Genomic DNA, 113689 nt, shown 5'->3' with positions numbered 1-113689 from the left:
GTCGGACATCGGCCCGTTCGGTGTGATCACCCTGGTGTGCGTGCTGCTGGCGCAGGTCGCCGCGCTGGCGCAGGCGTACGCCGCCTCCTGGCCGCGGGGTGCGCTGGCCGCCGTGGTCGCGGGCACCGTGGCCCGGCTCGCGCTCACGCTGGCGGCCCGGTCCGGTGTGCCGGCGGCGCGGCCGGAGGGGCTGGGCGCGGCCGTCGCCGGGGTGGTGCCGGTACGGGGCGCGATCGGTTCGGCCGTCACCGTCACGGCTGCCCTCACGGCGGCGTCCGGCGCGTTCCTCGGGGCGAACGGCGTGCTCCGTACGGCGCTCGCGGTGGTCGTCGCGCTCGGGGCGGCCGAACTGCTGCTGCGGCACTGCACGCGCCGCTTCGGCGGTGTCACCGGCGACGTGTTCGGCGGGCTCGCGGAGACGGCGGCGACGGCGGCGCTCGTCGTTCTGTCACTGGGTTGAAACGATTACCGCACAGCCCTCGCGTCCTGTTCTCCCCGCCACTACTGTCTTCCGCCCGTACCCACTCACAACCGTCCACGGGGGACGTCCATGCCGAAACTACGGCGCGCCATGGCCTGGTTAATCGACTTCGCACTGGTGGTGGCGCTGGCCTCGGCGCTCGCCGTGCTCACCTTCCACCGGATCTCGGCGCTCGTCACCGAAGTGCCGGAACTCGCCACGCGCGGCGCCTTCGACCTGCTGACCTCACGCGGTGACGTGCTGGACGCCTCCGAAGGTCTGGGCGTGAAACTGTGGGACAAGTCGGTGCTGTACGTCGAGCAGGCCTTCGGGCTGCTGGTCGTGACGGTCTTCCTCTACCAGTGGGCGTGCCTGGCCCTCGCCGGGCGGACCGTGGGCAAGGGCGTCGTCGGACTGCGGGTCGTCCCGCGTCTGTCGCCCCCGACAGCGCGGCGGGCGGCGCGCCGGGCGGCCGTCACCACGGCCGTGGACGTCGCCGTGTTCGCGGCGGCCTGCGTGCTGCTGATGGAGGGTCGGTTCGTGCTGTCGGTGCTGATGTGGCTGGCGGCGGTCGTGCTGTTCCTGGTGAACGCGCTCCCGGTACTGGGGCCCCGCCGGCGCTCGCTGGCCGACCGGATCGCGGGCACGGAGGTCACCGGAGTCACGCTCGGCAGGGGCTTCGCCATGCCCCGAGGTCGTACTTCTTGAGCATCGAGCTGAGCCCGAGGCGGCGGGCCCCGGGGCAGAAGCGGCGCGTGGGCAGCTCGTACTCGACGTGGAAGACCGCCTTCCCGGCCTCGACGAACGGCGTCAGTGCGTCGCACTCGTCGTACTGTGCGCACTGTTCGTTGACCGCGAAGTCGAATGCGCCGACGAGCGCGGGGATCTGCGCGAGGTCGTTCTTCAGGCCGACGGACAGGCCGCGGTCGTGGGCGAGGCGGGCGACGAGACGGTTGTAGCGGAGCTGGTCGGCGGCCGTGAGGGGGAAGCCGGTGCGGTTGCGGTAGCCGTCCATGTTGTCGGGCTCCACCGCGTCGAAGCCCTTGGCGCGGCACATGTCGAGGCGGGCCGCCACGAGGGGTTCCAGGACGTCGCGGCGGCGGATGTCGAGCCAGCGTTCGCCCTGCCAGCCGTTGGCGCGGCCCAGCACCTCGTCCGGGAAGTCGTCGGCGTCGGGCCTGAAGTCCTCCCAGGCGCCGGTGGAGACGTAGCAGATGACCTTGCGGCCGTCACGGTGCAGTGCGGCGACCGTGCCGGCGGAGTGGTCGAAGCCGTCGATGTCGTACACGGGCACGTCGGCTGAGGTGTCGAGGCGGCCGCTGAGCTGCCACTGCCAGTCCGTGCCGGGACGCGGCTGCCAGCGGGCCCCGTCCGGCGCGCCCGCCCCCGGACGGCCCCCGCGGCCCTCGGGGTCGCCGGCGCAGCCCGCCGGGAGCAGGAGCAGGGCACCCAGCAGGGCGGGGAACAGTATCGGTCGGCGTCTCACCGGGGGGCCTCCGGGCAGTGGGCGACGTGGGGCGACGTACCCCAAAGGATGATCTCCGTCGCCCGGCGCCGCGCGACGGCCCCTGTACCGGGCGGGGAAACGGCCGCGCGGGGCCGCCTTCGGGTGGGCGCCCGGGGGAACGAGTGACGGGACCCACGAGCGTAGGCTCGTCCCGGGTGTTCGCCGACAGGGTGAAGGCCCCGGCAGGTACCGCACCCCGGCCCACGGGACCAGTGGAGTTAGGGTCTGGCGTCGGGCCCGGTCGACCCACCCGCTCGGCCACAGCAACTTCACATCGGAAGCGAGAATTCACCACCGTGACTGCTCTCACTCTCAGCACCGCCGCGGCGCCCGGCCTGCGGGCCGACGCGCTCGTGATCGGTGTCGCCAAGGGCACCAAGGGACCCGTCGTCGCACGGGGCGCCGAGGCCGTGGACAACGCGTACGACGGCTCCCTCGCCGGACTGCTGGAGACCCTCGGCGCCTCGGGCGCCGAGGGCGAGGTGACGAAGCTGCCCGCGCCGTCCGGCTTCAAGACGCCGCTCGTGCTGGCCGTCGGCCTGGGCGAGGAGCCCGGCAAGGGCGACGAGGACGACGCGGAAGGCTACGACGCCGAGGCGCTGCGCCGGGCCGCGGGCGTTGCCGCCCGCGCCCTCAACGGCGCCAAGAAGGCCGCCTTCGCCCTGCCCCTGGCCGACGCCGCGGACGTCGCCGCCGTCGGCGAGGGCGTGCTGCTCGGCGCGTACTCCTTCGACGCATACAAGAAGAACGGCAAGGACGCCGCGGCCAAGGACGCCAAGGCGCCGCTCGGCGAGGCCGTGCTGCTCGGCGGCAAGCCCCGCGACAAGGCGTACAAGGCGGCTCTGGAGCGCGCCACCGCGGTCTCCGAGGAGCTCAACCGCGCCCGCGACCTGATCAACACCCCGCCGAACGACCTCAACCCCGAGTCGTTCGCGGCCGTCGCGCAGGCCGCGGCCAAGGAGCACGGCATCAAGGTGCAGGTGCTCGACGAGAAGGCGCTGGTCAAGGGCGGCTACGGCGGCATCCTCGGCGTCGGCGCCGGTTCGGCGTCCGGGCCGCGGCTGGTGAAGCTGTCGTACACCTCGTCCAAGGCGAAGAAGCACCTGGCGCTCGTCGGCAAGGGCATCACCTACGACTCGGGCGGCATCTCGCTCAAGCCGGCCGGGCACAACGAGACGATGAAGTGCGACATGGCCGGCGCCGCCGCCGTGTTCGCCGCGGTCGTCGCCGCCGCGCGTCTGGGCCTGGAGGTCAACGTCACCGGCTGGCTGGCGCTCGCCGAGAACATGCCGTCCGGTTCGGCGACCCGCCCCGGCGACGTGCTGCGCATGTACAGCGGCAAGACCGTCGAGGTCCTCAACACCGACGCCGAGGGCCGGCTCGTCCTCGCCGACGCGCTGTGGGCCGCCTCCCAGGAGAAGCCGGACGCCATCGTGGACGTGGCGACGCTGACCGGCGCGATGGTGCTGGCGCTGGGCAACCGCACCTTCGGCGTGATGGCGAACGACGACGCGTTCCGCACCGCGCTGCACGAGGCCGCCGAGCAGGTCGGCGAGCCGGCCTGGCCGATGCCGCTGCCGGAGCACCTGCGCAAGGGCATGGAGTCCCCGACCGCCGACATCGCGAACATGGGCGAGCGGATGGGCGGCGGCCTGGTCGCCGGCCTGTTCCTGCGCGAGTTCGTCGGCGAGGGCATCACCTGGGCGCACCTCGACATCGCGGGCCCGGCGTTCAACGAGGGCGGGCCGTTCGGGTACACCCCCAAGGGCGGCACGGGCACCGCGGTACGCACCCTGGTGCGTCTGGCCGAGCTGACGGCGGCCGGAGACCTGGGCTAGGACCGCTGGAGGGAGGGCGGAGGGGCGCGGAGCCGGGCGTACGGTTCCGCGCCCCTTTGCCGTACCCGTCCGGCCCCCGCCACCTGAACGTGGGACGTCTCACACCACGGCCCCGCGTCTCCTCGGGCCCCGACAAGTGCGAAGATGGGCTCGGCAGGACAGGGCCCCCACCGAAGGGCCGAAGCAAGAGCGGCCGGACACCAGCCGCCTGCCGGTCACCGACGACCGGCGTACGGCGCACATGCATGGAGGACGTGACGTGGCGAACGACGCCAGCACCGTTTTCGACCTAGTGATCCTCGGCGGTGGCAGCGGTGGTTACGCCGCGGCCCTGCGCGCGGCGCAGCTGGGCCTGGACGTCGCCCTGATCGAGAAGGGCAAGGTCGGCGGCACCTGCCTGCACAACGGCTGCATCCCCACCAAGGCCCTGCTGCACGCCGGCGAGATCGCCGACCAGGCCCGCGAGAGCGAGCAGTTCGGTGTGAAGGCCACCTTCGAGGGCATCGACATGGCGGCCGTCCACAAGTACAAGGACGGCGTCATCTCGGGCCTGTACAAGGGCCTGCAGGGTCTGATCGCCTCCCGCAAGGTGACCTACATCGAGGGTGAGGGCCGGCTGTCCTCCCCCACCTCCGTGGACGTCGACGGCCGGCGGGTCCAGGGCCGCCACGTCCTCCTCGCGACGGGCTCCGTGCCGAAGTCGCTGCCGGGCCTGGAGATCGACGGCAACCGCATCATCTCCTCCGACCACGCCCTCGGCCTGGACCGCGTGCCGAAGTCCGCGATCGTCCTCGGCGGCGGCGTCATCGGTGTCGAGTTCGCCTCCGCGTGGAAGTCCTTCGGCACGGACGTGACCGTCATCGAGGGCATGAAGCACCTCGTGCCGGTCGAGGACGAGAACAGCTCGAAGCTGCTGGAGCGAGCGTTCCGCAGGCGCGGCATCAAGTTCAACCTGGGCACCTTCTTCGAGAAGGCCGAGTACACCCAGGACGGTGTCAAGGTCATTCTCGCCGACGGCAAGGAGTTCGAGGCCGAGCTGCTGCTGGTGGCCGTCGGCCGCGGCCCGGTCTCGCAGGGCCTGGGCTACGAGGAGCAGGGCGTCGCGATGGACCGCGGCTACGTCCTGGTCGACGAGTACATGCGGACGAACGTCCCGACGATCTCCGCCGTCGGTGACCTGGTCCCCACGCTCCAGCTCGCGCACGTCGGCTTCGCCGAGGGCATCCTGGTGGCGGAGCGCCTGGCCGGTCAGAAGACCGTTCCGATCGACTACGACGGCGTGCCACGGGTGACGTACTGCCACCCGGAGGTCGCCTCCGTGGGCATCACCGAGGCCAAGGCCCAGGAGCTCTACGGTGCGGACAAGGTCGTCACCCTGAAGTACAACCTGGCGGGCAACGGCAAGAGCAAGATCCTGAAGACCGCGGGCGAGATCAAGCTCGTCCAGGTCAAGGACGGTGCGGTGGTCGGCATCCACATGGTCGGCGACCGTATGGGCGAGCAGGTCGGCGAGGCCCAGCTGATCTACAACTGGGAGGCGCTGCCGTCGGAGGTGGCCCAGCTCATCCACGCCCACCCGACGCAGAACGAGGCGCTCGGCGAGGCCCACCTGGCCCTCGCGGGCAAGCCCCTGAACGCGCACGACTGAGTGAGCCCCCGGGCACGACGACACAGACTTCCGCACTTCTAAGGAGCAACCGAAACCATGGCGGTTTCCGTAACCCTTCCGGCGCTCGGCGAGAGCGTCACCGAGGGCACTGTCACCCGGTGGCTGAAGGCCGAGGGTGAGCGCGTCGAGGCCGACGAGCCGCTGCTCGAGGTCTCCACCGACAAGGTCGACACCGAGATCCCGGCGCCGGCCGCCGGTGTCCTGGCCTCCATCAAGGTCGCCGAGGACGAGACGGTCGAGGTCGGCGCCGAGCTGGCTGTCATCGACGACGGCACGGGCGCGCCCGCTGCCGCCCCGGCCCCGGCGGTCGAGGACGTGGCCCCGCCCGCGCCCGAGCCCACCCCGCAGGCCGCGCCGTCCACGGAGCGGGCCGCGCCCGCCCCGGCCCCGACCGCCGAAGCCGCCGCCGGTGGCGGTTCGGCCGAGGGCACGGACGTGGTCCTGCCCGCGCTCGGCGAGTCCGTCACCGAGGGCACCGTCACCCGCTGGCTGAAGTCGGTCGGCGACAGCGTCGAGGCCGACGAGCCGCTGCTCGAGGTCTCCACCGACAAGGTCGACACGGAGATCCCGGCGCCCGCCGCCGGTGTGCTGCTCGAGATCGTCGTCGGCGAGGACGAGACCGCCGAGGTCGGCGCCAAGCTGGCCGTCATCGGTCAGCCGGGGTCCGCCCCGGCCGCCGCCCCCGCCGCTCCGGCCGCCCCCGCGGAGCCCGCCCCGGCTCCGGCGCAGCCCGCCGCGCCCGCCCCGGCCCCTGCCCCGGCCGCCCCCGCGGCCCCGGCCCCGCAGGCCCCGACGGCCCCGGCCCCGCAGCAGCAGGTCACCCCGGCTCCCGAGCCGGCCCCGGCGGCTCCGGCGCCCGCGCCCGCCCCGGTCACCCCGGCCCCGGCGCCCGCCGCGACCGCCGGTGACGACGGCGCCTACGTCACTCCGCTGGTGCGCAAGCTCGCCGCCGAGAACGGCGTCGACCTGGCCTCCGTCAAGGGCACCGGCGTCGGTGGCCGTATCCGCAAGCAGGACGTCATCGCCGCCGCCGAGGCCGCGAAGGCCGCCGCTGCTGCCCCGGCCCCGGCCGCCGCGGCACCGTCGGCCGGCCAGAAGGCACCCGCCCTGGAGGCCTCGCCGCTGCGCGGCCAGACCGTGAAGATGCCGCGGATCCGCAAGGTCATCGGCGACAACATGGTCAAGGCGCTCACCGAGCAGGCGCAGCTGTCGTCGGTCGTCGAGGTCGACGTCACGCGGCTGATGAGGCTGCGCGGCCGGGCCAAGGACGCCTTCGCGGCGCGTGAGGGCGTCAAGCTCTCCCCGATGCCGTTCTTCGTGAAGGCGGCGGCGCAGGCGCTGAAGGCCCACCCGGTCATCAACGCGAAGATCAACGAGGCCGAGGGGACCATCACCTACTTCGACACCGAGCACGTCGGTATCGCGGTGGACTCCGAGAAGGGCCTGATGACCCCGGTCATCAAGAACGCCGGCGGTCTCAACCTCGCCGGTATCGCCAAGGCCACGGCCGATCTGGCCGGCAAGGTCCGCGCCAACAAGATCACGCCGGACGAGCTGTCGGGCGCGACCTTCACCGTCTCCAACACCGGTTCGCGCGGCGCGCTCTTCGACACGATCATCGTGCCGCCGGGGCAGGTCGCGATCCTCGGCATCGGTGCCACGGTGAAGCGTCCGGCCGTCATCGAGACGGAGGAGGGTCCGGTCATCGGCATCCGCGACATGACGTACCTGACGCTGTCGTACGACCACCGCCTGGTCGACGGCGCCGACGCGGCGCGGTACCTGACCGCCGTCAAGGCGATCCTGGAGGCGGGCGAGTTCGAGGTCGAGCTGGGCCTCTGATCCCCTGGCCGAGCGGTACGGCGCCCCTGCCCGGGTCTTCCGGGCGGGGGCGTTGGGCTGTGCGGCCACGGTCCGGGGGCGCCCGGTTGCGCCTCCGCCGCCCCTGCCCCGGTCTCCGTCCCCGGGGGCTGCGCCCCGGTCCCCGTTCGGCCCGACGCGCCCCGCCCTCGCTCGCCGGGCGGGTCCGCGGGCTGGTGGACGGGCTTCATATGGTCCGTGTAAGTCTCGTCTCACCTGCGCAAAAGCCCCCCTGCACCCCCTACCCGCCAGGCGAACGCGCCGTATTGTCTAAACGTCGAACGCCCCCGGGTCCCACCGTCGCCCGAACGCCATCCCCTCGACGGGCCCTGCGGGCCGCCGCACACGATTGGCCCCTCTCTAAGGAGCTCTCATGACCGCGCCCGTCGTCCATTCGCTCCGCGAGCAGATCCGCGAGCACATCCTGGAAGGGATCATCAGCGGGCGCTGGCAGCCGGGCGAGCGGATCGTGGAGCGGCGGATCGCGACCGAGCTGGAGGTCAGCCAGACACCGGTGCGGGAGGCGTTGCGGGAGCTCGAGTCGCTGCGGCTGATCGAGTCGGCACCCAACAAGGGCGTACGGGTGCGGAATCTGACCGCGGCCGACCTGGAGGAGAGCTATCCGGTCCGGGCCGGTCTGGAGGCCATCGCGGCGGAGCTGGCCGCGGGACGGCTCGCGGAGGACTGCTCGGCGCTGGAGCCGCACGTGTCCGCGCTGTACGAGGCGGACCGCATGGCGGACGGCACGGGGCAGGTGCGGCACACGGTGGCGTTCCACCGGGAACTGGTGCGGGCGGCGGGCAACTCGGTGCTGCTGCACACCTGGGAGGGCCTCGGCATCGAGGTGTTCACGGCGCTGTCGATCCGCTGGCTGGGGACGGTGCAGCAGTCGTACGCCGAGGAGCACGAGGAGCTGGTGGCCGCGTTCCAGCGCCACGACCCGCGCATCCCGGAGCTCGTGAAGGCGCATGTGCTGGGCTGCGCGCCCCGGCACGAAGGCTGAGCGGCAGCCCGTCACAGGCTGAGCGGGACCTCGCTCATACGTCTTCCCACCTGCGGAAACGGACCCGGATCGCGGCACCCGGTGTCGTTGGCGCAGGCACCCCGTGCCGACTTTCTCGTGATCAAGAGGTTTTCACTCTCAACCCTTTGATCGATCATCGATCAGGGGGTTACAGTCGCCGATGGCTCTCACCCGAGCCTCCAGCCCTGTCCTGCCAAAGATCAAGGGCACCCCTGAACCCTTACCGCGATGAGGGAACCCCCTTCGACTGAGGAAGGCGGCGACATGACCGACCCCTACGCCATCCAGCCGAGCGAGCTCGACCAGCTCCCGGACCGCGACCCCGAGGAGACTGCCGAGTGGCAGGCCTCGCTGGACGCCGTCGCCAAGGCGGCCGGGCCGCACCGTGCCGCGTACCTGATGCGCCGCACGCTGGAGCGCGCCGAGGGCGCCGGCATCGCCCTGCCGAAGCTCCTCGAGACCGACTACGTCAACACCATCCCGACGTCCGCCGAGCCCACCGTGGACGGCGACGAGGAGATGGAGTCCCGGATCACCGCCTGGAACCGCTGGAACGCGGCGGCCATGGTGACCCGCGGCGCGAAGTACGGCGTCGGCGGCCACATCGCCACCTTCGCCTCCGCGGCCTGGCTCTACGAGACGGGCTTCAACCACTTCTTCCGGGGCAAGGAGTCCGACGGCTCGGGCGACCAGCTCTACATCCAGGGCCACGCCTCCCCCGGCATCTACGCCCGCGCCTTCCTCGACGGCCGGATCGGCGAGAGCCACCTGGACAACTTCCGCCGCGAGTCGGCCGGCGGCGGTCTGCCGTCGTACCCGCACCCGCGCCGGCTGCCCTGGCTGTGGGAGTTCCCCACGGTCTCCATGGGCCTCGGCCCGCTCTCCGCGATCTACCAGGCGCGCTTCAACCGCTACCTGGCCAACCGCGGCATCAAGGACACCGCCGGCTCGCACGTGTGGGCGTTCCTCGGCGACGGCGAGATGGACGAGCCCGAGTCGACGGCGGCCCTCGCGCTCGCCTCGCGCGAGCAGCTCGACAACCTGACCTTCGTCATCAACTGCAACCTGCAGCGCCTCGACGGCCCGGTCCGCGCCAACTTCAAGATCGTGCAGGAGCTGGAGGCCCAGTTCCGCGGCGCCGGCTGGAACGTCATCAAGACGCTGTGGGGCTCCGCCTGGGACGAGCTGTTCCGGCTGGACACCACGGGCGCGCTGGTACGCCGCCTGCGTGAGGTGCCGGACGCGCAGATCCAGACGTACCAGACGCGTGGCGCGGCCTACATCCGCGAGGACTTCTTCGGCAAGGACCCCGCGCTCGCCGAGATGGCGAAGCTGCTGAGCGACGACACGGTCCTCGAGTGCTTCCACTTCTCGCGCGGCGGTCACGAGGCGCGCAAGGTGTACGCGGCGTACCGGGCGGCCCTCGCGTTCAAGGGCGCGCCGACCGTGATCCTGGCCCAGACCGTCAAGGGCCACACCCTCGGCGAGGGCTTCGCGTCGAAGAACGCCAACCACCAGATGAAGAAGCTGTCGGTGGACGAGTTCAAGGCGATGCGCGACCGCCTCGGCCTGCCGATCAAGGACAGCGCCTTCGTCGACGGCGTGGTGCCCTACGCCCACCCCGGCGCCGATTCCCCCGAGGTCCGCTACCTCCAGGAGCGCCGCGCGGCCCTCGGCGGCCCGGCCCCGGCCCGCCGCGTGCACGCCCTCGCGCCGCTGCCCGCGCCCGCCGAGAAGGCCTTCGCCTCCTTCGACAAGGGCTCCGGCTCGCAGAACGTGGCCACCACCATGGCCTTCGTCCGCCTGGTCAAGGACCTCGTCCGCGACAAGGAGACCGGCAGGCGCTGGGTGCCGATCGTCCCCGACGAGGCGCGCACCTTCGGCATGGAGAGCCTCTTCCCGTCCCTCGGGATCTACTCTCCCAAGGGGCAGACGTACGAGCCGGTCGACCGTGACCAGCTGATGTACTACAAGGAGGCCAAGAACGGCCAGATCCTCAACGAGGGGATCACCGAGGCCGGTTCGATGGCCGACTTCATCGCCGCGTCCACGTCGTACGCGACGCACGGCGAGCCGATGATCCCGTTCTACATCTTCTACTCGATGTTCGGCTGGCAGCGCACCGCCGACCAGATGTGGCAGCTCGGCGACCAGCTCGGCCGCGGCTTCCTCATCGGCGCCACGGCGGGCCGCACGACGCTGACCGGCGAGGGCCTGCAGCACGCCGACGGCCACTCCCCGGTCATCGCCGCGACCAACCCGGCCGCGCTGACGTACGACCCGGCGTTCGCGTACGAGGTCGCCGCCATCGTCAAGGAGGGTCTGCGCCGTATGTACGGCGAGGCGGCCCCGGGCGAGGACCAGGACGTCTTCTACTACCTGACCGTCTACAACGAGCCGCTTCCGCAGCCCGCGAAGCCGTCCGTGCCCGGCATCGACGAGGGCATCATCAAGGGCCTGTACCGCTTCAACACGGCGGAATCGGCGGGCCTGAACCCGGTCGCGAACGCGGCGCGCGTCCAGCTGCTCGGCTCCGGTACGGCCATCCACTGGGCGCTCAAGGCCCAGCGGATGCTGTGCGAGGAGTGGGGCGTGGCCGCCGACGTGTGGTCGGCGACGTCGTGGGGCGAGCTGCGCCGCGACGCGCTGGAGGCCGACGAGGCGCTGCTGCGCGGCGAGGAGCGGGTGCCGTTCGTGCGGCAGGCGCTGCAGGGCGTCGAGGGTCCGGTGCTGGCGGTGTCGGACTACATGCGGCAGGTCCCGGACCAGATCGCGCAGTGGGTCGAGCAGGACTGGACCTCGCTGGGCGCCGACGGCTTCGGTCTGTCGGACACCCGTGACGCGGCCCGCCGCCACTTCGGTGTCGACGCGGAGTCGATCGTCGTAGCCGCACTGGCCCAGCTCGCCCGGCGCGGCGAGGTCAAGGCGACGGCCGTGAAGGAGGCGCGCGAGCGCTACCGCCTGTAGGGCACCGGTGAGACACCCCTAGGCACGGTCGGTCGTACGCGTATCCGGGAGGCCCCCGCCACGGCGGGGGCCTCCCGCATGACCAGGTCCCCAGAGGAATTGGGCCCGCCGCATACGGGGCTTGCGGAAGCATGAGGGCTCCCGTACGAGGGGCTCCCCCGGCATGAGGTCCACCGTATGAGGGGCCTCCCGTCCGGCGGGGGCTCCTGCATGATGTGGGCATGCGCGCTGCCCGGCTGATCAAGATGGTTCTGCTGCTCCAGTCCCGGCCTTCCATGACCGCCGCCGAACTGGCCCGGGAGCTGGAGGTGTCGGAGCGGACCGTCACCCGCGACGCGCAGGCGCTGTCGGAGGCGGGCGTGCCGGTGTACGCGGACCGCGGCCGGGCCGGCGGGTACCGGCTGGTCGGCGGTTACCGGACGCGACTCACGGGGCTGCACCGCGGCGAGGCCGAGGCGCTGTTCCTGTCGGGGGTGCCGGGGGCGCTGCGCGAGATGGGCCTGGAGGACGCGGCGTCGGCGGCCCGGCTGAAGGTGTCGGCGGCGCTGCTGCCGTCCCTGCGGGACGCCTCACGCACGGCGGCGCAGCGCTTCCATCTGGACGCGCCGAACTGGTTCCGGGAGCGGAAGACGCCCGAGCTGCTGCCCGCGGTCGCGGACGCCGTGTGGGACGACCGGCGGATCGCCGCGCGCTACCGGCGCGGCGAGGAGGAGGTCGTACGGGAGCTCGAGCCGTACGGGCTCGTACTCAAGGCGGGGGTCTGGTACCTGTGCGCACGGGTGGCGGGCAGTACGTCGTTCCGGGTGTACCGGATCGACCGGTTCACGTCGGTGGAGGCCGGTGAGGAGCGGTTCGAGCGGGACCCGGGCTTCGAGCTGCCGGCGTTCTGGGTGGAGCGGGCCGAGCAGTTCGCGCGGTCCATCCTGCGGGCGGAGGTCGTGGTGCGGCTGTCCCCGGAGGGGGCGCGCAGGCTGACGTACGCGGTGGACCCGCTGTCGGCACGGGAGGCGCTGGCCGCGGCGGGCGGGCCGGACGGCGAGGGCCGGGTCACGGTGACGCTGCGGGTGGAGTCGGAGGAGGTCGCCCACGAGCAGCTGTCGGCTCTGGGGCCGGAGGCGGAGGTGCTGGCGCCGCACGATCTGCGGGCGCGGTTCACGGCGGACGCCCGGCGGCTGGCGGCGCTGTACGGTACGTGACCGTGGCGGCGCTGCACGGTACGTGACCGCCCGGCCGTCCCGTCGACCGCACGGTACGTCCGCCCGCTCCGTCCGTGTGCCGCCGCGCGGCGGGCAACGATCCGCCGGTCGCTGTACGGCGCATAACGATCCGTCGCACTCCGCGTGCGAGGGGTGCCCCCAGGGCCGATGCTGGACCCGTGATGGACGAGACGGAGTTCTGGCAGCTGGTGGACGACGCCCGGGAGGCCGCCGACGGCGACCCCGAGGAGCAGGCCGACCAGCTCGTGGAACGGCTGATGCGCCTCGACCCGGAAGCGGTCCTGGACTTCGCCCGCCATTTCGAGGTGCGCTACAACCGGGCCTACCGCTGGGACCTGTGGGGCGCCGCCTGGGTACTGCTGGACGGTGCGAGCGACGACGCCTTCGATTTCTTCCGGTGCTGGCTGATCGGCCAGGGGCGTGAGGTGTTCGAGGGTGCGCTGCACGACCCGGACGCCCTCGCGGAACTGCTGGGCGACTTCGACGAGGAGCTCGACGGCGACGCCGAGGAACTCGGGTACGCGGCCGACGAGGCGTACGAGCAGCTCACCGGCACAGTGGCGGCGGACCTGGACCTCGCGCCGCCGCCGGCCGAGCCGGAGGGCACGCCGGTCGACTTCGAGGACGAGGGGGCGCTGGCCGAGCGGTATCCCCGCCTGTGGGACCGCTTCCGGGCCTGACGCCTGGGCCCCCGCCGTTGCTCCCTGTCACTTCCTGCCCTGCAGCTGGGCCGCGAGTCCGCGGATGGTGGGGAGGCGGGCGCTGAGTTCGGCGCCGGGGCAGCTGGTCCTGAAGCCGTCGTCGTGGCCGGCGACGGCGGGCAGGGAGACGGTGGCGCCCACCGCGTACCGGCTGTGGCCGTTGCTGGAGACCAGGTCGACCGTGGCGCGCGGGTCGGTCCCGGACGGGCCGAGTTTCCAGGCGGCCACGGCGGCGATCGCGTCCACGATCTCCTGCGGCACGGGGACGCCCGCGGTGAAGGTGCCCAGCGCGGCGATGCCGGCGGTGCGGTGGTTGAAACCCTGGGTGTGGGCGCCGGTGACGGCCCGGGTGACGCCTCCGGCGCGGCCCTCGTAGATGGTTCCGCAGCGGTCCACGACGAAGTTGTAGCCGATGTCGTCCCAGTCCCGGGCGCCGGTCTGGCCGGTGTACAGACCGCGCAGGATGCGGGGGGTGTCGGCGCAGTCGTAGCCGTTGGGCGTGTCGGTGTGGTGGACGAACACGGCGAGGACCCGGTCGTCGTAGCGCGGCCGGGGCTGCGGGCGGGCCGCATCGCCCAGCCAGGCGGAGCGCGGCACGATGTGCGGGCGGGCGGCCTGGTACGGGGCGGCGGCCCGGTACGGGGCCGTGGCGGGGCGGCCCGTACCGGGCGGTGCGGCGGGCGGGTGCCGGCCGAAGCCGCCCGCGCCGAGCACGAGGACCGCCGCGGCGACGAGCCCGAGCAGCAGGCACAGCGCCGCCGGGACGGGACGTGACAGGCCCGGTATCCGGCCCGCACGCGACGGCCGGACCCCTCGCGCGCTTCGGACGACACGCATGGTCCCACTGTCGGCCCGTTCGGCCGGTCCCGCGAGGCGCGCCGCGCCGTCCCGACGGAACAGTGCCCCGGTCGGCGGCGCTTTCCCGCGGCGTTCATGGCCGCACACGCACGTGCACGCGCGTGTGCGGCCGGGGCCGCGACCTTGCGCTGCCGCACCCGCGCGTACGGGCCCGTGGCGTTCCCGTCGCGCACGCGCGCGGGTGATGGTCGGCCGTGAGGGACCCGGTCGCCTTCTCGGCCTGCCGTCGCACCCGCACGGGTGATGGAGGGCGGCATCGTGGAGCCGGTCGGGCGTCTTCGGGCGCCGTCGCTGCGGTTCGAGGACGGTGCCCCGCGCGGCGACCCGGCGGTCGTCACGGGCCGCCCGGACCGGATGACGGCGGCCCGAGCCTGCGGGCGGCGGCGGCTCAGCCGTCGGGCGCGTCGAGCGGTACGAGGAACCGCCCCATCAGCACGTCGTCCACGTACGTGCCGTCCAGGCGGAACTCCTCCGGCTGGACCCCCTCCACGACGAAGCCCTCGGACTCGTACAGCCTGCGGGCCGGGGTGTTGTGACCCAGCACGCGCAGGGTGATGCGGCGGGCGCCGAGGTGGCGGGCCTCCTCGACGGCGGCCCGGACCAGCGCGCGGCCGACGCCCAGGCCGCGGGCCTCGTCGGCGACGGCGAGGCCCCGGATCTGCCGTACGTGGGCGTTGGAGGCGAGACGGGTGGGGAAGCCGAGCCGCACATAGCCGACGACGCGGCCGGCGAGTTCGGCGACGAGGTGGTCGCGCGGCCCACACTGCTCGTGGAAGAAGGGGGCCGGGACCTCGGGGCGCGGTGTGACGGCGTGCAGGTGGGACCAGGTGGCCAGGTCCAGCCGCGCGAGCGCGTCCTCGTCGGTGACGGCGGCGCGGCGTATGGACGGGTGCGGCATGCCGGTCACTGTACGGCGCGTGTGTCGCGGCCGGTCACCCGTTTTCCCTTGCGTCTTGTCCCGGCGGACCCGCGGCTTTCCCCGCGCGGACCGGCCAAATCCGCCGCACGGCCCGCCGCTCACCCCACGCGGCCCAGCCCTGTCCGTCGCCGCACGGACCCGCCGCCTGCCCCGTGTACCGCCGTCTCGGTCACACGGACCCACCGCTTTTGCCCTGGACCCGCCTTCTCGCTCGCGGACCCTCCTTTTCGCCACGCCGCCCGTTCCGCCGCGCGGACCCGCCCGATCGCCACGCCGACCCGCCGTCCGGCGCGGGGCCCGGCAGGATGGGCGTATGGCTATGGCAGCAGCGTCGCGTATCGCGGTGGCCGGCGCGTCCGGTCTCATCGGCAGTGCCCTGGTGCGGTCCCTGACCGCGGACGGGCACGAGGTGGTCCGCCTGGTGCGCCGGGCGCCCCGGACGGCGGACGAGGTGCGGTGGGATCCGGAGCGGCGTTCGGTGGACGCGGCGGGGCTCGCCGGGTGCGACGCGGTGGTCAATCTGGCCGGGGCCGGGCTCGGCGACCGTCGCTGGACGCCGGCGTACAAGGAGCGGATCCGCGCGGGCCGGGTGGAGGGCACGGCGACGCTCGCCGGGGCGATGGCCGCGATGGAGCCGGGCGAGCGGCCCCGGGTGTTCGTGAACGGCAGCGCGATCGGCTTCTACGGCGACACCGGCGACCGGGTGGTGGACGAGAGCGCGCCCCCGGGCGAGGGGTTCGTGCCGTCGCTGTGCGTGGAGTGGGAGGCGGCGGTGGCACCCGCGCGTGAGGCGGGCGTACGGACGGTGCTGGCCCGCACCGGGCTGGTGGTGGCCGCCGGCGGCGGCGCCTGGGGACGGCTGTTCCCGCTGTTCCGGGCGGGCCTCGGGGGACGGCTGGGAGACGGGCGGCAGTACTGGTCGTTCATCGCGCTGCACGACGAGGTGGCGGCGCTGCGCCACCTGCTGGACACCGACGGACTGTCGGGGCCCTGCAACCTCACGGCCCCCCATCCGGCGACGAACCGTGAGGTGACGGCGGCCATGGGGCAGGTGCTGCGCCGGCCGACACCGTTCGCGGTGCCCGCTCCGGTACTGCGGGCGGTGCTCGGGGAGATGGGGGGAGAAGTGCTGGGCAGTGCGCGGGTGCGACCGACGCGGCTGCTGGAGTCGGGGTTCCGGTTCGCGTTCCCGGAGGTGCGGGAGGCGATCCGGGCGGCGCTGTGACGCGGGCCCTCACAGCACGTGACACGGGGGGCGACGCTGCGACACGGGCCCTGACAGCACGTGCACAGGGGGGCGGGCGGCGCTGTGACGCGGGCTCCGCCGACGGGAATTCGAAGGAGCATGCGACCGTCGTGCGCCCGTGCCCTGTGCGTGCGCGACTCCGCCGGGGCCGATCACGGGCCTAGCCTCGTGCCGAACTCGGGTATCCCTCGGGTATCCCTCGAGCCGGTTGGGGGCAGAAGGTCCCCGACCGGCCGCGCAACCTCGAGGAGGGGCACGTGCTTGAGCCCGTGAATCAGGCGGACGTCGTCGTCGTGGGAGCCGGGGTCGCCGGTCTCGCGGCGGCGCAACGGCTGACCGGTGCAGGAGTGTCGACCGTGGTGCTGGAGGCCGCCCCCGTGGTGGGCGGCCGGATGGCCACCGAGAAGGTCGACGGCTTCAGGCTCGACAGAATCGGACAGTTGCTGTCCACGGCGTATCCGGGGCTGCGGCTGACACCGGGTCTGGAGGGGCTCGTACTGCGCCCGTTCGCGCCCGGGGTACTGCTGCACAGCGACGGGCGGCACCATCGCGCGGGCACGCAGAGCGGCACCGGGGGCGCGAGGGGCGCACTCCATGCCGTACGCGCCCTCGCGAGCGCCCCCAGGTCGGTACCGGCGCCCAGGAGGCCGTCATCGGCCGCCAGGACGGCCGGGCGGCCCGCCGCGGTGCCGCGGAGCAGGGCCGGCGCCCCGCTCGGCGGCCCGGTCGATCAGGCGCGGCTCGGCGCCGCCCTCACCCGGCTCGCGGGCATGCCCGTGGAACGGTTGCTGGCCCGGCCCGAGTTGCCGGCGGCCGAGGCCCTCGCGGCGCGCGGCCTGCCCGCACGCACCATCGACGGGTTCCTCAGGCCACTGCTCGCGGCGCTGCTGTGCGACCCGGAGCTGACCACGTCCAGCCGGTGCGCGGACCTCGCGCTGCGGGCGTTCGCGGCCGGGCGGCTGTGCCTGCCGGAGGGCGGCGCCGACGCGCTGCCCGAGCTGTTGGCCCGCTCGCTGCCGCCGGGCACGGTGCACACCGGGGTGCGGGTCACGGCGGTCTCCACGACGTCCGTGACGACGGCCGAGCACGGCGAGATCCGCTGCCGTGCGGTGCTGGTGGCGACGGACGCGCGGGTCGCCGCCGAGTTGCTGCCGGGCCTGCGGGTGCCGGACTTCCATCCGGTGACGGTGCTGCACCACGCCACCGCGGAGCCGCCGCCCACGGGCGCGTCCCTCGTGCTGGACGCGGACCGGGGCGGACCCGTGGCGCACACGGCGGTGGTCAGCCGCGTGGACCCGTCCCGCGCACCGGCCGGCCGGGCACTGGTCACGTCGACGGTCCTCGGCACGCCGCCGCCGGACGTCGACACCGCCGTCCTCATGCACCTCGCCCGGCTGTACGGCACCTCGACCGCGGGGTGGGAGACGCTCGCCGTACGCCACACGCCCGAGGCGGTCCCGGCGATGGGTGCCCCGCACGACCTGAGCAGGCCGGTCCGCCTGCTGGCCGGGCTCTACGTGTGCGGCGACCACCGGGACACCAGCACGGTCCAGGGTGCCCTCCACTCGGGCCGGCGAGCGTCGACGGCCATCCTCACGGACCTGGGCGCGGCCGGCTCGATGCACTCGGCGGAACCCCCGCGCACGATGCCGTCGGCCGCCTGACCGCACCGTGCCGGCCGGTCCCGGACGTCCGGGACCGGCCGGCACGCCGCGTCTGCCGATCCGGGCGTGCCCCTGGCCGGGACGACCGCAACCGCGACCGTCACCGGCGGACAAAACCCGCCGACCCCGCACCGCGGAACCAACGGGCGCACACAGAACCGCAGACACAGCCCCGTCAAGCACGCCACGCCGCCCGAACCGGGACTGCCGAACCGGACGGCACCGCGGCGTCCGCCGGTCCGGCGTGACCGGGACCGGCGGTCGAGTGCGCGCGGAAGCCCCGCGCGGGTGCCGGACCGTCCGGGCGAGAACGCGCGTACACCGTGCGGGCGTCAGACCATCGCCGCCGCCACCCTGTCCCGGTACCCCCGGGCCGGGGCCGCGTCCTTGTAGGGCTCCAGGCGTCGTTCGAAGTCGCGGACGTATTCCACGGCGCGCACCGAGCGCATCTCCGCCGCCTGGCCTGCCGCCTCGGCGGCGAGGCGGCAGGCCTCGTCGAGCTCGCCGAGGCCGAGGCGGGCGGTGGCGAGGACGATCTTGCAGAACACCCGGCTGCGGGCGTACACGGGGGCGCGCAGTTGCAGTGAGCGCTCCGCGTGCTGCGCGGCGGCGCGGAACTGCTGGAGGTCCCGGTGGCAGTGCGCGAACTCGTCGGCGAGCTGCGCCTCGTCGAAGAACCGCGCCCAGTGCGGCACCTCGTCGCCGGGCCGGGCGGTCTCCAGCGCGCGCTCGGCCCGCACCAGGGACGCGGTGCAGGCGCGCACCTCCCCGAGCACGCCGTGCCCACGCGCCTCCGAGGCGTGCAGCAGCGACTGCAGGGCCGGTGGCACGGAGGTCCCGACGCCCTGCTGTGCCACCCGCGCGAGTTGTACGGCCTCCCGCCCGTGCCCGAGGTAGACGGCCTGCCGGCTCATCGTGACCAGGACGAACGCCCCGTAGGCCCGGTCCGCCGCCGCCTGCGCGAGCCGCAGCGCCTGCACGAAGTAGCGCTGCGCCAGCCCGTGCGCGGCGATGTCGTACGACGTCCAGCCCGCGAGCCTGGTCAGGTCGGCCGCCGCGGCGAACAGGCGGCGCCCGGCCTGCTCGCCGTAGATGCCGCGCAGCATGGGCTCGCACTCGTGCTCCAGGTAGCGCACGAGGGCCTGGCGGGCGTGCCCGCCGCCGTACATGTCGTCCAGGGTGCGGAACAGTTCCCCGACGGAGCGGAGCGCGGCGATGTCACCGCCGGTGACCCGCTGGCCGGGGCCGCGGTCGGCGATGTGCCCGCGCCGGGCGGAGGCGGTGGACTGGCCGGGTCCGGCGGCCGGGCGCCGTACCGCGGGGCGGCCCTGGGCCGGGATCCGGGGCGCCTCGCTGCGGGCGACCTTGTCGTCGGGCCGGCCGATCAGCCAGTCCCGGCTGGGGACGACGAGTCCGGCCGGGCTGAACGCGATCTTGCGGAGTTCGGCGTGGCTGCCGGAGTCCTTGCGCCACAGCCCGCCGACGATGTCGACGGCCTCCTCCGGGGAGGCGGCGAACTCCAGCCCGGCGTAGACGGGGGCGCAGGCGTCGAGGCCGAGGTCCTGCGCGGTGAAGCGGCGGCCGAGGCGGCGGGTGAACACCTCGGCGATCAGGGCGGGGGTCGTGCCACGCGGCTGCTGCCCGCGCAGCCAGCGGGTGACGGACGTCTTGTCGTATCTGAGGTCCAGCCCGTGTTCGAGACCGAGCTGGTCGACGCGACGGGCCAGACCTGCGTTGGAGAATCCCGCTTCTGCGATGAGCGCGGCGAGTTGGCGATTGGGAGTGCGCTGCGCGGGTCGTTCCGTCATCTGCGGTGCGGTCTCCTGCCTTCCGGGGACGAAGTGCCCGGATTGCCTGTGAGCAGCCCTTATGGCCTCGTGGTCGGCGCGAATGTAGCGGAGCGTAGCCATCCGGTCGCAGGCTTCCCCAGGCATTCATCCGATCGTGTGAGGATTGCCGCGGTGCTGACGGCCGCCGGCGGGCGGCCGGTGGACCACCGGCGGTCGTACAGTGGCGTAGGCACGCTGCGTGCCTTACCACCTTCTAGGGAGGCGTTGCCGTGAGTGAGCTGCGGTTCGTCCACATGGGTTTCGGTGCCGAGGCCGTGGATTACCGGGTGGCGTGGGACGAGCAGCGCCGGGTGCACGCGGCGCGCTTCGAGGACCGCGTACCCGACACCGTGCTGCTCCTGGAGCACCCGCCGGTCTACACGGCAGGCCGCCGCACGGCCGACAACGAGCGCCCCCTCGACGGCACCCCGGTCATCGACGTGGACCGCGGCGGCAAGATCACCTGGCACGGTCCGGGCCAGCTCGTCGGTTACCCGATCCAGAAGCTGCCGCGTCCGGTGGATGTCGTGGCGCACGTGCGCCGCCTGGAGGAGGCCCTGATCCGCACCTGCGCCGAGTTCGGACTGGAGACCACCCGCGTCGAGGGCCGCAGCGGCGTGTGGGTGCTCGGCGACCCGGTCGAGCGGCGCCCCGCGCTCGGCGGGCTCGCCCTGGACTTCGACCCGCGCCTGACCGACGACGAATTCGACCCGCGCCTCAACGGCCCCGAGTACGCCCCGTCCAACGCGGGCCAGCGCCGCGAGGACCGCAAGCTCGCGGCGATCGGCATCCGCGTCGCCAAGGGCGTCACGATGCACGGCTTCTCGCTGAACGTGAACCCCGACAACAAGTGGTTCGACAGGATCATCCCGTGCGGCATCCGCGACGCGGGGGTCGCCTCCCTGGCCGGCGAGCTCGGCCGGGACGTCACGATGGACGAGGTCCTGCCGGTCGTCGAGCGGCACCTTAGGGACGTCCTGGAGAACGCCGAGCCGAGGCCCAGGGAGATCGAGAAGACCCCGGCGGCATGAACGCGGCCCGTCCGGCGTTGAGGACAGGACCCGCCCGGGGGCCGGGCGGGCCTCGCGGCAGCACTGGCCAAGGCCGGCATCGTCGCCGGGCAGCAAATCAACGGGCGTACCCTGGTGGACGCCGAAGAATCAATCGCTAGGGAGCCGGTCGTGTCCGCAGTCGCACCCGACGGACGCAAGATGCTGCGCCTGGAGGTCCGCAACAGCCAGACCCCCATCGAGCGCAAGCCCGAGTGGATCAAGACCCGGGCGAAAATGGGTCCCGAGTACACGAAGATGCAGAACCTCGTGAAGAGCGAGGGCCTGCACACGGTCTGCCAGGAAGCCGGCTGCCCCAACATCTACGAGTGCTGGGAGGACCGCGAGGCGACCTTCCTCATCGGCGGCGACCAGTGCACCCGGCGCTGCGACTTCTGCCAGATCGACACCGGCAAGCCCGAGGCCCTCGACCGCGACGAGCCGCGCCGCGTCGGCGAGTCCGTCGTCACGATGGACCTGAACTACGCCACCATCACCGGCGTCGCCCGTGACGACCTGGAGGACGGCGGCGCCTGGCTGTACGCCGAGACCGTGCGCCAGATCCACCGGCAGACCGCCGACCGCGAGGCCGGCCGCACCAAGGTCGAGCTGCTGGCCCCCGACTTCAACGCCGTCCCCGAGCAGCTCGCGGAGGTCTTCTCCGCCCGCCCCGAGGTCTTCGCGCACAACGTCGAGACGGTCCCGCGGATCTTCAAGCGCATCCGCCCCGGCTTCCGCTACGAGCGTTCACTGCAGGTCATCACGGCCGCCCGTGACTACGGCCTGGTCACCAAGTCCAACCTGATCCTCGGCATGGGCGAGACCCGCGAGGAGGTCGGCGAGGCGCTCAGGCAGCTGCACGACGCGGGCTGCGAACTCGTGACCATCACGCAGTACCTGCGCCCGTCGGTGCGCCACCACCCGGTGGAGCGCTGGGTGAAGCCGCACGAGTTCGTGGAGCTGAAGGAGGAGGCCGAGCAGATCGGCTTCTCCGGCGTGATGTCCGGCCCGCTGGTTCGGTCCTCGTACCGCGCGGGACGGTTGTACCGGATGGCCGTAGAGAAGCGCGACACCTCCGTCGACGCTTCCGCCGGCACGCCGCTGGGCACCCAGGCCGTCTGACGCGCCGTCACCGCCCCGCGCCCGCACGGGCCGCGGTGAGGCTGTGAATTCCCGCACAAGTCACTACCGCTCAGTAGCAGCCGATGCGACGCGGCCCCGGCCGTCCTCCCAGTTGGGGGCGTACGCCGGGGCCGCGGCCGTGTCCCGGCGCGGCGCGCCGGGACGTCATCTGCGTTTGACCGGCCCGCCATGCCCTGGTAACACCAATCAGTGACCCTGTCATCACAGGTCGTACACCCATATTTCCGTTTCGGGATTTCCGCTCCGAGGAGGATCTCCACGATGCAGGCCGGGCCCGTCCGCGCCACCACCCTTCCGTCGTTCGGCACCGCGCTCCGCGCCGTCGAGTCCCTGCTGATGAGCAGCGGCCAGCGCACCGCCCGCCGCAACGCCTGGACCTCCGTACTGGAGGACCGCCGCCGCGCCAAGGACCGGGACGAGACGCAGCGCGTCCTTGACGGGACGGTGTCCGGCAGGTACTGACCAGTCGATTCCCGTCGGCCGGCCGCCCGCCCGCGTTCCGCCGGGCACTGCCGTCGTACGCGCTTTTGAGGACACGTAGACTTCGGGACATGGCGAGGAAGGAAACCGCAGCGGACGCTGCGAACCCCGGGCGACTGAAGCAGATCGCCCTGACATACAAGATGACCCGCAAGGCCGACAAGAAGATCGGTCTTGTACTCGCGGCAGTCGGAATCGTCACCCTCGGTGTCTTCCTCGCGATCGGTTTCTTGATCGGTCACCCCATTTATCTCGGCATCCTGGGCCTCCTGCTCGCCTTGCTCGCGACGGCGATCGTGTTCGGGCGCCGGGCCGAGCGGGCCGCCTTCGGGCAGATGGAGGGCCAGCCGGGCGCCGCAGCGGCCGTGCTGGACAACATCGGCCGGGGCTGGACCACGACCCCCGCTGTGGCGATGAACCGCAGCCAGGACGTGGTGCACCGGGCCGTCGGCAAGGCCGGCATCGTGCTGGTCGCCGAGGGCAACCCGAACCGGGTGAAGGGCCTGCTGGCCGCCGAGAAGAAGAAGATGAACCGCATCGTGGCCGACGTACCGGTGCACGACCTGATCGTCGGCATCGGCGAGGGTCAGGTCGAGCTGAAGAAGCTGCGCACCACCATGCTGAAGCTGCCGCGCGTGCTCACCGGCCCGCAGGTCACCGCGACCAACGACCGGCTGCGCGCACTGGGCGACCTGATGAGCAACATGCCGCTGCCGAAGGGGCCCATGCCGAAGGGCATGAAGCTGCCGAAGGGCGGACCGAGGGGCCGCTGAGCCCGACACCGTCGTACGAGGAAGGGGCGCCCGGAGTGATCCGGGCGCCCCTTCCTCGTACGCGGGTCCTGTCAGGCGGGTCGGGCGGGGATCACATGCGGACCTCGACCGTGCGTGCCAGCCGGTCGTGGAGGCCGCGGCCGTCGCGGTCCCACATCAGAGCCGGGATCGCCAGGCACAGCAGCACCGTGCGCAGCAGGACGCGCAGCGGGTTGACCGTGCCGGTGTCCAGGGCGAGCACCCGGATGCCGAAGATCCGCTTGCCGGGCGAACAGCCGATCGTGCCGACGGTGAGGACGGTCATGCCGAAGAAGATCAGCAGCGTCCAGTTGCTGGTCCGCTGGTCGTAGCCGCCGGTGATCAGACCGTAGGCGATCAGGAGGCACAGGCCCCAGTCCACGGCCAGCGCGCCGATGCGGCGGCCGGGCCGGGCGATCGAGCCGGGACCGTCCTCCGGCAGACCGAGCCGCTGCCCCCGGTGTCCGAGATCCGCACCCGCGTTTTCCAGGGCCTCGCGGGGCCCCGACAGCCATGATCCGAATGCTTCCCTGTTGTCCACCCGTCCACGGTACTGCGGCCGGATATGAGCGGGAGACGCCGGGGTGCGGCGGAGCTACCGTGGGAACGGGACCGGTTAACTTGCGCGAAACAATGGGGTCACGCCGGAGAAATCCCGTGTCCCTAGTGTCGATGCGAGCGTGTGCCACCCGCACTGGCCGCACGAACGAACTACCACCCCGGCAGGACGGTCGGGAGTAGGAGGAGCTGGATGTTCCAGAACGCCGACGAGGCCAAGAAGTACATCGCGGACGAGGACGTCAAGTTCGTCGACGTCCGGTTCTGCGACCTGCCGGGCGTCATGCAGCACTTCACGTTGCCCGCCGAGGCGTTCGACCCGGACGCCGAGCAGGCCTTCGACGGGTCCTCGATCCGCGGCTTCCAGGCCATCCACGAGTCGGACATGGCCCTGCGCCCCGACCTGTCCACGGCACGCGTCGACCCGTTCCGCCGGGACAAGACCCTCAACATCAACTTCTTCATCCACGACCCGATCACGGGCGAGCAGTACTCCCGTGACCCGCGGAACGTGGCGAAGAAGGCCGAGGCCTACCTCGCGTCCACCGGCATCGCCGACACGGCGTTCTTCGGCCCCGAGGCCGAGTTCTACGTCTTCGACTCCGTCCGCTTCGCCACCAGCGCGAACGAGTCCTTCTACCACATCGACTCCGAGGCCGGCGCCTGGAACACCGGCGCCCTCGAGGACAACCGCGGCTACAAGGTCCGCTACAAGGGCGGCTACTTCCCGGTCCCGCCGGTCGACCACTTCGCCGACCTGCGCGCCGAGATCTCCCTCGAGCTCGAGCGGTCCGGCCTGAAGGTCGAGCGTCAGCACCACGAGGTGGGTACCGCCGGCCAGGCCGAGATCAACTACAAGTTCAACACGCTGCTCGCCGCGGCCGACGACCTCCAGCTCTTCAAGTACATCGTGAAGAACGTGGCCTGGAAGAACGGCAAGACGGCGACGTTCATGCCGAAGCCGATCTTCGGCGACAACGGCTCGGGCATGCACGTCCACCAGTCGCTGTGGAGCGGCGGCGAGCCGCTGTTCTACGACGAGGCCGGTTACGCGGGCCTGTCGGACACCGCCCGCTTCTACATCGGCGGCATCCTCAAGCACGCCCCGTCGCTGCTGGCCTTCACCAACCCGACGGTGAACTCCTACCACCGCCTGGTGCCGGGCTTCGAGGCACCGGTGAACCTGGTGTACTCGCAGCGCAACCGCTCGGCCGCGATGCGTATCCCCATCACGGGCTCGAACCCGAAGGCCAAGCGCGTCGAGTTCCGCGCGCCGGACGCCTCCGGCAACCCGTACCTGGCGTTCTCGGCTCTGCTGCTGGCGGGCCTGGACGGCATCAAGAACAAGATCGAGCCGGCCGAGCCGATCGACAAGGACCTCTACGAGCTGGCCCCCGAGGAGCACGCGAACGTCGCCCAGGTCCCGACCTCCCTCGGCGCGGTCCTGGACCGCCTGGAGGCCGACCACGAGTTCCTGCTCCAGGGCGACGTGTTCACGCCCGACCTGATCGAGACGTGGATCGACTACAAGCGCGCGAACGAGATCGCGCCGCTGCAGCTGCGCCCGCACCCGCACGAGTTCGAGCTGTACTTCGACGTGTGACAGACGCCCCGGGTCCGCCGGCCCGGGGTGCTGCTTGCGAGGGTCCGCCGCCCCTGCCGGGGTGGCGGGCCCTCGCCGTGTCCGGGTGACCGTCGGGCCGAGCTTCACAGAACCGGCCCGCGCGGGGGACCCTGGGAACAGGCAGGAGTTCGAGGGACTACGGAGACGGCCGGGATGACCGAGCGGGACGATTTCGAGCAGCGCGAGTACGACCTGAGATGGGCGGACGGCGCCGAGCACAAGGAGCCCTCCGCCCGTGCCCGGATGCTGGCCGCGCGCTGGAAGCACAACCCGCCGGGACCGGTCCCGTTCCGGCCGGAACCGTCCTCCGCCCGCTCCCGCGGGGCGGCCCGGGCACGGCCGGCGTGGCTGTCGGCCGTGCTGGTCCTCGGCGGCATGGCCGCCCTGATCGTGCTGCTGGGTTACGGGGGGTTCCGGCCGCCGTTCTGAGTCCGTCCGGTCCATGGTCAGGGACGGCCTCGTTCGGGGGCCGGCCGGACGCCGGGCCGGGGCCGTCCCGGTCCCGTCCGCGGCCCGTCCGAGCGGCCCGCTTCTGCGGGCCGTCCAGTGGGGCCCTGCTTTGCGGGCCGTTGTCAGTGTGGCCCGGGAAGATGGCCGGACGACGGACCACAGCACGGTGAGGCGGCAGGCATGGGTGAAGCGTTGCGGCACGTCACGGCGGCGGAGCGGCGGTCGCGGCTCGCGCTGCGGCACCGGCTGGCCGGGCCGGCCCGGGCGGCGAGTCCCGAGGAGGTCGCCTCTTCGCTGGTCGCGTTGCACGGTACGGACCCGGCGACGGTGTATCTGGCGGTGGGCGCGCGGCTGGCGGACCCGGCGAAGACCGTGCCGGAGACCGAGCGGGCGCTGTACGGGGACCGTGCCATGGTCCGGATGCACGGCATGCGGCACACGGTGTTCGTGTTCCCGGCCGAGCTGACCGCCGTCGTGCACGCCTCGACCGGTCTCACCGTGGCCGCCCGGGAGCGCGCCGCGCTGGTGCGGGACATGGCGGTGGCGGGGGCGCCGGATGCTGCCTGGTTGCGGGAGGTCGAGGAGGCGGCGCTGGCCGCGCTGGGCCGGCGCGGCCAGGCCACGGCGGCCGAACTCGCCGTGGACGAGCCGCGGTTGCGGGAACAATTCGTGTACGCGGCCGGCAGGCGCTACGAGGGCGTGCACACCGTGTCGACGCGGCTGCTGAAGGTGCTGGGCGTGGAGGGCAAAGTCGTACGGGGGCGGCCGCTCGGGTCGTGGACGTCGAACCAATTCCGCTGGGCGCTCGCCCCGGAGCATCCGGAGCTGGATCCGGCCGGGGCGCGGGCGGTGCTGCTGCGGCACTGGCTCACGGCGTGCGGGCCCGCGACGGAGGCGGACCTGAAGTGGTGGACGGGATGGCGTGTGACCGACGTACGCGCGGCGCTCGCCGTGATCGGGGCGCGGCCGGTGTCGCTGGACGAGGGCACGGGGTACGTGGCGGACGGCGACGAGCGGCCGGTGGCGGGTCCCAGGGAGCCGTGGGCGGCGCTGCTGCCGGGCCTCGATCCGACGGCGATGGGGTGGCAGCACCGGGACTGGTATCTGGCGCCGGGCCTGCGGGCGGCCCTGTTCGACCGGAGCGGGAACGTGGGGCCGACCGTGTGGTGGAACGGGCGGGTCGTCGGCGGCTGGGCGCAGCGCGCCGACGGGGAGATCGTCTGGCGGCTCCTCGACCCGGGTGGGGCGGGCCGCGACGCGGAGGCGGCGGTCGCCGCGGAGGCGGAGCGGCTGCGCGGCTGGGTGGGGGCGACGCGGGTGACGCCGCGCTTCCGGACGCCGCTGGAGCGGGAGTTGGCGGGCTGAGCGCCGGACGGGGGCGACGGCCGGACGCGCCCCCGCCGGGCGGCGGTCACGCCGGTGCCGAAGGGCTGGACACGCCGAGGACCGGGGCCGGGACACGCCGGTGCCAGGGACCGGGCACCCCTGCCCGGAGCTGGACGCGCCGGTGCCGGGGGCCGGAAACTCCGTGCCTACGCCGGGGCCGGTATGGCAGGGCCGGGCAGGCGGGTGCCGCGGCTGGATACGCCGGTGCCGGGCGTCCCGTACGCGGGGGACGCCCGGCACCGGTCGGTGTCAGCGGCAGTAGCGCATGAGTGCGCGCACCATGTGGCACGTCGTGTCCGACGGCGGGTGGATGCCCACCGTCTCCGCCGCCTTCCGGATGGTCTCGTTGCGGGCCTGGTCGGGGACGTGGACGCCGGAGTCGAGCAGGGCGATCGCGAGCCGCATCGCCTTCAGACGCCGGTTGTGCGTGATGTACCACTCGCGGGGGCGGCCCGGCGGCAGCGGGCGCTTCTCCACGGGGGCGTAGGGCAGGTCGAGCAGGACGGGGCGCTTCGCGGTGGACTGGGTGGGCAGCGGCTTCGCCTTCAGTGCGGCAGCGGGCACAGGCATCCTCCTGTCGCGGGGAGAGCGCCGGACGGGGCCTCGGCCGACCCCGGCGCCGCTCTCCAACACTGCTCTTATTCTACCGCCCACCACTGACAAAAGCCCTGGCCACAACGGCTTTCGGGGGTGCTGTGACGCAGGTGGGGCACGGGTCTCGCGTACGGTGGGAAGCATGGAGATCTGGATCAATCCGGCCTGTTCCAAGTGCCGGAGCGCCGTGACACTGCTCGACGCCGAGGGCGCCGACTACACCGTCCGCCGCTACCTGGAGGACGTGCCGAGCGAGGACGAGATCAAGGCCGTACTGGACCGGCTCGGCCTCGAACCCTGGGACATCACCCGCACCCAGGAGGACGCCGCCAAGGCGCTCGGGCTCAAGGAGTGGCCTCGGGACGAGACCTCGCGCGACCGCTGGATCGCGGCGCTCGCCGAGCACCCCAGGCTGATTCAGCGCCCGATCATCACGGCGGACGACGGTACGGCGGTCGTGGCCCGCACCGACGAGGCGGTACGGGATGCCCTGTCCCGGTAGTCGGCGGTGTGCCGCCCGGGGACGGCGGAAGCACCGAGTCGCCCGGCGAGGGCTCCAGCCCGCCCTGGCGGGGAACGTCAGGGCCGGGCGGGGCGTGCAGGGTGTGGAAGACGACTGCTGCGGAAGACGGGTGTCTGCTTCAATGGAGGGATGACCGGCTTCCAGAGGTTCACCGCGACGGGTCGTGACGACCTGGAGCCCTTCTGGCCTTCCCGTCAGCATCACGACTTCGACCGGGTCTGTTGCCGCGCGGTGAACGCGCGGGCCCTCTGAAGCCGTATCCCGGACTTCGGCCAGCGCGGACGACGTACGTCCCGCGACGCCCCGACCACGACTCGCGGCCGTCGCCCTTTCCCGACGCACTCCTCGCGCGAAAGAGCTGACCTGTCATGGCGAACACCTCCCGTTCCCAGTCCCCCGCCCCCACCCCCTCGGCCGTCCCGTCCGCCGGCCTGTCCGGCGCCCCGTTCCCCGACCGCTCGCCCGGCGGCGCGCGGCACCGACGGCGAGCCGTCGACCGGGACGAGACCACCGCCGCGACCGTGCCACCGGTCGTGGACGTGGCGGGCCTCCTGCCGCCGGGCGCGACTTGGCTGCCCGCGCCACCGCACACCCTGCCCCCGTTGCCGGGACGGCCGCCGATGATCGGTTACCTGGTGCTCGTCCCGGCCGGCCGGCAGCCGCCGTTCCTCCCCGCCCCCGCCCGTCCGGAAGCCGGTCGGCCGCCGCTTCGCACCGCGCCCGGTGGCGTGCCGGGAGCCACCGGTCCGGCCGGTGACGGCGACAGGGACGACGCGCCTCCCGTCCCCGACGACGAAGCGCCCCTCGTGCGCGTCGACGCCGTACGGCGGACCGTCGAGGTCGACGGGCGGGAACTCGATTTGACGTACCTGGAGTTCGAGCTGCTCGCCCATCTCGTCGCCCGTCCGGGCCGGGTGCACAGCCGCGCCCAGCTGGTGAGCGCGGTGTGGGGCTACGGGCACGTGGGGGACGGCCGTACGGTCGACGTCCATGTCGCCCGGCTGCGCCGCAAGCTGGGCGCCGAGCACCGGTCGGTGATCCGGACGGTGCGCCGGGTCGGCTACACGTACGTGCCGCCGACGCGGCGGTGAGTCTCTGCTGACGGCAGATTGCCGTTACGCGGCTCGGCCGGGCCGGGCACAGTGACCGGCATGAGGATTCTGGTGTTGGGTGGTTCGGAGTTCGCGGGGCGGGCCGTGGTGGCGGCGGCGCTGGGCCGGGGCTGGGACGTGACGGTGTTCAACCGGGGGCGGCACGCGGCCCCGGCGGGGGTGCGGTCCCTGCGGGGCGACCGCACCGCACCGGACGGGCTCGCCGCCCTCGCCGCGGACGACGCGGAGTGGGACGTCGTGGTCGACACGTGGTCGGCGGCGCCCCGTGCGGTGCGGGACGCGGCGCGGCTGCTGCGGGACCGGGCCGGACGGTACGTGTACGTCTCGAGCTGCTCGGTGTACACGTGGGCGCCGCCCGCCGGGTACGGGGAGGATGCGCCGGTGGTCGAGGGCGCCTCGGCCGACGCGGACCAGACCGACTACGCGCGGGACAAGCGGGGCGGTGAGCTGGCGGCGCTGGAGGCCTTCGGCGCGGAGCGTTCGCTGCTGGTGCGGGCGGGGCTGCTCCTCGGGCCGTACGAGAACGTGGGGCGGCTGCCCTGGTGGCTGACCCGTATGGCGCGCGGCGGCCCGGTGCTGGCGCCGGGGCCGCGGGACCTGCCGCTGGAGTACGTCGACGCACGCGACCTCGCCGAGTGGATCCTGCACGCGGCGCGGTCGGGGCTGAGCGGGCCGTACAACCTGATGAGCCCGCAGGGGCACACGACGATGGGCGAGCTGCTGGAAGCCTGTGCCCGGGTGACCGGCGGCCGGGCCGAACTGCGCTGGACCGGGCCGGAGGTGATCCTGGCGGCGGGCATCGCGCCGTGGACGGAGTTGCCCGTGTGGGTGCCGCCGGGCAGCGACATGCACGACGCGCTGCACGCCGCGGACGTCTCGCGGGCCGTCGCGGCGGGGCTGCGCTGCCGGCCCGTGGCGGACACCGTCGCCGACACCTGGGCATGGCTGCGGGAGAGGGGCGGTACGGCGCCGCAGCGCCCCGGCCGGCCGCGCCCGGGCCTCGACCCGGAGGTGGAGGCGAGGATCCTCGCCGAGGGCGTGCCCGGCACCGCCCCCTGACCGGGAGCGGGGGCGGGGGCCCGGGGGTGCGGTCCGGGGCGACCGGCGCCGGCGGGGGATGCCGGTCGCCGGGGGCTGCCGGGGCGACGCGGACACGGATACCGCCGCATCCCCGGCATTTCCCGGGAGTTCACGGCGGCCGCTGTTCACCCGGCCCTTCCCGCATCGATCACGCCGCCGATTCCCGGTAATCGCCGGACCGGCTGAACGCCTCTGGGTCCGACTCCGTACGGGAGGGCGCCGCTTCACTCCCGTCGGGCGCCCCGCTGCCCCGCAAGGAAGTCAGAGGAGTTCCATGGGAAGCATTACGCGAAAACGCCGTACGCCGCTGATCACCAGGGTTGTTGCCGCATCGGCGGCACTGGCGCTCGGTGGGGGCGGGCTGATCTGGGCGAATTTCCACGCCTCGGCGCACGAGTCCGGCAGCCGGGACGGCAGGACCGGGTCGGCGGGGGCGCGGATCGCCACGATCGACTGCCCGGACGTCGGCCAGCGGCTCAGTCGCCTGCCGAGGGGCGCCCGCTCCGGTGTCGACAGGGAGCTGGCGAACCTGGACGAGCAGATCACGGAGGCGTACACCCGTCTCGCGTCGACGCGCGACGCGCAGGAGAGCGATCCGGCCTACGTGCAGAACGTCATCCTCGGCCCGCTGACGTCCCGGCGTGACGCCACCATCGACCGGATCGGCATCGCGATCCGGCGGGCGGGCGGCAGCGAGCCGTCCGGCCTGGACCGGTTCGCCGGGTGCCGGGGTGTCCCGGCCGAGCAGCCCGAGACCGACGAGGACGGCGCCGGGGACGGCCCGGACCAGAACCCCGACGGCCAGGACGGCGGCCGGGAGCAGGGAGGCGGCGGCCGGCAGGGCGACAACGGCAACGGCGCCGCGGGCCCGGTCGCCGAGGACTTCGTCGACATCACGACCGTCGAACCCGACGTGCGGCAGCCGCAACGGGGCGAACAGGCCTCGACGGGCTCGTTCACGACCGCGTGCGGTGTGAACGAGAACGACCTGTTCAACAGCGACAACCTGATCGCGGCGCCCGGCGTCGACAACGGCGCGCACCACACGCACGACTATGTCGGCAACCAGGACAACGACGCGTTCTCCAGCGACGAGGACCTCGCGAACGCCGACACCAGCTGCCAGAACCAGGGCGACAGGTCCACGTACTACTGGCCGGTGCTGCGGCTTCAGGACGGCGGCCGGGAATTCGACGCGGATGAGCAGGGCGGGGGCGCCGAGGGCAATGTCGGCACGATTCTGCAGGCGGAGAGGGCCGAGATCGTCTTCGTCGGGAACCCGCGGAGCCAGGTCGTCGCGATGCCGAAACTGCTGCGCATCATCACCGGTGACGCGAAGGCGTTCACCAACGGCGACGCGAACGCCAACGCCGGCTGGTCCTGCACCGGTTTCGAGGACCGGGTCCTCGCGGACAAGTACCCGTTGTGCCCGGACGGGTCGGAGGTGGTCCGGATGTTCGACTTCCAGAGCTGCTGGGACGGCCGGAACACCGACAGCGCCAACCACCGTGACCACGTCGCGTTCGCCGACCCGGCCACCGGCGCCTGCCCGGAGGGCTTCCGGGCCATCCCGCGGCTGACGATGAACCTGGTCTACGACGTGCCGCGGCCCACCGTCGAGGACGGGCAGGTGCGGAACCCGTTCGCGGTCGACGGTTTCCCCGAGCAGCTGCACAAGCCGATCACCGACCACGACGACTTCATCAACGTCATGGACGAGGACCTGATGAACCGGGTCGTCGACTGCGTCAACAGCGGTGAGGACTGCCGGTGACCCGGTAGGGGGCGGGCCGGCGGAGGGCCGCGCGAGGAGCCGGCGGCGGGAGGGACGTCCCGCCGCCGGCTCCCGTGCCTGCCCGGCGTGTGTCCAGCACGCCCGACGGGCCGGGCGTGTTCAGGGGTGCGAGCCCGGACCGCCGGTGCCGGCGTCCTCGTGGCCGTCGTGGCCCCCGTGCGAGGCGCCCTCCTCCAGCGTGCCGCCCAGCCGCCCGCGCAGCGAGCGCACCACGTCCGCGTGGCCGACGGCGACCCACTTGCGGCCGACGAGGTAGTGGCCGCCGTAGTCCTTGGCCGTGTTGATCCATTCGCGCCGGCCGCGGTCGGTGGCGAAGGTGGCGAGAACGTACCTGTCCTCGCCGGTCCCGCAGACGGCCTGGCGGATCTCGTCCGCGTCGGTCTGCAGGTCCGGCCGGCACTTCGCCGTGGCGGCCAGCTGCTCCAGGCTGCCGGTCGCCGCACGGGCCGGCACGGACCCGCCCCCGTGCCCGCCCCCGTGCCCGCTGCCGTGCCCGTCGGCTCCGCAGCCCGTCAGGGCCAGTGCCATCGCCACCACTGCCCCGTTCAGCGCGAGCATCGGTCGGGTCGTCCTCATCCTGTTCCCTCCGGTCGGTCGCGGCGGTACGGCACGGCGCGGCGGCATGCCGCGGCCGGCCCCGCCCGGGGCCCGGTGCTGGATACGGGCGCGGACCGCGCCGTGCTCAAATCCGGGTGCCGCGGCCCGTACCGCCGTGCGAGGGTGGGCCGGTGAACCAGGACTGGGAAGACCGTGTGAGCGCCGCCTGGGCGTCCCTCGACGGCTACGGCGAGGACGGGGCGGCCGAGTTCCGCGCGCTGATCGACACGTTCGTGGCCGAACTGCCCGCGGACAGCCCGCTCGGCCCGTTCGAGCAGGCCTGCGCCTGGGACTCGACGGGCCACTCCGACAAGGCCGTACCGCTCTACCGGGAGGCGCTGGCGCGCGGCCTCGGCGAGGTGAGCCCGTACAAGGCACGCCGGACGAAGATCCAGCTGTCCAGTTCGCTGCGGAACACCGGCCGCGCCCGGGAGGGCGTCGAGCTCCTCACACCCGAACTGGCCGCCCCGTCGGACGAGCTGGACGACGCGGTCCGCGCCACGCTCGCGCTGTGCCTGTCGAGCCTCGGCCGCGACCGCGAGGGCCTGTCGCTCGTCCTGGGCGCCCTCGCCCCCCATCTGCCGCGCTACCAGCGGTCGATGGCGCACTACGCCCGGCAGCTGACCGCCCCGGAGGACGGCCCCACCGCCTGACCCTTCCGCATGCCCCCTGCGCATGCCCCCGCCGTTCGCCCCCGGCGCACGACCCCGGCGGCCGACCGCCCCGAGGGCACCGGCCCGCACAACAACGCCCGTGTGTGAGGTGACCATCCAACGATTCGCTCGTTCTGCTGAACGTGCAGTCACAGGATGTCGCCCCGCACCCCTCCCCCTCGCTCGCCGACCCGGTCGTGGACGTCGAACAGGCCGAGGCCGCGCTCGTCGAGCACTATCCCCGGCTGGTCCGGCTCGCCTATCTGGTGCTGCCGCCCCGCCTCGGCCGCAGCAGGCGCGTCCTGACCGCGCATGCCCTCACCCAGCGCGCCCTGCCGCGCGGCCGGACACCCCTGCCCCTGATCCCGGCGCAGTCGGCGGGCCGGAACGCCGACCCCGGCTACACCCTGGTCAGGCTGCGGGTGCTGCGTACGGCGCTGGAGGCGGACCTGCCGTTGCGCGCCAGGGTGCTGCCCCGGCGTTCCCAGCTGCCGCCGGTGCTGCCGCAGACGTGGGGACTCAAGCTGTTCCCGCGCTCGGGCGGCGCCGACGAACTCGCCCTGGACCGGCAGCTGGCCGCGCTGTCCGGCCCGGCACGCGCCGCGTACGTGCTGCGCGGCCTGGAGAAGCTGCCCGAGGGCGACGTGCGCGTGGTGCTGGCCGAGGCGGGTGTCGCCGACGTGGCCGGGGCGCTGCGCGCGGCCGGTGAGGTGCCGGAGCGGTACGCGCTGCTGGACTCCCCCGAGTTCGACGCCTGCTCGCTCCAGGCGCGGCCCACCGACCTGATACGGCGCAGGCAGCACATGAAGGCGGCGCTCGCCGCGGGAGCCGCGTTGCTGGTGTGCGGCGCGCTGCTCGGCATGCCCGGCGACGCCTGGGGCCCGGACGGCGCGGCGGCACCGCCGTACGCGCGCAATCCGGGGGCCGAGGCGGCACTCGACCCGGGGAGGCTGACCCGGGTCGCGCCCGCCGCGTGGCAGACCTCCGCGCGCAGCGACTTCTCCGTGTGGCCCGCGCGGGGCGCACTCGTCGGCGACCGGGCCCTGCTGCGCCGCGCCCTCGCCGTGTGGGCGCGTCCCGGCGAGACGGTGCAGGTGACGGCGACGCCCGGCACCCCGTCCGGTGGCCCGTCGGGCCCGCCCCAGCTGCTGTACGCGGGGAACGTCGGCACGGCGCGGGTGGTGATCCTCTACGACGGCCTGCGCATCGCCCGGTACGCGGAGCCGAAGGACGGTACGGCGGGCGCCGCGCTCGACTTCGCGCGGGTCGACGGCGCCGGTCCGGCGGAGGCGAGCGCGGTGGTGCTGGAGCGCGCCGACGTCAACGTCCGCTATCTGACGGCGCCCTGGGTGAAGCGGGCGTCCGTCCGGGACCTCGCGAAGCCGGACGCCCCGGCGCGGGACCTCGCGATCACCGGCGGTGTGACGGCGCCGCTGGCGAGCCCGGCCGCCCGGAAGCCCGGCGCGTGCACGTCGTGGCAGGTGCTCCAGGTGAGCGACGGCACCGGCACGCGCGTGATGAGCGACCTCGGCGAGCTGGTCCCGGCCCGGCTCACCACGGGCGGCCCCGGTGCGGCGGCCGACACCGCGGGCGCCGAGGGGCTGCGGGCCTGGGCGCCGTACGCGTGCTCGCTGGACGCGGTGCGCTCGGCGGGCGTGCGGAGCGTGAACACCTGGGAGTACGCCGATCAGCGGCTGCCCGACGCGAGCGGGCGGGCCTCCTGGGTGTGCACCCGCGCGGAGACCTGGCGGGGCGGCGGCGAACGGGTGCTGGCGCAGTTCCACGCGCCGGGCGGGACCCTCGGGACCGTGGCGGCGCAGGCGGAGAACGTGACGGCGTGCGGCGCCAAGGATCCGCACGTGCTCGCGGGCGTGCTGTGGAAGTCTCCGGCCGACCGCTGGTACCTGCTGGCGGCGGGCAGCCGTGACACCGAGTCGATCCGCACGACCGGCGCCGTCAGCGGTTCCGGGCGCGGCAACGTGCTCGCGGTGCGCGCGGAGCAGGGCGCCCGGGCGGCCCTGAAGGGGACGCTGCGGGACGGCCGGACGGTCGGCGGCCTGGGCGAGTGAGGGATCAGCGGCCGCGAGGAGCCGGCCGCCACGCTCCCATCGCGCCCCGCACCACGGCGCTCGCGAACGTCCGTGTCGGAACCGACCCGTTCAGGACCGGTTTCGATCGGTAAAATGTTCGCTGACTACCGGGGTTCGCGCAGATGGGGAGTCGAGGAGCGGCGGCAGCAGTTGATCGGCGTCGCCCTCGAACTGGTCATACGCTCGTGGATCTCACTCGTGGAGTCGACGGCGCTGATCTGGCTGGACGGGCGGCGCGTTCCGCGGGGGGAGCTGGAGACCCAGCTCGTGCACGACTTCGCCGCGCTTGCCGCCGTCAGCGCCGCCTACGACGACGAACTGGCGGGCCTGCTGCGCCGGGTCGTGAAGGACGAGCCGGCCGACGGCCCCTTCCACGGTTTGGCGACCCGCCTGATGGCCCTCGCGTCCTGAACGGCGCCGCCGTCACCTTTTCGGGGCACCCCCGTTCCACGGCGACGGGGCCACCCGACCGTGGGTGGCCCCGTGGGACCCGAGCGTCCGCGGCGGTTCACGTCAGCGGGTGAAGACGGCCACCGTCCTGCCCGGCACCCGGAACGTGCCGCTGTCCGCGTCGTACGACGCCTTCCGCACCACCGGGTCCGCGCCGGACGCCTGCACGGGGTGCAGCCGGTGGGCCGTCCCGGCGAGGGCCGCGACGCGCTGCTCCTGCGCCTCGGGGGTCGCGTTGAACACGACGACCAGGTCACCGAGTCGCATGGTGATGACGCCGGGCGTCTCGTCCTTGCCGGACAGCGGGAAGGACAGCGTGGCCTGCACCTGTTCGGCGGTGGTGAGGGAGAACGCGGACTCCGAGGTACGGATCTTCAGCAGGTCCCGGTAGGCGGCCGAAGCCCCCTCGATCTGCTCGCAGCCGACCGCGACCGACTTCAGCAGCGGCTTGGCGTACGGCCACTTGGCCTCGTTGTCGGCCGCCGGGGGCAGCCCGCGGCCGAAGCCGTTGCCGTCGGCGCAGTCCCAGTGGATGGCGTTGAACCAGTCGCCGCTGTCGAAGGAGTTGCGGTCCAGGGACTTCGAGCGCAGCAGGTCGGTGCCCGCCTGGGACAGGGCCGGGCCCTGCGAGAGGGCGGCCGTGGCCATCGCCAGCACCTGCATCCGGGCCCGGTCGGCGGCCGGGGTGTCCTTCGGCAGTTTGAAGGCGAGGGCGTCGAACAGCGACTCGTTGTCGTGCGCGTCGGCGTAGGCGAGGGCGTCCCCCGGGGCGTCCGCGTAGCCGGCCGGGGCGCCGTTGTAGTCGACGTCGGAGCCCTTGACCTCCTTGCCGCTGGTGTCGGTGAAGCCGTACCGCGCGAGGCTGCCGGACAGCCCGACCTTGATCAGGTCCTGGTAGTGCAGCAGACGGGCCTTCTGCTCGGCCCCGGTGCCGTTGTCCGCCGCCGGGTTGGGGTCGGTGTACAGGCCGGAGGCGAAGCCCTGGACTCCGGGGTCCTCGTCGAAGGGGCCGCCGCCGCGCACCGCGTCACGGGCCCGGTCGGAGAACGTGGCGATGCCCGTGCCCGCCATGTTCTTCTGGGTGGCCTGTGCGAAGCGGGCGTCGTCGGCGATCTCGCCGAAGTTCCACCCCTCCCCGTACAGGATGATCTTCTTGCCGTCGACGCCGTCCTTCTCGGGGGTCAGGGCGTCGAGGGCCTTGCGCACGGCGAGGATGTTCGCCTTGGGGTGGTGGCCCATGAGGTCGAAGCGGAAGCCGTCGACCTTGTACTCCCTGGCCCACGTGACGATCGAGTCGACCACGAGCTTGCCCATCATGGCGTTCTCGGTGGCGGTGTTGGCGCAGCAGGTGCTGTTCGCCACCGAGCCGTCGGCGAGGAGCCGCTGGTAGTAGCCGGGCACGATCCGGTCGAGCACCGAGGTGTCCGCCTGTCCACTGGCCGCCGTGTGGTTGTAGACGACGTCCATGACGACCCGCAGGCCGTCCTCGTTGAGCGCCTTGACCATTTTCCGGAACTCGACGGTGCGCTCCGTGCCGTCCGGGTCGGTGGCGTAGGACCCCTCGGGGACCGTGTAGTGGTACGGGTCGTAGCCCCAGTTGTAGGCGTCCTTCGCGGCGGTCTCCGCCACGCATTTCTGCTGCTCGTCCGAGTCGGCCGGGAAGGAGGCGAGGTCGCAGTCGGCGGTGGCCCGGTCCGCCGCCTTCTCGGGGATGGTGGCGATGTCGAACGCGGGCAGCAGGTGCACGTACGAGGTGCCCGCCTCGGCGAGTTCGCGCAGGTGTCTGCTGCCGTCGCTGTCCCGGTCGGCGAAGGCGAGGTAGGTGCCGCGGTTCTTCGCCGTCCTGTCCGCGACGGAGAAGTCCCGGATGTGCAGCTCCTGGATCTGCGCGTCCCGCAGCGGTACGGCCTTCGGCTTCTTCAGGGCGGACCAGCCGCTCGGCGCGAGTGCCTTGTCGCGCAGGTCGGCCGCCAGGCTCCGCTGGGAGTCCGCGGTGAGGGCGACCGAGTACGGGTCGGTGACCTTGTTGGTGACGACCTCGCGGACGCTGGGCGCCCACACCTTCACGGCGTACCGGTACGGCTTGTTCCGCCAGGACGCGGGGCCCGTCACCGACCAGACACCGGTCGCCGGGTCCCGCTTCATGGCGGCGGTGGACCCGCCGATCTCCAGTTCCACGGACTGCGCTGTCGGGGCCCACACGGACAGGGTGGGACGGTTGTTGCGGAAGACCGGCCCGAGGTCGGCCTTCGTCGCGTCGTACAGGTCGTCCAGGACGCCGGCGATCTGCACGCCGGTCGCGGCGAGGACCGCGCCGTTCGCCGCGTGCTGGGCGGCGACGACCTGCCCGCGCAGGGCCTCCCGGATCCGGTCCCGGTCGCGCGGGTCGACGGAGAAGGCCCGGTAGTCCTTCAGGTGGGGGTACTTCGCCTTCTGGGCGTCAGTCAGCGAGGTTGTCTGCAGCCGCAGCAGGCGGGTGTCGTCGCCGCTGGTCAGGCCGCCGTTCGCGGCCTTGATGGAACCGCTTCGGGAGTACAGCAGTCGGGTGGAGGCGGCGCCGTCGGGGCCGTTCCAGGCGACGGTGTCCCGGTCGATCCAGACCGCCTTGGAGGTGGTCGGGTCGACGGCCGCGGCCGAGCCCGCGGGCTGCGGCAGCAGGTACTTCTCCTGGCCGCCGAGCAGCCACACCTCGTTGCCGTTGGCCGCGAGATCCAGGGACTGGTCGGTGGGCAGGTCCTTCTCGTCGCCCTTGTGGATGATGTAGCCGAGGCTGGTGGCACCCTCGGCGAGCGGCACCTCGTAGACGGCGCCGAAGGCGTCGGTCCGCACCGGCTTCAGCGGGTTCGACCACTCGGTGGGGTTCGCGGCGCCGGTCCAGGTGTGCAGACCCCAGCCGTCGTAGTCGCCGTCGGCGCGGTGGTGGTGCAGGACGGCCTTGGTCTTGTCCTGCGCCGGGTACTCGGGACGCTCGGTCCGTACCGTCTCCTTGCCCTGCTCGATCCACACCTCACCGGTCCTGGTGACGTCGATCGTGCGGTCGGCGGAGACGTCCTTGGTGCCGTCCTTGTCGATGACGAGGAAACTGACGTTCGACGCGCCGGGCTTCAGCTTGACGTAGGCGAAGGCGCCGTAGGCGTCGCGGCCGGTGAAGGGGTGGCTGTCGGGCCAGTCGGTGGCCTCGCCGTCGGCGAGGTCGCCCCACGCGTACAGGCCCCAGTCCTGGTAGTCCCCGTCCTCGCGCCGGTAGTGGACGATCGCGTAGTCGCGGGAGACCGCGGTGGGCGGCTCCTGGACGGGGGGAGTGCCGGTACTGCTGCCGGCGGTGGCGCTGCGGGTGCGGCCCGCCGGGTCGATCACGACGGCCTTGTAGCGCAGGGCGGTGCCGGCCGGTACGTCGCCGCCGATGGTGTGGGTGACCTTGTACGGGGCGTGGTCGGCGGAGCCGAGAATCTTCCACCGGTCCTTGCCCGTCTGGGCGGCGAAGACGACGCGGTTGCCCTCGGCGGTGCCGGCGGTGACGTCGACCGTGCCGGTGGCGCCCGCGGCCGGGGCCCGCAGGGTGAGCGACGGCGCGGTGGCCGGCTCCGGCTGCGGCGCGGCGGCCTTCAGCACGATCGCCGACCGGGCCGGGACGGTGACGGCGATCTGCTTGTCCGCGTCCGAGGTCACGGTGGTGTCCGTGCCGTGGATGCCGCGGAAGGCGGTGTCCGCCGAACCGGTCGCGAAAGTCGCCGGCTTCGCCTCGCCGGCGTTGTTGACAGCGACGACGTACTCGGTGCGGGTCGTGGGGTCCGTGCGGGAGAACGCGTACACGCCGGGCCCGTCGGCCGCGTACCGCTCGGTCTGGACGCCGTCCGTGAGGGCCGGGTTGGCCTTGCGGAGCCTGGCGAGAGCGCTGATCTGCTCGTAGAGCGGGGCGCCCGTGTCGTAGGCGGCGTCGGCGTGGGTGCGGTCCGTGCCGATCTGGTCGTCGTCCAGGTAGTCGGCGGTGCGGGACGCGAACAGCGGCTGGCGGGCGTCCTTGTCGCCGCCGGAGCCGGTGAAGCCCTGTTCGTCGCCGTAGTAGACGACGGGGTTGCCGCGGCTGAGGAACATCAGCTCGTTGGCGAGCCGCGCCCGCCCGAGCAGCTCGGCGTCCGAGGCCTGGGGGTTGTCCTGGTTCAAGAAGTACCCGACGCGGCCCATGTCGTGGTTGCCGAGGAAGGTGACCTGCTCGTAGGCGTTGGCCTTGTCGGTCGTGTACTTGTAGTCGTCGCCGAAGACCGACGCGAGTTTCTTCGCGCTGCCGCCCTGGGAGGCGTACTGGCGGGCCGCTTCCTGGAAGGGGAAGTCGAGGGTGGCGTCCAGGCGGCCCCGCGTGACGTAGGGCGAGGTGACGGAGGTGTCCGAGGAGTAGACCTCGCCGAACATGAAGAAGTCGTCCCGGCCGCGGCGGGCGGCGTACGCGTCCAGGGCCGTGGCCCACTGGGTCCAGAACTCCATGTTGACGTGCTTCACCGTGTCGATGCGGAAGCCGTCGATGCCGAAGTCCCGGACCCAGCGCTCGTAGATCTTCGCCATGCCGTCCACGACCTCGGGACGCTCGGTCCACAGGTCGTCGAGCCCGGAGAAGTCGCCGTAGGTGGTGGACTCGCCGGCGTACGTGGAGTCACCGCGGTTGTGGTACATCGCCGGGTCGTTGAGCCACGACGGGACCTTGATGTCCTTCTTCGCGGCGGGGACGGCCGGGGTGCGGGGGAAGGAGTCGCGGCCCACGGACGGGAAGTCCCTGCCACCGGCGGCGTAGTCGGCGTCGTCGAAGGGCCTGCCGTCCTCGGTGAGGTACGGGAAGGCGCCCTTGGAGAGGTACGAGGAGGACTTCTCCTCGTAGTCGACGACGTCGGCGGTGTGGTTGGTGATGACGTCGAAGTACACCTTCAGGCCCTTGGCGTGGGCCTTGTCGACGAGGACTTCGAGGTCCTTGTTGGTGCCGAAGTGGGGGTCCACCCGGGTGAAGTCGGTGATCCAGTAGCCGTGGTACCCGGCGGAGGCGTCGGCGCCCTCGCCCTGCACGGGCTGGTTCTTGAAGAGGGGGGCCATCCAGATGGCGGTGGTGCCCAGATCCTTGATGTAGTCGAGCTTCTTCGTGAGGCCCTTGAGGTCGCCCCCCTGGTAGAAGCCCTTGTCGGTGGGGTCGTAGCCGGTGGCGAGGCGGGAACCGGTCAGTCCGCCCTTGTCGTTGCCGTTGTCGCCGTTGGCGAATCGGTCCGGCAGGACGAAGTAGAACTGCTCGCGCGTGGCGTCGTGCCGGGCGGGCTGCGCGGCGAGCTTCGCGTCGGACGGTGGAGCGGGCGGCTCGTCCGCCCGGGCGGCCAGAGGCTGTACGAGAGCGGCGGCGAGCGCGGCGACGGTGACGGCCGCGATCCTCCTGCCCTGCGTGGTGGGGCGCCTTCCCGGCGCCGGCCATCTCGGTATCACGGGCGTGAACTCCTTGCGACTGCGGCTCATACGGGTCCGACCCCTGCGCCGCGGGACGAGTGACGGGATGGGCGGTTGGCCGGATCTCGACTTCGTCGCCGGGCGTTCGCGCGACGGTATCTTGACGCAAGGGTTGCAGCAAGAGGGATGAAAGGAGCGGTAAGGAGTTGCAGGTCTGATTGTTATCCGGCGGGCCGGGGGGTGGAGTTGGCCGCGTGGGGGCACACCCGGCGCCGACAGGGTGCGCCCGCGCCCGCCCGCGCCCGCCCGCGCCGCCCCGGCGGCACGATGGCCCGCAGCCGGAGCGCCTCCGGCTGCGGGCAGACAGCGGTCAGCAGGTCGTCTTGCCCGCGTACACCGCCAGTGCCGTGTTCGACGCCAGGGTCGCCGTCAGCTGTCCCGAGGAGTTCACCGCCACCTGGGTGCCGTTCTGCACGTTGCAGTACGTCCCGGCGGGCAGTGACGTCTGGTACGTCCGGCTCATCGAGGCGCCCTCGTGGTTGATGGCCACGAAGCCCTTGCTGCCCCGGCCGAAGGCGATCGCGTCGCCGCCGTTGTCCCACCAGTTCGTCACGGCCTGCCCCCGCGTGGTGTTGCGGAAGCCGACCATGGACTTGATCTCCGGCCACTCGTGCTGGCACTTCCAGCCGCTCTGCCAGCACGCGTCCACGCGCCCGCCGTTGGGCGGCCCGGCGTCGTGGTCGGAGAACTCGTACCCGGAGTTGACGTCCGGCGCCCCGTACGGCCAGGCCAGCATGAACACGCTGGCCAGCGTGTAGTTCGCGTTGTCCTTGTAGCTGAGCGTGGAGCCGTTGCGCTCGGTGTCGTGGTTGTCGACGAAGACACCCGCGCGGGAGCTGTTCAGGTAGCCCCAGCCCTCGCCGTAGTTCTTCAGGTAGGCGAGGTTCTCGCTGGTGAAGACCCGCTTGAGGTCGTACGCGTACCGGAACTCCTGGACGTCGCCGACGCCCGTGTACTCGGTCGGCTGGACGGCCTCGCCGGCGCCGTAGATGACCTCCTGCTTCCAGTACGCCGACGGGTTGGTCAGCCGCGACTTGATGTTCGCGAGGTCGCCCGCCGCCATGTGCTTGGCCGCGTCGACGCGGAAGCCGTCGACGCCGAGGGAGAGCAGGTCGTTCATGTACTTCGCGATGGCGGAGCGGACGTACTCCTCGCCGGTGTCCAGGTCGGCCAGACCCACCAGTTCGCAGTTCTGGACGTTGGCGCGGTCCTGGTAGTTGGTGATCTGCCCGGTGCAGTTGTCGAAGTCGAAGGAGCTGTACAGGCCGGGATAGTCGTACTTGGTGTACGACGAGCCGCCGGTGCCGGTGCCGCTGCCCGCCGACATGTGGTTGATGACGGTGTCGACGACGACCTTCACACCGGCCCCGTGGCAGGTGTTCACCATGTTCTGGAAGGCGACGCGGTCACCGAGCCGGCCGGCGATGCGGTAGCTGACCGGCTGGTACGACGTCCACCACTGCGAGCCCTGTATGTGCTCGGCGGGCGGCGAGACCTGCACGTACCCGTAGCCGGCCGGGCCGAGGGCGCGGGTGCACTCCTTGGCGACCGACGCGTAGTTCCACTCGAAGAGGACGGCCGTGACGTCCTTCGTGCCGGGCGGCGAGGCCTCCGCGGCAGTCGGGGCCATGACACATGTGGCTGCCGTGAGGGCAAGCGCCCCGGAAAGGATTCTGCGTGCTGCCATGTGGGGTTCCTTCTTCGTCGAAGGCTGGGGGGACGGCCCGGGGAGGCCGTTGGTCACGCTGGGTACCGCTGATGTTTCTTGCTGAAAGTTTCCAGAAACCTTGCGGTGACGCAGATGTTAGGCGCCCGCCGCCTGAAAGGGCAGCGGGCGGTGGGGAATTCGGCGAAAAAACCTGCGAGGGCCTGTCGGCACGGACAACCTGCCCGCGCCGACAGGCCCTCGGCACACACCTCTCCACGGCCGGTTCTCAGCCGTCGGCTCTCAGGGCGACGGCCCCGTACGCCGACTGCGGGCGCCGGGCCTCAGGCCGTCGTGAACCACACCGTCGTGTCCGCGGGCACCTTCGCCTCGCCGTCCACCTCGGCCACCTCTCCACTGGCGAGCAGCACCCGCCCGTACGTCGGCATGGTCACCGACTCCCCCGTGGTGTTGGCGACGCACACGAACTCACCGCGCCGGAAGGCCAGGACGCCCTCGGGTGCCCGCAGCCACTCCACCGCGTCGCCCGCACCCAGGTCGGGCTGCTCCCGGCGCGCGGCCAGCGCGGCCCGGTACAGCTCCAGGGTCGAACCGGCCTCGCCGGTCTGCGCCTCGACGCTCAGCCCGCCCCAGCCCTCGGGCTGCGGCAGCCAGCTCCCGCCGTCGCCGAAGCCGTACGACGAACCGGCGCGGGTCCACGGGATCGGCACGCGGCAGCCGTCGCGGAAGCCGTCCTGGCCGGCGCCGCGGAAGTACGCCGGGTCCTGGCGCACCTCGTCGGGAAGGTCCACGACGTCCGGCAGACCGAGTTCCTCGCCCTGGTAGACGTACGCCGATCCGGGCAGCGCCAGCATCAGGAGCGAGGCGGCGCGGGCGCGGCGCAGGCCGAGTTCGCGGTCGCCGGCCAGCCGGATCTGGGTGCCGAGGCCGGGCGGGTTGGCGAACCGGGTGGCGTGCCGGGTGACGTCGTGGTTGGAGAGCACCCAGGTGGCGGGGGCGCCGACGGGACGCATCGCCTCCAGGGTGCGGTCGATGACGCTGCGCAGTTCCCCGGCGTCCCAGGCGGTGCTGAGGTACTGGAAGTTGAACGCCTGGTGCAGTTCGTCGGGGCGCACGTAGTGGGCGGTGCGCTCGACGGTCGGGGTCCAGGCCTCGGCGACGAAGATCCGCCCGCCCGTCTCCCGGGCCCCCCCGTCCGCGGGGGACCCTTCGGGCCCTTCTTTGCTCCCGGCGTACTCGTCGAGGATCGTGCGCCACTGCCGGTAGATCGCGTGGACGCCGTCCTGGTCGAAGAACGGGGTGACATCGTTGCCCAGCAGTTTGAGCTGTTCCTCGGAGCCGAGGTCGGGGAGTCCCTCGGCCTTGACCAGGCCGTGGGCGACGTCGATGCGGAAGCCGTCGACGCCCATGTCGAGCCAGAAGCGCAGGATGGAGCGGAACTCGTCGCCGACCGCCGGGTGTTCCCAGTTGAAGTCGGGCTGCTCGGGGGCGAACAGGTGCAGGTACCACTCACCGGCCGTGCCGTCCGGTTCGGTGATCCGGGTCCAGGCGGGGCCGCCGAAGATGGACTCCCAGTCGTTGGGCGGCAGTTCGCCGTCCGCGCCCTTGCCGGGGCGGAAGTGGTAGCGCTCGCGCAGCGGCGAGCCGGGGCCTTCGGCGACGGCGCGTTTGAACCATTCGTGCTGGTCGGACGAGTGGTTGGGCACCAGGTCCACGATGATGCGCAGGCCGAGCCCGTGCGCGTCGCGGATCAGCGCGTCGGCGTCGAGGAGGGTGCCGAACATGGGGTCGACGGCCCGGTAGTCGGCGACGTCGTAGCCGGCGTCGGCCTGCGGCGAGGCGTAGAAGGGGCTGAGCCACACGGCGTCCACGCCGAGGTCGCGCAGGTACGGCAGGCGGCGGCGTACGCCTTCCAGATCGCCCATGCCGTCGCCGTTGCTGTCGGCGAAGCTGCGCGGATAGACCTGGTAGATCACCGCGTCCCGCCACCAGTCGCGGTGCCGGGAAACGGTGGCGGTGGCGCTGGGCGTGGGGGTCGTGGAGGTGGTGGCGGCCCGGGCTGCGGAGTGCTGCTGGCTCATGGCGTCCTTGAACGTAACGGCGTCAACATGACGGGGTCTTCGGGTGTGGGGTGCGGGGTGCCGGCCGGGCGGGTCGGCCGGCTGTACCGGCCGGGGTGCCGGCCGGCCGTACGGACGAGGCGGCCGCGGTGCAGCGGGGTCGGACAGAGCACCGCGGCCGCCGCCCGCGCGATCGGGCGCGCGGGGTTCCGGTCACCGGCGTCAGCCCTTGGTGCCGCCGGCGGTCAGGCCGGTCACCAGGTTCTTCTGCACGAGGTAGAAGAACGCGGACACGGGTATGGCGACCAGCACGGCGGTGGCCGCCATGAGGTTGCGCTGCGCGTCGTGCTCGCTGACGAAGCTCTGCAGGCCGACCGCGAAGGTGTACTTCGTGTCGTCGAGCAGGAACGTCGACGCGAAGGCGACCTCGCCGAACGCGGTGATGAAGCTGTAGAAACCGGCGACGGCCAGGCCCGGCTTGGCCAGCGGCAGGATCAGCCGCAGGAAGGTGCCGAACGGGCTGAGTCCGTCGACCCGGCCCGCCTCGTCGATCTCGAACGGGATCGTGTCGAAGTAGCCCTTGAGCAGCCAGGCGCAGTACGGCACCGCGGTGGAGCAGTAGACCAGGATCAGGCCGAGGTAGGTGTCGATGAGCTGGAGTTCCGAGAGGATCTGGTACATCGGCACCATCAGGACGGCGACCGGGAACATCTGGGTGACGAGCAGGACCCACATGAACTTCCGGTACCCGGGGAACCGCATGCGGGACACCGCGTAGCCGGTGGTGGCGGCGATGACGACGCCGATCAGCGTGGTGCCCAGCGACACGACCAGGGTGCTCTTCAGCCAGTCGAAGAAGCTCGTGTTCTGCAGGACGAACGCGTAGTTGTCGAACGTCATCTTGTCCCAGATGCGGCCGGGGTGCAGATAGTCGTCCTTGTCCGGGCCGAGGGACAGGAACACCAGCCAGGCGATGGGGAACAGCGCGACGAGACTCGCGGCGACGAGGACGCCGTGCGAGGCCAGGGTCGCGGCGAGGCTGCTCTCGCCGCGCCGGCGGACCTTGCCCGGCTTCGGGTGCACGGCGCTGTCGCCGGCCGCGGCGGGGGTCTCGAGGGTGGTCGTGCTCATGGGGACTCCTGCCTCAGATCGCGAGCTGCTGGTCATTGCGGTTCAGCCAGCGGCGGTAGAAGGAGGTGAAGACGATCAGGATGGCCAGCAGCAGGATGCCGTAGGCGGCGGACTGGGCGAAGTCGCGCGGCTGCTGCCCGAAGCCCAGCTGGTAGGCCCAGGTCACGAGGATCTGGGCGTCCGGGGCGGAGTTGCCGAACAGCAGGAAGATCACGGCGAACTGGTTGAACGTCCAGATGATGCCGAGCAGGACGACGGTGGAGCTGACGGACCTGAGCCCGGGCAGGGTGACGTAGCGGAACCGCTGCCAGGCGCTCGCGCCGTCCATCTCGGCGGCCTCGTAGAGGGTGGCGTCGATGGACTGCAGGCCGCCGAGCAGGGAGACCATCATGAACGGCACACCGCACCAGGTGTTGACCATGATCGCGGCGAACCGCTGCCAGAAGGTGTCCTCCAGCCACAGCGGCGTCGGCAGGTGCAGGAACTCCAGGGCGGAGTTGATGACGCCGCCGTCCGCGAGCATGAAGCGCCAGCCGAACACGGTGACGAAGGTCGGCACGGCCCACGGCAGGACCAGGACAAGCCGGTACAGGGTGCGGCCGCGCAGCTTCTGGTTGAGCAGCAGGGCGAGGCCGAGGCCGATGGCGTAGTGCAGGGCGACGCAGAGCGCGGTCCACACGATCGTCCACACGAAGTGCGACCAGAACCGGTCGTAGGCCGTCGGGCCCCACAGGATGTCGGCGTAGTTGTCGAAACCGATGAACTTGTACGTGGCCTCGATCTCGTTGACGCCGATGGTGCGGGCCGTGTTCAGGCTGTTGGCGTCGGTGAGCGTCAGGTAGAGGCCGTACGCCAGCGGATACAGCACGAGGACGCCGAGCACGACGGCCACCGGCGCGATCATCGCGTAGGCGTACCAGTACTTCTGGTAGCTGTGCTTGAAGCGCCGGCCCAGCCCGGGCCGCGGCGCACGGTCACCGCTGCGCTTGCCGGTCGCGCGGTCGATGGCGACTGTCATGTTCGACACCTTCTGGAAGTTCTGCGGCACTGAATACGGCACTGAGGGGGTGGCCGGGCAGGCCGACGGCCGCCGGACCCGTCCCGTGGCGGGGGGTTCCGGCGGCCGGCCGGATCACTTGCTGAAGTCCGGTACCAGCTTGGCGATGGCGAGCTCCGCGTTGCTCAGGCCCTTGTCCAGGGACACCTTGCCGCCGGCGATCTTCGGCAGCTCCTTGTCGAGCGGCCCCCACAGGGAGCTGTACTCCGGCAGCGCCGGGCGCGGCTGGGCGGCGGAGAGCACGCCCTGGTAGCCGGCGATGCCCGGGTCGGCGACGACCTTGACGCTGTAGGCGTCCTCGCGGGTGGGCAGCGTGGAGTTCTTCAGCGCGATGGTCTCCTGCGCCTTCATCGAGGTCATGAAGTTCACGAACTTCATCGCGGCCTTCTGGTGCGCCTCGTCGGAGCCGGCGTACACGGCGAGGTTGTGGCCGCCCGTCGGGGCGCCCGCCTTGCCGCTGGAACCGCCCGGGACGGGGACGATGCCGAGGTTCTTCTTGTCCTTGAAGGCGGAACCCTTGTAAAAGTTCGTGATCTCCCACGGGCCCTGGACGATCGCGGCGACCTTGCCGTTGACGAACGCGTCCTGGATGTGCGCGTAGGCGTCCGCGGTGGTGTCGGCCTTGTGCAGGCCCTTGCCGTCGAACAGGCTCAGCCAGGTGCCGTAGGCCTTCTTGGCCGCGGGGGAGGCGACGGTGATCTTCTTGGCGTCGGCGTCGATGGTGTCGGTGTCCTCGCCGTAGAGGAACGACTGCGCGTAGTAGGCCTGGGTGGAGCCCCAGTAGCCGTCGACGCCGGTCTTGCCCTTGATCGCGGCGGCGGCCTTCTTCAGGTCGTCCCAGGTCTTGGGCGCCTCGACGCCGGCCTTCTCGAACAGGGCCTTGTTGTAGACGAGGGCGAGGGTGTCCGTGGTGAACGGCACGCCGTACGTCTTGCCCTCGTACGTGGCCTGCTCGATCAGGCTGGGCTGGAACTTGGCCCGGTCCGCGAGTGCCTCGGTGCCGTCCAGCGGCGCGAAGTAGCCCTTCTTGGCGAAGGCGGGGGTCCAGCCGACCTCGGAGCGCAGGATGTCGGGGGCGCCCTTGGAGCCGGCGGCCGTGTCGAACTTGTTCTGCGCCTGGTCGAAGGGCACGTTGACGTACTTGACCTTGATGCCCTTGTTGGCGGCCTCGAACTCCTTGACCAGGGCCTGGTACGTCGGCGCCTCGTTGGTGGCGTTGGACGTGTCCCACCAGGTGAGGGTGACCGGGCCGTCGGCCTTGTCGCCGCTGTCGCTGTCGCCGCAGGCCGTCGCCGCGAGGGCGAGGGACGCCACCAGCGCGGTGGCCGCTATGCCACGCCGCATGAGATCTCCTTGAGGGTGAAAGCCCGTGTGGTGCAGGGGGACCCGTCTGCCGCTCCTGCTCGACTTGCCGACTGCGTCGTTGCCGCCGCGCCGGGCGACGTGAACGTAACAGCGATGCAATCGTCGCGAAAGACCTTGCAGAAAAAAAGTGCAAGGCCTGTCGAGAGTTATGCCACCGTGACCTGTCCGCCTTCCGCGTGCAACCTGTATACGGGCCGTACGGCGGCCCGGCGAGGGGTTGTGCAAGACTCTGCAAGCACTTGCCATCCGTTACCGCCGGGGGAATCATCCGTTGCGGAACCGGACGCCGACCACGACACGAGGGATCGCGATGACGCAGCAACCCGCGGCGCGGCGCCGCTCACCGGCGCGCACCAGGCGTCCGGTCGGTGTGCAGGGCGGCATACGCCCGCTACAGTCCGGTGCTGTGACCACACGGCTTGCCGACATCGCCGCCCAGGCGGGCGTGAGCGAAGCGACCGTCAGCCGCGTCCTCAACGGAAAGCCGGGCGTCGCCGCCACCACCCGCCAGTCCGTGCTCGCCGCTCTCGACGTCCTCGGCTACGAACGCCCGGTGCGGCTGCGCCAGCGCAGTGAGGGCCTGGTCGGTCTGATCACCCCGGAGCTGGAGAACCCCATCTTCCCCGCCCTGGCCCAGGTCATCGGGCAGGCGCTGACCCGGCAGGGCTACACGCCGGTGCTGGCCACGCAGACCCCCGGCGGGTCGACGGAGGACGAGCTGACGGAGATGCTCGTGGACCGCGGCGTCGCCGGCATCATCTACGTCTCCGGACTGCACGCGGACACCACGGCCGACATGCAGCGCTACGAGCGACTGCGCGCCCAGGGCGTGCCGTTCGTGCTGGTGGACGGCTTCTCCCCGAAGGTGCAGGCGCCGTTCATCTCCCCCGACGACCGCGCGGCGATGGCGCTGGCGGTCACGCACCTGGCCTCCCTCGGCCACACCCGCATCGGGCTGGCCCTGGGCCCCAAGCGTTTCGTGCCCGTGCAGCGCAAGATCGAGGGCTTCGTGCGTACGGTGCGGGAGCAGCTGGGCCTTGCCGCGCAGACGGTGGAGACCGAGCTGGTGCAGCACTCGCTGTACACGCTGGAGGGCGGCCAGGCCGCCGCGGCGGCGCTGATGGACCGGGACTGCACGGCGGTGGTCTGCGCCAGCGACATGATGGCGCTCGGCGCGATCAGGGCGGCGCGGCAGCGGGGCCTGGAGGTCCCGAAGGACATATCCGTGGTCGGTTTCGACGACTCCCCGCTGATCGCGTTCACCGACCCGCCCCTGACGACGGTCCGCAAGCCGGTCCCGGCGATGGGCCAGGCCGCGGTGCGCACGCTGCTGGAGGAGATCGGCGGTACGCCCGCCCCGCACAGCGAGTTCGTTTTCATGCCGGAACTGGTGGTGCGCGGCTCGACCGCGTCGGCCCCCGGCTCCCGGTGACCGCGGTCGCCCCCGGCCCCTGACGCGCGGGGCGCGGCCCGGACGGGCGGAGGGTGGCGGTCCGCCGGCGGGCCGTCCGCGTCGCCCGCGCCCGGCGGGTCCGCCGCGGGCCCGTCCGGGCGCCTGATCCCGCGGTCCGCCCGCCGGGCCCCCGGTCCGACCTCCGCGGCGCGCCGACGGCGCGGCCGGTCGCCCTGGTCTCCCGCACGGCCGGAGCGTCCGACGGCTCCCAGCCCTTCCCGCCCGGCAGCGTGCGCCCGCTCGGCCGTTCGGGCGTCCTCGTCGGCACGGCGGGGCGCGGAGCGGGTGTCTCCGGGCGAGGTCCGCCGACACATCCGGGCGTGGAGCGGGGGGCCTCCGGGTGAGGCGGACCGCCGCCGCGTCGCCCCTCCCCGGGAATCCGGGCAGCGGCCCCCGGAGAACATGCGTCCCGGCACCGACCGGAGGATCATCGGTCGGGAAGGACCCGTCTGACACACTCTGTCCCTATGGGTGAGACACCGTGACGACTCTGGAAGGCCGCGAACGGGCCATTCCGGCCCCCGTCGCGGACGACGCGGACCAGGCCGCCCCGCGCCGCCCGCGCGCCCCGCGACAGCCCCGTCTCTGGCTGGAGACCCTGCTGATCGCGGTGAGTTACTGGACGTATTCGCTCATCCGCAACGCCGTCCCCGAGCAGCGGGACCAGGCACTGCGCAACGCCGACGGGATCTGGCGGTTCGAGCACCAACTGGGCCTCGCCGTCGAGCAGTCCGTCAACGAAACCACGAACTCGGTGACCTGGCTGATCGTCGGTATGAACTACTACTACGCCACGCTGCACTTCGTGGTGACGCTGGGCGTCCTGGTGTGGCTGTACCGCGCCCACCCGGGCCGCTATGCGGCGGCCCGGCTGGTGCTGTTCTCGACCACGGGCGCCGCCCTGGCCGGTTACTACCTGTACCCGCTCGCGCCGCCCCGCCTGATGGACGGGGGCCGCTTCGTCGACACGGTCATGGTCCACCAGACCTGGGGTTCCATGGCGTCCGGCGATCTGAAGAACATGTCGAACCAGTACGCCGCGATGCCGTCGATGCACATCGGCTGGTCCCTGTGGTGCGGCCTGACGATCTTCGCGCTGGCCACGGTCCCCTGGGCGCGCGTCCTGGGCCTGCTCTACCCGGCGGCCACGCTGGTGGTGATCGTCGCCACGGCGAACCACTTCTGGCTGGACGCGGTGGGCGGCGCGCTGTGCCTGGCGTTCGGCTTCGCGCTGGCCGCCCTCTGCTACCGGACGACGCCGTACGCGCTGCCGAGGATGCCGGAGGTGCCGAGGGCCCGTGCGCGGAGGACGACGGCGACGCGAACGCCCCCGCCGGACTCGCCCCCGCGACCGCGACGGCGCGGTCAGGTGCCGTAGAACAGCTCCTCCACGACCGCGCGGGCCCGGCGGGTGGTGCGGCGGTACGCGTCCAGCATGTCGCCCGCGTGGCCGGGGCCATAACCCAGGTAACGGCCCACCGCGGACAGTTCCCGGCTCTCCGAGGGGAACGTGTCGCCGGCCCGGCCCCGCACCAGCATCACCGCGTTGCGCACCCGGGTCGCCAGCACCCACGCCTCGTCCAGCGTGGCCGCGTCGTCCACCGTGATCAGCCCGGCCTCGTGCGCCGCGGCCAGCGCCCGCCGGGTGCGGGTGGTGCGCAGCCCCGGCACCTCGGCGCCGTGCCGCAACTGCATGAGCTGCACGGTCCACTCCACGTCGGACAGCCCGCCGGGGCCCAGCTTGGTGTGCAGCTTGGGGTCGGCGCCGCGCGGCATCCGCTCCCTCTCCATGCGGGCCTTCAGCCGCCGGATGTCCCGTACGGCCTCGTCCCCCAGCCCGTCGGCCGGGTACCGCAGCGGGTCGACCAGCTCGATGAACCGGCGTCCCAGGTCCTCGTCCCCGGCGACCGCCTCGGCCCGCAGCAGCGCGTGCGACTCCCACACCAGCGACCAGCGCCGGTAGTACGCCCCGTACGACTTCAGGGTCCGCACCAGCGGCCCCGACCTGCCCTCGGGGCGCAGGTCGGCGTCGATCAGCAGCGGCGGGTCCGAGCTGGGCAGTTGCAGCAGGCGGCGCATCTCGGAGACGACCTTGTTGGCGGCGTCGGCGGCCTCCCGCTCCCCGACGCCGTCGCGGGGCTCGTGCACGAACAGCACATCGGCGTCGGAGCCGTAACCCAGCTCGTGGCCACCGAAGCGGCCCATCGCGATGATCGCGAACCGGGTCGGCAGGGTGTCGCCCCAGCCGCCCCGCACCACGGCCCGCAGCGTGCCGGCGAGCGTCGCCGCCGTCAGATCGGACACCGCGCCGCCGACGAGGTCCACGAGGGCGCCCTGGTCGGCCTCGACGGGCTGCGCCTCCGTGCCGTAGGAGCCCACGATGTCGGCCGCCGCCGTGCGGAACAGCTCACGGCGCCGCACGCCGCGCGCCGCCGTGACGCCCTGGGCGGAGTCGTCCGCCCGCCGGACCGCCGCGAGGACCTCCTGCTCCAGGTGGGCTCGGCCGCGCGGTCCCAGGCCGCCGAGCCCGCCGGTGCCGCCGTCGCCGAGCAGCGCCACGGCCTCCGGGGCCCGCATCAGCAGGTCGGGGGCGAGCCGCCCGGCCGACAGCACGCGCGCGAGGTTCTCCGCCGCCGCGCCCTCGTCGCGCAGCAGCCGCAGGTACCAGGGCGTCCTGCCGAGCGCGTCGGAGACCTTGCGGAAGTTCAGCAGGCCGGCGTCCGGGTCGGCGGAGTCCGCGAACCAGCCCAGCAGCACCGGCAGCAGCGTGCGCTGGATGGCCGCCTTGCGGCTGACACCGGAGGCCAGCGCCTCCAGGTGGCGCAGCGCGGAGGCGGGGTCGGCGTAGCCGAGGGCGACGAGGCGTTCCCGGGCGGCCTGGGTGGACAGGCGGGCCTCGCCGGGGGCGAGCTGGGCGACGGCGTCGAGCAGCGGCCGGTAGAACAGTTTCTCGTGCAGGCGGCGTACGGCGCCCGCGTGCCGCTTCCATTCGCGGTTCAGGCCGGAGACCGGGTCGGTGCGCAGGCCCAGCGAGCGTCCGATGCGGCGCAGGTCGGCGTCGTCCTCGGGCACCAGGTGGGTGCGGCGCAGCCGGAACAGCTGGATGCGGTGCTCCATGGAGCGCAGCAGGCGGTACGCCGCGTCGAGCTGGGCGGCGTCGGCACGGCCCACGTAGCCGCCCGCCGCCAGCGCGTTCAGCGCGGACAGCGTCGTACCGCTCCTGAGGGACGCGTCCGCGCGCCCGTGCACGAGCTGGAGGAGCTGCACGGCGAACTCGACGTCCCGCAGCCCGCCGGGGCCGAGCTTCAGCTGCCGGTCCACCTCGGCGACGGGGATGTTCTCCACCACCCTGCGGCGCATCTTCTGCACGTCGGCGACGAAGTTCTCCCGCTCGGCGGCCTGCCACACGAGGGGTTCGAGGGCGGCGACGTACTGCTCGCCGAGGCCGAGGTCGCCGGCGACGGGGCGGGCCTTGAGGAGCGCCTGGAACTCCCAGGTCTTCGCCCAGCGCCGGTAGTAGGCGACGTGGCTGCTGAGGGTGCGCACGAGCGGGCCGTTCCTGCCCTCGGGGCGCAGGTTGGCGTCCACGGGCCAGATGGAACCCTCGACGGTCGTCTCGGAGCAGATCCGCATCAGGTGCGAGGCGAGCCGGGTCGCGGCGCGCAGCGCCTTGTCCTCGTCGGCGGAGTCGACGGCCTCCCCCACGAAGATCACGTCGACGTCGGAGACGTAGTTCAGTTCACGGCCGCCGCACTTGCCCATCGCGATCACCGCGAGCCGGCACAGCGCCGCGTCCTCGGGGGCGGCGGCCCGCGCGAGGCTGAGGGCGGCGCGCAGCGTGGCGGTGGCGAGGTCGGCGAGTTCGGCGGCGGTCTCGGAGACGTCGATGGTGCCGCACACGTCCCGGGCGGCGATGGACAGCAGACAGCGCCGGTAGGCGACGCGCAGCGCGACGGGATCACCGGCCCCGGCCAGGCCGCGCTCGAACTCGTCCACTCCCGGGTGCAGGTCGCGCGACTCGTACATCACGAGCGCCCGCCAGTCGTCGGCGTGCCGGGCCAGGTGGTCGGCGAGCGCGGCGGACGCGCCGAGGACCCCGAGGAGCCGGTCGCGCAACGGCTTGGCGGCCGTCACCGTGTCGAGCAGCTCACGGCGCGCGGTGGCGTCCGGCTGCGCCTCCAGCAGTCGTACGAAGCCCTGCAGGGCGAGGTCCGGGTCGGCGGTGGCGCCGAGGGCGTCCAGCAGGACGGGGTCGTCGCGCAGCGGCGCGAGCTCGACGCCGTCCAGGAGGTGCTCGGCGGCGGAGGCATCGGTGAAGCCGTGCCGCAGCAGCCGCGTGAAGGTACTGCTCCTGCGCCCCGGCGCCGTCATCCCGGCCTCCTGCCCTGCGTCGATGCGGTACGGGTCGAGCCTAACGGCAGGGCCGGGGCGCGGCGGGCGCGCAGCCACGAGGTGGCGGCGGGCGGGATTTTCGGGTTCGGTGAGGGTGATCCCTCCAGCCGGACGCAGCCGGTCCGTCCAGCCGCGGACGCCAGGACGGATCGGCCGACGTCCCACGACGAAGGAGCCGGACGATGGACATGACCCTCGAAGTGATCCCGCTGCCGGTGAGCGACATCGACCGCGCCCGGGACTTCTACCGGGACAAGGTCGGCTTCCACGTCGACATCGACCAGGAGGTCGTGCCGGGTCTGCGGATCGTGCAGCTGACGCCGCCCGGCTCCGGCTGCTCGATCGCGCTCGGCGACAGCGTCTGGGAGCTGACCGGCGGCCCGCGCCCGGCCGCCGGCTCCTACCAGGGCCTCCAGCTGTGCGTCGCGGACATCGAGACGGCACGCGCGGAGCTGGTCGCACGCGGCCTGGAAGTCTCGGAGCCGGTCCGGTACGCCCCGAGCGACGGAGCGACGTTCGTGTACTTCTCGGACCCGGACGGCAATGGCTGGTCGATCCAGGAGTACCGCCGCAGGGCGACGGAGCCCCTGCACAAGCTGCTGGCGTCCCTGGCGGCCGGGGGCAGCGCGGCCGGGAGCGGCGGCTAGCAGACCGGAAGGGCCGGGAAGCCGGCCAACCTGGGGCGGCCCCCGGCAGGGCGGCGGGCGGCAGGGGCGGGCCGGGAGCGGCAGGGGCCGGGGCGGCAGGCGGGGTCGGCGGGGGCCGTCGGCGTGACGGCCCGGCCGACCGTGCCGTGCCCCGGCCAACCGGCTGTCGCACCCTCAACCACCCGGCCGTCGTACCGGGCTCCAGAAGACCCGGCAGCCGTACCGTGCCCGGCCGACCCGGCCGGCTTGCCGTGCTCCGGCTCGCGCGGGCCCGGAGGGCTACAGCACCGGCAGGTTCTTCCTCAGCTCGAACGCGGTGACCTCGCTGCGGTACTCCTCCCACTCCTGCTTCTTGTTGCGCAGGAAGAAGTCGAAGACGTGTTCGCCGAGGGTTTCGGCGACCAGGTCGCTGCGCTGCATCAGGTCCAGGGCCTCGCCGAGGTTCTGCGGGAGGGGTTCGATGCCCATGGCGCGGCGTTCCGCGTCGGACAGCGCCCACACGTCGTCCTCGGCGCCCGGGGGAAGCTCGTAGCCCTCCTCGATGCCCTTCAGGCCGGCGGCCAGGAGGACGGCGTAGGAGAGGTACGGGTTGGCGCCCGCGTCCAGGGAGCGGACCTCGACCCGCGCAGAGCCCGTCTTGCCGGGCTTGTACATCGGGACGCGCACCAGTGCCGAGCGGTTGTTGTGGCCCCAGCAGATGTAGGACGGGGCCTCGCCGCCGGCGCCCGCCGTGCGTTCGGTGCCGCCCCAGATGCGCTTGTAGGAGTTGACCCACTGGTTCGTGACCGCGGAGAGTTCCGCCGCGTGCCGGAGCAGGCCCGCGATGAAGGAGCGGCCGACCTTGGAGAGCTGATACTCGGCGCCCGACTCGTAGAAGGCGTTCCGGTCGCCCTCGAACAGGGACAGGTGTGTGTGCATGCCGCTGCCGGGGTGCTCGGAGAACGGCTTGGGCATGAACGTCGCCTGTACGCCCTGCTCCAGCGCCACCTGCTTCATGACCAGGCGGAACGTCATGATGTTGTCGGCCGTCGAGAGCGCGTCGGCGTAGCGGAGGTCGATCTCCTGCTGGCCGGGGGCGCCCTCGTGGTGGGAGAACTCCACCGAGATGCCCATCGACTCCAGCATGGTGATGGCCTGGCGGCGGAAGTCCATGCCGACGTTCTGCGGGGTGTGGTCGAAGTAGCCGGAGTTGTCGGCCGGGGTCGGGCGGGAGCCGTCGACGGGCTTGTCCTTGAGCAGGAAGAACTCGATCTCGGGGTGCGTGTAGAAGGTGAACCCCTGGTCGGAGGCGCGGGCCAGGGCGCGCTTGAGGACGTAGCGCGGGTCGGCGAAGGACGGGGAGCCGTCCGGCATGAGGATGTCGCAGAACATGCGGGCGGTGCCGGGGGCCTCGGCGCGCCAGGGCAGCACCTGGAAGGTGGAGGGGTCCGGCTTGGCGATCATGTCGGACTCGTACACCCGGGCGAAGCCCTCGATGGCGGAGCCGTCGAAGCCGATGCCCTCGTCGAAGGCCTGCTCCAGTTCGGCGGGGGCGACGGCGACCGACTTGAGGAAGCCCAGGACGTCCGTGAACCACAGGCGTACGAAACGGATGTCGCGCTCCTCCAACGTACGGAGCACGAACTCCTGCTGCTTGTCCATCTTCCGCTTCCCATCCTTGCTGGTCAGGCCGCCTGTCTCCGGTACCGCGGGAGGCGGTCGGGCACCTGAGCATCCCATCACGACACCATGTCACGCGCGTTGCGGACCGTGATCGGGCGGCCGACTCCGGTCTGAACGCCCGACGGACGGCGGGTTACCGCTCTGCCGCCCATCTTGCCTGCTGGCGGCTGCCCGCGTAACGGCAGGACGACGGAACCCGTCCGGCACCCTCCGCGTGGGCTTCGCATCCCAGTACGATCAGCTCGCCTCCTCCGTCGACCGCCCCGAAGGACACGCCATGGGATCCGCGAAGAACCGCTCCGGCCAGTCCGGCAACGACAGCGATGGCCCGGCGCGTCAGACGCGGATAGCGGAGATGCGGCGCGCGGAGCAGACACGCGACCGGCGCAACCGGGTCTTCCTGATCGGCGCGAGCGTCGTGGTCGTCGCCGCGCTCGCCGTGGGCGGCACGCTGCTGGTGCGGTCGCAGTCCGACTCCGGTTCGTCCGACAGCGCCTCCGGCGGTTCCAAGGGCTCCGGGAAGTTCGTGACCGGCGCCGACGGGGTGAAGACGTGGCAGGGCAAGCTGTCCCGGAACCACGTCACCAAGTCCGTGGAGTACCCGACCGTGCCGCCCGTCGGGGGCGACCACAACCAGGTCTGGATGAACTGCAACGGCGACGTCTACACCAAGGAACTCAACAACATGAACGCCGTGCACTCGCTGGAGCACGGCGCCGTGTGGGTGACGTACAACGACAAGGCCGGCAAGGCCGACGTGGACGCGCTCGCGGCGAAGGTCAGGAAGACCCCGTACTCGCTGATGAGCCCCGTGCGGGACCAGCAGGACCCGATCATGCTGTCGGCCTGGGGCCACCAGCGGACGGTGAGCGGGGCCGACGACCCGAACGTCGGCACGTTCTTCGAGAAGTTCGTGCAGGGCAAGCAGACCCCGGAGCCGGGAGCGGCGTGCTCGGGCGGGCTGGGGCAGTGAGGCGGACCGGCTGGATCGTGGGGGCGGCCTCGGCGGTGCTCGTCGCCGCCGGCGGGGTGACGTTCGCGGTCGCCGGTGACGACGGGCCGGGCGTCGGGGCGCCGGCCGCGTCGTCCGCCGACGCGGGCTTCGCCCGGGACATGGCCGTCCATCACCAGCAGGCCGTGGAGATGTCGTACGTGGTCCGGGACGGCACCGACGACGTGGAGGTGCGGCGACTCGCGTACGACATCGCGCAGACGCAGGCGAACCAGCGCGGCATGCTGCTGGGCTGGCTGGACCTGTGGGGGCTCCCCAAAGTGTCGGCCGACCCGCCGATGACCTGGATGGGCATGGGCTCGGCGCCGTCCAAGGGGGACGGCTCCCTCATGCCGGGCATGGCGACCACCGCCGAGATGAGGCGGCTGGGCGGGCTGCGCGGACGGCAGGCGGAGGTCTACTACCTCCGTCTGATGACCGAGCACCACAGGGGCGGAGTCCACATGGCCGAGGGATGCGCCGAGAGGTGCACGGTCGGCGCGGAGAGACGCCTGGCCCGGGGCATGGTGGAGTCACAGGAGTCGGAGATCCGCCTCATGGCGGACATGCTCCGGGAGCGGTCCTGACCGGCCGGGCGACGGGCCGGCCGCGTGCGGACGGGGCCGGGGTGCGGGGGCGCGGGGCGAGGTCGCCGCTCAGCCCGGCTCCCCCCATAACGTCGTTCTGACGATTACACTGGCTCATGTGCCTCACCTACGTCTCGCCCTGAATCAGATCGACTCGCGCGTCGGCGACCTCGTCGGGAACAGCGAGACCATCGTCCGCCGGACCCGCCGCTGCGCCGAGCGGGGCGCGCACCTCGTGGCGTTCCCGGAGATGTCGCTGACCGGGTATCCGGTGGAGGACCTGGCCCTGCGGTCGTCCTTCGTGGAGGCGTCCCGGGCCGCCCTGCGCGCGCTCGCCGCCCGGCTCGCCGGGGAGGGCCTGGGCGAGCTGCCCGTGGTCGTCGGCTACCTCGACCGCTGCGAGAGCGCCCAGCCGAAGTACGGCCAGCCCGCGGGCGCCCCGCAGAACGCCGCGGCCGTGCTGCACGGCGGCGGCGTCGTCCTCACCTTCGCCAAGCACCACCTGCCGAACTACGGCGTCTTCGACGAGTTCCGCCACTTCGTGCCCGGCGACACCATGCCGGTCGTCCGGGTGCGTGGCGTCGACGTGGCCCTCGCCATCTGCGAGGACCTCTGGCAGGACGGCGGCCGGGTCCCGGCGGCCCGCGCCGCGCGGGCAGGGCTCCTGCTGTCCGTGAACGCCTCGCCGTACGAGCGGGACAAGGACGACACCCGGCTGGAGCTCGTCCGCCGCCGCGCCCGGGAGGCCGGCTGCACCACCGCCTACCTGGCCATGACGGGCGGGCAGGACGAGCTCGTCTTCGACGGGGACTCCCTCGTCGTGGACGCCACGGGCGAAGTCCTCGCACGGACCCCGCAGTTCGCCGAGGAATGCCTGGTCCTCGACCTGGAACTGCCCGCGGCCTCCCCCGACGCCCCCACCGGAGTCGTGGCCGACGGCCTGCGCATCGAACGCGTCGTACTCCCCGGGACGCCCCTGCCGGCCGAGGGGCCCGGGAAGGCCGGCGGGGCCGAGAAGACCGGCGGGGCCGACGCGCACGTCACCCGCGCCGCCCGGCTCGGCGACGAGGAGGAGGTGTACTCGGCCCTGGTCGTGGGTCTGCGCGCCTACGTGGAGAAGAACGGGTTCCGTTCCGTCCTGGTCGGCCTGTCGGGCGGCATCGACTCCACCCTCGTGGCCACCATCGCCTGTGACGCCCTCGGCGCCGAGAACGTGTACGGCATCTCCATGCCGTCCAGGTACTCCTCCCCGCACTCCCGGGACGACGCCGCCGAGCTCGCCCGCCGCACCGGCCTGAACTTCCGCACCGTGTCCATCGAGCCGATGTTCGACGCGTACATGGACGCCCTGGGCCTGACCGGACTCGCGGAGGAGAACCTGCAGTCCCGGCTGCGCGGCACGCTCCTGATGGCCGTATCCAACCAGGAGGGCCACCTCGTCCTCGCGCCCGGCAACAAGTCCGAGCTGGCGGTGGGCTATTCGACGCTCTACGGCGACTCCGTGGGGGCGTACGGCCCCATCAAGGACGTGTACAAGACGCTCGTCTTCCGCCTCGCCGAGTGGCGCAACCGGGCAGCCGCCGAGCGGGGGCAGACCCCGCCCGTCCCGGAGCACACCCTCAGCAAGCCGCCCAGCGCCGAACTGCGTCCGGGGCAGGTCGACACCGACTCCCTGCCCGACTACCCCGTGCTGGACGCGATCCTGGCGCGGTACGTCGACCGGGACGAGGGCGCCGACCGGATCGTCGCCGCCGGGTTCGACGCCGAGCTGGTGACGAAGACGCTGCGCATGGTCGACACCGCCGAGTACAAGCGGCGGCAGTACCCGCCGGGCACCAAGATCTCCCCGAAGGGCTTCGGCAAGGACCGCAGGCTGCCGATCACCAACAGCTGGCGGGAAACGGGCGCGTGAGCCGCGGCATCGCGGTAGACGGGGAGGGGCGTCCGGACCGGGCCGGACGCCCCTCCCCCCACCATGGTGGTTGGGGCCCCCTCAACGCACCGGCGTCTGCGCCTGCTGCGGCACGTGCGACGCGACGAGGCGTTCCCTCGCCGTGCGCGACGCGGCCGCGCGGCGGCGGTCCACCGCGTACGCCGTCGCCGCCACGGCCAGGCCCAGGACGGCCAGTCCCGCGCCCGCCAGGGCCGGGGACGTGACGCCGTAACCCGCCGCCAGGGCGAGGCCGCCGATCCAGGCGCCTCCGGCGTTGGCGAGGTTGAACGCGGCCTGGTTGGCGGAGGACGCCAGGGACGGGGCGGCCGACGCCTTCTCCATGACCACCAGCTGGAGCGGCGAGCCGGTGACGAAGGCCGCGACGCCGAGCAGCACGACGGCGACCGCGGCGGTCCACGGCGTGCCCATCAGCACGGGGAACAGCGCCAGCGTCACCACCAGGGCCGTCAGCCCGCCGAACAGCGTGCCGCGCATCGCGTGGTCGGCGAGCCGGCCGCCCAGCAGGTTGCCGGCCGTCGCGCCGACGCCGAACAGCGCCAGCAGCAGCGTCACACTGGTGGCGGCGTACCCGGCGGAGTCCGTGAGCATCGGCGTGATGTAGCTGTACGCGGCGAACAGCGCGCCGAAGCCCGCGACCGTCGTGCCGAGGGCCAGCCACACCGGCAGGGAACGCAGCGCGGCCAGCTCGCCGCGCAGTCCGGCCGCGGCGGCGGCGTGCTCGTGGTCGCGCGGGAGGAGCCGGGCCAGGGAGGCGATGGCGGCCACCCCGATCGCGCTCACGCCGAGGAAGGTGGCGCGCCAGCCGAGGTGCTGGCCGACGAGCGTGGCGACGGGGACGCCCACGATGTTGGCGACGGTCAGGCCGAGGAACATCAGGGAGACTGAGCGGGCCTTGCGGTCGGGGCTCACCATGGTGGTGGCGACGACGGCACCCACGCCGAAGAAGGCGCCGTGCGGCAGGCCGCTGACGAAGCGGGCCGCGAGCAGCCAGTGGTGGTCGGGGGCGAACGCCGAGAGCGCGTTGCCGGCCACGAACAGCGCCATCAGGGCGATGAGCACCGTACGGCGGGACATGCGGGCGGTGACGGCGGCGAGCAGCGGGGCACCGATGACGACGCCCAGCGCGTACGCCGAGACGAGGTGGCCCGCGCCGGGTATCGAGACGCGCAGGTCGGCCGCGACGTCGGGCAGCAGGCCCATCATCACGAACTCGGTGGTGCCGATGCCGAAGGCGCCCACGGCGAGGGCGAGCAGGGCCAGGGGCATGGAGGGGCCTGTGCCTTTCCGGGAGAGATCCGTGTGTCCGGGGGATCCGGACGTCCGGGCGGTTGGGGACGTCGCGGAGGAAGTACCGGACGCCCTTAAGTTCACCTACGGAACAAAGTCTCTCGGGCGCAGTATTCCGACGTGTTGCCGGGAGGTTGCCCCCGGGCGTCCGTCCGGGGCCGGCCAGGGGTTTTCACGAGGCCGTCGTGTCCACCCTCACACGTGCCGCGATGGGCAGGTGGTCGCTGCCGGTCTGCGGAAGCGACCAGGAACTCTCCGGTTCGACGCCCTTGACCATGATCTGGTCGATGCGGGCCATCGGGAACGACGCCGGCCAGCTGAACCCGAAGCCGCTGCCCGCCGCGCCCTGCGTGGAGCGCAGCTGGGAGGTGACGGCGTTCAGGGCACGGTCGTTCATGGTGCCGTTGAGGTCGCCGAGCAGGACGACCCGGGTGAGGTGCTCGGCGGCGATGGCCTGGCCGAGGGCGTCGGCGCTCTTGTCGCGCTGCCGGGCGGTGAAACCTGCCTCCAGCTTCACGCGGACCGAGGGCAGGTGGGCGACGTAGACGGCGACCTGCCCGACGGGGGTGGTCACGGTGGCCCGCATCGCGCGCTTCCAGCCGAGCAGGATGTCGACGTCGCGCACGCCGCTCAGCGGGTACCGGCTCCACAGTCCGACGGTGCCTACCACGGCGTGGTGCGGATACGTCGCCGCCAGCGCCTTCTCGTACGTCGGTACGGCCGCGGTCGTGAGCTCCTCCAGGGCCACCACGTCCGCGCCGGAGGCGGCGACGTCCCGGGCGGTGCCGGACGGGTCGGGGTTGTCGGCGTTGACGTTGTGCGTGGCCACCGTCAGATCACCGCGGGACGCCGCCTTGTCCGCCTTGTCGGTGACGAGCCCGCCGAACATCGTCAGCCAGACGACGACCGGTACGAGCGCCGTGACCAGCGCGGTCACCGAGCGGCGCAGCACGGCCAGGACCAGCAGGACCGGCACCAGCAGGCCCAGCCAGGGCAGGAAGGTCTCCGTGAGGCTGCCGAGGTTGCCGATCGCGTTCGGGATGCGCGCGTGGGCCAGCATCACCAGCGCCAGCAGCAACGCGACGGCGGCGAGAAGCAGGCCGCGCCGCCAGGTCCCCCTGTCGCGCCAGCTCTTGTCGCACCGGCCGCCGGGCCCCGGCCGGGACAGCAGACGCCGGAATCCGGATCGCGGGCTCTCGGGAGGAGAGCCGCCGTTGTCCGTGTCCCTCACGTGTGCCTGCTGCGCCATACCGTCGCCTCACTGCCTGCCGTGCGCACCGTCACCCCCGTGTTACGACCCTAGGGGATGATCGACTCCGTTCCCCGCCGCCTGCTGACGGCCGTACGGCCACGAGGACGAACGGGGCCGCGCCGCGAGTTCCGTACCGCGCCGCCGCCCGTGCACTCTGTGACGAAACACGCACATTCGGCCACGGTCGGCACCGCGGACTTCCCGTGCCGGGTGGAACGCGTCACAGGGGTGCCACTGGTCCTCACCGACCCGAAGTGCCACCATGGAGGGGATCCGGGGACGCCGTCAGGGCGCCTCGAGATGACTTGTGAGGAGCGTTGCCATGACGCAGCTTTCCGCTGCCCAGACTGCGCAGCCCAGGCCCTCCGACGGCAGCAAGGCGCTGTACGGAGGCAAGAGCACCCGCCGCATCACCGTCCGGGACCTCGCCAACGCCAAGGAGCGGGGCGAGAAGTGGCCCATGCTGACGGCGTACGACGCGCTGACCGCGTCCGTCTTCGACGAGGCCGGCATCCCGGTCCTGCTGGTGGGCGACTCGGCGGGCAACTGCCACCTCGGGTACGACACGACCGTGCCCGTCACGCTCGACCAGATGGCCATGCTGTCCGCGGCGGTCGTCCGCGGCACCAAGCGCGCCCTGATCGTCGGCGACCTGCCGTTCGGCTCCTACCAGGAGGGCCCGGTGCAGGCGCTGCGCTCGGCGACCCGGCTGGTGAAGGAGGCCGGGGTCGGCGCGGTCAAGCTGGAGGGCGGCGAGCGTTCGCACGAGCAGATCCGGCTGCTGGTGGAGGCGGGCATCCCGGTGATGGCGCACATCGGCCTGACGCCGCAGTCGGTGCACGCGATGGGCTACCGGGTGCAGGGCCGCGGCGAGGAGGCCGCGCAGCAGCTGCTGCGAGACGCGAAGGCCGTGCAGGACGCGGGCGCGTTCGCCGTCGTCCTGGAACTGGTGCCGGCCGAACTGGCCGCCGAGGTGACGCGGACGCTGCACATCCCGACGGTCGGCATCGGCGCGGGCCCGGAGACGGACGCGCAGGTCCTGGTGTGGACCGACATGCTCGGCCTGACCGGCGGGCGGGTCCCGAAGTTCGTGAGGCAGTACGCCGATCTGCGCGAGGTGATGGGCGGCGCGGTACGGGCGTTCGCCGAGGACGTGGTGGGCGGAACGTTCCCGTCGGAGGAACACGCGGTCCACTGAGCGAGGGGCCCGCGGGCCCTGAACCCCACGGAGCCCTCCGAGCCCTCCGAGCCCTCCGAGCTCACCGAGCTCACCGAGCCACTGCGGTAACACCGGGCAGCCCCCGCCGATCTTCCCCCGTCGGCGGGGGCTGCCGCCGCTCCGGCGCGTGCGGCTCCCGTGTCGGCCGTCTGTCGGCCCCCTGTCGGCGGCGGCGGCCCGGTGTCGGCGACATGTCGGCCACGCCCGGCACCGTCGTCGCCATGACGCGAACCGACGACATCAGCACCATCGACGACATCGACGTGGGAAACACCGGTACGGCCGTCGCCGTGCGGGGGCTGGTCAAGCGCTACGGGAGCACCACGGCACTCGACGGTGTGGATCTGGACGTGCGGGAGGGCACCGTGATGGGGGTGCTCGGGCCGAACGGGGCCGGGAAGACCACCCTGGTGCGGATCCTGTCCACGCTGCTCGCCCCCGACGGCGGGCGGGCCACCGTGGCCGGGTACGACGTCCTGCGGCAGCCCCGGCAGTTGCGGCGGGTGATCGGGCTGACCGGGCAGTACGCCTCCGTGGACGAGAAGCTCCCCGGCTGGGAGAACCTGTATCTCATCGGGCGGCTGCTCGATCTGCCGCGCGGACAGGCGCGTGCCAGGGCCGACGAGTTGCTGGAGCGGTTCTCGCTGACCGACGCGGCGCGGCGGCCCGCCGCCACCTACTCCGGCGGCATGCGGCGGCGGCTCGATCTGGCCGCCTCCATGATCGGACGTCCGAGGGTGTTGTTCCTGGACGAGCCGACCACCGGGCTTGATCCACGCACCCGTAACGAGGTGTGGGGCGAGGTGCGGCACATGGTCGGGGACGGGGTCACCGTGCTGCTGACCACGCAGTACATGGAGGAGGCGGAACAGCTCGCCTCCGGGCTGACCGTCGTGGACCGGGGGCGGGTCATCGCCCGCGGTGGTGTCGACGAGCTGAAGGCGAGGGTGGGCGGGCGCACCCTGCGGGTCCGGCCGGCCGATCCCGGGCAGACGCGCCCGTTGGCCGCCGCCATCGACCGCCTGGGGGTCACCGGGCTCGCGACGACCGCCGTGGACGCCGAGCGCGGCGCCGTCCTGGTGCCGGTGCTCAGTGACGAACAGCTGACCGCCGTGGTCGGCGCCGTCACCGCGCAGGGCATCACGCTGGCCTCCATCACCACCGAACTGCCCAGCCTGGACGAGGTGTTCCTGGCGCTCACCGGCCACCGGGCCGGGGCTCCCGACGACGCCGTGCCCGCCGACGACCGCGAGGAAACCGCCGCATGACCACCACCACAGCCACCACACCCGACACCGGCACCACAGCCGTCACCGGCCTGCGTCCCGTCGACGCACGGATCACGCTGCGCGCGCATCTGCGGCACACCGGCGCGCTCGTGCGCCGCAACCTCCTGTGGATCCGGCAGGACCCGGAGTCGATGTTCGACGCGATCCTGTTCCCGGTCGTCTTCACGCTGCTGTTCGTGTACGTCTTCGGCGGCTCCATCGGGCAGTCGCTGGGCGGCGGTCAGGAGCAGTACGTGCAGTACATCGTGCCCGGCCTGATGGCCATGATGGGCATGAACATGGCCCAGGGCGTGGGCACCGGCTTCAACCAGGACTTCAACACCGGCGTCATGGACCGGTTCCGTTCGCTTCCCATCGGGCGCGGCTCCGTGCTGTTCGCGAAGATCGCGGTGGAGATGGTCCGCATGCTGTTCGCGACCGTCGTCCTGATGGTCGTGGGCGTGCTGGTGGGCTTCGACGTCACCCACTGGCCGGGACTGTTCGCGGCCGTGGGCCTGTCCGTGCTGTTCGGCTCGGCCCTGATGTGGGTGTTCCTGACGCTCGGCGTGGTCATGAAGAACGCGCAGTCCGTGCAGGCCATGGGCTTCCTGGTGCTGATGCCCCTGCAGTTCGGCTCGTCGATCTTCGCGCCGACGCAGTCGATGCCGGGCTGGCTGGAGACGTTCACCGAGTACAACCCGCTGTCCGCGCTGGCCGACGCCGCCCGCGGGCTGATGGTCGGCGGCCCGGTCGCGCACGACCTGTGGACCACGGTCGCCTGGTCGGTGGCCATCACGGCGGTCATGGCGCCCGTCGCCATCCACAAGTTCCGCACCAGGAACTGACCCGGCCCGGACGGACCCCTCCCCCTTACGCCCGTTCGCGTCATACGAGGGCGACGGCCTCCTCCTCCGACAGGCCGGCGCCCTCGGCGTGTGCGGCGGCGTACGCCTCCTCGCCCAGCGCGGCCCGCACCCGCCGCTCGGCGCATCCCCACACCTCGCGCTCCCAGGCGGAGGGGACGTGGCCGGACGGCAGCAGGGCCCCGGCGGCGCCGAGCAGTCGTCCGGCGTCGTGGGCGCGGCTGCCGCCGAAGGCGTCCGCGAGGGCGGTCGCGGCGACGGCGAGGTACGCGGAGCGCATGTGCGGCGAGATGGCCCGCGCCAGCGGGTCGCCGGCGAGTTCGACGGCCCGCCGGCAGGTGGCCAGGCTCCTCTCGTTGTGGCCCTCGGCGGCGTCCAGCCAGGCCTCCGCGCCGAGCACGACCGCGTCGAAGACGACGAAGTGGGTCGCGGCGAAGTCCGCGCGCAGCAGCGCGAGTTGCTCGCGCGCCTCGGCGAACCGTCCGGTCACGCCGTACCAGCCGGCCAGGAACAGCCGGGACGCGGGCAGCGCCTCGTTGTGGCCGCTGTCCTTGTTGTCGATCACCTCGCGCAGCATCCGCTCGCCCCGCTCGGCGTCGCCGTCCTCCAGCAGCGCGCTGCCGAGGCGGGCCCGGAGCACGGCCTGCTGGGCGCGGGCGCCGAGGTGTTCGGCGTGGGCGATGGCGGCTTCGTAGTCGGCGGCGGCGAGCCGGTGCCGGCCCTTGCGTTCGTGGGCCTCGCCGCGTGCGGAGAGTGCCTCCGCCGCGCCCCAGGAGTCGCCGAGCCGCCGGTATATCTCCAGGGCCTCGTCGGCGTCCCGGAAGGCGTCGCCCGCCCAGTCGGAGCGGTTGGCGAGGATGTTGGCGCGCATCTGGAGGCAGGAGGCGAGCTCCCACTCGTAGCCGGGGGTTTCGCGGCAGATGCGGACGGAGGCCTCGATGATGTCGCGCAGCCTGTCCGCGCCCCCGGTGAGCATGACGGCGAAGAACCAGAGGATGCCGGGGCTGCGGCAGGTCTGCGGCAGCCCCGGCTCGTACACCTCGGTGATGGCGCGCAGCTTGGCCTGGGCGGCCGGGGTCTGCCAGGCGGCCAGTTCGGTGTCCATGCAGGCCAGATGGGCCAGGTGGACGCCGCGACGGGCTTCGGCGAGGACCTCGCCGGTCATCGGGGGCGGGTTCTCGGTGCAGCGCTGCCAGACGGGGGCGGCGCGGTGGAGCGGCGCGGCGTACGGGTCGGGGCCGAGGGCCATGACGTCGCGGCACCAGCCGCGGGCCTCGATGCGCAGGTCGCGCATCTGCCAGTACCAGGCCAGGCTCAGTACGAGGCACAGTGCCTCCTGCTCGTCGCGTTCGGCGACGACGTGCCGCAGGGCGGTGCGGAGGTTCTCGTACTCGCGCTCCAGCCGTTCGACGGCGGCGAGCTGGCCGGAGCCGCGCAGCAACGGGTCGGTGGTGCGGGCGAGTTCGCGGTAGTACGTGAGGTGGGCGCGGGCGGTCTCGGGGCGGCGTCCGGTCTCGTCGAGCCGTTGGCCGGCGTACTCGGCGACGGTCTCCAGCAGCCGGTAGCGCATTCCGCCGCCCGCGGAGGGGGCGGCGACGACGAGGGACTTGTCGACGAGTGAGCCGAGTGCTTCGAGGGCGGCGGGCCCGCAGACGGCCTCGGCGGCGGTGAGGTCGCAGCCGCCGGCGAAGACCGACAGCCGGCCGAGGACGTCGCGTTCGTCGGCGTCGAGGAGGTCCCAGGACCAGTCGACCACGGCGCGCAGTGTCTGCTGGCGGGGCAGGACCGTGCGGCTTCCGGAGGTGAGCAGGCGGAAGCGGTCGTCCAGCCGGTCCGCAATCTGACGGGGCGTCAGCATGCGCAGCCGGGCGGCGGCCAGCTCGATCGCGAGGGGCAGGCCGTCGAGCCGGGCGCAGATCTCCACGCAGGCCTCGGGGTCGTCGTCGGTACGGAAGCCGGGGCGGGCGGCGGCGCCCCGTTCGGCGAGCAGCCGCAGCGCGACCGGCTCCGGCAGCGGTTCCACGGGCCGTACCAGCTCGCCGGGCACGCCGAGGGGTTCGCGGCTGGTGGCGAGCACGGTCAGCCGCGGGCAGCGGGCGAGGAGTTCGGCCGCGAGCCGGGCGGCGGCGCCCACGACGTGCTCGCAGTTGTCCAGGACGATCAGCATGCGGCGTCTGCCGCAGTGCTCGGCGAGCCGTTCCACGGGGTCGTCGTGCCGGTCGGCCACGGCCCGCATGCTCTCGGCTCCGGCGCCGTACAGCACGGTCTCGCGCGCACCCACGGCGGTCAGTACGGCCTCGGGTACGGCGCCGGGGTCGTCCACGGGCGCGAGTTCGGCCAGCCACACCCCGTCCGGGGCGATGTCCCGGGCGGCCTCGGCGGCCTCCTGCGACAGCCGGGTCTTGCCCGCCCCGCCGGGGCCGATGAGCGTGACCAGCCGGGCGGCGCCGAGGTCGCGCCGGATGGCATCGATGTCGGTGTCACGGCCGACGAAGGAGGTGAGCCGGGCGCGCAGATTGCCGGGCACGGCCGGCCCGGCGGTGTCGGGCGGCCGGCCCCCCGGGGCGGGTGTGGCGGCGGGATGCGGAGCGGGGAGGGGTTCCTGGCGCAGCAACTCCGCGTGCAGGGCGCGCAGTTCGGGCCCCGGGTCGGAACCGAGTCGGTCGGCGAGGGTGCGGCGTACGTCCTCGTAGGCGGCGAGTGCCTCGGCGGTGCGCCCGGTGTCGCGCAGGGCGCGCAGCCGCAGCGCCTGGAGGGGCTCGTCCAGGGGGTGGCCGTCGCACAGGGCGGTCAGCTCGGGCAGGGACCGCGCGGCCCGGCCGAGGGTGAGCGCGGCGGTGTGCCGGACCTGCAGCACGTCCAGGCGCCGGGTCTCCAGTCGGGCGGCCTCGGCGGTGCGGTCGGGGAGGTCGGCGAGGGGCTGCCCCTGCCACAGGGCGAGGGCGTCGTCCAGGACGACGGCGGTCTTGGCGGCGTCGCCGTCGGCCAGGGCACCCGCGCCCTCGGCCGCGAGCCGCTCGAAGCGGTGCAGGTCGACGTCGTCGGGGGCGGCGGCGAGGCGGTAGCCGCCGTCCACCGAGGCGACGGCGCCGGCGCCGAGCGTCCTGCGGAGCCGGCCGACGAGGGCCTGGAGGGCGCCGGGCGCGTCGGCGGGCGGGTCGTCGCCGTGCCAGACCTCGGCCACGAGAAGGCCGGCGGGGACGGTACGGCCGGCGCGGAGGGCGAGCACGGTGAGCAGTGCGCGCAGGCGCGGACCGCCGACCGGCACCGGGGTGCCGTCGGGACGATGAGCCCGAGTGGGGCCGAGGATGCGGTAGCGCACGGCGTCATTGTCTCCGTTGGGAGGGGGCGGGGGCACGGGGTTACCGGGCACGGCGTGGCCGACGCCGTGCCCGGTCGCGGTGGGTCACTCCGGGGCCGGGGCGGCGGCGCGGCCGGCCGCGGCCCCCGCCCCGGGCCCGACCACTGCCTCGAGCACTGCCCCGCCCGTGGCGTACCGTCGGGCGGGCCAAGGCGTTGTCGGGTTCGAGTTCGGGGGGTTGCGCATGGCCACCAGTGCCGGTCGGGGCAGTGAGCGGCGGGTCAGTCCGGTGTTCGTGGGGATCGCGGCCGTCACCGCTGTCACGGGGTGGGCCACCTGGAGCGGCTTCGCCGCGCAGCCCGGTGTGGCGGTCTTCCTGTTCGTGACGGCGGCCTGGATCGTCTCCCTGTGCCTGCACGAGTACGCCCACGCCCGCACCGCGCTGCACAGCGGCGACATCTCGGTCGGCGCCAAGGGCTATCTCACGCTCAACCCCCTGAAGTACACCCACGCCCTGCTCAGCGTCGTCCTGCCGGTGGTGTTCGTGATCATGGGCGGCATCGGGCTGCCCGGTGGGGCCGTGTTCATCGAGCGGAACCGGATCAGGGGCCGCCTGCGGCACAGTCTGATCTCGGCCGCGGGTCCGCTGACGAACGTCGCGTTCGCGGTCGTGTGCACCGCGCCGTTCTGGCTGGACGCGCTGGACGGGGTCCCGCGGGACTTCCGGTTCGCGCTGGCGTTCCTCGCCCTGCTCCAGGTGACGGCGGCGATCCTGAACTCCCTGCCGGTGCCGGGCCTGGACGGCTACGGGGTACTGGAGCCCTGGCTGTCGTACGACGTGAAGCGGCAGGTGGAGCCGTTCGCGCCGTTCGGCCTGCTGTTCGTGTTCGCGCTGCTGTGGGTGCCGTCGGTCAACGCCGTGTTCTTCGACGCGGTCGACGCGATCCTGCGGGGGCTGGGCATCGGCGACGTGGACACGTACTGCGGCTACGACCTGTACCGCTTCTGGCGCGGCTCGGACGAGTTCTGCTCGGTCATCCCGTGACGGACGGCCGGTCCGGCCCGGCGGGCCCCGGTGCCCCCGCGGCCTTCGCAGCCCGGCCCCGCTTGAGGTAGTACCAGGTCATGTTGGACGACAGGCCCGCGATCAGCACCCAGACGATCCCGAGCCAGATCCCCTTCGTGAAGGAGACCACTGCCGCGGCCACGGCGAGGACGCAGACGGCGAGGCTGTAGAGGGCGAGACGGGGCATGGCGGTCGGCTCCTGTCGGGGGACACTGCTGGCACTGCTGCTCGCACCAGTGTCCCCCATGGCCTCATACGTCCGTGAGGCGGAGCCCGGCGTGCGCCTTGTAGCGGCGGTTGACGGAGATCAGGTTGGCGACCAGCGACTCGACCTGGTGGGCGTTGCGCAGCCGTCCCGCGAAGATGCCGCGCATGCCGGGGATGCGGCCGGCGAGCGCCTGGACGATCTCCACGTCGGCGCGGTCCTCCCCCAGCACCATCACGTCGGTGTCGATCTCGGCGATCTCGGCGTCCTGGAGCAGCACGGCCGACAGGTGGTGGAAGGCGGCGGTGACGCGGGAGTCCGGCAGCAGCGCGGCGGCCTGCTGGGCGGCGCTGCCCTCCTCGGGCCTGAGCGCGTAGGCGCCCTGCTTGTCGAAGCCGAGCGGGTTCACGCAGTCCACGACGAGCTTGCCCGCGAGTTCCTCGCGCAGCGACTCGAGTGTCCTGCCGTGGCCGTCCCACGGCACGGCGACGATCACGATGTCGCTGCGGCGGGCGGTCTCGGCGTTGTCGGCGCCCTCGACGTCGTGGCCGAGTTCGCCGGCGGCGGCCTGCGCGCGGTCGGCGGCGCGGGAGCCGATGATCACCTTCTGGCCGGCCTGGGCGAGGCGGTACGCGAGGCCCTTGCCCTGCGGGCCGGTGCCGCCGAGCACGCCGACGACGAGACCGGAGACGTCGGGCAGGTCCCAGGGGTCCTTGGCCGGGGCCTTCGCCGGGGCCTTCGCGGGGACCCCGGCGGGCGTCTGTGCACTGTCGGAAGAGGTCATGGGCCGACTTTACGTGCGTACCCCCGGCGTCTACGGCTCAGGTGGCCCGGGGCGGTCCCGTCGGCGGCGCGCCCCGGCCGCGTCCCCGGGTCGGGCGAATTCGGCCCGAACCCGGTGCCCCTCGTACCTGTTTGCGGCAGAATGCGCCTCCATGGATGCCGTACGGGTCGCGTTGCTGCGTGAAGTGCTCGCCGGGACCGGGTGGTTGGGGGCCACGCGCCGCTTCGCGGGGGTCCTGCGAGGGTCGGTCGTGTCGCACGGTGGCGGGCTGCTGCTGGTGGGCACGGCGGAGTACGAGCCGTGGCATCTCGCGGCGCACCTGGTGGACGAGGCGGCCTGGTCGGGTACTCCGGAGCTCGCGCCGACGCTGGTGAGGCACGACGCGCGGCCCTCGGACCCGGCACACCTGGCGGTGGGCCTGGGCCGGCTGGCGGCGGCACGGCGGGGCGAGACGGTGTTCGTGGTGGCGCCCGAGGAGCCGGGCGCGGCGCTGCTGGAGCGGGTGTCCGACGCGCGGCGGGCCGGGGCTCGGGTGCTGGCGCTGCGGGGCGGCGCCGAGGACGGTGAGCTGGTGACGATGGCGCACGAGGCGCTGGCCGTGCCCGGAGACGGGGAGCTGGACCTGGACACGGTGCAGCATCTGGTGAGCGCGGCGGCCGGCGAGAACGCGCTGCCGCCGCCGCGCGGGCGGCGGCGCTTCCGTGACCGCCTGTCCGAACTGGCGGAACGGATCACCGCCCCGCCGCCGGCGCGGTGGTGACGACGGGCACGGGCCCTGCAGCACCGGCACCACAGCACGGGCCGGCACCGGCCGCACGGAACAGGCCCTACGGAACAGGCACCACGGCACCGGCACTACGGCAGCGCGGCGTCCGGCCGGGGGCTCGCTCTCGCCGACGGCGTGCTCAGCCCTCCGCGTCCCGCTTCGGTGCGTCGTGCCAGTTGGGGTCCGTCTCCCACTCCGCGTTGCGCTCGCGGGCGGTCTCCATCGCGTGCTCGGCCTCCTGGCGGGAGGGGTACGGCCCGAAGCGGTCCTTGGCGGGGCACTCGGGCCCCTCCTCGACCTTCTGGTGCTTCAGGCAGTAGTACCACTCGCCCGGTTTACCGACCGTGCGCTTCTTGAACAGGGCCATGACCGGCTCCTTTCGCCACGGACATGGTCCCCCACGCCCGCTGGTTAGACTCGCTGGCATGTCTGGCCAGTCGCTGCTCGTACCAGGGGAGCTGTCTCCCACCCGTTCCGTACCCGGAAACATCCGGCGTCCCGAGTACGTGGGCAAGCCCGCACCGGCGCCGTACACGGGGCCGGAGGTGCAGACCCCGGAGACCGTGGAGGCGATGCGGGTCGCCGGCCGGATCGCCGCGCGGGCCATGGCGGAGGCCGCGAAGCACATCGCGCCGGGCGTGACCACGGACGAACTGGACCGGGTGGCGCACACGTACATGTGCGACCACGGCGCCTACCCGTCGACGCTGGGCTACCGCGGCTTCCCGAAGTCGCTGTGCACCTCGGTCAACGAGGTCATCTGCCACGGCATCCCGGACTCCACCGTCCTGAAGGACGGCGACATCGTCAACCTCGACGTGACGGCGTACATCGGCGGCGTGCACGGCGACAACAACGCCACGTATCTGGTGGGCGACGTCGACGAGGAGAGCCGGCTGCTCGTGGAGCGGACCCGCGAGGCGTTGAACCGCGCGATCAAGGCGGTCAGACCGGGCCGCCAGATCAACATCATCGGCCGGGTCATCGAGTCGTACGCGAAGCGCTTCGGCTACGGCGTGGTACGGGACTTCACCGGCCACGGCATCAGCACCGCCTTCCATTCCGGCCTGATCGTGCCGCACTACGACAGTCCGCACGCGACGACGGTCATCCAGCCCGGTATGACGTTCACGATCGAGCCGATGCTGACGCTCGGGACGCACGAGTACGACATGTGGGACGACGGCTGGACCGTCGTGACGAAGGACCGCAGGCGGACCGCCCAGTTCGAGCACACGCTGGTCGTCACGGACTCGGGCGCGGAGATCCTGACACTGCCCTGACCCCTGCCGCATTCCGGCCGCCGCCCCCGGCGGCCGGTCTCCGGCCTGTGAGCTTGCTCTCCTTGCGCCGCCGCCCTGCCGGCGCCGCGCCGCTGCCGTGCCTGCGCCGCCTTCAGCGTTCCAGGCGCACCCGTCCCCCGATCTCCGTCCAGCCGTCCGGCTGGGGTGCCGTGAGGATCTGGGAGCCCGCGCCCTGGGTGATGTTGAGGGCGCGGCCCAGCAGGTCGGTGAGGAGCAGGGCGGCCGCACCGGTCGCCTCGTCCTCGTCGATGCCGTCGTCACGGCCGGGGAAGGCGCGGGCGCGGACCCGGCCGGCCGCCTCGTCCTCCCAGGCCCAGGCGTAGATCCACTCCCCCGGCGGCGGCACCGCCAGGCCGTCCACCTCGGCGGCGGTGGCGTACCGGCGCAGGGTGCGCGGCGGGGCCCACTCCGCACGGGCCTCGATCCAGCTGAACTCGCCGTCCAGCCGGGTGCCCACCACCCCGGCGGGTGTGACGAGTTCGGGCACGTCGAGGAGCCAGGCCGTGCCGACGCAGGGGTGTCCGGCGAAGGGCAGGCGCAGGGTGGGGGTGTAGATGTCGATCACGCCGCGCTCGGGGTCGTCCACGAACACGGTCTCGCTGAATCCGAGCCTCGCCGCGGCCTCCTGCCGCTCCGCGGGGTCCGGCATTACGGAGCCGTCGCGGACGACGCCGAGTTCGTTGCCGTAGCCGCCGTTCGCCGCGCAGAAGACGCGCAGCACGTCGTGGTCAGTCACCGTCGCAGTCACGGGGGCATTGAAGCATCGGGGCGGCGAATGCCGGAGGATGCCAGGAGATCGCCCTTCTTGACCTTTCTTTGGCTTGCCTGTGAAATGCGCTTAGGTATGTTAGGCGAGCCTCACCTTCCCTGCGCGGGGTGTCGCACGCGTCCTTCCGCTCAGACTCTGGAGCTTTCATGCGAGCCGTCAGGCTGTCCCTCGTCACCGCTGCCGTCACCGCGGCCGCCCTGACCGCCGTCACCGGCTGCACCGAGAAGAGCGACGCGAAGGACGGCGCCGGAGTCGTCGAGGTGACGGCGACGGACGACACGTGCGAGGTGTCGAAGAAGGAGTTCCCGGCCGGGCACGTCGAGATAGCCGTCGAGAACAAGGGCTCCAAGGTCACCGAGGTGTACGTCCTCTTCCCCGACGACCGTGTGGTCGCCGAGCGGGAGAACATCGGCCCCGGCACCAGGCAGCGCGTCACCGCCGAGGTGAAGGCCGGCGACTACCGGATCGTCTGCAAGCCCGGCATGAAGGGCAAGGGCATCCGCCAGGACGTGACGGCGACCGGCGGCAAGGCCGTGCGGCGGGACCCGCGCCTGGACAAGGCGGTCGCCGCCTACCGCGCGTACGCGCAGGCGCAGGCCGACGAGACCCTGCCGAAGGCGGAGGCCTTCGCGAAGGCCGTCAAGGACGGCGACCTGGACGCCGCGAAGAGGGCGTACGCGGCGTCCCGCATCGGCTGGGAGCGCACCGAGCCGGTCGCCGAGTCCTTCGGGGACATCGACCCGAAGGTGGACGTCCGCGAGGACGGTCTGGAGGAGGGCCAGGACCCGGCCACCGACTGGACCGGCTGGCACCGCCTGGAGAAGGCCCTGTGGCAGGACAAGAAGATCGGCGCCCGGGAGAAGGAGCTCGCCGACCTGCTGATCAAGGACCTGAAGGACTGGCAGAACCGGGTCGGCAAGGCGGACATCACGCCCACCTCCATGGCCAACGGCGCCAAGGAACTCCTCGACGAGGTCGCCACCGGCAAGGTCACGGGTGAGGAGGAGCGCTACTCGCACACCGACCTGGTCGACTTCAAGGCGAACGTCGAGGGCGCCGAGACGTCGTACGCGCTGCTGAAGCCGGTGGCCCGGGAGAACGACGCGGCGCTGGTGAGCGAACTCGACAAGGAGTTCGCGGCGCTGGACAAGCTGCTGGACCAGTACCGCGCGGACAGGACGTCGTACGAGTTCACCTCGTACGACAAGGTCGGCAAGGCGGACCGCAAGGAGCTGTCGGACGCGGTCAACGCGCTCGCGGAGCCGTTGTCCCGGCTCGCCGCGGCCGTCGTGAAGTAAGGGGGGACGAACATGGCGGAAACAGGCACGGACAGCAACGGGCACACGGCCTCCCCCAGCCGGCGTGCGCTGATCGGCTGGGGCGGCGCGGGGCTCGCGCTCGGTGCCGCCGCGGCCGGCGGTGCCGTGGCCATGGCGCGCGTCGGCGACGACGTGGACCCGGCCGGCGCCGACACCGGAGCCGCGGTTCCGTTCCACGGCGCGCACCAGGCGGGCATCACCACGGCCGTGCAGGACCGGCTGCACTTCGCCGCGTTCGACGTGACGACCGGCGACCGCGACGCGTTCGTGCGGCTGCTGAAGGACTGGACGGCGGCGGCACGGAAGATGACCGCCGGGCACGCGGTGGGTGAGGGCGCGTACGGCGGTCTCGCCGAGGCCCCGCCGGACGACACCGGCGAGGCCCTGGGGCTGAAGCCGTCCCGGCTGACACTGACGATCGGCTTCGGGCCGTCGCTGTTCGAGAAGTTCGGGCTGCGCGACCGGCGGCCCGAGGCGCTGGTGGACCTGCCGCGTTTCCCCGGCGACAACCTCGACAAGCACCGCAGCGGCGGCGACCTGTGCGTGCAGGCCTGCGCCGACGACCCGCAGGTCGCGGTGCACGCGATCCGCAACCTCGCCCGCATCGGCTTCGGCAGGGCCGTGGTGCGCTGGTCGCAGCTCGGCTTCGGCAAGACGTCGTCGACGACGCCCGAGGCGCAGACCCCGCGCAACCTGATGGGCTTCAAGGACGGCACCCGCAACATCGCCGGCACGGACACCAGGACGCTGGACAAGCACGTGTGGGTGCCCTCCTCGGACGGCCCGGCGTGGATGACCGGCGGCTCGTACCTCGTGGCCCGCCGTATCCGCATGCACATCGAGACCTGGGACCGCACCTCGCTGCAGGAGCAGGAGGACGTCTTCGGCCGCGACAAGGGCGAGGGTGCCCCCGTCGGCAAGGCCAAGGAGCGCGACGAGCCGTTCCTGAAGGCGATGAAGCCCGACGCGCACGTGCGGCTCGCGCACCCCGACTCGACGGGCGGGGCGCGCATCCTGCGCCGCGGCTACAGCTTCACCGACGGCACCGACGGCCTGGGCCGTCTGGACGCGGGCCTGTTCTTCCTGGCCTACCAGCGCGACCCGCGCACCGGGTTCATCCCGATCCAGCGGAACCTGGCCGGGGACAAGCTCAACGAGTACATCCAGCACGTGGGTTCGGCGCTCTTCGCGATCCCGCCCGGCGTCCGCGACACGGGCGACTGGTGGGGCCGTGCGCTGTTCTCCGGGGAGGCGTAGCCGTGTTCAGCAACTACCTGATCGGTCTGCGCGAGGGGCTGGAAGCCAGCCTCGTCGTGTGCATCCTGATCGCCTACCTGGTGAAGACCGGCCGGCGGGACGCGCTGAAGCCCGTCTGGGCCGGGATCGGCGTCGCGGTCGCCCTCGCGCTGGGCTTCGGCTGCGCGCTCGAATTCGGCTCGCAGGAACTGACGTTCCAGGCGCAGGAGGCGCTCGGCGGTTCGCTGTCGATCCTCGCGGTGTGCCTGGTGACGCTGATGGTGTTCTGGATGCGCCGTACGGCCCGGCATCTGAAGGCCGAACTGCACGGCAAACTGGACGCGGCGCTCGCGATGGGCACGGTCGCGCTGGTCGCCACGGCGTTCCTCGCCGTGGGCCGTGAGGGTCTGGAGACGGCCCTGTTCGTGTGGGCGTCCGTGCACGCCGCCGGGGACGGCACGCCGCGCCCGCTGATCGGGGTGGCCCTGGGCCTGGCGACGGCGGTGCTCCTGGGCTGGCTGTTCTACCGGGGCGCGCTGCGCATCAACCTGGCGAAGTTCTTCACGTGGACGGGCGGCATGCTCGTCGTCGTGGCCGCGGGCGTCCTCGCGTACGGCGTCCACGACCTCCAGGAGGCCGACTTCGTGCCGGGCCTCAACGACAGGGCCTTCGACATCAGCGGCACGATCCCGCCGGACAGCTGGTACGGCACCCTGCTGAAGGGCGTGTTCAACTTCCAGCCCGACCCGACCGTTCTCCAGGTCACGGTGTGGCTGCTGTACCTGGTCCCGACGCTCGCGATCTTCCTCGCCCCGGTAGGGTTCGCCTCCGGAAAGGGGAAGGTGAAGGGACGTCATGAGCAGGGATCGCGGCCCTCGAAGGCTCCGCAGGCTTGACCGGAGCGCGCTGATCGCGGCGTCGGTGACCGCATTGTCGGTGACGGCGAGCGGATGCGTGGTGGTGCACGGGGAGCGCGAGGTCCTCCCGGCGGCCACCCGCGCCGAGGCCGCGAAGGCGCTGCGGCAGTTCACGACCGCGTACAACAGGGCCGACAAGGCGTACGACCGTTCCCTGGACGCCGGCCGCGTCACGGGCGCGCTCGCCGACATCGACGGGGCACGGCTGAAGGCGGGCCGGGCGAACAACCCGGACGGCAATCCCGCGCACACGCCGCTGACGCTGACGGACGCGAAGTTCACCGTTCCGAAGAAGGCGGGCTGGCCACGCTGGTTCCTCGCCGACGCGCAGGGCAACAAGGGCGGCGAGGCGCGCTGGCTGCTGGTGTTCACGCGGGGCGGCCCCGAGGAGCCGTGGGAGGTGGCGTATCTGACGCTGATGGCTCCCGAGGACGTGCCGCGCTTCACGACGGACAAGGACGGCTGGGCCGAGGCGGTGGACACGAACGCCACGGACGTCGCCCTGGCGCCCGGCAGGCTGAGCGGCGACTACACGACCTACCTGAAGGACGGCGGGGACGCCTTCGCGGCGGGCGCGCACACCACGGTGTGGCGGGAGCTGCGCAAGAAGGAGGCGGCGAAGCCGGGCCTGGCCACGCAGTACATCGACGAGCCGCTCACGAACGGCGACTACGCGCCGCTGGGACTGCGCACGGCGGACGGCGGCGCGCTGGTGTTCTTCACCACGCGTCACTTCCAGCGGCAGACGGCCGCGGCCGGTGCCTCGGTGCCGACGCCGAACAGGAGCGTGCTGGCGCTGACGACCGGCGAGATCAAACAGTCGCTGACGATGCAGTTCGTCTCCAACCAGGCCGCCCTCGACCCGAAGGGTTCGGGTCCGGTGGCGATCCTGGGCCGGGTGCAGGGCCTGACGTCGGCGCAGGGCGAGTGAGTCCCGCGCTCCGGCGGGGGCGGGCCCCGGGCGTCAGCGCCGCAGCGGCCAGGACGCGTCGGACGACTCGTCGTTCACGTACCGGGAGCAGGAGTCGGTGAGGACCTCCAGCACGCTCAGCGGGTCGGGCAGTTCGTGCTCGGGGCCGCGCACCCAGTGCACGGACTGGTTGTCGCCGGGCAGCCGGGCGGGCGGTACGAGCACGTAGGAGCCGCGGCAGTGCCAGCGCAGGCCGGGGTGCTCGTCCATGGTCTCCGGGTGGCAGTCCAGCTCACAGGGCCACCACTCGTCCTCGTCCTCGGGGGTGCCCCGGGTGAGGGTGAAGAACAGCAGCCGTCCGTCGTCGCTCTCGGCGACCGGCCCGACGTCGATGCCCGCGGCGAGGAGCCGCTCGAGGGCCTCGCGGCCGGCGTCCAGCGGCACGTCCAGCACGTCGTGCACCATGCCGGTGGCGGTGATGAAGTTGGCCTGCGGCTGGTGGCGGGCCCAGCGCTCGATCTGGGCGCGGTCGGTGGTGGACTGCGTCTGCCAGGCGAACGACACGGGGTGGCGGGCCGGGGTGGGACAGCCGACGCGGTCGCAGGAACAGCGGTAGCCGGCCGGGTGCGCGGCGGGCGCGAGGGGCAGTCCCGCGTCGGCGGCGGCGATCAGCAGGGTCTCCCGGCCGTCGTCTCCGGCGGCCTCCTTGGGGGGGCGTCCGGACAGCCACTGGGTGAGTTTGCCCCGTAGGCCGGTAGGGCCGCCGAACCTCTCGCTCATCTATCCCCTCGCCTCGCCGTCGTGCGTGTCAGCATGCCCTATCGTCCCACCATCGTGCGCCGCGGGGGGCCGGAGCCTGCAAACGGGATGCGGACCGGCCCCGGACCTGCCTTCGGGTGCGGACCTCCCCGTTACCTTTTTCGTGGCTCCGCAACGGGGCTACCGGCCTTCGGGTCCAGCATGACTTCCTCCCCTTGTTGTTGATGATCCGGGGGGGGTGTCACCGGGTCCGGAGGCATCGACGGACCGCTGATGAGGGGCTTGAGCACCGGCTTCACCCAAGACCGGAAGAGCTCTCCGTAACGTGGATGTGGCAGCTCGGTGCCGAGGCAAGGCCTGCCACATACGCTGCGGGCGATCGACGGCGAGGACGAGACGACCGCCGAGCTGGAGATGATCGTCGGCTTCGACGACGACCTGGCTGGCGAGGCGACCCGGGTCGCGAACCGGCTGCATGGCCTGCTGACCCAGATCCACCCGTCGCTGGAACGGGTGCTGGGGCCGCGGTTGCAGCACCCGGCCGTCCTGACGCTGCTGGAACGGTTCGGGTCACCGGCCCAGATCCGCAAGGCGGGGAGGCGGCGGCTGGTCACGCTGCTGCGGCCGAAGGCACCGAGGATGGCCGAGCGTCTGGTCGAAGACATCTTCGCCGCGCTGGACGAGCAGACCGTGACCGTTCCGGGGACCGAGGCGGCTGCGCTGATCGTCCCGAGCCTGGCCGCCTCCCTGGCGGCCGTGCTCGACCAGCGCAAGCTGCTGGCCGGGCGGATCGAGGAACTGCTGGAGGTCCACCCTCTTTCGAAGGTCCTGACGTCGATGCCAGGAGTCGGCGTCAGGACCGGAGCACGGATCCTCATTGAGGTCGGCGACGGCAGGACCTTCCCGACCGCCGGCCACCTCGCCGCCTACGCCGGTCTCGCCCCGGCCACCCGGAGCTCGGGCTCCTCGATCCGCGGCGAACAGCCCTCCAGAAGAGGAAACAAGCAGCTCAAAAGGGCTTTCTTCCTCTCCGCGTTCGCCGCCCTGGGCGACCCCGCGTCCCGGGCCTACTACGACAAGAAGATCGCCCAGGGCAAGCACCACACCCAGGCCCTGCTCTGCCTCGCCCGACGCCGGGCCGACGTCCTGTTCGCGATGCTCCGTGACGGAACCTTCTATGAACCGCAGTCGTCGGCCGCAGTCACCTGACCTGCGGGTCTGCGAGGAGGACGACTCGATCGGCCTCGACATCGAAGCCGAGCATTGGATGGCCATGGTCGCCTTCCGGGCCCATCAGCACGGGCTTGTTCAGCCGCCTTCCGATCTCCCGGAGGAAGCCGCAGAACACATCAAGTCGCTCCTGGCCCTGCAACTCCCGCAGGTCGACGTCGAAGTCGACTTCGTCGTCGGCATGGAACCGGAAGATCGCCAGAACATCGGCCGTCGGCCAGACCCGCAGGTTCGGGCACTCGGCATCCGCCGGGCGGGACAGCGCGACCTCCGCCCGGGGCACCGGAAGCACCGCTTCTCCCTCGGAGTACTGGCACTTCCAGCCCTTCTCCGCGACCAGGTCGAGGACCGCCTGCCAGTCCTGCACCGAGGCATTCGGGACATGCATGTCCGGCAACGACCCCATCAAGTCCGGGTCGAAGAAGCACTTCACGTCATCCCACAACAGATCAGCCACCCGGCCATGCTGCTCGCCTCACCAACCCAGCGCACCCCCGTTTCCCTTGACCAAAGACATAGGGGCACCCCCCCGGCGGTCCTCAGGTACGGGGCGCCAGGCCGTGCAGGGCGTAGTCGACCAGGGTGTCGGTGTACGCGTGGGAGATCGGGGCGGTGCGCTGCAGCCAGCGCTGGGCGAGCGGGGAGACGAACAGTTCGAGCGCGATGCGCGGGTCCACCTCGGGACGGACCTGCCCGGCGTCCTGCGCGGCGCGCAGCCGGTCGGCGTAGAGCTGGAGGGAGGGTTCGAGGAGCTTGCTCACGAACTCCCGGCCGAGCTGCTCGTCCACCAGGCCCTCGGCGGCCAGGGCACGCGACGGCGCCTCGAAGGCGGGGTTGGACAGCTCGTCCACGGTGGTCCGCAGGACGGCCTTCAGGTCGGCGGCGATGTCACCGGTGTCCGGTATGGCGTCGCCGCCCTCCTGGCCCGCGGCGCGGGCGGCCCGGTCACCGAGGTCGAGGAAGGCCTCCAGCAGGACGTCCGCCTTCGAACCCCACCAGCGGTAGATCGTCTGCTTGCCCACGCCCGCGCGGGCGGCGATGCCCTCGATGGTCGTCCGCGCGTAGCCGGTCTCGGTGACGAGGGCGAGGGCGGCGTCGTAGATGGCGCGGCGGGAGCGCTCGCTGCGGCGGGTGGAGTCGGGGGTACGGGGCTCGGTGACCATGGGTCGACCGTAGCAAGGGGGTGAGACGGGGCGTCTCGCGCTCGGGGCGCCTCGCACCCGGAGGGCCTCCGGAAGGCGCCGTGGGAGCGCCTTCCGGCACGTCAGTCCGCCGGGGGCGGGGGCCAGGCGTCGCCCCAGGCGGCGTCGCGTGCGGCCTTGTACAGGTCGCCGTGCCGCTTGGTGACCGTACGGCGGTCCAGGCGTTCGTCGGGTTCGCACAGGTCCAGCAGGACCTGGCCCTTGCGGATCTGGGGGCGGCGTACGACCCGGGCGGGGGCCGGGGCGGCCGGGAACCGGGTGGCGGCGACGTAGCTGAACTTCTCGTCCTCGTAGGCCAGGGAGCCGCCCTTGACCTGGCGGTGCAGGGAGGAGCGGCTCACCCGCGCCGAGAAGTGGCACCAGTCCGTGCCGGGGACGATGGGGCAGGCCGCACTGTGCGGGCAGGGCGCCGCGACACGGAAGCCGGCGGCGAGGAGACGGTCGCGGGCCTCGATGACGCGGGCGTAGCCGTCGGGGGTGCCCGGCTCGACGATCACGACGGCCCGGGCGGCGGTCGCGACGGCGTCGACCAGGGCGGCGCGGTCGGGCGCGGAGAGTTCGTTGAGGACGTAGGAGACGGTGGCGAGGTCGGTGCTCTCCAGGGTGAGCGCCGCGCCGATCCGGTCGCGCTGCCAGCGGACGTCCCGCAGGGCCGGGTCGGCGGCGGCGATCTCCCGGCCGAGGGTGAGCGCGGGTTCGGCCCAGTCCAGGACGGTCACGGGGCGGGTGCCGGGCCAGGCCGCCGCTGCCGCCCAGACCGCCGCGCCGGTGCCGCCGCCGATGTCCGCGTGGGAGCCGGGGGTCCAGCCGGGCGTGGCCGCGGCGAAGGCCGTGAACGCCGAGCGGGCCGCCTCGAACGTGGCCGGCATGCGGTAGGCCGCGTACGCGATGACGTCGGCCCGGTCGCGGAGGATCGGGGTGCCGGTGGGGGTGCTGCCCCGGTAGTGGGCGATCAGCCGGTCCACCGCCTGGGCGGCCCTGCGGGGCGGGAGGCCGTCGAGCAGGTCGGCCAGGGCGGTGCGCAGGGTCGCGGAGGTGGTGGAGGCGGCGGAGGCAGAGCCGTGGGATGCGGGGGCGTTCACCCCGGCGATTCTAGGGGCGGGGTCCCGGCGGGAATTCCGGCGGGAGTACGGGCGGGAATACGGACGGGAGTACGGACGGGAGTCCCGCCGGGAGTCCGGGCAGGAGTCCCGGCGAGAGTCCGGGCAGGAGTCCCGGCGCGGGCCAGGGAGCGGCCCGACACAGGCGCCGGACAGAACCCTGGGCGCGGGCTGGACAGGGCTCCGGACGCGGGCTGGACAGGGCTCCGGGCGCGGGCCGGACAGGACTCCGGGCCGGGGGTGTTTCGCCCCCGCCGTCCCTGTCCCGTACCCGATCCCGGGGGCTGTGCCCCCGGCCCCCCTCTCGGCGCTTCGTGCCTCGTGCGCACACGTCGGACGGGCTGAGGTCACACCCAACCTAGTTCAGTACGGCCCTCGCCACCCTCGTCGCCGCCGTCGCCCGCGGGCGGCTGTCCGGGGGGTGTCTCCTCGGGTGGACGGTGTTCGCGAGGAGGATCAGGAAGGTGTCCGTCGCGCGGTCCAGGACCAGGGACGTGCCGGTGAAGCCCGTGTGGCCGGCCGCGCCCCGGCCCGACAGCTCGCCCATGAACCACGGCTGGTCCAGGGCGAAGCCGAGGCCCGGCGGGGTCAGCAGGAGTTCCACGAAGTCGGGGCCGAGGATGCGGGCGGGGCCGTAGGAGCCGCCCGTCAGCAGGGCGCGGCAGAAGACCGCCAGGTCGGGGGCGGTGGCGAACAGGCCCGCGTGACCGGCCACGCCGCCGAGCGCCCAGGCGTTCTCGTCGTGGACCTGGCCGCGCAGCATGCCCCGGTCGGCCTTGGCCCAGGGCCGCCGCTGGTCCTCGGTGGCCGCCGCGCCGGGGCAGGGCCCGAAGCGGGTGGAGGTCATGCCGAGGGGGCGGGTGATGCCGTCCCTGATCAGGACGTCGAGGCTGCGGCCGGTGACGCGTTCCAGGACGTGCTGAAGGAGCAGCAGGTTCAGGTCGGAGTAGCCGTATGTGCCGGGTTCGTCGGCCTGGAGCAGGGCCAGGCGTTCCGTGTCGTCGGCGCAGTCGTACAGGGGGAGTTCGGGTCGCAGCCCGGAGGTGTGGGTGAGCAGGTGCCGCACGGTGAGGCCGTGCCGGGCGGCGGCGTGGAATTCGGGCAGGTAGGCGCCGACCCGCGCGTCGATGCCGAGGGTGCCGCGCTCGATCTGCTGGACGGCGGCGACGGAGGTGAACAGTTTGGTCAGGGACGCCAGGTCGAAGGGCGTGTTGACGGTCATGGGCACGCGCGCGTGGGCGGGGAGTTCCACGCCCCGCCCGGTCTGCGGGTCGTGGGCGGCGTACCGGACGGCCCAGCCCGACGCCTCGGCGACGGCGAGGACGGGGCCGCGGCCGACGAGGACGACGGCCCCGGCCGCCCAGGGGTGGTCGCCGGTGGTGAGGTCGTGGACTTCCTGGACGAGGCGGTGGAGTTCCCCGGGGTCGAGCCCGGCCCGTTCGGGGCTGCCGCCGCGCAGTCGGGTCGCGCTCAGCGCTCCTCCGCCCCCTCGGCCGGGGCTCCCGGGGCGGCCGGGGCCGTGCGGGTGCGGGTGCGGCACAGTCCCGCGAAGCAGGCCAGTGCCACGAGGGCCGCGGCCAGTTGGACGACGGCCATGGGTACGGCGGTGTCCTCCCCGGCGACGCCGACGAGCGGGGAGGCGATCGCGCCGATGAGGAAGGACGAGGTGCCGAGCAGCGCGGACGCGGATCCGGCGGAGCGTTCGACGCGCATGAGGGCGAGGGTCTGGGCGTTGGGGAGGGTGATGCCCATGGCCGACATGAGGACGAACAGCGCGGCGGCGACGGCTGGGAGTCCCGGCTCGCCGAACACGCCGAGGGACATCAGCAGCAGCGCGGTCGCGGCGCAGATGACCAGCGCGAGGCCCGTCCCCAGCACCCGGTTCAGGCCGACCCGGCCGACGAGGACCCTGCCGTTGAGCTGTCCGACGGCGATCAGGCCGACCGAGTTGAGCCCGAACAGCAGGCTGTAGGTCTGCGCGGAGGCCCCGTAGATCTCCTGGACGACGAACGGCGAGGCGGCGATGTAGGCGAACAGCGCGGCGAAGGCGAACCCGCCGACGAGGAGGTGTCCGGTGAAGGCGCGGTCGGCGAGCTGGACGCGCATGGCACGCAGTGCCTCGCCGACGCCGCCGGGGTGCCGTTCGGCGGCGGGCAGGGTCTCCGGGAGTTTCGCCCACACCAGGGCGGCCAGCAGGGCGCCGACCGCGGTGAGGACGGCGAACACGCCCCGCCAGTCGGTGACGCGCAGGATCTGGCCGCCGATGAGGGGCGCGACGATCGGTGCGACGCCGGAGATCAGCATGAGGGTGGAGAGGAACCGGGCCATGGCCATGCCGTCGTACAGGTCACGGACGACGGCCCGGGCGATGACGATGCCGGCGGCGCCCGCGAGTCCCTGGACCAGGCGGAGCGTGACGAGGAGTTCGACGTTCGGGGCGACGGCGCACAGGGCGGTGGCGACGACGTACGCGGTGAGACCGGTGAGCAGCGGGCGCCTGCGGCCCCACTTGTCGCTCATGGGGCCGATGACGAGTTGACCGAGTGCCATGCCGGCCAGGCAGGCGGTGAGGGTGAGCTGGACGGTCGCGGCGGGCGCGTGCAGGGAGCGGGTGACCTCCGGCAGGGCGGGGAGGTACATGTCCATCGCCAGCGGCGGAGTGGCGGTGAGGCCGCCGAGGACGAGGGTGACGAGGAGGCCGGTCCGGCGGAGCGCGGGGGTCGGGTGGCCTGTTTTCGGTATGGCCGCCCTGGTCGTTCTGTTCGCTGTCGGCACCCCGCGCTCGGGCATGTACTCTCCCATTCCCTGTGATCCGCCACCCATGTTCTCAGTTCGAACGGACTGCTCGTACGGCGCGGTGGCCGTTGACCGCCGGTGGGCCGGCGGTGGGGTGGCGGATCACGGGGTCAGGGACGTGGCCGGTTCATGACTCGCCGGACCCGGCGGCCGGTCTCACCTCGGGCCGGGCCGGCCGGGGCCGGCTACGCCGGCTTGAGTCCCGGGTCGCCCGCCTCCGTGACGAAGGACGCGACCGTCGTGACGGGGGCGCCCGGCCGGGTCACGTACGGCACGGTCTTGAAGTCGGCGCGGGCCTGCTGCCGCCCGAGGGTGATGTTCACGTAGCCGCGGCGGCCGTTGTAGAACTTCAGGTGCGGGTTGGCCGCCATGTACGTGGCCCAGTTGCCGGGCCTGTCGGCGCCGTCCTTGCCGCTGGTGACCGACGTGGCGACGATCTCGGTGCCGCGGGTCCGGGAGGCCGGGTCGGCGAAGTCGTCCTTGATGTCGAAGGCGTATCCGACGTGCACGTCCCCGGTGAGGACCATGAGGTTCTCGATGCCGGCCGCGTCGGCGCCGTCGAGGACGCGGCGGCGGGAGGCGCGGTAACCGTCCCAGGCGTCCATCGACACGCGGGAGGGCTCGACGCGGTCGAACTTCCGCTGGGAGAAGACGACCTGCTGCGGTACGACGTTCCACAGCGCCCGCGAGTCGCGCCAGCCGTCGAGCAGCCAGCGTTCCTGGGTCTCGCCGGTCATGGTGCGCGTCGGGTCGTCGACCTCGGGTCCGGGCACCTGGGAGCCGTCGTAGATCTGGTTGGTGCGGTACTGGCGGGTGTCGAGGACGTCGAACTGGGCGAGGGTGCCCCAGTGCAGGCGGCGGTAGAGCTGCATGTCGGGGCCGCTCGGCTGTTGCGGGCGGCGCAGCGGCTGGTGCTCCCAGTAGGCGCGGTAGGCGGCGGCGCGGCGCAGCAGGAACTCCTCCGGCGGGACGTTGTTCTCGGGGGTGTCGCCGGCGTAGTTGTTCTCGGTCTCGTGGTCGTCCCAGGTGACGACGAAGGGGTGCGCGGCGTGCGCGGCCCGCAGGTCGGGGTCGGTCTTGTAGAGGGAGTAGCGCAGCCGGTAGTCCTCCAGGGTCATCGTCTCGCGGTTGAAGACGGCGGGGAGGGTCCGGTCGGTGTAGTTGCGGGCGCCGCCGACGGCGCTGACGGCGTACTCGTAGAGGTAGTCCCCGAGGTGGAAGACGACGTCGACGTCGGGGTCGGCGGCGAGATGGGCGTACGGCGTGAAGTGGCCCTCGTGGTAGGCCTGGCAGGAGACGGCGGCGAGGGTGAGCGTGTCGACGGCGCTGCCGGGCAGCGGGGCGGTGCGGGTGCGGCCGGTCTCGCTGACCCAGTCGCCGACGCGGAAGCGGTAGTGGAAGACGCGGTCGGCGGCGAGGTGGTTCACCTCGACGTGCACGGCGTGCTGGAACTCGGGGTGAGCGGTCGCGGCGCCGCGTCTGGCGATTCTTCGGAACTGCTCGTCGTGGGCCAGCTCCCAGTGCACGGTGACGCGTCCGGCGGGCAGGCCGCCGTCGGGCTGGTACGGGGCGGGGGCGAGCCGGGTCCACAGCAGCACGGAGCCGGGCAGCGGGTCGCCGGAGGCGACGCCGAGCGTGAACGGGTCGTCGGTGATGTGGCGGGCGTCGATTTCCGTGGCGCTCGCCGTGCCCGCGGCGGGCAGGCCGACGGCGAAGGCGAGCGCGGCGGCGGCGCCGGTGACGGTCAGGAAGCGGCGGCGTCCGATGTGCCGGGCGGCGGCGCGCAGTTCGGGGGCGTGTCGCGGGGCGTGCGGTGTCCGACGTGCCTCGGATGTCATCAGGTCCTCCCCTGTCGAATGGGTGCAGGGGCATTGGACGGGCTGAGGACGACCCTTGGCCAGCGCGCGCACGACGAACACGTGTCGGCGGGGTGAGTTCCGGACGACATGCGCCCGTACGGCCGAACGCGCGCAGAGTGGGCCACAATGTCGGCCCCACCGCCGGGCCTTCACCATCATCACGAACGGAGTTTCACCGTCCGCACCATTGCGGCCGGTCAAGGCTCTATGCTCAACTCGTCTCCACCGGAGCTTCACACTTGGGGTTCCGGTCTTCCGACGGCGCGGGCTTGGCCTGCGCGCACACGAACCTTTCCGAGGGGGGATGGGGGGAGACAGCCGTTCCGCCACCGGGTGGGGGTGGACCTCGCAGTCGTCGCGGGGTGTCGCACCGGTGGGGGAACGGCTGTCGCGTGTCCGGGCACCGTCACGCCTCCCTGCGGGAGTGGGCCGGTCTTCGAGCGACGCATGGCAGGCTCACGTACATGACCGATCACCACACCATCACCACGCGGACGATCCCCGCGCCCGCCCACGCGCCCACCCCCTCCACGGCGTCCTCCCCCACCGGTGAGCTCGACCTGTGGGACACGATGGACGAGTTGCTTGCCTGGATGGACGCCCACCGGGCGCACGACGGCCGCGAGGGACTGCTCCTGCGGATGCTGAAGCTGTCGGAGGAGGTCGGCGAGGTCGCCCAGGCGGTGATCGGCGCGACCGGCCAGAACCCGCGCAAGGGCGTGACGCACACGTGGGACGACGTACAGGCGGAACTGTGCGACGTGATCTTCGCGGCGCTGGTGGCGCTGCGCACGCTCACTCCCGAGGCGCGCGAGGTGTTCACCCATCACCTGGCCAGGGTCCGGGCCCGATCCCTTTCCTCGGGCTCCGCCGGCTCTTCCGGCTCTCCGGGCTCCCCAGCCCCTTCGGTACACGTGCCTTCCGGCCACACGGTGGAATCACTGGACAACTGACGGTGACGGCTCACATGCTCGGAGGTGGTACAGCCCGACACCACTGACCGCATGCTCTGGCCCATCGGAAGGCGGCGCCCGTGAAGTTCAGCTACGCCATGCTCCCCGACTACCCCCTGGGAGAGTCCCTGGAGTCCATCAGACTGGCCGACGAGCTCGGCTTCCACGCCTGTTACGCCGCTGACGAGACCTGGCACAAGGACCTGTGGCTGCTGTTCGCGGCGGCCGCCGGGCAGACCAGCCGGATCCGTCTCGGCCCGAGCGTGTCCCCGGTGACCCTGCGCGAGCCCACCCTGATCGCGCAGGCCCTCGCCACGCTGGACGAACTGACCGCCGGACGGGCCGAGGGCGTCCTGTCCAGCGGAAACTTCGGCCTCCTCGCCCAGTACCGCATCGACTGGGCGCGCACCAAGCCGCTGTCCCGCGTCAAGGAAGCGCTGCACGTGATGCGCACGTTCCTGGACGAGGGCGCCATCACGCACGAGGGTGAGTTCTTCTCGTACGACGGCCTGTTCACGTTCGCCCGGCCGGTGCAGGAGCGGCTGCCGCTCAAGCTGGGCGCGATGCGCGGCCCGAAGTCCTTCGAGGCGGCGGGCGAGTTGTCGGACGGCTGCCACCACGCCCTGAGCTACACCCGCGAGGCGTACGACTACGCCGTCGAGCACATCCGGGCGGGCGCCGAACGCGCCGGCAAGGACTGGCGGTCGCTGGACATCGGGGCCTGGGTGGTCTTCGCGACCGGCCCGGACTCGGCGGTCGCCAAGGACGCGGCGCGCAGCATGGTCGGCATCTACGCCTCCTCCATGCCGGAGGAGCAGCTGCGCCGCAACGGCGTGGACCCGGCCGAGCTCAAGCCGGTGATCGAGGCGATCGCGGCCGGCGATCTGGCCCGCGGCATCGAGCTGACCTCGCCGGAGGTCGCCGAGCGGCTGTCCATCGCGGGGACGCCGGAAGAATGCCTGGAGAAGATCCAGCGGGACATCGCGCCCAGCGGGGTGAACCACATGATCTGCGCGATCACGGACCGCTCGCTGGTGAAGTCGTTCACCGGCCGTGACCTCACCGGCGCGGCGGACGTGAACACGCAGCTGAGGCTGATCAACCAGCGGATCATGCCGGCGTTCGCGTGACCCGGTCCTGATCGGCGGCGCTTGGTGGAGCCCGGGAGCGGTATCCAGCTCCCGGGCCCCTGGGGGCCGCCCAATTGCGTACGCCGGCGGCTTTTAAGAGGACGGATCAGTCATCATGCCGTCGTGTTCTTCCTTTGAACTACCGCGCCGCGTGAGAGGCGCAGGCGAGAGTCGAACTCGCATCCGACGGCGTTCGTCCGTCCCCGGTCGGACCGGCGATCGGCGGCAATGCTGAGACTGGAGCGAGAGTCTGAGACTGATACGGCCCGACCTGGTGGCCGGGGCCGTTCCTTCAGGCTGAACTTCAGTGTCAGCATGCGCTCATGACGCGGGACCGGCCTCAATCCGGCCCGCGCCTGTCGCGCACCCCCGCGCTCGCACGCGGGGGCGATGGTGGGGTGTGGCGTGGGGCTGCCCGGCGCGGGCCGCCCCTGTCGCCGGGTCAGCCGAACAGGTAGCCGAAGACCGCGTCGCCGACGCGCCGGTCGGTGACCTCGGCGCCGTTGGCCTCCTCGCGGGCGAACTTCACGGCCTGCTGGAGCTTCTCGACACGCTCCAGAAGCTCGTTGACACGCCGCGCGGGAAGCGCCCCGGAGAACTTGACCGTGGTCCAGTATCCGATGGGCACGTCCTCGTAGTACACGTCGACCTGCGCCGGGTGCTTGTCGGTCGCCTCGGCCTTGACGTGGTTGCGCGGCACCTTCTTCGTACGGATCGTGCGGACCGGGTCGGTCTTCCACCAGTCCGTGGACGCGTCGAGGGACCACGACTCGGCGGCGTCGAGCACGGGCAGCTTCTTGACGAAGGCGTGCAGGTCGGTGAGCTGCTTCTCCAGGAACAGCAGGTAGCTCACGGGGACGTCGGCGACGACGGTGCGCCCGTCGACGACGACGTCGGCACGGGCCGCGCAGTTCGCCCAGTCCTTGGTGGCGGTGACGTCGAACAGCCGGGTCAGCGACGCGCCCATCTCCCGCAGTACCTCTTCGGCCTTCACCTGCACCCGGGTCGACTCGGGCGGCAACTGCTCGCCCTCCTCGTCCTTCGGCTGGTAGGTCCGCGAGATACCGGCCAGCAGCGCCGGCTTCTGCACCCTGGTGTGCGCGGCGGCGACGTCCTGGACGGACTTGCTCTTGACACCCTTTTCGACAGCGATGATCTGATTGAGCTTCGGCACGTGGTCCCCCTTGTGAACAGGAGGAACCTAACGCAGCGGGTCGAACACGTGCACACGCTTTTCGAAGATCCGGACCGCGGGGCGCGGCCCGGGTTCAGGAGAGGGATACGTACTCCGCCCAGACCGTCTTGCCCGGCCCGTCCGAGCGCGGGTGCCAGCCGCAGCGGGCTGCCAGGTGCGCCACGAGGAAGAGGCCGCGGCCTCCCTCCTCGGTACCGCGCCGCGCGTCGGCGGCGGGGCGGCTCGGGAGCCGCGGGAGGCGTTCGGTGCGGGTGTCGGTGACCTCGACGCGTACGGCCCGTTCGTGGCCCTCGTGCCCCTCGCGCCCCTCGGGGACGACGTGCAGGCGGAGCCGGAAGTCGCGGCCCGGGACGTGTCCGTGCCGGACGGCGTTCGCGGCCAGCTCGGCGACGATCAGCGTGACGTCGTCGTGCGCCCGGGTGCCGTACGGGACGCCCCAGCGGTCGAGGCGTTCGGCGGCCAGACGGCGGGCGAGGCGTGCCCCTCGCGGGGAGGACGTGAACCGCATCTCGAAGGTGTGCCCGGCTTCCTCGGCGGTGGCGATCAAGTGGGCGTGCAGGACGCTGACTTGCGTGGTGCGTGTGGGGCCTGCGGGGTTCTTCGTCATGCCGACGACGATGACGTCGGTCGCGTAGCGTGACCAGGGGTGACGCACTGACGCGGCCGGGTGTACGCGGTGGGTCCGGGGGTGTACGCGGTGCGCGGCGTAACGGCGTCCCCGGTGGGGCGTTGGCCGGAGGGAGGCGGTGCTCGATGACTGAGCAGGTGAACGTGGACGACGAGTGGACGAGTGACGAGGGCGCCGGGGGCCACGCGGCGGACAAGGCCGGGCAGGGGGTCGTCGCGGCGTTCGGGCAGAGCCTGAAAACGCTGCGGGTACGGGCCGGCCTGGACCGGGCGGAGTTCGGGATGCGGCTCGGATACTCGGCCGCGACCGTCGCGTCGTACGAGCAGGGGCGGCGGATCCCCTCACCCCGGACGATCGACCGGGCGGACGAGATCCTCGGGGCGGACGGCCTGCTGCGCCTGTGGAAGGAACAGGTGGAGCGGGCGCAGTATCCGGTGTTCTTTCAGGGGATGGCCGTGCTGGAGAAGGAGGCTGTTGAACTCCTGTCGTACGACACCCTCGTCGTCAAAGGCCTCCTCCAGACCGAGGAGTACATGAGGGCACTGCTGGGAATGCGTCGCCCTCCCCTGGACCAAGAGACCATCGAGCAACGGGTGGCGGCCCGACTGTCCAGGCAGGACATCTTCGACCGGCGACCCACACCGCTGTTGAGCTTCGTGATGGATGAGTCGGTGCTGCACCGCTGGTACGGCGGCAAGGCCGTGCTGCGAGGCCAATTGGAGCACCTGCTCTTGATCGGCGAGAAACGGAACGTCGAGATCCAGGTCATGCCGCTCCGGCGCGAGGAGAGCGCAGGTGTGGACGGGCCGTTCACGGTCGTCACACAGAAGGGCGGCAAGAAGTTCGTCTACGCCGAGGCGCAGGGAAGCAGCACTCTTCAGACAGACCCGGATCGGGCGACCCTCGTCGCCGCCCGTTATGGGATTATCCGATCGCAGGCTCTCAGTCCGCGAGAGTCGCTGGATTTCATCGAAGGGTTGTTGCGATCGCTATGAGCAACGCTGAGTCCTCGACCGTCGCATCCGGCCTCGCCTGGTTCAAGAGCAGCTACAGCGGAGCCGAAGGCGGTGACTGCGTAGAGGTCGCCACCAGCACGGCCGCTGTACACGTCCGCGACTCCAAGACAACCGCCGGGCCCGTCCTCACGGTGTCACGTACAACGTGGGCCGGATTCATCCAATCGGCCGCGTAGAACAGCGCGTCTGAGATTCACACGTACGCGAGAGCCCCGCCGGTTCCTCCCAGAACCGGCGGGGCTCTCGCGTACGGCTGGATGCCACGCCCGTTCGAGGCGGCCGGTGAGGCTCTAATGTTGCTCTCCCTACCGTGACTTCTGGGGGTTGCATGAGCAGCGAGGGGACGGGCGCCGTGATCGCGGGCCGGTACCGGCTGGAGCGCGAGCTCGGGCGCGGGGGCATGGGCGTGGTCTGGGAGGCTCACGACGTGTCCCTGGACCGGCGGGTCGCGGTCAAGGGACTCCTGCTGCGGCCCGCCGACGGCTCCGAGGAGCAGAACCGCTGGGTGCGCCGGGCCCGTCACGAGGCCCGCGCCCTGGCCAAGGTCCGGCACGAGAACGTGGTCGCCGCCCACGACGTCATCGAGGACGGCGACCGCATCTGGATCGTGATGGAGCTGTTCGACTCCCGCACGGTCGCCGACCTGCTGCGCGAGCAGCGCCAGTTGTCCGTGCCGCACGCCGCCCGGATCGCCTTGCAGGTGCTGCGCGGCCTGCGCGCCGCGCACGCCGCCGACGTGCTGCACCGCGACGTCAAGCCGTCGAACATCCTGTACCGGCCCGACGGGCACGCCCTCCTGATGGACTTCGGCATCGCCGTCGTCGGCGACGCCACCCGCGTCACCCGCTCCCATGAAGTGGTCGGCTCCCTCGCCTACCTGGCCCCGGAGCTCCTCAGACCGGTCCCGGGGGCGGTGGCGCCCGCATCGCCCGCGTCCGACCTGTGGTCGCTGGGGATCACGCTGTACGAGATGATCGAAGGCAGGCGGCCCTTCGCCGGCACGGAGTTCGAGACCCTCATCGCCGTGCGGGAGGCACCGGTGCCGCCCATGCGGTTCGCCGGGCCGCTGGCCGGGCTGACCGGGCGGCTGCTGGAGAAGGACCCGGAGCGGCGGCCCGACGCGGGCGAGGCCGAGCGGGTGCTGCGGGCCGTCGCCGAGGGCGCCGGGGACATCGCTGCCGACATCGGCAACGCCGCGCGGACGCCCTCCGGCGTGCGGCGCTGGAAGGCGCCGCTCATCGCCCTGTGTACCGCGCTCGCTGTCGCTGCCGGGGTGCTGACGTGGATGCAGCTGGAGGACACCGGCGGGTCTGGGCGGACCTCGCAGAAGCCGCCGAAGCCGTCCGCCGAGGAGGTCCGGAAGCAACTCGCCGGGGGCGACGGCGTCCTGCAGATCGGGGTGAAGGAGGACCAGCCGGGGCTGAGCGAACTGAAGGGCGGCAGATACGAGGGGTTCGAACCCGACCTGGCGAGGCAGATCGCGCGGGAACTCGGCTTCGGGAAGGAGGGGACCGGTTTCGAGTTCGTCCCGGTCACCTCACAGAACCGGGCGGACAAGCTCCGGCAGGACGTCAACGGGCACGCGGAACTCGAACTGGCCACGTACAGCATCAACGACGTGAACGAGCGGTCCGTAACCTTCGCCGGCCACTACTTCAGCACCCTCGGCGCCGTCCTGGTCCGCAGTAAGGCGCAGCGCACGTTCAACGACCTCGGAGAGCTGCAGGAAGCCGACCCGGCCACCACACACGTGTGCACGGCGAGCGGATCGGGGACGTACGCGACCTGGCTGAAGGAGAACAAACTCGCGGAGCACATGAAGACCCGCCGGAGCTACGACCTGTGCGTGGAGGCACTGCTCGACGAGGACACGCCCATCTACGGGGTCATCACCGACGAGGTCATTCTGCAGGGCCTCCACGCCCGGCACGCGGAATCCACGAAGGTCCTGTCGCCCTTCGGCCCCGTCCAGGAGTACGGAGTCGCCCTGGCGAAAGGTAACTCCACGCTGGCTCCGAGGGTGTGCGAGGCGCTGGAGAAGGTCGTGGCACGCCCGGCCGACAACGCGGCGAGCTGGGTGGCCCTGTACAAGAAGAACCTCGAGGCCCTCCTGCCACACGTGAACCCGCCCGACAGCCCCTGCGGGAACGTGGACTGACGTCGGCGCAGGCAACCCCGGCCGCGGGACGCACCCCGTACGCCAGGAAGCCCCTCGGGCAGACGAGTGGTGCGGGTCCAGCCGGCCCGCGCCGAGGACTTCGCCGCCACCCTGGGCGCCCGCCTGGGGCAGGACGCTCCGGCCGCCGAGTCCGGAACAGCGGGGACAGGGTCTCCGTCGGCGTCGGCGAGCATGGCGGTCGCCCGCTATGCCATCGCGCCGTGCCGGCGGGCGGGGGCGGCGTACAGCACGAGGTTGCGGTCGTATCCGCCGGTCGTCCCGTCGTACACCCCGGTACAGGTCACCAGCGCGAGCCGGTGGGGGCCGGCACGGCTGAACAGGCCGGGCGGGAGGGACTGCCGGGGGTAGGTACGGCGGGCGGTGATCACATAGCGGTAGGCGCGGCCGTTCGCGCCGATCAGGTCGATTTTCGCGCCCACCCGCAGGCCGTGCAGGGCCGCGAACACTCCGAGCCCCGCGCGCCGGGTGTCGACATGACCGGCGACGAGAACGGTGCCCCGTTCGGCTCCGGCCGGCGCACCCAGCGCCCACCAGGCGCCGCTGCGCGCATCGTCCGGAAGGTCCAGCGCACCGTCGCCTCTCGCGGCGACCGGAACGAGCCGGGCCCGAAAGCCCGGCCCGCGCACCTCCTCCGGGACAGTCGGCCCCTGCCCGTCGGCCGGTGTGCCGGCGGACGCCGCGGCCGGACGCACCGGGCCCGCGCCCCCTGTGTACCGGGGGCCGACGAGTACCGCCGCTCCGAAGGCCATCGCCAGCGTGCCCAGCGCGCACAGGACGGCCGCGACCGTGTGACCGCGCGGCCGCCCCTGGTGCTGCGCTCTGTAGGTCAACGGTCCTGAGCCGAGCGCCGTCGACCGCGGATCAGCCATGCGGCCCCGAGGCCGGCGAGAATGCCGCCGCCCGCCAGGCCGACGGCACCGGCAGTCAGCGACGCGTCCGAGGCGGCGGCGAACTGTCCACCGCTCCCGGCCTTGACCGTTGCCGGTTCCCTGACGTCGTGACAGGTGCCTCCTCGCACCATGTCCAGGTGCATCGCCACCACCGGCCGCGCGGCCCGGGCGGCTGCCTTGACCTCGGCGTTCCGACCGGTCCGCAGCTCATGGTCGATCATGGCCAGGGTCTTGGTGTGCGCGGCGTCCTGGGTTTTGAGCCATGCCGCGTCGTACGCCGGACTGCCGGCCTTGGCCCGCACGGCGGCCAGTTCCTGCTCCTGTTCCCGGGTCGGTCCGGCGGGCAGCGTGAGGTCGAGTTTGCGGGCCAGCGTCTTCACGTCCGCGTCCAGCTTGCCGTGGTCGCGTACGAGGACCGCACCGACCCTCCGCACGCACGAGGTCGTGGCGTTCTCCTGCGCGTCTTGCCCGGCGGCGATCTCCGCGAGGTTCCCCTGGTGCACGGCCTTCACGAACATGGCGTCCTGGTCACTGACCGGCGCGGCCACCGACGGTGCCACAGAGGTCACGGAGACAGCCACGACGAGGGCGGCTATCGACGTCATCCGGATAGCTCTCACGATGTGCTCCCTTCCCGCCCACCGCAGTCGTCGCTGGACGGAACAGACAAGAAGGCGCTTCTCTAGCACCCAGCACAGATGGATCCCGCACGACACGCCGGAAATCACACCAGATCGACCGTTTTCACTCCGGTGGCCGTCACCGACCCGTCAGCACCCTGGACGAGAACGCGGCGGACCTGCGTCCACTTCACGCCGAAGCCGGGGAGCACGGGGCCGGCCGCGCCCGGCGAGTGGGGGGCGTCTGCGACTGCGGGCCGGGACGAGCTCCCGGCGGCCCCAGATTCTCCCCAGCGCGCGTATTCCCGTAGAAGATGAGGGTGTCGCTGCAGGTCAGTGACGCGAGCGGCAGACGAGTCGGGCTGTACGCCGGGTTCTGTTCCGGGGGTTCCTCGCGGAGCCCCCGGCGACGGCCATCCATCTAGGACCGACGTTGCCGTCGGCCTCGTGCGGTCTACCCGCGGACTCGGGCGGGCCGCCCTCGATCGTCCGCGCAGAAACACCGGGGTGTTTCCTTCTTGACCTTGCTCCGGGTGGGGTTTACCTAGCTGCCCAGGTCACCCTGGGCACTGGTGGTCTCTTACACCACCGTTTCACCCTTACCGAGGACCGAGGTCCCCGGCGGTCTGTTTTCTGTGGCACTGTCCCGCGGGTCACCCCGGGTGGCTGTTGGCCACCACCCTGCCCTGTGGAGCCCGGACGTTCCTCGGGGAACCCCGTCGGGGATTCCACGCGGCCGCCCGCCCGGCTCGTCTGCCGTGCCGCCCATGCTACCGGCCCGCGGAGGGGCGGCCGGCCCGTCGCCGTACGCTGTCCGCAGTTCGAGAGAAGGAGATCCTGCCGTGCTGGTCCTGCTGCCTCCCTCGGAAGGCAAGGCGTCCTTCGGCCGCGGTACCCCGCTGAAGCTGGAAACGCTGTCCCTGCCGGAGCTCACCGCGGCCCGCGAGGCCGTGCTGGAGGAGCTGGTCGAGCTGTGCGCGGCCGACGAGGACAAGGCCCGCGAGGTGCTGGGGCTGAGCGAGGGACTGCGGGGCGAGGTCGCCAGGAACGCCGGGCTGCGTACGGCCGCCGCCCGCCCGGCCGGGGAGATCTACACGGGCGTGCTGTACGACGCCCTGGACCTGGCCTCGCTCGACACGGCGGCCAAGCGGCGGGCCGGGCGTTCGCTGCTGGTGTTCTCGGGGCTGTGGGGCGCGGTGCGCGTGACGGACCGGATTCCGTCCTACCGCTGCTCGATGGGCGTGCGACTGCCCGGCCTCGGCGCGCTGGGCGGGCACTGGCGTACCGCGATGGCCGAGGCGCTGCCCGCCGTGGCCGGGAGCGGGCTGGTCCTGGACCTGCGGTCGGCCGCGTACGCCGCCGCCTGGAAGCCGAGGGGCGGGATCGCCGGGCGCACGGCGACGGTACGGGTCCTGCACGCGCCGACGCGGAAGGTCGTCAGCCACTTCAACAAGGCGACGAAGGGCCGGATCGTGCGGAGCCTGCTCGCAAACGGTGCCGCGCCCCAAGACCCGGCGGAGCTGGTGGCGGCCCTGCGGGACCTGGGGTACGTGGTGGAGGCCCAGGCTCCGGGGAAGGCCGGGCAGGCGTGGGCGCTGGATGTGCTGGTGGACGAGGTCCATTGAGCCAGCCGGGTCACCGGCCCACTGCCGTGCCGCCCCTCCCCTGCGGGCAGTCACGTTGCACAGTCCGCAATGACCTTTGCGCAGAGTGCCCACCCTCGACAGGATGACGGCATGGACTCCTCCTCGTCATCCGCCGCAGCCCTGCCCGGAACCGGGTCCGTGCTGGACCTCGCTCCCGTCGTGCCCGTCGTCGTCATCGAGGACGCCGCCGACGCCGTACCCCTCGCGCGGGCGCTCGTGGCGGGCGGGCTGCCCGCGATCGAGGTGACGCTGCGGACGCCCGCCGCGCTCGACGCGATCCGGGCCATCGCCGGGGCGGTGCCGGACGCGGTGGTGGGAGCGGGCACCGTCCTCACGCCCGGCCAGGTCGCCGACGCGCGGGCGGCGGGGGCCCGCTTCCTCGTGAGCCCCGGCTGGACGGACGTGCTGCTGGAGTCGATGCGGGCGTCCGGCGTGCCGTTCCTGCCGGGGGTGTCGACCACGTCCGAGGTGGTGGCGCTGCTGGAGCGCGGGGTGCGGGAGATGAAGTTCTTCCCGGCCGGGGCCGCGGGCGGCACCGCGTACCTGAAGGCGCTCGCCGGGCCCCTGCCGCAGGCCCGGTTCTGCCCGACCGGCGGCATCGGACCGGACTCCGCCCCCGCATACCTGGAGCTGCCCAACGTCGCGTGCGTGGGCGGCAGTTGGATGCTTCCGGCGGACGCGATGGCCGCCCGGGACTGGGGGCGCGTGACGGCACTGGCCCGCGACGCCGCCGGGCTCGGACAGCGCTGAGGCGGGGCGCTCAGCGCAGGTGTGAGGTGTCGTTGAAGAGGCGGACGCTGGCGTTGCCGTCCGCGTAGTACGCCACCGCCGACAGCGACGCCGCCGACAGCTCCATGCGGAACAGCGACTCGGGCGGGGCGCCCAGGGCGAGGCGTACGAGCGTCTTGATCGGCGTGACGTGCGAGACCAGCAGCACCGTGCGGCCCGGGTACGCGGCGACCAGCTCGTCCCGTGCCGCCGCGACCCGGGCCGCGGTCGCGGTGAAGCTCTCCCCGCCGCCGGTCGGTTCGGCGTCGGGGTCGGCCAGCCAGGCGTTCAGGTCGTCCGGGTGGCGCTCGCGGACCTCGGTGAAGGTGAGCCCTTCCCAGACGCCGAAGTCCGTCTCGCGCAGGCCCTCCTCGACGGCGACCTCCAGGCCGAGACGGTCGGCCACGATCCGCGCGGTCTCCCGGGTCCGGGCGAGGGGTGAGGACACGACCGCCTGGATCGTGCCGCGCCGGGCCAGCGCCGCGGCCGTCTTCCGCGCCTGCTCCCGGCCCGCGTCGGACAGGGACGGGTCGGAGCCGCCCCGTCCGCCGCTGCCGGAGAAGCGCTTCTGGGGGGTGAGAGGGGTCTCGCCGTGCCGCAGCAGGACGAAGGTGGCGGGGGCACCCATGTCGGGCGGCCCCCAGCCGGGGGCGGCGACCACAGCCCGGGCAACGGCCCCGGCCGCCCGGGTGTCGGCGGCCTCGGCGTCCCCGGCGGTCCTTGTGCCGGCGGTGTCGTCCGGCGCCGTCGCTCCCGCTCCCGCCAAATCCGCCGCCGTGCGGTGCACCCCGTACGCGCCCGCCTCGGCGCCGCCGTCCATCGCCTCGTTGGCCAGCCGGTCCGCGTGCTTGTTCTGCTCGCGCGGGATCCACTCGTAGGTGACGCGGCCGGGCGGGAAGACCCGTACCGCCTGAGCCGCGAGGGGCTTCATGTCGGGATGCTTGATCTTCCAGCGGCCCGACATCTGCTCCACGACCAGCTTGGAGTCCATCCGGACGCGGACCGTGGCGGACGGGTCCAGGTCGTGGGCGGCGCGCAGGCCCGCCAGCAGGCCCCGGTACTCGGCGACGTTGTTCGTGACGACGCCCAGGTACTCGGCCACCTCGACCAGGGTCTGGCCCGTCTCCGCGTCGAGGACCACACAGCCGTAGCCCGCGGGCCCCGGGTTGCCCCGCGACCCGCCGTCGGCCTCGACGATGAACTTGCGCGACTCCCGCACCGCGTACGCCCCCGCAGTCCGCCCGGTCCCGTGCCCTACAGGCCCGACTCGGCCGTACGCACCAGGATGCGGCGGCAGTTCTCGCAGCGCACCACCGTGTCGGGCGCCGCCGAGCGGATCTCGCTGAGCTCGGTGATGGCGAGCTCCTGGCGGCAGCCCTGGCAGGTGCGGGCGTAGAGCTTCGCCGCGCCGACGCCGCCCTGCTGCTCGCGGAGCTTCTCGTAGAGCTTGAGGAGGTCGGCCGGGACGGAGCCCGCGACGACCTCGCGCTCCTTGGTGACGGAGGCGGTCTCGCCGTCGATCTCGTCGAACGAGGCGTCACGGCGCGCGGTGGCGGCGTCGATCTTCGACTGGACGGAGGAGACCCGTTCGGTCAGCTCGGCGACCCGCTCCTGCGCGGACTCGCGGCGCTCCATGACCTCCAGGACGACGTCCTCCAGGTCGCCCTGCCGCTTGGCGAGGGACGCGATCTCGCGCTGGAGGTTCTCCAGGTCCTTCGGGGAGCTGACCGCCCCGGAGTCCAGTCGCTTCTGGTCGCGGGCGGCGCGCTGGCGCACCTGGTCCACGTCCTGCTCGGCCTTGGTCTGTTCGCGGGCGCAGTCGCTCTCCTCGGTCTGCGCGGCCACCAGCAGGTCGCGCAGCTGCGTGAGGTCCTTGGTCAGCGACTCCAGCTCGGCGTGCTCGGGCAGGGACCGGCGCCTGTGGGCGAGCTGCTGCAGACGGACGTCGAAGTCCTGAACGTCGAGGAGTCGGATCTGGTCGGCGGGCGCGGCGTTCAGTTGGGGGCTCCCTGTGCGTTAGAGGTAGGGGTCGTGGTGGACGCCGCGTGGGCGGTCCAGGGGTCGGTGACCGTCTTCGAGACGTGGACCCTGAGGTCCCATCCCTCCCGGTCGGAGATCTCGTCGAGCTGGGCTGCCGCCAGCTCGCACCAGGGCCATTCGGTGGCCCAGTGCGCCGCGTCGAGCAGCGCGAGAGGGCTGTGGGCGCGGGCCTCGGACACGGGGTGGTGGCGCAGGTCCGCGGTGAGGAAGGCGTCGGCGCCCGCCGCGCGCACGTGGTCGAAGAGGCTGTCGCCGGAGCCGCCGCTGACGGCGACCGTGCGGACGGTCGCCCCCGGGTCGCCGGCGACCCGGATGCCCTGCGCGGTGGCGGGCAGCCGCTCGGCGGCGCGGGCGGCGAACTCGCGGACGGTGAGCGGGTGGTCGAGCTCGCAGACCCGGCCGAGGCCGCGACGCCCCTCGGGGTCGGTGGCGTCCGGTACGAGGGGGCGTACGACCCTGAGGCCGAGCGCGCCCGCGAGCGCGTCGGAGACACCCGGGTCGGCGGTGTCGGCGTTGGTGTGGGCGACGTGCAGCGCGATGTCGTTCTTGATGAGGGTGTGCACGACGCGGCCCTTGAAGGTGGAGGCCGCGACCGTCGTCGTCCCGCGCAGATAGAGCGGATGGTGGGTGACGAGCAGGTCGGCGCCCAGCTTCACGGCCTCGTCGACGATCTCCTGCACGGGATCGACCGCGAACAGCACCCGGGAGACGCCCTGGCCCGGTTCGCCCACGACCGTGCCGACCGCGTCCCAGGACTCGGCCCGCTCGGCGGGCCACAGCTTCTCCAGCGCGGCGATGACTTCAGACAGACGGGGCACGTGGCAAGGCTACCTGCCGGCCTCCCCGGAGCCGCACTGCCGTCCGTGAGACGTGCGTACATCCGTTCCCCGCGCCGCACACCCCCGCCCCGGAACCACCCGCCCCGCCCCACGGGGTGCACCGCCGCTCCAGAACCACCCGCCCCGCCCCACGGGGTGCACCGCCGCCCCCGGTCGCCAGGCCCCCTCGTCGCGGCGGACGCGTACCGCCGCCCCCGCCGGTACGTCCCCACCGTTGCCGCGGGCTCGTACCGCCGTCCCCGCACGTCCGCCGGCACACCTGGGCGGACCCGCTCAGCAGAATCGCTTCTGCACCACTCGTAAGGGCGAAGCGCGCATCGACCGTCCCACGCCCGTGCGTACGAAAACTAGTTTCGTCGCCGGAGGTGACCGAAAGATGACGGCCTGTGCGATCGAGCCAACGGCGGAACACTCGGAACCCGACACATCGGAACCCGGCACGTCGGGGCCCGGCGGGGACGAGGCGCCGCGGACGGGCTGCGCCCTCACCGCGGACCGTGCCTACGCCGCGCGGCTCGCCCGGAACGGGGGCGGCGGCGGGGACGGCGACGCGTGGTTCCCGGAGCGCTGGACGCTGGACGGACCGGAGCCGTACGCGGTGCCGCTGCCCGGCAACCAGCCCGAGGAGCCCGGCACCGAGGTGCAGCCGATGGGCGACGGGCGTGTCCTCATCCACCGGCTGGTGGGCGGGCGGCACGCCTTCGCCCTGCTGTACCCGACCGGCCCCGGCACCGGCGAACTGCCGCTCGGCACCGTGGAGTGCCCGACCGGCGGCACCCGGCTGCGGCTGCTGCCGCCCGCGCCCGGCGGCGACCGGGCGTACGCCCTCGCGGTGGGCCGGCATTCCAGCACCGTGTGGCTGGTGGCGGGCGGGGCCTTCGGGCCCGAGCGACTCGCCGAGGTCCCCGGCCACTGCTCGGGCGGTGTGTGGCTGGACGGCACCGGGCGGATGCTGGCCCTGGACCGGGAGAGCGGCGGCCGGACCAAGTCGGTCGTGGTCGACCTGGAGCGCGGCGGTGAGGTCTCGCCGCTGCTCCAGATCGCCGAGGACAGCGACGACCGGCTGCTGCTCGCCGACCCCGCCGGCGGGCTGCTGCTGATCGCCTCGGACGCCCCCTCGCCGGGCGAGCCCCGGCTGGGCTGGGGCGTCCTCGGCAGCGCGCTGCCGGTGCGGTTCCCGGAGAGCCTGCGCATGCCGGACTGCACGGTCACGCCGTTCGCGGTGCAGCCGGGGCAGGTGCTGACGCCGGAGGCGTGCGCGGTGGCGCTGCGCATGGACGGGCCGCTCGGCAGTTGGGTCGGCGTGTGGCGGCCCGCCGACCGGCAGCTCCACCATCTCCCGGCACCCGAGGGCTGGTTGCGCGGCACCGGATGGTGGACCAAGGACGGCCGGCTCCACCTCCCGTTCACCACCCGGGAAGTGCCGTGCGGGGTGGCCCGGTTCGCGGCGCCCTGGGGGGACCCGGACGGCGACCCGGAGGGCCCCGGTCCGGCTACGGGCGGCCTGGAGCACCCCGAGCACCCCGGTCCGGGTCCGGCCCCGGGCGGCACGGAGCACCCGGGTTCGGACCCGGGCCCGGACGGCGCGTCCCTGCCGCGGGGGGCGGAGGAGCCGTCCGCGACGCCCCACGGTCCGACCGCCGGAGCCATGGGCGGGCCTGCGGACGGGGTGACGGGCCGGCCGGTGACCAAGTTGACGGGCGCGGGGGTCTCGGCGCCTGTCGTGTCACGCCCGGTGCCCTTGCGGGAAGCGCCACTTGGCGGCTTGTAACGAACCAGTGCCAGTCGGCGCGGCCGTCTGGATTCGCCCCACGGTGTGCCGGTTACACTCGCCCGGCTGTAGGAAAGATCGTGTTTGACGGGGTGAGTTCCTTCCGATGAGCGACGTAATGAACCGGCCGCTCCCGGCCGACAACGAAGAGATCGCCGTCGGCCACGGCCGGCACCGGGGCGAGATCTCCACGCAGGACAACGAAGCGGCGCCGCGCGGTCGTCACCGCAAACCCGCCGACGAGTCCGAGTCGACCGCGGCCTGATCCGGACCGTGGCCTGATCCAGTACGGGCCGGTCGTCCGGGGCGCCCCGCGGGTCTTTCCCGCCGTACGCCGCGCCGACCGGCCACCGACGTCACACGGCCCCGCCCGTCACCCGACGGGCGGGGCCGCTTCGTCGGCCCGGTGGACCCGCGTGAGTCCCCGGAGGTCTCGGGAGTCCGAGGAGTCCCGGTGTTCCGCCCGCGGCGGTCGCGCCGTCAGGCGTACTCGATGTGGCCGGCCGCGAGTACGGGGGCGTCCGCCCGCCCGGCCGCGCCGACCTCCACCCGGACCGACCGGGTCCCCGGCGCTTCTCCCGCCCGGCGCCACAGGCGGATGCGCAGCGCCTCCCCCGGATACACCACCCCCACGAACCGTGCCCGGTACGCGCGCACCCGGTCGGGCTCTCCCGCGAGCAGCGTGTCCACGGCCGCCTTGAGGGTCATGCCGTAGGTGCACAGTCCGTGCAGGACGGGGCGTTCGAAGCCGGCGGCACGCGCGAACTCCGGGTCGGCGTGCAGGGGGTTGTCGTCGCCGGTCAGGCGGTAGAGCAGGGCCTGGTCGGGGCGCACGGGCCGTTCCACGGTCGCGTCGGGCTCGCCGGACGGCGGTCCGGGCTTCGCGGACGGTCCGCGTGCGCCGCCCCAGCCGCCCGCGCCGCGCACGTGGACGTCCGCGTCGCAGGTCCACAACGGCCCGCTCCCGTCGGCCACCTCGGTCCGCAGGACGAGCACGGCCGCCCTGCCCTTGTCGTGTACGGCGACGACGCGCGACGTGGCGGTGGCGGTACCGGCGGCGGGGACCGGCCGGTGCAGCCGCAGGCTCTGCCCGGCGTGCAGTACGGCGGCGAGGTCCACGTCGACGCCGGGCATCGACAGTGCGGCGATCACACCGGGGGGCCCGCCGCCGGCGACGGTCGCGAAGCTCGGCAGGACGTGCAGGCGGGACTCCAGGGTGTAGCGGAGTTCGGCGGGGCCGGTCGCGGGGACGCCCGCGCCGATGCCGAGGTGGTAGAGCCGCACGTCCCGGTCGCCCCAGGAGATCTCCTCGACGCGGGGCGCGGCGCCGAGGGCTCGGGCGGCGTCGATGGGCATGGCACTCCTGTCGTCCGGCTTGTCCGGTGGCCGGCCCACTCTGCCCGACCGGCGGCCTCCGTACGACCACCCGGCCACACGGGCACACAGCCAAAAGGGCGCATGACCGCACGGCCGGCGGCGTCCGGGCCCCCGGACCCTACTCTTGCCCCGTGAATGAAATGCCCTGTACATACCGGTCCGCGAAGTTCATCCGGGTACTTCTGGCCGAGGATCCGGGCAGGAGTCGCGGGGCGCTGGCGGCGACGCTCGGGATGGAGCCGGACCTCCTGGTCGTGGCGCAGGTGCGGGACGGGGATCCGGTCGTGGACGCCGTCCTCACCCACCGGCCGGACGTCGCGGTCCTCGATGCCGAGTTGCCCGGCACGAGTGGCCCGGAGGTCGCCGCCGACCTGCGCGACCAGGTGCCCGACTGCCGGGTGCTGATCCTCACGACGTCGGGCGGGCCGGAGCTGCTGCGCCGGGCCGCCGCTGCCGGTGCCGCCGGTCTCCTCGTCAAGGACGGCCCCGCACACGAGCTCACCGCCGCGATCCGGCGGGTGCTCACCGGCGAGACGGCGATCGACCCGGCACTCGCCGCGGCGGCGGGCCGGGTGGCGGCTCGGGGCGTCACCCCGGACGCGGGTCCGGACCGGGCCGCGCCCACGCCCGCACTCTCGCCCTCCCCCGCCCCCACGTCCGCGCCCCCGGCCGCTCCCGGCGAGCGGGAGGCCGGCAGCCGGGCTCGGCCCTGACGGCCGTACCCCTGGGCATCGAAGCGCCACGCCGAGGCCGACACCTCGGGACGCGCCGACGCGGGCATCCGCCTCGGACGCCCCCGCTCCGGAAGCGAGGGCACCGCCAAAAGAAGGTCAAGATTTCGTTAGTCGGCCGAAGCAACGGAATAGTTGCCCGAGCACACAGGGTTCACGCCGCACGTACCGCACCACGCACCGGCCGGGAGAGACCGGCGGAGAGCTTCGTACGCCCTCCTGCCGTCGCCTCTCCCGGTTTCCGACGTTCCGCGATCTTCGGCCTGGAGGCCTCGTTTCATGACGCTCACGACGACCGACCGTCCCGCCGGCAGAGCGAGCGGGGCCGTGGTCCCGGTGCTCGCCTTCGCGGGGATCGTTGTCGCGGTGATGCAGACGCTGCTCGTCCCCGTCATCAAGGATCTGCCCCTGCTGCTGGACACCTCCGTGGGCAACGCCACCTGGGTCCTGACCTCGACCCTGCTGTCGGGGGCCGTGTCCACGCCGATCATGGGACGCCTCGGCGACCTGTACGGCAAGCGGCGGATGCTGGTCGCCAGCCTCGCCGTCATGGTGGCCGGCGCGCTGCTCAGCGCCCTCACCAGCACCCTGATACCCATGATCGCGGGGCGTACGCTGCAAGGTTTCGCCATGGGCGCGATACCCCTCGGCATCGGCCTGATGCGCGACACCCTGCCCCCCGAGAAGCTCGGTTCGGCGATGGCGCTGATGAGCTCCTCGATCGGCGTCGGCGGCGGTCTCGCGCTTCCGCTGGCCGCCCTGGTCGCCCAGGACGCCGACTGGCACGTCCTCTTCTACGGCGCCGCGGCCCTGGGCGTCGCCGCCATCGTCCTGACCCTCCTCCTGGTGCCCGAGTCGCCGGTACGCGCCAAGGGCACCTTCGACATGCTGGGCGCCCTCGGCCTGTCCGCCGGGCTCGTCCTTCTGCTCCTGCCGACCACCAAGGGCAGCGACTGGGGCTGGTCGTCCGGCACCACGCTCGGTCTGTTCGGCGCGTCCCTCGTCGTGCTGCTGCTGTGGGGCGTGATGGAGCTGCGCATGGCCGCCCCGCTGGTCGACCTGCGCACCACGGCCCGCCGGGAGGTGCTGCTCACCAACCTCGCGTCCATCATGATCGGCGTCTCCTTCTTCGTCGTCTCCCTCGTCCTGCCGCAGCTCCTCCAGCTTCCCGCGGCCACCGGATACGGGCTCGGCCAGTCGATGGTCGTCGCCGGTCTGTGCGTGGCGCCGCTCGGCCTGACGATGATGTTCACCGCCCCGCTCTACGCCCGCCTGTCCGCCCGGTACGGCCCGAAGACGACGCTGATCATCGGCCTGCTCGTCATCGGGCTCGGCTACGGCGGCGGCCTCGGCCTGATGGACGCCGCCTGGCAGACCGTCGTCACCTCGATGGTGCTGGGCGCCGGCATCGGTCTCGCGTACTCCTCGCTGCCCGCGCTGATCATCAACGCCGTACCGGCCTCGGAGACGGGGGCCGCGAACGGCCTCAACACGCTCATGCGCTCGATCGGTACGTCCACGTCGAGCGCCGTGATCGGCATGGTGCTGGCGAACACCGCGGACACCGTCGGCGGCGTGGAGATCCCCACCATGGAGGGCTTCCGGCTGTCCTTCCTGATCGCGACGGGCGCCGTGGCCGTGGGCGTGGTCCTCGCGCTGTTCCTGCCGGGCCGCCGCCCCGCCGAGCTGCCGCAGCCGCGCGCCACGAGCGAGGACGGCACGAACCCCGCCCGCGCCGGAAAGGTCCTCGGCCGCCGCGGCTTCCGCGGGCGGGTGCTGGACGCGTCCGGGACGCCGGTCGCGCGCGCCAAGGTCACCCTCATCGACCGGCACGGCCGGCAGGCGGGCGCGACCCTGTCCGCCGAGGACGGCAGCTACGCGCTCGCGGTCCCGGCCGGGGGCCCGTACGTGCTGGCCGCCCGCGCCCCCGGTCACCCGCCGCTCGCCTCCGCCGCGACCCACACGGGCGACGAACGCCCGGTCGACCTGGACCTCTCCCTGCCGGGCGAGACCGTCACGGCCTGACGGGGGCCCGTACACCCGCCCCTGCGGCCGTCCCCGCACCCCCTGTCGGGCATCCGGCGGGGGGTGCGGCAGCATGGAGCCCGACCCGGGCGCGAGCCGAGCAGCCCGGAGGGACCGGAAGCGAAAGGCAGGAACCCATGTCGGCGGCACCCGGGCCGGAGATCCTGGCCGCGTTCGAGGCGGCCAAGGGGTTCATGCCCACGGACGAGGGCCTCGCCCTGTACGCGGCGGCCGTACGGGCCGGACGGCTCGGGCTGCCCCTGCTGGAGGTCGGCACGTACTGCGGGCGCTCCACGATCCTGCTCGCGGACGCCGCCCGGCGGGCCGGCGTGACCGCGCTGACCGTGGACCACCACCGCGGCAGCGAGGAGCAGCAGCCCGGCTGGGACTACCACGACCCCGGCACGGTCGACCCCGAGCTCGGGCTCATGGACACCCTGCCCACCTTCCGCCGCACCCTGCACCGGGCGGGACTGGAGGAGCACGTGGTGGCTCTGGTCGGGCGGTCCCCGCAGGTCGCGAAGGTCTGGAACGCGCCGCTCGGCCTGGTCTTCGTCGACGGCGGCCACACCGACGAGCACGCCACCGCCGACTACGAGGGCTGGGCCCCGCGAGTGGCGGGAGGCGGCCTGCTCGTCGTCCACGACGTCTTCCCGGACCCGGTGGACGAGTTCACCGGCCAGGCCCCGTACCGCGTGTACCTCCGGGCCCTCGCCTCGGGCGCCTTCACCGAGGAACCCGCCACCGGCTCGCTGCGAGTGCTGCGGCGAACGGGAGCGGGGATCTGACGGCGCGGTTAAAGTCGCAGACGTGTCGTACGCAGGCCCGGAATTCGAACCTTCCCGCCCCCCGCGCTCCCGCCGCCCGATGACCGTGGCGCTGGCCGCGCTGCTGCCGGGGGCTCTGCTCGGCTGGCTCGTGTACGAGGCGGTGCGCGGCCCCGGGGACGGCTCCGGCGGCGCGGCGGCCGTCTCGCCGTCCCCGTCCCGGCCGGCGACGACCGGCTCCCCCACGCCGGGGAGCAGCCCGGACGGCAAGCGGCCGAGCGCGGCCCCCTCCTCCTCCGCGTCCGTGTCGGCCGGCGCTTCCGTGCCCGCCGGTTCCGGGTCACTCAGGGGCAAGGTCGTGGTCATCGACCCCGGGCACAACCCGAACAACTTCCGTCACGCCTCCGACATCAACCGCAAGGTGAATATCGGGACAGGCTGGAAGGAATGCGACACCACGGGCACGTCCACGAACGCGGGCTACATCGAGGCGAAGTTCACGCTGGACGTCGCCCGCCGGATGCGCACCCTGCTGGAACAGCAAGGCGCCACCGTGAAGTTCACCCAGGACGGCGACCGCCCCTACGGACCGTGCGTGGACGAACGGGCCCGGATCGGGAACACCGCACGCGCCGACGCCGTCGTCTCGATCCACGCCGACGGCTCCGCCGCCGGCAACCGCGGTTTCCACGTCATCCTGCCCGGCGGCGTCCACGCGGGCGCCGCGGACACCCGGGCCGTCGTCGGCCCGTCCCGCGACCTCGGCGAGCGCATCGCGGGCAGGTTCCTGCACGCCACCGACACCCCCCCGTCGAACTACGTGGGTCGGGGCACCGGCCTCGTCACGCGAAGGGATCTCGGCGGTCTCAATCTGTCAACGGTTCCCAAGGTCTTCATCGAGTGCGGCAACATGCGCGACAGCGCGGACGCCGCGCAGCTGACCAGCGGTGCATGGCGGCAGAAGGCGGCGCGGGGCATCTCTGAGGGAATCGTGAGTTTCCTGCGCGGGTAGCGGGCAGCAGGCCGATCCCCAGGGACACCCCCACCGGGCGGGCGATACTGTCGTCCCTACGATGAGGGGCCACCCCCGCGCTTCACACCCGGGCCTGACGGCGACCCTGACGGCGAACCGGTGACAGCGACGCCTCCAGCGAAGCCGATGTTGAGACGACTGACGAAGGACCTCTGAAGTGAATATCCGCTCCCTCACTCGAGGCGACGGCGTGGTGATCGGAGCAGCGGTGTTGCTGTTCATCGCGTCGTTCCTCAACACCTACGGCGGCGACGGCAACGACATTCCCACCGCCTGGGACAACCTCGGCCTGCTGATGAGCATGTACATCGGTGGCATCGCGGGCGCCGCGCTGATCGTCGTCGCCCGCTCCCTGCCGCAGCCCCGCAAGATCGTGGGGCTGGACCTCGGCCAGGTCGGCGTCGCCCTGACGGTCTTCTCCGCGTGGACCGCGTTCTGGACGATCATCGACCCGTCGGGTTCGTTCGACGTGGACGGGTACGACGTCGAGTCGGGCGCCGGCCTCATCCTCGGTCTCATCGCCGCCCTGCTGCTCGCCGCCGGTGCCGTGGCATCCCCCGTCCTGCCCGCCCTCCAGCTCGCCCTGATCCCGGCCCCGCGTCCCGCCGCCCCGCAGCCCTACGGCGCCCAGCCGCAGGCCGGCTACGGCTACCCGGGGGCGCAGCCCGCGTTCGGTCAGCCCCAGCCCGGGCAGCCGCAGCCGGGTCAGCCCTACGGCGATCAGCCGCGACCGGCCCAGCCGCAGGCCGGTCAGCCGGCCGGGGACTTCTCGCCGTTCTGGTTCGCCGTGCCGGTGCCCCGGCCGCTGTTCCCGGAGGACGGTTCGCCCACGCCGATCGCCGAGCTCGCCCCGGGCACCTGGTACCTGGCCGTCGAGCAGCGCGGCCAGACGCTGATCGCGCAGACGCAGGACGGCCGCCGCGGTGTCCTGCAGGACTCGTCGGGCATCCAGCGCGGCTGACGTACGACGCGGCGTTCGCCACGGCCGACGGCCCCACCCCGCTCCGGGTGGGGCCGTCGGCCGTGGTACTGCTGTCGGCGAGCCGCCCCGGCCACCGGCCGAACGCCCGTCACCCGCCGGTCGGTTCACCCAGCGGCGGGACCTCGTTCTTCGCCTCCGCGCCCGGGCCGTTCGCCACGAAGCGCCTCGGCGACACGGTCACGGGGGCCTTTGGGGCGTGCGGGGCACGCCTCCCGCGGCGTCACCCGGCCCGCCGACGCGGCGTCCGGCAGGGGCCGTTCGGGTTTCGTCCGGCTCACGGCGGCTACCCGGAGGGCATGTCCCCTCGATATCGCTCCAGTGCCAGCCAGGCCGGTACGGTCATCGCGGTCGTCGCCGACGTGATGGCCTTCTTCCTCGGCCTGTGGATTCTCATGTACCTGCTCGACGCGAACCGCGGGAACGAACTGGTGCAGTTCGTGCATGATGTCGCCCGCTGGCTCGCCGGCTGGTCCCACGACCTGTTCACGTTCGACGAGGAGTGGGCGCGGGTCGTCGCCGGTTACGGACTGGCCGCCGTCGTCTACCTGTTCGTCGGCCACGCCATCGCGAGCCGCGTCCGTCACTGAACCCGCCCGCCCCGGCCGGCGGCCCGGGGCCTCAGCCGCAGCAGTCCGGGTCGAGGCCCCACGGCAGGCGCTCCCCGCCGAAGACCGCGCAGGTCGCGTCGTGGCCGCCGAGCGCGGCGACCGCGAGCAGCAGGGATCCGGCCGTCCACGTGGTGCGTTCCCGTGGCCATATGACGTCGTCGTCGAAGACGTAACCGGTCCAGTACAGCCCGGTCTCCGGGTCGCGCAGGTGCTGGATCGCCTGGAGGATCTCCAGCGCCCGGTCGGACTCGCCCGTCACCCACAGCGCGAGGGCCAGTTCGGCCGACTCGCCGCCCGTCACCCACGGGTTGGGGACGACGCAGCGCACGCCGAGGCCGGGCACCACGAAGCCGTCCCAGCCCTGCTCGATGCGGGACGTGGCCTCACCGCCCGTCAGCGCGCCGCCCAGCACGGGGTAGTACCAGTCCATCGAGTAGCGGTCCTTGTCGAGGAACCGCTCGGGGTGCCTGCGGATCGCGTGCCGCAGCGCGCCGGCCGCCAACTCCCAGTCGGGCTGGGCCTCTTCGCGCTGTTCGGCGATGGCGAGCGCGCAGCGCAGCGCCTGGTGGACGGAGGAGGAGCCGGTCAGCAGCGCGTCGGCGGTGTCCGCGCCGTCCTCGTCGCGCCGCCAGCCGATCTGCCCGCCGGGCTGCTGGAGCCGCAGCACGAACTCGACGGCGGCGTGGACGACCGGCCACATGCGGTCGAGGAACATGTCGTCGCCGGTTGACAGGTAGTGGTGCCACACGCCGACGGCCGGGTAGGCGACGAAGTTCGTCTCCCGCCCGCGGTCGGTGACGTCCCGCGCGTCGCCGTCGGCGTAGGCGGCGTACCAGGAGCCGTCCTCGTTCTGGTGCCGGGCCAGCCAGGTGTACGCCCGTTCCGCCGCCGCGTGTTCGCCGGCCGCGTCCAGTGCCATGGCCGCCTCGACGTGGTCCCACGGGTCGAGGTGGTGGCCCCGGAACCACGGGATGGCGCCGTCCGGGCGCTGTGCGGCGAGGATGCCGCGCACGGTGTCCGCGGCCTGATCGGCGGTCAGCACTCCGGGCAGGACCAGGTGTTCCGTCCTGGGAGTGGTCACGTGGCGTCCGCCTCGGCCACGCGGGGCAGGTGCGGCTTGGTCGCGTACGCCACGAAGCTCTTGCCGATCAGCGGGTTCAGCGCCTGCTCGGCGACCCGGGTGGCGAGCGGCTTCTTCATGATGTCCCAGACCAGCAGCTTGTGGTACGCCCGCACGGGCAGCGCCTTGTCGTTGTCGACGCCGAACGCGCACTTCAGCCACCAGTACGGCGAGTGCAGCGCGTGCGCGTGGTGCGTGCCGTACGGCCTGAGGCCCGCCTCGCGCATCCTGGCGAGGAGTTCGTCCGCCTTGTAGATGCGGATGTGGCCGCCCTCGACCTCGTGGTAGGCGTCGGACAGGGCCCAGCAGACCTTCTCGGGCCCGTAGCGCGGGACGGTGACGGCGATCCGGCCGCCGGGCCTGAGCACCCGCACCATTTCGGCGAGTACGCCCTTGTCGTCGGGGATGTGCTCCATCACCTCGGAGATGATCACGACGTCGAAGGACTCGTCGGGGAAGGGCAGCGCGAGCGCGTCGCCCTCCATCGCGGTGGCGGTCGCGCCCTCGGGCGCCTCACCGGCCTCCTTCATCGCCGCGAACCACTTGGCGACCTCGCGGATCTCCTCGCCGTTCTGGTCCAGCGCCACGACCTGCGCGCCGCGCCGGTAACACTCGAACGCGTGCCGTCCGGCACCGCAGCCGAGGTCCAGGACGCGGTCGCCCGGTGCGAGGGGGAACCGGGAGAAGTCGACGGTCAGCACGTGGCCCTGCTTTCGGGGTAGACGCCTTCAACATCGGGGGTGGGGGCTTCGGCGGGTCCGGCCGCGCGGGTGGCGGGTGCGCGGGTGGCGGTGGGGGGTGCGGCGTCGATGGCCTCCCGGTAGCGGGCCACCGTGCCCTCGGCCGCCCGCGCCCACGTGAAGTGGCGCAGCACCCGCTCACGCCCGGCCGCGCCGAGCCGCACGCGCAGCTCCGCGTCCCCCAGCAGCCTGCCGAGCCCGGCGGCCAGCGCGCCCGCGTCGCCGGGTGGCACCGCCAGGCAGGTCTCCCCGTCCCGCCCGGCCACCTCGGGGATGGCGCCGCCGGTCGTGGCGAGCAGCGGCGTACCGGTGGCCATGGCCTCGGCGGCGGGCAGCGAGAAGCCCTCGTACAGCGACGGCACGCACGCGACCTGCGCCGAACGCACCAGGTCGACCAGTTCGGCGTCCGAGACGCCCTTGACGAAGCGGACGGCGCCGTCGAGGCCGTACCGGCCGACCGCCCGCGCGACGGGCCCCTCCGCGGGCTGCTTGCCGACCACGACGAGGTGGGCGTCGGGATGCTCGGCACGTACCTTCGCCAGCGCCTCGACCAGGAAGACGAGGCCCTTGAGCGGCACGTCCGCGCTGGACGTCGTCACGATCCGGCCCGGCACTTGGGGCACGGCCGGGTCGGGCGAGAAG

General features: G+C 72.8%; 95 protein-coding genes, 1 other RNA gene and 2 pseudogenes (2 of these 98 running past the window's edge). 57 read left to right on the top strand and 41 right to left on the bottom strand.

The window, feature by feature from the left end; genetic code table 11:
• Both ABZ354_RS04495 and ABZ354_RS04490 read left to right on the top strand, forming a co-directional pair.
• Nucleotides 1-460, top strand: the 3' portion of a protein-coding gene (locus tag ABZ354_RS04495) for an adenosylcobinamide-GDP ribazoletransferase (RefSeq protein ID WP_358652832.1). Its footprint begins 341 nt before the window's first position; 460 of the gene's 801 nt are visible here — the last part of the coding sequence; its start codon lies off the left edge, out of view; the stop codon is at nucleotides 458-460.
• A gap of 111 nt (nucleotides 461-571) precedes the next feature.
• Nucleotides 572-1168 (top strand): RDD family protein, encoded by a 597-nt coding sequence (locus ABZ354_RS04490; RefSeq protein ID WP_358652830.1) that lies wholly within the window; start codon nucleotides 572-574, stop codon nucleotides 1166-1168.
• On the opposite strand, the gene ABZ354_RS04485 is transcribed toward ABZ354_RS04490, so the two are convergent.
• Nucleotides 1122-1946 (bottom strand): endo alpha-1,4 polygalactosaminidase, encoded by an 825-nt coding sequence (locus ABZ354_RS04485; RefSeq protein WP_358652828.1) that lies wholly within the window; start codon nucleotides 1944-1946, stop codon nucleotides 1122-1124. The genes ABZ354_RS04490 and ABZ354_RS04485 overlap by 47 nt on opposite strands.
• 317 nt (nucleotides 1947-2263) lie before the next feature.
• On the opposite strand from ABZ354_RS04485, the gene ABZ354_RS04480 reads away from it, so the two are divergent.
• The 7 genes from ABZ354_RS04480 (at nucleotide 2264) to ABZ354_RS04450 (ending at nucleotide 13222) form a co-directional block, all read left to right on the top strand.
• On the top strand, nucleotides 2264-3805 hold the full coding sequence (locus ABZ354_RS04480) for a leucyl aminopeptidase (protein WP_358652826.1): 1542 nt from the start codon (nucleotides 2264-2266) through the stop codon (nucleotides 3803-3805).
• A 259-nt stretch (nucleotides 3806-4064) separates the two neighbouring features.
• On the top strand, nucleotides 4065-5453 hold the full coding sequence (gene lpdA, locus ABZ354_RS04475; protein ID WP_358652824.1) for a dihydrolipoyl dehydrogenase: 1389 nt from the start codon (nucleotides 4065-4067) through the stop codon (nucleotides 5451-5453).
• 57 nt (nucleotides 5454-5510) lie between these two features.
• Nucleotides 5511-7316 carry a 2-oxoglutarate dehydrogenase, E2 component, dihydrolipoamide succinyltransferase gene (gene sucB, locus ABZ354_RS04470; RefSeq protein ID WP_358652822.1) on the top strand — a complete coding sequence of 602 codons (1806 nt, stop codon included), beginning with the start codon at nucleotides 5511-5513 and terminating at the stop codon, nucleotides 7314-7316.
• A gap of 391 nt (nucleotides 7317-7707) precedes the next feature.
• Nucleotides 7708-8337: a GntR family transcriptional regulator gene (locus tag ABZ354_RS04465; RefSeq protein WP_358652820.1), complete on the top strand. Its 630-nt coding sequence runs from the start codon at nucleotides 7708-7710 to the stop codon at nucleotides 8335-8337.
• A gap of 285 nt (nucleotides 8338-8622) precedes the next feature.
• Complete coding sequence (gene aceE / locus ABZ354_RS04460; RefSeq protein WP_358652818.1) at nucleotides 8623-11325, top strand: pyruvate dehydrogenase (acetyl-transferring), homodimeric type; 2703 nt, start codon at nucleotides 8623-8625, stop codon at nucleotides 11323-11325.
• A gap of 221 nt (nucleotides 11326-11546) precedes the next feature.
• Nucleotides 11547-12521, top strand: a complete 975-nt coding sequence (locus tag ABZ354_RS04455; protein ID WP_358652816.1) for a WYL domain-containing protein — start codon at nucleotides 11547-11549, stop codon at nucleotides 12519-12521.
• Nucleotides 12522-12703: 182 nt separating this feature from the next.
• Entirely contained in the window at nucleotides 12704-13222 is a 519-nt protein-coding gene (locus tag ABZ354_RS04450) for a DUF4240 domain-containing protein (protein WP_358653155.1), read from the top strand.
• A 27-nt stretch (nucleotides 13223-13249) separates the two neighbouring features.
• Here the strand turns inward: ABZ354_RS04450 and ABZ354_RS04445 are convergent, their stop codons facing one another.
• The gene (locus ABZ354_RS04445; RefSeq protein ID WP_358652814.1) at nucleotides 13250-14188 is read right to left on the bottom strand and encodes a peptidoglycan recognition protein; all 939 of its coding nucleotides are present in this window, start codon (nucleotides 14186-14188) and stop codon (nucleotides 13250-13252) included.
• A 301-nt stretch (nucleotides 14189-14489) separates the two neighbouring features.
• Entirely contained in the window at nucleotides 14490-14999 is a 510-nt protein-coding gene (locus ABZ354_RS04440) for a GNAT family N-acetyltransferase (protein ID WP_358652813.1), read from the bottom strand.
• A 334-nt stretch (nucleotides 15000-15333) separates the two neighbouring features.
• On the opposite strand from ABZ354_RS04440, the gene ABZ354_RS04435 reads away from it, so the two are divergent.
• Together ABZ354_RS04435 and ABZ354_RS04430 are read left to right on the top strand one after the other, a co-directional pair.
• A complete protein-coding gene (locus ABZ354_RS04435) occupies nucleotides 15334-16245 on the top strand; it encodes a TIGR01777 family oxidoreductase (protein WP_358652811.1) in 912 nt (303 codons plus the stop codon).
• 278 nt (nucleotides 16246-16523) lie between these two features.
• A complete protein-coding gene (locus tag ABZ354_RS04430; protein WP_358652809.1) occupies nucleotides 16524-17930 on the top strand; it encodes an NAD(P)/FAD-dependent oxidoreductase in 1407 nt (468 codons plus the stop codon).
• 332 nt (nucleotides 17931-18262) lie between these two features.
• Here the strand turns inward: ABZ354_RS04430 and ABZ354_RS04425 are convergent, their stop codons facing one another.
• Nucleotides 18263-19738, bottom strand: coding sequence for a regulator (locus ABZ354_RS04425; protein WP_358652807.1), 1476 nt, complete (start codon nucleotides 19736-19738; stop codon nucleotides 18263-18265).
• 251 nt (nucleotides 19739-19989) lie between these two features.
• Between ABZ354_RS04425 and lipB the strand changes: the two genes are divergently transcribed.
• The 4 genes from lipB to ABZ354_RS04405 all read left to right on the top strand — a co-directional run bounded on the left by lipB (nucleotide 19990) and on the right by ABZ354_RS04405 (nucleotide 23204).
• Nucleotides 19990-20790 carry a lipoyl(octanoyl) transferase LipB gene (gene lipB / locus ABZ354_RS04420; RefSeq protein WP_358652805.1) on the top strand — a complete coding sequence of 267 codons (801 nt, stop codon included), beginning with the start codon at nucleotides 19990-19992 and terminating at the stop codon, nucleotides 20788-20790.
• Nucleotides 20791-20940: 150 nt separating this feature from the next.
• Entirely contained in the window at nucleotides 20941-21930 is a 990-nt protein-coding gene (gene lipA / locus ABZ354_RS04415) for a lipoyl synthase (RefSeq protein WP_358652803.1), read from the top strand.
• Nucleotides 21931-22212: 282 nt separating this feature from the next.
• Nucleotides 22213-22413 (top strand): hypothetical protein, encoded by a 201-nt coding sequence (locus ABZ354_RS04410; RefSeq protein WP_358652801.1) that lies wholly within the window; start codon nucleotides 22213-22215, stop codon nucleotides 22411-22413.
• A gap of 89 nt (nucleotides 22414-22502) precedes the next feature.
• Nucleotides 22503-23204 carry a DUF4191 domain-containing protein gene (locus tag ABZ354_RS04405; RefSeq protein WP_358652799.1) on the top strand — a complete coding sequence of 234 codons (702 nt, stop codon included), beginning with the start codon at nucleotides 22503-22505 and terminating at the stop codon, nucleotides 23202-23204.
• 91 nt (nucleotides 23205-23295) lie between these two features.
• Here ABZ354_RS04405 and ABZ354_RS04400 read toward each other — a convergent pair whose 3' ends face one another.
• The gene (locus ABZ354_RS04400; protein WP_358652797.1) at nucleotides 23296-23763 is read right to left on the bottom strand and encodes an RDD family protein; all 468 of its coding nucleotides are present in this window, start codon (nucleotides 23761-23763) and stop codon (nucleotides 23296-23298) included.
• A gap of 210 nt (nucleotides 23764-23973) precedes the next feature.
• Here ABZ354_RS04400 and glnA (ABZ354_RS04395) point away from each other — a divergent pair, with 210 nt between their 5' ends.
• From glnA (ABZ354_RS04395) to ABZ354_RS04385, 3 genes are all read left to right on the top strand, one after another.
• Nucleotides 23974-25383 (top strand): type I glutamate--ammonia ligase, encoded by a 1410-nt coding sequence (glnA, locus tag ABZ354_RS04395; protein ID WP_358652795.1) that lies wholly within the window; start codon nucleotides 23974-23976, stop codon nucleotides 25381-25383.
• A gap of 174 nt (nucleotides 25384-25557) precedes the next feature.
• Nucleotides 25558-25833 carry a hypothetical protein gene (locus tag ABZ354_RS04390; RefSeq protein WP_358652793.1) on the top strand — a complete coding sequence of 92 codons (276 nt, stop codon included), beginning with the start codon at nucleotides 25558-25560 and terminating at the stop codon, nucleotides 25831-25833.
• A 201-nt stretch (nucleotides 25834-26034) separates the two neighbouring features.
• Nucleotides 26035-27219, top strand: a complete 1185-nt coding sequence (locus tag ABZ354_RS04385) for a winged helix DNA-binding domain-containing protein (RefSeq protein ID WP_358652791.1) — start codon at nucleotides 26035-26037, stop codon at nucleotides 27217-27219.
• A gap of 270 nt (nucleotides 27220-27489) precedes the next feature.
• On the opposite strand, the gene ABZ354_RS04380 is transcribed toward ABZ354_RS04385, so the two are convergent.
• Nucleotides 27490-27804 carry a hypothetical protein gene (locus ABZ354_RS04380; RefSeq protein WP_358652789.1) on the bottom strand — a complete coding sequence of 105 codons (315 nt, stop codon included), beginning with the start codon at nucleotides 27802-27804 and terminating at the stop codon, nucleotides 27490-27492.
• A 172-nt stretch (nucleotides 27805-27976) separates the two neighbouring features.
• On the opposite strand from ABZ354_RS04380, the gene ABZ354_RS04375 reads away from it, so the two are divergent.
• The 4 genes from ABZ354_RS04375 (at nucleotide 27977) to ABZ354_RS04360 (ending at nucleotide 32323) form a co-directional block, all read left to right on the top strand.
• The gene (locus ABZ354_RS04375; RefSeq protein WP_358652787.1) at nucleotides 27977-28336 is read left to right on the top strand and encodes an arsenate reductase family protein; all 360 of its coding nucleotides are present in this window, start codon (nucleotides 27977-27979) and stop codon (nucleotides 28334-28336) included.
• 389 nt (nucleotides 28337-28725) lie between these two features.
• Nucleotides 28726-29448, top strand: coding sequence for a winged helix-turn-helix domain-containing protein (locus tag ABZ354_RS04370; protein ID WP_358652785.1), 723 nt, complete (start codon nucleotides 28726-28728; stop codon nucleotides 29446-29448).
• A gap of 60 nt (nucleotides 29449-29508) precedes the next feature.
• Nucleotides 29509-30528, top strand: a complete 1020-nt coding sequence (locus tag ABZ354_RS04365; protein WP_358652783.1) for an NAD-dependent epimerase/dehydratase family protein — start codon at nucleotides 29509-29511, stop codon at nucleotides 30526-30528.
• Nucleotides 30529-30823: 295 nt separating this feature from the next.
• Entirely contained in the window at nucleotides 30824-32323 is a 1500-nt protein-coding gene (locus ABZ354_RS04360) for a DUF1996 domain-containing protein (protein WP_358652781.1), read from the top strand.
• A gap of 120 nt (nucleotides 32324-32443) precedes the next feature.
• On the opposite strand, the gene ABZ354_RS04355 is transcribed toward ABZ354_RS04360, so the two are convergent.
• Nucleotides 32444-32920, bottom strand: coding sequence for a hypothetical protein (locus tag ABZ354_RS04355; RefSeq protein WP_358652779.1), 477 nt, complete (start codon nucleotides 32918-32920; stop codon nucleotides 32444-32446).
• Nucleotides 32921-33072: 152 nt separating this feature from the next.
• On the opposite strand from ABZ354_RS04355, the gene ABZ354_RS04350 reads away from it, so the two are divergent.
• From ABZ354_RS04350 to ABZ354_RS04340, 3 genes and pseudogenes are all read left to right on the top strand, one after another.
• Nucleotides 33073-33594 (top strand): tetratricopeptide repeat protein, encoded by a 522-nt coding sequence (locus ABZ354_RS04350; RefSeq protein ID WP_358652777.1) that lies wholly within the window; start codon nucleotides 33073-33075, stop codon nucleotides 33592-33594.
• 143 nt (nucleotides 33595-33737) lie between these two features.
• Nucleotides 33738-35663 carry a hypothetical protein gene (locus ABZ354_RS04345; RefSeq protein WP_358652775.1) on the top strand — a complete coding sequence of 642 codons (1926 nt, stop codon included), beginning with the start codon at nucleotides 33738-33740 and terminating at the stop codon, nucleotides 35661-35663.
• 186 nt (nucleotides 35664-35849) lie between these two features.
• Nucleotides 35850-36095, top strand: a pseudogene (locus ABZ354_RS04340) (TetR family transcriptional regulator); the annotation flags it as partial.
• Nucleotides 36096-36197: 102 nt separating this feature from the next.
• Here ABZ354_RS04340 and pulA read toward each other — a convergent pair.
• The 6 genes from pulA to ABZ354_RS04310 form a co-directional block, all read right to left on the bottom strand.
• Entirely contained in the window at nucleotides 36198-41591 is a 5394-nt protein-coding gene (pulA, locus tag ABZ354_RS04335; protein ID WP_358653153.1) for a pullulanase-type alpha-1,6-glucosidase, read from the bottom strand.
• A 331-nt stretch (nucleotides 41592-41922) separates the two neighbouring features.
• Entirely contained in the window at nucleotides 41923-43299 is a 1377-nt protein-coding gene (locus tag ABZ354_RS04330) for an alpha-amylase family protein (protein ID WP_358652773.1), read from the bottom strand.
• A gap of 302 nt (nucleotides 43300-43601) precedes the next feature.
• The gene (locus ABZ354_RS04325) at nucleotides 43602-45359 is read right to left on the bottom strand and encodes a glycoside hydrolase family 13 protein (RefSeq protein ID WP_358652771.1); all 1758 of its coding nucleotides are present in this window, start codon (nucleotides 45357-45359) and stop codon (nucleotides 43602-43604) included.
• Nucleotides 45360-45560: 201 nt separating this feature from the next.
• Nucleotides 45561-46469 (bottom strand): ABC transporter permease subunit, encoded by a 909-nt coding sequence (locus ABZ354_RS04320; protein WP_358652769.1) that lies wholly within the window; start codon nucleotides 46467-46469, stop codon nucleotides 45561-45563.
• 13 nt (nucleotides 46470-46482) lie between these two features.
• Nucleotides 46483-47487, bottom strand: coding sequence for a sugar ABC transporter permease (locus tag ABZ354_RS04315; RefSeq protein ID WP_358652767.1), 1005 nt, complete (start codon nucleotides 47485-47487; stop codon nucleotides 46483-46485).
• Between the two features lie 114 nt (nucleotides 47488-47601).
• On the bottom strand, nucleotides 47602-48870 hold the full coding sequence (locus ABZ354_RS04310) for an extracellular solute-binding protein (protein WP_358652765.1): 1269 nt from the start codon (nucleotides 48868-48870) through the stop codon (nucleotides 47602-47604).
• Nucleotides 48871-49297: 427 nt separating this feature from the next.
• On the opposite strand from ABZ354_RS04310, the gene ABZ354_RS04305 reads away from it, so the two are divergent.
• Both ABZ354_RS04305 and ABZ354_RS04300 read left to right on the top strand, forming a co-directional pair.
• Nucleotides 49298-50323 (top strand): LacI family DNA-binding transcriptional regulator, encoded by a 1026-nt coding sequence (locus ABZ354_RS04305; protein ID WP_358652763.1) that lies wholly within the window; start codon nucleotides 49298-49300, stop codon nucleotides 50321-50323.
• 532 nt (nucleotides 50324-50855) lie between these two features.
• Entirely contained in the window at nucleotides 50856-51722 is an 867-nt protein-coding gene (locus ABZ354_RS04300; RefSeq protein WP_358653151.1) for a phosphatase PAP2 family protein, read from the top strand.
• Here ABZ354_RS04300 and ABZ354_RS04295 read toward each other — a convergent pair.
• Entirely contained in the window at nucleotides 51710-54715 is a 3006-nt protein-coding gene (locus ABZ354_RS04295; protein ID WP_358652761.1) for a bifunctional [glutamine synthetase] adenylyltransferase/[glutamine synthetase]-adenylyl-L-tyrosine phosphorylase, read from the bottom strand. The two genes, ABZ354_RS04300 and ABZ354_RS04295, sit on opposite strands and share 13 nt — an antisense overlap.
• Nucleotides 54716-54918: 203 nt before the next feature.
• Here ABZ354_RS04295 and ABZ354_RS04290 point away from each other — a divergent pair, with 203 nt between their 5' ends.
• Complete coding sequence (locus ABZ354_RS04290) at nucleotides 54919-55383, top strand: VOC family protein (RefSeq protein ID WP_358652759.1); 465 nt, start codon at nucleotides 54919-54921, stop codon at nucleotides 55381-55383.
• A 279-nt stretch (nucleotides 55384-55662) separates the two neighbouring features.
• Here ABZ354_RS04290 and glnA (ABZ354_RS04285) read toward each other — a convergent pair whose 3' ends face one another.
• Nucleotides 55663-57024 carry a type I glutamate--ammonia ligase gene (glnA, locus tag ABZ354_RS04285; protein ID WP_358652757.1) on the bottom strand — a complete coding sequence of 454 codons (1362 nt, stop codon included), beginning with the start codon at nucleotides 57022-57024 and terminating at the stop codon, nucleotides 55663-55665.
• A gap of 298 nt (nucleotides 57025-57322) precedes the next feature.
• On the opposite strand from glnA (ABZ354_RS04285), the gene ABZ354_RS04280 reads away from it, so the two are divergent.
• From ABZ354_RS04280 to ABZ354_RS04270, 3 genes are all read left to right on the top strand, one after another.
• Nucleotides 57323-58018 carry a DUF3105 domain-containing protein gene (locus ABZ354_RS04280; RefSeq protein WP_358652755.1) on the top strand — a complete coding sequence of 232 codons (696 nt, stop codon included), beginning with the start codon at nucleotides 57323-57325 and terminating at the stop codon, nucleotides 58016-58018.
• Nucleotides 58015-58623, top strand: coding sequence for a DUF305 domain-containing protein (locus ABZ354_RS04275; protein ID WP_358652753.1), 609 nt, complete (start codon nucleotides 58015-58017; stop codon nucleotides 58621-58623). The genes ABZ354_RS04280 and ABZ354_RS04275 overlap by 4 nt, the downstream gene beginning before the upstream one ends.
• Nucleotides 58624-58741: 118 nt before the next feature.
• Complete coding sequence (locus ABZ354_RS04270) at nucleotides 58742-60535, top strand: NAD+ synthase (RefSeq protein ID WP_358652751.1); 1794 nt, start codon at nucleotides 58742-58744, stop codon at nucleotides 60533-60535.
• Between the two features lie 81 nt (nucleotides 60536-60616).
• On the opposite strand, the gene ABZ354_RS04265 is transcribed toward ABZ354_RS04270, so the two are convergent.
• A complete protein-coding gene (locus tag ABZ354_RS04265; RefSeq protein WP_358652749.1) occupies nucleotides 60617-61843 on the bottom strand; it encodes an MFS transporter in 1227 nt (408 codons plus the stop codon).
• A gap of 193 nt (nucleotides 61844-62036) precedes the next feature.
• Complete coding sequence (locus ABZ354_RS04260; RefSeq protein WP_358652747.1) at nucleotides 62037-63113, bottom strand: endonuclease/exonuclease/phosphatase family protein; 1077 nt, start codon at nucleotides 63111-63113, stop codon at nucleotides 62037-62039.
• A 325-nt stretch (nucleotides 63114-63438) separates the two neighbouring features.
• Here ABZ354_RS04260 and panB point away from each other — a divergent pair, with 325 nt between their 5' ends.
• The 3 genes from panB to ABZ354_RS04245 all read left to right on the top strand — a co-directional run bounded on the left by panB (nucleotide 63439) and on the right by ABZ354_RS04245 (nucleotide 66448).
• A complete protein-coding gene (gene panB / locus ABZ354_RS04255) occupies nucleotides 63439-64314 on the top strand; it encodes a 3-methyl-2-oxobutanoate hydroxymethyltransferase (RefSeq protein WP_358652745.1) in 876 nt (291 codons plus the stop codon).
• Nucleotides 64315-64556: 242 nt separating this feature from the next.
• Nucleotides 64557-65603 carry an ATP-binding cassette domain-containing protein gene (locus ABZ354_RS04250; RefSeq protein ID WP_358652743.1) on the top strand — a complete coding sequence of 349 codons (1047 nt, stop codon included), beginning with the start codon at nucleotides 64557-64559 and terminating at the stop codon, nucleotides 65601-65603.
• Nucleotides 65600-66448 carry an ABC transporter permease gene (locus tag ABZ354_RS04245; protein WP_358652741.1) on the top strand — a complete coding sequence of 283 codons (849 nt, stop codon included), beginning with the start codon at nucleotides 65600-65602 and terminating at the stop codon, nucleotides 66446-66448. Before ABZ354_RS04250 ends, ABZ354_RS04245 begins: the two co-directional genes overlap by 4 nt.
• A 40-nt stretch (nucleotides 66449-66488) precedes the next feature.
• On the opposite strand, the gene ABZ354_RS04240 is transcribed toward ABZ354_RS04245, so the two are convergent.
• Entirely contained in the window at nucleotides 66489-69788 is a 3300-nt protein-coding gene (locus ABZ354_RS04240) for a BTAD domain-containing putative transcriptional regulator (RefSeq protein WP_358652739.1), read from the bottom strand.
• A 223-nt stretch (nucleotides 69789-70011) separates the two neighbouring features.
• On the opposite strand from ABZ354_RS04240, the gene ABZ354_RS04235 reads away from it, so the two are divergent.
• Nucleotides 70012-70812 carry a site-2 protease family protein gene (locus ABZ354_RS04235; protein WP_358652737.1) on the top strand — a complete coding sequence of 267 codons (801 nt, stop codon included), beginning with the start codon at nucleotides 70012-70014 and terminating at the stop codon, nucleotides 70810-70812.
• Here the strand turns inward: ABZ354_RS04235 and ABZ354_RS04230 are convergent.
• Nucleotides 70802-71080, bottom strand: coding sequence for a hypothetical protein (locus ABZ354_RS04230; protein ID WP_358652735.1), 279 nt, complete (start codon nucleotides 71078-71080; stop codon nucleotides 70802-70804). The genes ABZ354_RS04235 and ABZ354_RS04230 overlap by 11 nt on opposite strands.
• 4 nt (nucleotides 71081-71084) lie before the next feature.
• Nucleotides 71085-71822, bottom strand: coding sequence for an NADPH-dependent F420 reductase (gene npdG / locus ABZ354_RS04225; RefSeq protein WP_358652733.1), 738 nt, complete (start codon nucleotides 71820-71822; stop codon nucleotides 71085-71087).
• A gap of 151 nt (nucleotides 71823-71973) precedes the next feature.
• Between npdG and ABZ354_RS04220 the strand changes: the two genes are divergently transcribed.
• Complete coding sequence (locus tag ABZ354_RS04220) at nucleotides 71974-72582, top strand: hypothetical protein (protein WP_358652731.1); 609 nt, start codon at nucleotides 71974-71976, stop codon at nucleotides 72580-72582.
• Nucleotides 72583-72727: 145 nt separating this feature from the next.
• On the opposite strand, the gene ABZ354_RS04215 is transcribed toward ABZ354_RS04220, so the two are convergent.
• The gene (locus ABZ354_RS04215; protein WP_358652729.1) at nucleotides 72728-72955 is read right to left on the bottom strand and encodes a hypothetical protein; all 228 of its coding nucleotides are present in this window, start codon (nucleotides 72953-72955) and stop codon (nucleotides 72728-72730) included.
• A 58-nt stretch (nucleotides 72956-73013) separates the two neighbouring features.
• Here ABZ354_RS04215 and map point away from each other — a divergent pair, with 58 nt between their 5' ends.
• Nucleotides 73014-73871, top strand: coding sequence for a type I methionyl aminopeptidase (gene map, locus ABZ354_RS04210; RefSeq protein ID WP_358652727.1), 858 nt, complete (start codon nucleotides 73014-73016; stop codon nucleotides 73869-73871).
• 112 nt (nucleotides 73872-73983) lie between these two features.
• On the opposite strand, the gene ABZ354_RS04205 is transcribed toward map, so the two are convergent.
• Nucleotides 73984-74628, bottom strand: coding sequence for a PhzF family phenazine biosynthesis protein (locus ABZ354_RS04205; protein ID WP_358653149.1), 645 nt, complete (start codon nucleotides 74626-74628; stop codon nucleotides 73984-73986).
• Between the two features lie 179 nt (nucleotides 74629-74807).
• Between ABZ354_RS04205 and efeO the strand changes: the two genes are divergently transcribed.
• Genes efeO through ABZ354_RS04185 form a run of 4 tightly spaced genes read left to right on the top strand, consistent with a single transcriptional unit; the run spans nucleotide 74808 to nucleotide 79064 of the window.
• Nucleotides 74808-75959: an iron uptake system protein EfeO gene (efeO, locus tag ABZ354_RS04200; RefSeq protein ID WP_358652725.1), complete on the top strand. Its 1152-nt coding sequence runs from the start codon at nucleotides 74808-74810 to the stop codon at nucleotides 75957-75959.
• Between the two features lie 12 nt (nucleotides 75960-75971).
• Nucleotides 75972-77237, top strand: coding sequence for an iron uptake transporter deferrochelatase/peroxidase subunit (gene efeB, locus ABZ354_RS04195; RefSeq protein ID WP_358652723.1), 1266 nt, complete (start codon nucleotides 75972-75974; stop codon nucleotides 77235-77237).
• Nucleotides 77238-77239: 2 nt separating this feature from the next.
• Nucleotides 77240-78112 carry an iron uptake transporter permease EfeU gene (gene efeU, locus ABZ354_RS04190; protein ID WP_358652721.1) on the top strand — a complete coding sequence of 291 codons (873 nt, stop codon included), beginning with the start codon at nucleotides 77240-77242 and terminating at the stop codon, nucleotides 78110-78112.
• Nucleotides 78072-79064: a hypothetical protein gene (locus tag ABZ354_RS04185; protein ID WP_358652719.1), complete on the top strand. Its 993-nt coding sequence runs from the start codon at nucleotides 78072-78074 to the stop codon at nucleotides 79062-79064. The genes efeU and ABZ354_RS04185 overlap by 41 nt, the downstream gene beginning before the upstream one ends.
• Nucleotides 79065-79097: 33 nt before the next feature.
• Here ABZ354_RS04185 and ABZ354_RS04180 read toward each other — a convergent pair whose 3' ends face one another.
• On the bottom strand, nucleotides 79098-79823 hold the full coding sequence (locus tag ABZ354_RS04180) for a bifunctional DNA primase/polymerase (RefSeq protein WP_358652717.1): 726 nt from the start codon (nucleotides 79821-79823) through the stop codon (nucleotides 79098-79100).
• Between the two features lie 330 nt (nucleotides 79824-80153).
• Between ABZ354_RS04180 and ABZ354_RS04175 the strand changes: the two are divergent.
• Nucleotides 80154-81011 (top strand): annotated as a pseudogene (locus ABZ354_RS04175) (IS110 family transposase); the annotation flags it as partial.
• Here the strand turns inward: ABZ354_RS04175 and ABZ354_RS04170 are convergent.
• The 6 genes from ABZ354_RS04170 to ABZ354_RS04145 all read right to left on the bottom strand — a co-directional run bounded on the left by ABZ354_RS04170 (nucleotide 81004) and on the right by ABZ354_RS04145 (nucleotide 87968).
• On the bottom strand, nucleotides 81004-81489 hold the full coding sequence (locus tag ABZ354_RS04170) for a hypothetical protein (RefSeq protein ID WP_358652715.1): 486 nt from the start codon (nucleotides 81487-81489) through the stop codon (nucleotides 81004-81006). The pseudogene ABZ354_RS04175 and the gene ABZ354_RS04170 sit on opposite strands and share 8 nt — an antisense overlap.
• Nucleotides 81490-81571: 82 nt before the next feature.
• The gene (locus ABZ354_RS04165; RefSeq protein WP_358652713.1) at nucleotides 81572-82195 is read right to left on the bottom strand and encodes a TetR/AcrR family transcriptional regulator; all 624 of its coding nucleotides are present in this window, start codon (nucleotides 82193-82195) and stop codon (nucleotides 81572-81574) included.
• A 101-nt stretch (nucleotides 82196-82296) separates the two neighbouring features.
• The gene (locus ABZ354_RS04160) at nucleotides 82297-83316 is read right to left on the bottom strand and encodes a small ribosomal subunit Rsm22 family protein (RefSeq protein ID WP_358652712.1); all 1020 of its coding nucleotides are present in this window, start codon (nucleotides 83314-83316) and stop codon (nucleotides 82297-82299) included.
• A gap of 376 nt (nucleotides 83317-83692) precedes the next feature.
• Nucleotides 83693-84808 (bottom strand): serine hydrolase domain-containing protein, encoded by a 1116-nt coding sequence (locus ABZ354_RS04155; RefSeq protein WP_358653147.1) that lies wholly within the window; start codon nucleotides 84806-84808, stop codon nucleotides 83693-83695.
• Nucleotides 84805-86124: a multidrug effflux MFS transporter gene (locus ABZ354_RS04150; protein ID WP_358652710.1), complete on the bottom strand. Its 1320-nt coding sequence runs from the start codon at nucleotides 86122-86124 to the stop codon at nucleotides 84805-84807. The genes ABZ354_RS04155 and ABZ354_RS04150 overlap by 4 nt, the downstream gene beginning before the upstream one ends.
• 191 nt (nucleotides 86125-86315) lie before the next feature.
• Nucleotides 86316-87968, bottom strand: a complete 1653-nt coding sequence (locus ABZ354_RS04145) for an alkaline phosphatase D family protein (RefSeq protein WP_358652708.1) — start codon at nucleotides 87966-87968, stop codon at nucleotides 86316-86318.
• A gap of 593 nt (nucleotides 87969-88561) precedes the next feature.
• Between ABZ354_RS04145 and ABZ354_RS04140 the strand changes: the two genes are divergently transcribed.
• Together ABZ354_RS04140 and ABZ354_RS04135 are read left to right on the top strand one after the other, a co-directional pair.
• Nucleotides 88562-88942 (top strand): MazG-like family protein, encoded by a 381-nt coding sequence (locus tag ABZ354_RS04140; protein ID WP_358653145.1) that lies wholly within the window; start codon nucleotides 88562-88564, stop codon nucleotides 88940-88942.
• A gap of 80 nt (nucleotides 88943-89022) precedes the next feature.
• The gene (locus ABZ354_RS04135) at nucleotides 89023-90072 is read left to right on the top strand and encodes an LLM class flavin-dependent oxidoreductase (RefSeq protein ID WP_358652706.1); all 1050 of its coding nucleotides are present in this window, start codon (nucleotides 89023-89025) and stop codon (nucleotides 90070-90072) included.
• Nucleotides 90073-90514: 442 nt separating this feature from the next.
• Here ABZ354_RS04135 and ABZ354_RS04130 read toward each other — a convergent pair whose 3' ends face one another.
• Both ABZ354_RS04130 and ABZ354_RS04125 read right to left on the bottom strand, forming a co-directional pair.
• Nucleotides 90515-91246: a hypothetical protein gene (locus tag ABZ354_RS04130; protein WP_358652704.1), complete on the bottom strand. Its 732-nt coding sequence runs from the start codon at nucleotides 91244-91246 to the stop codon at nucleotides 90515-90517.
• Between the two features lie 94 nt (nucleotides 91247-91340).
• Nucleotides 91341-91874, bottom strand: a complete 534-nt coding sequence (locus tag ABZ354_RS04125) for an ATP-binding protein (RefSeq protein WP_358652702.1) — start codon at nucleotides 91872-91874, stop codon at nucleotides 91341-91343.
• Between the two features lie 146 nt (nucleotides 91875-92020).
• Between ABZ354_RS04125 and ABZ354_RS04120 the strand changes: the two genes are divergently transcribed.
• The 3 genes from ABZ354_RS04120 to ABZ354_RS04110 all read left to right on the top strand — a co-directional run bounded on the left by ABZ354_RS04120 (nucleotide 92021) and on the right by ABZ354_RS04110 (nucleotide 95069).
• The gene (locus ABZ354_RS04120; protein WP_358652700.1) at nucleotides 92021-92890 is read left to right on the top strand and encodes a helix-turn-helix transcriptional regulator; all 870 of its coding nucleotides are present in this window, start codon (nucleotides 92021-92023) and stop codon (nucleotides 92888-92890) included.
• Nucleotides 92887-93087: a DUF397 domain-containing protein gene (locus ABZ354_RS04115; RefSeq protein WP_358652698.1), complete on the top strand. Its 201-nt coding sequence runs from the start codon at nucleotides 92887-92889 to the stop codon at nucleotides 93085-93087. The genes ABZ354_RS04120 and ABZ354_RS04115 overlap by 4 nt, the downstream gene beginning before the upstream one ends.
• A gap of 152 nt (nucleotides 93088-93239) precedes the next feature.
• A complete protein-coding gene (locus tag ABZ354_RS04110; RefSeq protein ID WP_358652696.1) occupies nucleotides 93240-95069 on the top strand; it encodes a serine/threonine-protein kinase in 1830 nt (609 codons plus the stop codon).
• 206 nt (nucleotides 95070-95275) lie between these two features.
• On the opposite strand, the gene ABZ354_RS04105 is transcribed toward ABZ354_RS04110, so the two are convergent.
• From ABZ354_RS04105 to rnpB, 3 genes are all read right to left on the bottom strand, one after another.
• Nucleotides 95276-95920: a class F sortase gene (locus ABZ354_RS04105; protein ID WP_358652694.1), complete on the bottom strand. Its 645-nt coding sequence runs from the start codon at nucleotides 95918-95920 to the stop codon at nucleotides 95276-95278.
• Complete coding sequence (locus ABZ354_RS04100) at nucleotides 95917-96600, bottom strand: DUF4142 domain-containing protein (RefSeq protein ID WP_358652693.1); 684 nt, start codon at nucleotides 96598-96600, stop codon at nucleotides 95917-95919. The genes ABZ354_RS04105 and ABZ354_RS04100 overlap by 4 nt, the downstream gene beginning before the upstream one ends.
• Nucleotides 96601-96949: 349 nt before the next feature.
• Nucleotides 96950-97352, bottom strand: an RNA gene (gene rnpB, locus ABZ354_RS04095) — RNase P RNA component class A.
• A 90-nt stretch (nucleotides 97353-97442) separates the two neighbouring features.
• On the opposite strand from rnpB, the gene yaaA reads away from it, so the two are divergent.
• Together yaaA and ABZ354_RS04085 are read left to right on the top strand one after the other, a co-directional pair.
• The gene (yaaA, locus tag ABZ354_RS04090) at nucleotides 97443-98225 is read left to right on the top strand and encodes a peroxide stress protein YaaA (protein WP_358652691.1); all 783 of its coding nucleotides are present in this window, start codon (nucleotides 97443-97445) and stop codon (nucleotides 98223-98225) included.
• Nucleotides 98226-98336: 111 nt separating this feature from the next.
• The gene (locus tag ABZ354_RS04085) at nucleotides 98337-98996 is read left to right on the top strand and encodes a bifunctional 4-hydroxy-2-oxoglutarate aldolase/2-dehydro-3-deoxy-phosphogluconate aldolase (RefSeq protein WP_358652689.1); all 660 of its coding nucleotides are present in this window, start codon (nucleotides 98337-98339) and stop codon (nucleotides 98994-98996) included.
• 10 nt (nucleotides 98997-99006) lie between these two features.
• On the opposite strand, the gene ABZ354_RS04080 is transcribed toward ABZ354_RS04085, so the two are convergent.
• Genes ABZ354_RS04080 through ABZ354_RS04070 form a run of 3 tightly spaced genes read right to left on the bottom strand, consistent with a single transcriptional unit; the run spans nucleotide 99007 to nucleotide 101872 of the window.
• Nucleotides 99007-100233 carry a bifunctional RNase H/acid phosphatase gene (locus ABZ354_RS04080; protein WP_358652687.1) on the bottom strand — a complete coding sequence of 409 codons (1227 nt, stop codon included), beginning with the start codon at nucleotides 100231-100233 and terminating at the stop codon, nucleotides 99007-99009.
• A 35-nt stretch (nucleotides 100234-100268) separates the two neighbouring features.
• Entirely contained in the window at nucleotides 100269-101012 is a 744-nt protein-coding gene (locus ABZ354_RS04075) for a C4-type zinc ribbon domain-containing protein (protein ID WP_358653143.1), read from the bottom strand.
• Nucleotides 101009-101872 (bottom strand): Nif3-like dinuclear metal center hexameric protein, encoded by an 864-nt coding sequence (locus ABZ354_RS04070; RefSeq protein WP_358652685.1) that lies wholly within the window; start codon nucleotides 101870-101872, stop codon nucleotides 101009-101011. The genes ABZ354_RS04075 and ABZ354_RS04070 overlap by 4 nt, the downstream gene beginning before the upstream one ends.
• 397 nt (nucleotides 101873-102269) lie before the next feature.
• On the opposite strand from ABZ354_RS04070, the gene ABZ354_RS04065 reads away from it, so the two are divergent.
• Both ABZ354_RS04065 and ABZ354_RS04060 read left to right on the top strand, forming a co-directional pair.
• Nucleotides 102270-103664: a hypothetical protein gene (locus ABZ354_RS04065; protein WP_358652683.1), complete on the top strand. Its 1395-nt coding sequence runs from the start codon at nucleotides 102270-102272 to the stop codon at nucleotides 103662-103664.
• A 106-nt stretch (nucleotides 103665-103770) separates the two neighbouring features.
• A complete protein-coding gene (locus ABZ354_RS04060; protein WP_358652681.1) occupies nucleotides 103771-103929 on the top strand; it encodes a hypothetical protein in 159 nt (52 codons plus the stop codon).
• Between the two features lie 215 nt (nucleotides 103930-104144).
• On the opposite strand, the gene ABZ354_RS04055 is transcribed toward ABZ354_RS04060, so the two are convergent.
• A complete protein-coding gene (locus tag ABZ354_RS04055) occupies nucleotides 104145-105020 on the bottom strand; it encodes a MaoC/PaaZ C-terminal domain-containing protein (RefSeq protein ID WP_358652679.1) in 876 nt (291 codons plus the stop codon).
• Between the two features lie 161 nt (nucleotides 105021-105181).
• On the opposite strand from ABZ354_RS04055, the gene ABZ354_RS04050 reads away from it, so the two are divergent.
• From ABZ354_RS04050 to ABZ354_RS04025, 6 genes are all read left to right on the top strand, one after another.
• On the top strand, nucleotides 105182-105754 hold the full coding sequence (locus ABZ354_RS04050; RefSeq protein ID WP_358653141.1) for a response regulator: 573 nt from the start codon (nucleotides 105182-105184) through the stop codon (nucleotides 105752-105754).
• A 297-nt stretch (nucleotides 105755-106051) separates the two neighbouring features.
• Entirely contained in the window at nucleotides 106052-107797 is a 1746-nt protein-coding gene (locus tag ABZ354_RS04045; protein WP_358652677.1) for an MFS transporter, read from the top strand.
• Between the two features lie 137 nt (nucleotides 107798-107934).
• Nucleotides 107935-108585: a class I SAM-dependent methyltransferase gene (locus ABZ354_RS04040; RefSeq protein ID WP_358652675.1), complete on the top strand. Its 651-nt coding sequence runs from the start codon at nucleotides 107935-107937 to the stop codon at nucleotides 108583-108585.
• A gap of 22 nt (nucleotides 108586-108607) precedes the next feature.
• Nucleotides 108608-109576, top strand: coding sequence for an N-acetylmuramoyl-L-alanine amidase (locus ABZ354_RS04035; RefSeq protein WP_358652673.1), 969 nt, complete (start codon nucleotides 108608-108610; stop codon nucleotides 109574-109576).
• Between the two features lie 178 nt (nucleotides 109577-109754).
• Entirely contained in the window at nucleotides 109755-110558 is an 804-nt protein-coding gene (locus ABZ354_RS04030; protein ID WP_358652672.1) for a hypothetical protein, read from the top strand.
• Between the two features lie 317 nt (nucleotides 110559-110875).
• Complete coding sequence (locus tag ABZ354_RS04025; protein WP_358652670.1) at nucleotides 110876-111166, top strand: hypothetical protein; 291 nt, start codon at nucleotides 110876-110878, stop codon at nucleotides 111164-111166.
• A 31-nt stretch (nucleotides 111167-111197) separates the two neighbouring features.
• On the opposite strand, the gene ABZ354_RS04020 is transcribed toward ABZ354_RS04025, so the two are convergent.
• The 3 genes in view from ABZ354_RS04020 to ABZ354_RS04010 are tightly spaced (each overlapping or abutting the next) and all read right to left on the bottom strand, a layout consistent with a single transcriptional unit that may run on beyond the window.
• Nucleotides 111198-112268 carry a prenyltransferase gene (locus tag ABZ354_RS04020; protein WP_358652668.1) on the bottom strand — a complete coding sequence of 357 codons (1071 nt, stop codon included), beginning with the start codon at nucleotides 112266-112268 and terminating at the stop codon, nucleotides 111198-111200.
• Entirely contained in the window at nucleotides 112265-113008 is a 744-nt protein-coding gene (locus ABZ354_RS04015) for a class I SAM-dependent methyltransferase (protein WP_358652666.1), read from the bottom strand. Before ABZ354_RS04015 ends, ABZ354_RS04020 begins: the two co-directional genes overlap by 4 nt.
• Nucleotides 113002-113689, bottom strand: the final stretch of a protein-coding gene (locus tag ABZ354_RS04010; RefSeq protein WP_358652664.1) for a glycosyltransferase family 4 protein. The gene runs 788 nt beyond the window's last position; 688 of the gene's 1476 nt are visible here — the last part of the coding sequence; its start codon lies off the right edge, out of view — the gene reads right to left on this strand; it ends in the stop codon at nucleotides 113002-113004. The genes ABZ354_RS04015 and ABZ354_RS04010 overlap by 7 nt, the downstream gene beginning before the upstream one ends.

Origin of the sequence: Streptomyces sp. NPDC005925, assembly GCF_040638805.1 — a bacterium.
Lineage (GTDB): Bacteria > Actinomycetota > Actinomycetes > Streptomycetales > Streptomycetaceae > Streptomyces.
This window is presented reverse-complemented; position numbering and strand designations above follow the sequence as displayed.

Excerpts from the sequence above, each read along its gene's own strand:
- sucB (WP_358652822.1), top strand. The coding sequence starts at position 5,511 with ATGGCGGTTTCCGTAACCCTTCCGGCGCTCGGCGAGAGCGTCACCGAG.
- ABZ354_RS04425 (WP_358652807.1), bottom strand. The coding sequence starts at position 19,738 with ATGACGGAACGACCCGCGCAGCGCACTCCCAATCGCCAACTCGCCGCG.
- ABZ354_RS04455 (WP_358652816.1), top strand. The coding sequence starts at position 11,547 with ATGCGCGCTGCCCGGCTGATCAAGATGGTTCTGCTGCTCCAGTCCCGG.
- ABZ354_RS04230 (WP_358652735.1), bottom strand. The coding sequence starts at position 71,080 with ATGGGGGACACTGGTGCGAGCAGCAGTGCCAGCAGTGTCCCCCGACAG.
- ABZ354_RS04125 (WP_358652702.1), bottom strand. The coding sequence starts at position 91,874 with ATGACGAAGAACCCCGCAGGCCCCACACGCACCACGCAAGTCAGCGTC.
- ABZ354_RS04450 (WP_358653155.1), top strand. The coding sequence starts at position 12,704 with ATGGACGAGACGGAGTTCTGGCAGCTGGTGGACGACGCCCGGGAGGCC.
- ABZ354_RS04385 (WP_358652791.1), top strand. The coding sequence starts at position 26,035 with ATGGGTGAAGCGTTGCGGCACGTCACGGCGGCGGAGCGGCGGTCGCGG.
- ABZ354_RS04055 (WP_358652679.1), bottom strand. The coding sequence starts at position 105,020 with ATGCCCATCGACGCCGCCCGAGCCCTCGGCGCCGCGCCCCGCGTCGAG.
- ABZ354_RS04260 (WP_358652747.1), bottom strand. The coding sequence starts at position 63,113 with ATGGCGCAGCAGGCACACGTGAGGGACACGGACAACGGCGGCTCTCCT.
- glnA (WP_358652795.1), top strand. The coding sequence starts at position 23,974 with ATGTTCCAGAACGCCGACGAGGCCAAGAAGTACATCGCGGACGAGGAC.
- ABZ354_RS04245 (WP_358652741.1), top strand. The coding sequence starts at position 65,600 with ATGACCACCACCACAGCCACCACACCCGACACCGGCACCACAGCCGTC.
- ABZ354_RS04330 (WP_358652773.1), bottom strand. The coding sequence starts at position 43,299 with ATGGCAGCACGCAGAATCCTTTCCGGGGCGCTTGCCCTCACGGCAGCC.
- ABZ354_RS04220 (WP_358652731.1), top strand. The coding sequence starts at position 71,974 with ATGGATGCCGTACGGGTCGCGTTGCTGCGTGAAGTGCTCGCCGGGACC.
- ABZ354_RS04165 (WP_358652713.1), bottom strand. The coding sequence starts at position 82,195 with ATGGTCACCGAGCCCCGTACCCCCGACTCCACCCGCCGCAGCGAGCGC.
- ABZ354_RS04180 (WP_358652717.1), bottom strand. The coding sequence starts at position 79,823 with ATGAGCGAGAGGTTCGGCGGCCCTACCGGCCTACGGGGCAAACTCACC.
- ABZ354_RS04355 (WP_358652779.1), bottom strand. The coding sequence starts at position 32,920 with ATGAGGACGACCCGACCGATGCTCGCGCTGAACGGGGCAGTGGTGGCG.
- ABZ354_RS04140 (WP_358653145.1), top strand. The coding sequence starts at position 88,562 with ATGGACGAGTTGCTTGCCTGGATGGACGCCCACCGGGCGCACGACGGC.
- ABZ354_RS04060 (WP_358652681.1), top strand. The coding sequence starts at position 103,771 with ATGAGCGACGTAATGAACCGGCCGCTCCCGGCCGACAACGAAGAGATC.
- panB (WP_358652745.1), top strand. The coding sequence starts at position 63,439 with ATGACGCAGCTTTCCGCTGCCCAGACTGCGCAGCCCAGGCCCTCCGAC.
- ABZ354_RS04320 (WP_358652769.1), bottom strand. The coding sequence starts at position 46,469 with ATGAGCACGACCACCCTCGAGACCCCCGCCGCGGCCGGCGACAGCGCC.
- ABZ354_RS04405 (WP_358652799.1), top strand. The coding sequence starts at position 22,503 with ATGGCGAGGAAGGAAACCGCAGCGGACGCTGCGAACCCCGGGCGACTG.
- ABZ354_RS04025 (WP_358652670.1), top strand. The coding sequence starts at position 110,876 with ATGTCCCCTCGATATCGCTCCAGTGCCAGCCAGGCCGGTACGGTCATC.
- ABZ354_RS04325 (WP_358652771.1), bottom strand. The coding sequence starts at position 45,359 with ATGAGCCAGCAGCACTCCGCAGCCCGGGCCGCCACCACCTCCACGACC.
- ABZ354_RS04315 (WP_358652767.1), bottom strand. The coding sequence starts at position 47,487 with ATGACAGTCGCCATCGACCGCGCGACCGGCAAGCGCAGCGGTGACCGT.
- ABZ354_RS04390 (WP_358652793.1), top strand. The coding sequence starts at position 25,558 with ATGACCGAGCGGGACGATTTCGAGCAGCGCGAGTACGACCTGAGATGG.
- ABZ354_RS04065 (WP_358652683.1), top strand. The coding sequence starts at position 102,270 with ATGACGGCCTGTGCGATCGAGCCAACGGCGGAACACTCGGAACCCGAC.
- ABZ354_RS04440 (WP_358652813.1), bottom strand. The coding sequence starts at position 14,999 with ATGCCGCACCCGTCCATACGCCGCGCCGCCGTCACCGACGAGGACGCG.
- ABZ354_RS04465 (WP_358652820.1), top strand. The coding sequence starts at position 7,708 with ATGACCGCGCCCGTCGTCCATTCGCTCCGCGAGCAGATCCGCGAGCAC.
- map (WP_358652727.1), top strand. The coding sequence starts at position 73,014 with ATGTCTGGCCAGTCGCTGCTCGTACCAGGGGAGCTGTCTCCCACCCGT.
- ABZ354_RS04215 (WP_358652729.1), bottom strand. The coding sequence starts at position 72,955 with ATGGCCCTGTTCAAGAAGCGCACGGTCGGTAAACCGGGCGAGTGGTAC.
- ABZ354_RS04365 (WP_358652783.1), top strand. The coding sequence starts at position 29,509 with ATGAGGATTCTGGTGTTGGGTGGTTCGGAGTTCGCGGGGCGGGCCGTG.
- ABZ354_RS04290 (WP_358652759.1), top strand. The coding sequence starts at position 54,919 with ATGGACATGACCCTCGAAGTGATCCCGCTGCCGGTGAGCGACATCGAC.
- ABZ354_RS04410 (WP_358652801.1), top strand. The coding sequence starts at position 22,213 with ATGCAGGCCGGGCCCGTCCGCGCCACCACCCTTCCGTCGTTCGGCACC.
- ABZ354_RS04150 (WP_358652710.1), bottom strand. The coding sequence starts at position 86,124 with ATGCCCGAGCGCGGGGTGCCGACAGCGAACAGAACGACCAGGGCGGCC.
- ABZ354_RS04085 (WP_358652689.1), top strand. The coding sequence starts at position 98,337 with ATGGACTCCTCCTCGTCATCCGCCGCAGCCCTGCCCGGAACCGGGTCC.
- ABZ354_RS04370 (WP_358652785.1), top strand. The coding sequence starts at position 28,726 with ATGGCGAACACCTCCCGTTCCCAGTCCCCCGCCCCCACCCCCTCGGCC.
- glnA (WP_358652757.1), bottom strand. The coding sequence starts at position 57,024 with ATGGACAAGCAGCAGGAGTTCGTGCTCCGTACGTTGGAGGAGCGCGAC.
- ABZ354_RS04235 (WP_358652737.1), top strand. The coding sequence starts at position 70,012 with ATGGCCACCAGTGCCGGTCGGGGCAGTGAGCGGCGGGTCAGTCCGGTG.
- ABZ354_RS04375 (WP_358652787.1), top strand. The coding sequence starts at position 27,977 with ATGGAGATCTGGATCAATCCGGCCTGTTCCAAGTGCCGGAGCGCCGTG.
- ABZ354_RS04120 (WP_358652700.1), top strand. The coding sequence starts at position 92,021 with ATGACTGAGCAGGTGAACGTGGACGACGAGTGGACGAGTGACGAGGGC.
- ABZ354_RS04045 (WP_358652677.1), top strand. The coding sequence starts at position 106,052 with ATGACGCTCACGACGACCGACCGTCCCGCCGGCAGAGCGAGCGGGGCC.
- ABZ354_RS04110 (WP_358652696.1), top strand. The coding sequence starts at position 93,240 with ATGAGCAGCGAGGGGACGGGCGCCGTGATCGCGGGCCGGTACCGGCTG.
- ABZ354_RS04185 (WP_358652719.1), top strand. The coding sequence starts at position 78,072 with ATGAGCAGGGATCGCGGCCCTCGAAGGCTCCGCAGGCTTGACCGGAGC.
- ABZ354_RS04360 (WP_358652781.1), top strand. The coding sequence starts at position 30,824 with ATGGGAAGCATTACGCGAAAACGCCGTACGCCGCTGATCACCAGGGTT.
- ABZ354_RS04250 (WP_358652743.1), top strand. The coding sequence starts at position 64,557 with ATGACGCGAACCGACGACATCAGCACCATCGACGACATCGACGTGGGA.
- npdG (WP_358652733.1), bottom strand. The coding sequence starts at position 71,822 with ATGACCTCTTCCGACAGTGCACAGACGCCCGCCGGGGTCCCCGCGAAG.
- aceE (WP_358652818.1), top strand. The coding sequence starts at position 8,623 with ATGACCGACCCCTACGCCATCCAGCCGAGCGAGCTCGACCAGCTCCCG.
- ABZ354_RS04490 (WP_358652830.1), top strand. The coding sequence starts at position 572 with ATGGCCTGGTTAATCGACTTCGCACTGGTGGTGGCGCTGGCCTCGGCG.
- ABZ354_RS04040 (WP_358652675.1), top strand. The coding sequence starts at position 107,935 with ATGTCGGCGGCACCCGGGCCGGAGATCCTGGCCGCGTTCGAGGCGGCC.
- ABZ354_RS04435 (WP_358652811.1), top strand. The coding sequence starts at position 15,334 with ATGGCTATGGCAGCAGCGTCGCGTATCGCGGTGGCCGGCGCGTCCGGT.
- ABZ354_RS04265 (WP_358652749.1), bottom strand. The coding sequence starts at position 61,843 with ATGCCCCTGGCCCTGCTCGCCCTCGCCGTGGGCGCCTTCGGCATCGGC.
- ABZ354_RS04280 (WP_358652755.1), top strand. The coding sequence starts at position 57,323 with ATGGGATCCGCGAAGAACCGCTCCGGCCAGTCCGGCAACGACAGCGAT.
- efeO (WP_358652725.1), top strand. The coding sequence starts at position 74,808 with ATGCGAGCCGTCAGGCTGTCCCTCGTCACCGCTGCCGTCACCGCGGCC.
- ABZ354_RS04115 (WP_358652698.1), top strand. The coding sequence starts at position 92,887 with ATGAGCAACGCTGAGTCCTCGACCGTCGCATCCGGCCTCGCCTGGTTC.
- ABZ354_RS04310 (WP_358652765.1), bottom strand. The coding sequence starts at position 48,870 with ATGCGGCGTGGCATAGCGGCCACCGCGCTGGTGGCGTCCCTCGCCCTC.
- ABZ354_RS04050 (WP_358653141.1), top strand. The coding sequence starts at position 105,182 with ATGCCCTGTACATACCGGTCCGCGAAGTTCATCCGGGTACTTCTGGCC.
- efeB (WP_358652723.1), top strand. The coding sequence starts at position 75,972 with ATGGCGGAAACAGGCACGGACAGCAACGGGCACACGGCCTCCCCCAGC.
- ABZ354_RS04145 (WP_358652708.1), bottom strand. The coding sequence starts at position 87,968 with ATGACATCCGAGGCACGTCGGACACCGCACGCCCCGCGACACGCCCCC.
- ABZ354_RS04295 (WP_358652761.1), bottom strand. The coding sequence starts at position 54,715 with ATGACGGCGCCGGGGCGCAGGAGCAGTACCTTCACGCGGCTGCTGCGG.